This window comes from Aeromicrobium duanguangcaii (genome assembly GCF_024508295.1).
Lineage (GTDB): Bacteria > Actinomycetota > Actinomycetes > Propionibacteriales > Nocardioidaceae > Aeromicrobium > Aeromicrobium duanguangcaii.
In genome coordinates this window covers 2,999,792-3,115,134 of the sequence record NZ_CP101990.1, presented here as the reverse complement: position 1 = coordinate 3,115,134, position 115,343 = coordinate 2,999,792, and the positions used below count along the sequence as shown (strand labels likewise).

At 70.5% G+C, this 115,343-nt stretch carries 102 protein-coding genes and 2 riboswitches (2 of these 104 running past the window's edge); of the genes, 61 read left to right on the top strand and 41 right to left on the bottom strand.

The genetic code is table 11. The annotated features are described in order from the left end of the window. The 3 genes in view from NP095_RS15130 to NP095_RS15120 are tightly spaced (at most 47 nt apart) and all read right to left on the bottom strand, a layout consistent with a single transcriptional unit that may run on beyond the window. Window positions 1–1,570 carry the 5' portion of an AMP-dependent synthetase/ligase gene (locus NP095_RS15130; RefSeq protein WP_232418294.1) on the bottom strand. It extends 302 nt beyond the left edge of the window, so the window shows 1,570 of its 1,872 coding nt (coding positions 1–1,570); it begins with the start codon at window positions 1,568–1,570; the stop codon falls past the left edge of the window. Further along, complete coding sequence (locus NP095_RS15125; protein ID WP_232418295.1) at window positions 1,567–2,373, bottom strand: ABC transporter ATP-binding protein; 807 nt, start codon at window positions 2,371–2,373, stop codon at window positions 1,567–1,569. The genes NP095_RS15130 and NP095_RS15125 overlap by 4 nt, the downstream gene beginning before the upstream one ends. A 47-nt stretch (window positions 2,374–2,420) precedes the next feature. Beyond that, window positions 2,421–3,200 (bottom strand): ABC transporter ATP-binding protein, encoded by a 780-nt coding sequence (locus NP095_RS15120; RefSeq protein WP_232418296.1) that lies wholly within the window; start codon window positions 3,198–3,200, stop codon window positions 2,421–2,423. A gap of 139 nt (window positions 3,201–3,339) precedes the next feature. On the opposite strand from NP095_RS15120, the gene NP095_RS15115 reads away from it, so the two are divergent. Continuing rightward, the gene (locus NP095_RS15115; protein ID WP_318532783.1) at window positions 3,340–3,933 is read left to right on the top strand and encodes a TetR/AcrR family transcriptional regulator; all 594 of its coding nucleotides are present in this window, start codon (window positions 3,340–3,342) and stop codon (window positions 3,931–3,933) included. A gap of 13 nt (window positions 3,934–3,946) precedes the next feature. Here NP095_RS15115 and ppgK read toward each other — a convergent pair whose 3' ends face one another. Then, the gene (ppgK, locus tag NP095_RS15110) at window positions 3,947–4,696 is read right to left on the bottom strand and encodes a polyphosphate--glucose phosphotransferase (RefSeq protein ID WP_232418297.1); all 750 of its coding nucleotides are present in this window, start codon (window positions 4,694–4,696) and stop codon (window positions 3,947–3,949) included. 99 nt (window positions 4,697–4,795) lie between these two features. On the opposite strand from ppgK, the gene NP095_RS15105 reads away from it, so the two are divergent. Beyond that, window positions 4,796–5,731, top strand: coding sequence for a DUF808 domain-containing protein (locus NP095_RS15105; protein ID WP_232418299.1), 936 nt, complete (start codon window positions 4,796–4,798; stop codon window positions 5,729–5,731). A 134-nt stretch (window positions 5,732–5,865) separates the two neighbouring features. On the opposite strand, the gene NP095_RS15100 is transcribed toward NP095_RS15105, so the two are convergent. Together NP095_RS15100 and NP095_RS15095 are read right to left on the bottom strand one after the other, a co-directional pair. Next, a complete protein-coding gene (locus NP095_RS15100) occupies window positions 5,866–6,966 on the bottom strand; it encodes an inositol-3-phosphate synthase (RefSeq protein ID WP_154597297.1) in 1,101 nt (366 codons plus the stop codon). Window positions 6,967–6,973: 7 nt separating this feature from the next. Next, entirely contained in the window at window positions 6,974–7,555 is a 582-nt protein-coding gene (locus NP095_RS15095) for a PadR family transcriptional regulator (protein WP_154597298.1), read from the bottom strand. 166 nt (window positions 7,556–7,721) lie between these two features. On the opposite strand from NP095_RS15095, the gene NP095_RS15090 reads away from it, so the two are divergent. Further along, entirely contained in the window at window positions 7,722–9,941 is a 2,220-nt protein-coding gene (locus NP095_RS15090; protein WP_232418300.1) for a transglycosylase domain-containing protein, read from the top strand. Between the two features lie 51 nt (window positions 9,942–9,992). On the opposite strand, the gene NP095_RS15085 is transcribed toward NP095_RS15090, so the two are convergent. Then, the gene (locus tag NP095_RS15085; protein ID WP_232418301.1) at window positions 9,993–11,027 is read right to left on the bottom strand and encodes an alanine racemase; all 1,035 of its coding nucleotides are present in this window, start codon (window positions 11,025–11,027) and stop codon (window positions 9,993–9,995) included. Window positions 11,028–11,091: 64 nt separating this feature from the next. Next, window positions 11,092–12,204 (bottom strand): lipid II:glycine glycyltransferase FemX, encoded by a 1,113-nt coding sequence (locus NP095_RS15080; RefSeq protein ID WP_232418302.1) that lies wholly within the window; start codon window positions 12,202–12,204, stop codon window positions 11,092–11,094. A gap of 103 nt (window positions 12,205–12,307) precedes the next feature. Between NP095_RS15080 and NP095_RS15075 the strand changes: the two genes are divergently transcribed. Then, a complete protein-coding gene (locus NP095_RS15075) occupies window positions 12,308–13,198 on the top strand; it encodes a siderophore-interacting protein (RefSeq protein ID WP_232418303.1) in 891 nt (296 codons plus the stop codon). Window positions 13,199–13,296: 98 nt separating this feature from the next. Here NP095_RS15075 and NP095_RS15070 read toward each other — a convergent pair whose 3' ends face one another. Further along, a complete protein-coding gene (locus NP095_RS15070) occupies window positions 13,297–13,731 on the bottom strand; it encodes an HNH endonuclease (RefSeq protein WP_232418304.1) in 435 nt (144 codons plus the stop codon). A 102-nt stretch (window positions 13,732–13,833) separates the two neighbouring features. Between NP095_RS15070 and NP095_RS15065 the strand changes: the two genes are divergently transcribed. The 12 genes from NP095_RS15065 to NP095_RS15010 all read left to right on the top strand — a co-directional run bounded on the left by NP095_RS15065 (window position 13,834) and on the right by NP095_RS15010 (window position 25,987). Further along, on the top strand, window positions 13,834–15,378 hold the full coding sequence (locus NP095_RS15065) for a circularly permuted type 2 ATP-grasp protein (protein ID WP_232418306.1): 1,545 nt from the start codon (window positions 13,834–13,836) through the stop codon (window positions 15,376–15,378). Further along, entirely contained in the window at window positions 15,378–16,304 is a 927-nt protein-coding gene (locus NP095_RS15060) for an alpha-E domain-containing protein (protein WP_232418307.1), read from the top strand. The genes NP095_RS15065 and NP095_RS15060 overlap by 1 nt, the downstream gene beginning before the upstream one ends. 76 nt (window positions 16,305–16,380) lie before the next feature. Continuing rightward, window positions 16,381–17,223, top strand: coding sequence for a transglutaminase family protein (locus NP095_RS15055; protein ID WP_232418309.1), 843 nt, complete (start codon window positions 16,381–16,383; stop codon window positions 17,221–17,223). 42 nt (window positions 17,224–17,265) lie between these two features. After that, window positions 17,266–18,339 (top strand): L-glyceraldehyde 3-phosphate reductase, encoded by a 1,074-nt coding sequence (gene mgrA, locus NP095_RS15050; protein WP_232418311.1) that lies wholly within the window; start codon window positions 17,266–17,268, stop codon window positions 18,337–18,339. A 52-nt stretch (window positions 18,340–18,391) separates the two neighbouring features. Then, window positions 18,392–19,135, top strand: coding sequence for an ABC transporter ATP-binding protein (locus NP095_RS15045; RefSeq protein ID WP_232418312.1), 744 nt, complete (start codon window positions 18,392–18,394; stop codon window positions 19,133–19,135). Window position 19,136: 1 nt separating this feature from the next. Continuing rightward, window positions 19,137–21,695, top strand: a complete 2,559-nt coding sequence (locus tag NP095_RS15040) for an ABC transporter permease (RefSeq protein WP_232418313.1) — start codon at window positions 19,137–19,139, stop codon at window positions 21,693–21,695. 135 nt (window positions 21,696–21,830) lie between these two features. Then, window positions 21,831–22,124: a 30S ribosomal protein S6 gene (rpsF, locus tag NP095_RS15035; protein WP_232418579.1), complete on the top strand. Its 294-nt coding sequence runs from the start codon at window positions 21,831–21,833 to the stop codon at window positions 22,122–22,124. Window positions 22,125–22,197: 73 nt separating this feature from the next. Further along, window positions 22,198–22,767, top strand: coding sequence for a single-stranded DNA-binding protein (locus NP095_RS15030; protein WP_232418315.1), 570 nt, complete (start codon window positions 22,198–22,200; stop codon window positions 22,765–22,767). Window positions 22,768–22,803: 36 nt separating this feature from the next. Next, entirely contained in the window at window positions 22,804–23,040 is a 237-nt protein-coding gene (rpsR, locus tag NP095_RS15025; RefSeq protein WP_067861076.1) for a 30S ribosomal protein S18, read from the top strand. 18 nt (window positions 23,041–23,058) lie between these two features. Beyond that, entirely contained in the window at window positions 23,059–23,505 is a 447-nt protein-coding gene (gene rplI, locus NP095_RS15020) for a 50S ribosomal protein L9 (protein ID WP_232418317.1), read from the top strand. Between the two features lie 50 nt (window positions 23,506–23,555). Continuing rightward, window positions 23,556–25,208, top strand: a complete 1,653-nt coding sequence (locus tag NP095_RS15015; RefSeq protein ID WP_232418319.1) for an ABC transporter substrate-binding protein — start codon at window positions 23,556–23,558, stop codon at window positions 25,206–25,208. After that, on the top strand, window positions 25,208–25,987 hold the full coding sequence (locus NP095_RS15010; RefSeq protein WP_232418321.1) for a siderophore-interacting protein: 780 nt from the start codon (window positions 25,208–25,210) through the stop codon (window positions 25,985–25,987). The genes NP095_RS15015 and NP095_RS15010 overlap by 1 nt, the downstream gene beginning before the upstream one ends. Before the next feature lie 22 nt (window positions 25,988–26,009). Here the strand turns inward: NP095_RS15010 and NP095_RS15005 are convergent, their stop codons facing one another. Then, complete coding sequence (locus tag NP095_RS15005) at window positions 26,010–27,317, bottom strand: MATE family efflux transporter (RefSeq protein ID WP_232418323.1); 1,308 nt, start codon at window positions 27,315–27,317, stop codon at window positions 26,010–26,012. Between the two features lie 468 nt (window positions 27,318–27,785). On the opposite strand from NP095_RS15005, the gene dnaB reads away from it, so the two are divergent. Then, complete coding sequence (dnaB, locus tag NP095_RS15000) at window positions 27,786–29,123, top strand: replicative DNA helicase (RefSeq protein WP_154597315.1); 1,338 nt, start codon at window positions 27,786–27,788, stop codon at window positions 29,121–29,123. Between the two features lie 135 nt (window positions 29,124–29,258). Here dnaB and NP095_RS14995 read toward each other — a convergent pair whose 3' ends face one another. The 3 genes from NP095_RS14995 to NP095_RS14985 form a co-directional block, all read right to left on the bottom strand. Then, a complete protein-coding gene (locus NP095_RS14995) occupies window positions 29,259–29,792 on the bottom strand; it encodes an SGNH hydrolase domain-containing protein (RefSeq protein WP_256766147.1) in 534 nt (177 codons plus the stop codon). Between the two features lie 56 nt (window positions 29,793–29,848). Next, window positions 29,849–30,148: a hypothetical protein gene (locus NP095_RS14990; RefSeq protein ID WP_232418326.1), complete on the bottom strand. Its 300-nt coding sequence runs from the start codon at window positions 30,146–30,148 to the stop codon at window positions 29,849–29,851. A 90-nt stretch (window positions 30,149–30,238) separates the two neighbouring features. Continuing rightward, window positions 30,239–30,832, bottom strand: a complete 594-nt coding sequence (locus NP095_RS14985) for a hypothetical protein (protein ID WP_232418327.1) — start codon at window positions 30,830–30,832, stop codon at window positions 30,239–30,241. 253 nt (window positions 30,833–31,085) lie between these two features. On the opposite strand from NP095_RS14985, the gene NP095_RS14980 reads away from it, so the two are divergent. The 3 genes from NP095_RS14980 to chrA are packed head-to-tail and all read left to right on the top strand — an operon-like array spanning window position 31,086 to window position 33,853. Continuing rightward, window positions 31,086–31,967: a hypothetical protein gene (locus NP095_RS14980; protein ID WP_232418329.1), complete on the top strand. Its 882-nt coding sequence runs from the start codon at window positions 31,086–31,088 to the stop codon at window positions 31,965–31,967. 1 nt (window position 31,968) lies between these two features. Then, window positions 31,969–32,601, top strand: coding sequence for a class F sortase (locus NP095_RS14975; RefSeq protein ID WP_232418331.1), 633 nt, complete (start codon window positions 31,969–31,971; stop codon window positions 32,599–32,601). Between the two features lie 46 nt (window positions 32,602–32,647). Next, on the top strand, window positions 32,648–33,853 hold the full coding sequence (chrA, locus tag NP095_RS14970; RefSeq protein WP_232418333.1) for a chromate efflux transporter: 1,206 nt from the start codon (window positions 32,648–32,650) through the stop codon (window positions 33,851–33,853). Between the two features lie 6 nt (window positions 33,854–33,859). Here chrA and NP095_RS14965 read toward each other — a convergent pair whose 3' ends face one another. Together NP095_RS14965 and NP095_RS14960 are read right to left on the bottom strand one after the other, a co-directional pair. Next, entirely contained in the window at window positions 33,860–34,849 is a 990-nt protein-coding gene (locus tag NP095_RS14965; protein ID WP_232418335.1) for an SGNH hydrolase domain-containing protein, read from the bottom strand. 79 nt (window positions 34,850–34,928) lie between these two features. Further along, entirely contained in the window at window positions 34,929–36,593 is a 1,665-nt protein-coding gene (locus tag NP095_RS14960) for an FAD-binding dehydrogenase (RefSeq protein WP_232418338.1), read from the bottom strand. A gap of 85 nt (window positions 36,594–36,678) precedes the next feature. On the opposite strand from NP095_RS14960, the gene NP095_RS14955 reads away from it, so the two are divergent. Together NP095_RS14955 and NP095_RS14950 are read left to right on the top strand one after the other, a co-directional pair. Continuing rightward, the gene (locus NP095_RS14955; protein ID WP_232418340.1) at window positions 36,679–37,857 is read left to right on the top strand and encodes a PucR family transcriptional regulator; all 1,179 of its coding nucleotides are present in this window, start codon (window positions 36,679–36,681) and stop codon (window positions 37,855–37,857) included. A gap of 15 nt (window positions 37,858–37,872) precedes the next feature. Beyond that, window positions 37,873–38,490, top strand: a complete 618-nt coding sequence (locus NP095_RS14950) for a GyrI-like domain-containing protein (RefSeq protein WP_232418342.1) — start codon at window positions 37,873–37,875, stop codon at window positions 38,488–38,490. Between the two features lie 4 nt (window positions 38,491–38,494). Here NP095_RS14950 and NP095_RS14945 read toward each other — a convergent pair whose 3' ends face one another. From NP095_RS14945 to thiM, 3 genes are all read right to left on the bottom strand, one after another. Then, window positions 38,495–39,931: a bifunctional hydroxymethylpyrimidine kinase/phosphomethylpyrimidine kinase gene (locus NP095_RS14945; protein WP_232418344.1), complete on the bottom strand. Its 1,437-nt coding sequence runs from the start codon at window positions 39,929–39,931 to the stop codon at window positions 38,495–38,497. Then, window positions 39,928–40,569 carry a thiamine phosphate synthase gene (thiE, locus tag NP095_RS14940; RefSeq protein ID WP_232418346.1) on the bottom strand — a complete coding sequence of 214 codons (642 nt, stop codon included), beginning with the start codon at window positions 40,567–40,569 and terminating at the stop codon, window positions 39,928–39,930. The genes NP095_RS14945 and thiE overlap by 4 nt, the downstream gene beginning before the upstream one ends. Further along, window positions 40,566–41,357 carry a hydroxyethylthiazole kinase gene (thiM, locus tag NP095_RS14935; RefSeq protein ID WP_232418348.1) on the bottom strand — a complete coding sequence of 264 codons (792 nt, stop codon included), beginning with the start codon at window positions 41,355–41,357 and terminating at the stop codon, window positions 40,566–40,568. Before thiM ends, thiE begins: the two co-directional genes overlap by 4 nt. Next, window positions 41,347–41,443: riboswitch (TPP riboswitch) on the bottom strand. (Overlaps the previous gene by 11 nt.) A 43-nt stretch (window positions 41,444–41,486) precedes the next feature. Here thiM and NP095_RS14930 point away from each other — a divergent pair. Together NP095_RS14930 and NP095_RS14925 are read left to right on the top strand one after the other, a co-directional pair. Continuing rightward, a complete protein-coding gene (locus NP095_RS14930; protein WP_232418350.1) occupies window positions 41,487–42,266 on the top strand; it encodes an inositol monophosphatase family protein in 780 nt (259 codons plus the stop codon). After that, window positions 42,263–42,949 (top strand): NAD-dependent deacylase, encoded by a 687-nt coding sequence (locus tag NP095_RS14925; RefSeq protein ID WP_232418351.1) that lies wholly within the window; start codon window positions 42,263–42,265, stop codon window positions 42,947–42,949. The genes NP095_RS14930 and NP095_RS14925 overlap by 4 nt, the downstream gene beginning before the upstream one ends. A gap of 15 nt (window positions 42,950–42,964) precedes the next feature. On the opposite strand, the gene NP095_RS14920 is transcribed toward NP095_RS14925, so the two are convergent. Continuing rightward, on the bottom strand, window positions 42,965–43,798 hold the full coding sequence (locus tag NP095_RS14920; RefSeq protein ID WP_232418580.1) for an MOSC domain-containing protein: 834 nt from the start codon (window positions 43,796–43,798) through the stop codon (window positions 42,965–42,967). Between the two features lie 46 nt (window positions 43,799–43,844). On the opposite strand from NP095_RS14920, the gene NP095_RS14915 reads away from it, so the two are divergent. After that, the gene (locus NP095_RS14915) at window positions 43,845–45,023 is read left to right on the top strand and encodes a sensor histidine kinase (protein ID WP_232418352.1); all 1,179 of its coding nucleotides are present in this window, start codon (window positions 43,845–43,847) and stop codon (window positions 45,021–45,023) included. Beyond that, complete coding sequence (locus tag NP095_RS14910) at window positions 45,020–45,676, top strand: helix-turn-helix domain-containing protein (protein WP_232418354.1); 657 nt, start codon at window positions 45,020–45,022, stop codon at window positions 45,674–45,676. Before NP095_RS14915 ends, NP095_RS14910 begins: the two co-directional genes overlap by 4 nt. On the opposite strand, the gene NP095_RS14905 is transcribed toward NP095_RS14910, so the two are convergent. Next, window positions 45,677–47,644 carry a S9 family peptidase gene (locus tag NP095_RS14905; protein ID WP_232418356.1) on the bottom strand — a complete coding sequence of 656 codons (1,968 nt, stop codon included), beginning with the start codon at window positions 47,642–47,644 and terminating at the stop codon, window positions 45,677–45,679. Next, entirely contained in the window at window positions 47,641–48,114 is a 474-nt protein-coding gene (locus NP095_RS14900; RefSeq protein WP_232418358.1) for an SRPBCC family protein, read from the bottom strand. Before NP095_RS14900 ends, NP095_RS14905 begins: the two co-directional genes overlap by 4 nt. Before the next feature lie 40 nt (window positions 48,115–48,154). Here NP095_RS14900 and NP095_RS14895 point away from each other — a divergent pair, with 40 nt between their 5' ends. From NP095_RS14895 to NP095_RS14875, 5 genes are all read left to right on the top strand, one after another. Beyond that, window positions 48,155–48,727 carry a uridine kinase family protein gene (locus tag NP095_RS14895; protein WP_232418360.1) on the top strand — a complete coding sequence of 191 codons (573 nt, stop codon included), beginning with the start codon at window positions 48,155–48,157 and terminating at the stop codon, window positions 48,725–48,727. 53 nt (window positions 48,728–48,780) lie between these two features. Continuing rightward, complete coding sequence (locus NP095_RS14890; RefSeq protein WP_232418362.1) at window positions 48,781–49,533, top strand: hypothetical protein; 753 nt, start codon at window positions 48,781–48,783, stop codon at window positions 49,531–49,533. A 139-nt stretch (window positions 49,534–49,672) separates the two neighbouring features. Next, a complete protein-coding gene (locus NP095_RS14885) occupies window positions 49,673–51,547 on the top strand; it encodes an amidase family protein (RefSeq protein ID WP_232418364.1) in 1,875 nt (624 codons plus the stop codon). After that, on the top strand, window positions 51,544–52,623 hold the full coding sequence (locus tag NP095_RS14880) for a cohesin domain-containing protein (protein WP_232418366.1): 1,080 nt from the start codon (window positions 51,544–51,546) through the stop codon (window positions 52,621–52,623). Before NP095_RS14885 ends, NP095_RS14880 begins: the two co-directional genes overlap by 4 nt. A gap of 95 nt (window positions 52,624–52,718) precedes the next feature. Next, window positions 52,719–53,852: a MalY/PatB family protein gene (locus tag NP095_RS14875; protein WP_232418368.1), complete on the top strand. Its 1,134-nt coding sequence runs from the start codon at window positions 52,719–52,721 to the stop codon at window positions 53,850–53,852. A gap of 13 nt (window positions 53,853–53,865) precedes the next feature. On the opposite strand, the gene NP095_RS14870 is transcribed toward NP095_RS14875, so the two are convergent. Further along, on the bottom strand, window positions 53,866–55,242 hold the full coding sequence (locus tag NP095_RS14870) for a hypothetical protein (RefSeq protein WP_232418370.1): 1,377 nt from the start codon (window positions 55,240–55,242) through the stop codon (window positions 53,866–53,868). Window positions 55,243–55,311: 69 nt separating this feature from the next. On the opposite strand from NP095_RS14870, the gene NP095_RS14865 reads away from it, so the two are divergent. Next, complete coding sequence (locus NP095_RS14865) at window positions 55,312–55,953, top strand: DedA family protein (protein WP_232418581.1); 642 nt, start codon at window positions 55,312–55,314, stop codon at window positions 55,951–55,953. A gap of 45 nt (window positions 55,954–55,998) precedes the next feature. Here NP095_RS14865 and NP095_RS14860 read toward each other — a convergent pair whose 3' ends face one another. Then, complete coding sequence (locus NP095_RS14860; RefSeq protein ID WP_232418372.1) at window positions 55,999–57,675, bottom strand: alpha/beta hydrolase; 1,677 nt, start codon at window positions 57,673–57,675, stop codon at window positions 55,999–56,001. A 53-nt stretch (window positions 57,676–57,728) separates the two neighbouring features. Between NP095_RS14860 and NP095_RS14855 the strand changes: the two genes are divergently transcribed. Together NP095_RS14855 and NP095_RS14850 are read left to right on the top strand one after the other, a co-directional pair. Further along, window positions 57,729–59,126, top strand: a complete 1,398-nt coding sequence (locus tag NP095_RS14855) for an NAD-dependent succinate-semialdehyde dehydrogenase (RefSeq protein WP_232418375.1) — start codon at window positions 57,729–57,731, stop codon at window positions 59,124–59,126. A gap of 304 nt (window positions 59,127–59,430) precedes the next feature. Next, window positions 59,431–64,263: an Ig-like domain-containing protein gene (locus tag NP095_RS14850; RefSeq protein ID WP_232418377.1), complete on the top strand. Its 4,833-nt coding sequence runs from the start codon at window positions 59,431–59,433 to the stop codon at window positions 64,261–64,263. Window positions 64,264–64,305: 42 nt separating this feature from the next. On the opposite strand, the gene NP095_RS14845 is transcribed toward NP095_RS14850, so the two are convergent. Genes NP095_RS14845 through NP095_RS14835 form a run of 3 tightly spaced genes read right to left on the bottom strand, consistent with a single transcriptional unit; the run spans window position 64,306 to window position 67,988 of the window. Continuing rightward, complete coding sequence (locus tag NP095_RS14845; RefSeq protein ID WP_232418379.1) at window positions 64,306–65,652, bottom strand: histidine kinase N-terminal 7TM domain-containing protein; 1,347 nt, start codon at window positions 65,650–65,652, stop codon at window positions 64,306–64,308. 60 nt (window positions 65,653–65,712) lie between these two features. Beyond that, window positions 65,713–67,689, bottom strand: coding sequence for an ABC transporter ATP-binding protein (locus NP095_RS14840; RefSeq protein WP_232418381.1), 1,977 nt, complete (start codon window positions 67,687–67,689; stop codon window positions 65,713–65,715). Window positions 67,690–67,694: 5 nt separating this feature from the next. After that, complete coding sequence (locus tag NP095_RS14835) at window positions 67,695–67,988, bottom strand: hypothetical protein (protein WP_232418382.1); 294 nt, start codon at window positions 67,986–67,988, stop codon at window positions 67,695–67,697. 184 nt (window positions 67,989–68,172) lie between these two features. On the opposite strand from NP095_RS14835, the gene NP095_RS14830 reads away from it, so the two are divergent. After that, entirely contained in the window at window positions 68,173–75,678 is a 7,506-nt protein-coding gene (locus NP095_RS14830) for a DUF5979 domain-containing protein (RefSeq protein ID WP_232418384.1), read from the top strand. A gap of 70 nt (window positions 75,679–75,748) precedes the next feature. Here NP095_RS14830 and NP095_RS14825 read toward each other — a convergent pair whose 3' ends face one another. The 4 genes from NP095_RS14825 to NP095_RS14810 all read right to left on the bottom strand — a co-directional run bounded on the left by NP095_RS14825 (window position 75,749) and on the right by NP095_RS14810 (window position 78,933). Next, window positions 75,749–76,165 carry a hypothetical protein gene (locus NP095_RS14825; RefSeq protein ID WP_232418386.1) on the bottom strand — a complete coding sequence of 139 codons (417 nt, stop codon included), beginning with the start codon at window positions 76,163–76,165 and terminating at the stop codon, window positions 75,749–75,751. A gap of 61 nt (window positions 76,166–76,226) precedes the next feature. Continuing rightward, window positions 76,227–78,404: a heavy metal translocating P-type ATPase gene (locus NP095_RS14820; RefSeq protein ID WP_232418388.1), complete on the bottom strand. Its 2,178-nt coding sequence runs from the start codon at window positions 78,402–78,404 to the stop codon at window positions 76,227–76,229. After that, window positions 78,404–78,634, bottom strand: a complete 231-nt coding sequence (locus tag NP095_RS14815; protein WP_232418390.1) for a heavy-metal-associated domain-containing protein — start codon at window positions 78,632–78,634, stop codon at window positions 78,404–78,406. The genes NP095_RS14820 and NP095_RS14815 overlap by 1 nt, the downstream gene beginning before the upstream one ends. Window positions 78,635–78,639: 5 nt before the next feature. Further along, window positions 78,640–78,933 (bottom strand): metal-sensitive transcriptional regulator, encoded by a 294-nt coding sequence (locus NP095_RS14810; RefSeq protein WP_232418392.1) that lies wholly within the window; start codon window positions 78,931–78,933, stop codon window positions 78,640–78,642. Window positions 78,934–79,011: 78 nt separating this feature from the next. Between NP095_RS14810 and NP095_RS14805 the strand changes: the two genes are divergently transcribed. Then, complete coding sequence (locus NP095_RS14805; protein WP_232418394.1) at window positions 79,012–79,440, top strand: PaaI family thioesterase; 429 nt, start codon at window positions 79,012–79,014, stop codon at window positions 79,438–79,440. Between the two features lie 53 nt (window positions 79,441–79,493). Continuing rightward, window positions 79,494–79,579: riboswitch (ZMP/ZTP riboswitch) on the top strand. Between the two features lie 51 nt (window positions 79,580–79,630). Continuing rightward, window positions 79,631–80,875 (top strand): phosphoglycerate dehydrogenase, encoded by a 1,245-nt coding sequence (serA, locus tag NP095_RS14800; protein ID WP_232418396.1) that lies wholly within the window; start codon window positions 79,631–79,633, stop codon window positions 80,873–80,875. A 56-nt stretch (window positions 80,876–80,931) separates the two neighbouring features. On the opposite strand, the gene NP095_RS14795 is transcribed toward serA, so the two are convergent. Genes NP095_RS14795 through NP095_RS14780 form a run of 4 tightly spaced genes read right to left on the bottom strand, consistent with a single transcriptional unit; the run spans window position 80,932 to window position 84,701 of the window. Further along, a complete protein-coding gene (locus NP095_RS14795; RefSeq protein ID WP_232418398.1) occupies window positions 80,932–81,717 on the bottom strand; it encodes a Sir2 family NAD-dependent protein deacetylase in 786 nt (261 codons plus the stop codon). Beyond that, window positions 81,710–82,234: a DUF1697 domain-containing protein gene (locus NP095_RS14790; protein WP_232418400.1), complete on the bottom strand. Its 525-nt coding sequence runs from the start codon at window positions 82,232–82,234 to the stop codon at window positions 81,710–81,712. Before NP095_RS14790 ends, NP095_RS14795 begins: the two co-directional genes overlap by 8 nt. A 35-nt stretch (window positions 82,235–82,269) precedes the next feature. Continuing rightward, on the bottom strand, window positions 82,270–84,291 hold the full coding sequence (locus NP095_RS14785; RefSeq protein WP_232418402.1) for an NADPH-dependent 2,4-dienoyl-CoA reductase: 2,022 nt from the start codon (window positions 84,289–84,291) through the stop codon (window positions 82,270–82,272). Beyond that, the gene (locus NP095_RS14780; RefSeq protein ID WP_232418404.1) at window positions 84,288–84,701 is read right to left on the bottom strand and encodes a nuclear transport factor 2 family protein; all 414 of its coding nucleotides are present in this window, start codon (window positions 84,699–84,701) and stop codon (window positions 84,288–84,290) included. Before NP095_RS14780 ends, NP095_RS14785 begins: the two co-directional genes overlap by 4 nt. A 33-nt stretch (window positions 84,702–84,734) precedes the next feature. Between NP095_RS14780 and NP095_RS14775 the strand changes: the two genes are divergently transcribed. After that, on the top strand, window positions 84,735–84,965 hold the full coding sequence (locus NP095_RS14775) for an SCO4848 family membrane protein (protein WP_232418406.1): 231 nt from the start codon (window positions 84,735–84,737) through the stop codon (window positions 84,963–84,965). On the opposite strand, the gene NP095_RS14770 is transcribed toward NP095_RS14775, so the two are convergent. Then, window positions 84,934–85,473: a PadR family transcriptional regulator gene (locus NP095_RS14770; RefSeq protein WP_232418409.1), complete on the bottom strand. Its 540-nt coding sequence runs from the start codon at window positions 85,471–85,473 to the stop codon at window positions 84,934–84,936. The two genes, NP095_RS14775 and NP095_RS14770, sit on opposite strands and share 32 nt — an antisense overlap. A 97-nt stretch (window positions 85,474–85,570) precedes the next feature. Between NP095_RS14770 and NP095_RS14765 the strand changes: the two genes are divergently transcribed. The 3 genes from NP095_RS14765 to NP095_RS14755 are packed head-to-tail and all read left to right on the top strand — an operon-like array spanning window position 85,571 to window position 88,030. Next, entirely contained in the window at window positions 85,571–86,437 is an 867-nt protein-coding gene (locus NP095_RS14765; protein WP_232418411.1) for an ABC transporter substrate-binding protein, read from the top strand. A 4-nt stretch (window positions 86,438–86,441) separates the two neighbouring features. Continuing rightward, a complete protein-coding gene (locus NP095_RS14760; protein ID WP_232418413.1) occupies window positions 86,442–87,305 on the top strand; it encodes an amino acid ABC transporter permease in 864 nt (287 codons plus the stop codon). Beyond that, entirely contained in the window at window positions 87,305–88,030 is a 726-nt protein-coding gene (locus tag NP095_RS14755) for an amino acid ABC transporter ATP-binding protein (RefSeq protein WP_232418415.1), read from the top strand. The genes NP095_RS14760 and NP095_RS14755 overlap by 1 nt, the downstream gene beginning before the upstream one ends. Here the strand turns inward: NP095_RS14755 and NP095_RS14750 are convergent. Beyond that, window positions 88,027–88,983 carry a hypothetical protein gene (locus tag NP095_RS14750; protein ID WP_232418417.1) on the bottom strand — a complete coding sequence of 319 codons (957 nt, stop codon included), beginning with the start codon at window positions 88,981–88,983 and terminating at the stop codon, window positions 88,027–88,029. The two genes, NP095_RS14755 and NP095_RS14750, sit on opposite strands and share 4 nt — an antisense overlap. A gap of 27 nt (window positions 88,984–89,010) precedes the next feature. Continuing rightward, window positions 89,011–89,850: an alpha/beta fold hydrolase gene (locus tag NP095_RS14745; protein WP_232418419.1), complete on the bottom strand. Its 840-nt coding sequence runs from the start codon at window positions 89,848–89,850 to the stop codon at window positions 89,011–89,013. 166 nt (window positions 89,851–90,016) lie between these two features. Between NP095_RS14745 and NP095_RS14740 the strand changes: the two genes are divergently transcribed. After that, the gene (locus NP095_RS14740; RefSeq protein WP_232418421.1) at window positions 90,017–91,180 is read left to right on the top strand and encodes a CaiB/BaiF CoA transferase family protein; all 1,164 of its coding nucleotides are present in this window, start codon (window positions 90,017–90,019) and stop codon (window positions 91,178–91,180) included. Continuing rightward, complete coding sequence (locus NP095_RS14735; RefSeq protein ID WP_232418423.1) at window positions 91,180–92,322, top strand: acyl-CoA dehydrogenase family protein; 1,143 nt, start codon at window positions 91,180–91,182, stop codon at window positions 92,320–92,322. The genes NP095_RS14740 and NP095_RS14735 overlap by 1 nt, the downstream gene beginning before the upstream one ends. Window positions 92,323–92,329: 7 nt before the next feature. Here the strand turns inward: NP095_RS14735 and NP095_RS14730 are convergent, their stop codons facing one another. Further along, window positions 92,330–93,811 (bottom strand): MFS transporter, encoded by a 1,482-nt coding sequence (locus NP095_RS14730; protein WP_232418425.1) that lies wholly within the window; start codon window positions 93,809–93,811, stop codon window positions 92,330–92,332. Window positions 93,812–93,986: 175 nt separating this feature from the next. Between NP095_RS14730 and NP095_RS14725 the strand changes: the two genes are divergently transcribed. From NP095_RS14725 to NP095_RS14680, 10 genes are all read left to right on the top strand, one after another. Beyond that, window positions 93,987–95,000 carry an ABC transporter ATP-binding protein gene (locus NP095_RS14725; protein WP_232418427.1) on the top strand — a complete coding sequence of 338 codons (1,014 nt, stop codon included), beginning with the start codon at window positions 93,987–93,989 and terminating at the stop codon, window positions 94,998–95,000. Then, entirely contained in the window at window positions 94,997–96,016 is a 1,020-nt protein-coding gene (locus NP095_RS14720) for an ABC transporter ATP-binding protein (RefSeq protein ID WP_232418429.1), read from the top strand. Before NP095_RS14725 ends, NP095_RS14720 begins: the two co-directional genes overlap by 4 nt. Beyond that, window positions 96,013–96,960, top strand: coding sequence for an ABC transporter permease (locus tag NP095_RS14715; RefSeq protein ID WP_232418431.1), 948 nt, complete (start codon window positions 96,013–96,015; stop codon window positions 96,958–96,960). The genes NP095_RS14720 and NP095_RS14715 overlap by 4 nt, the downstream gene beginning before the upstream one ends. Before the next feature lie 11 nt (window positions 96,961–96,971). Further along, window positions 96,972–97,880, top strand: coding sequence for an ABC transporter permease (locus tag NP095_RS14710; RefSeq protein ID WP_232418433.1), 909 nt, complete (start codon window positions 96,972–96,974; stop codon window positions 97,878–97,880). Between the two features lie 62 nt (window positions 97,881–97,942). Beyond that, window positions 97,943–99,580, top strand: a complete 1,638-nt coding sequence (locus NP095_RS14705) for an ABC transporter substrate-binding protein (RefSeq protein ID WP_232418435.1) — start codon at window positions 97,943–97,945, stop codon at window positions 99,578–99,580. A 70-nt stretch (window positions 99,581–99,650) separates the two neighbouring features. Continuing rightward, entirely contained in the window at window positions 99,651–100,403 is a 753-nt protein-coding gene (locus tag NP095_RS14700) for an MBL fold metallo-hydrolase (RefSeq protein ID WP_232418437.1), read from the top strand. Further along, window positions 100,403–100,846 carry a Zn-ribbon domain-containing OB-fold protein gene (locus tag NP095_RS14695; RefSeq protein WP_232418439.1) on the top strand — a complete coding sequence of 148 codons (444 nt, stop codon included), beginning with the start codon at window positions 100,403–100,405 and terminating at the stop codon, window positions 100,844–100,846. The genes NP095_RS14700 and NP095_RS14695 overlap by 1 nt, the downstream gene beginning before the upstream one ends. Further along, window positions 100,843–101,991, top strand: a complete 1,149-nt coding sequence (locus NP095_RS14690) for a thiolase C-terminal domain-containing protein (protein ID WP_232418441.1) — start codon at window positions 100,843–100,845, stop codon at window positions 101,989–101,991. Before NP095_RS14695 ends, NP095_RS14690 begins: the two co-directional genes overlap by 4 nt. Window positions 101,992–102,031: 40 nt before the next feature. After that, complete coding sequence (locus NP095_RS14685; protein WP_232418443.1) at window positions 102,032–102,955, top strand: SDR family oxidoreductase; 924 nt, start codon at window positions 102,032–102,034, stop codon at window positions 102,953–102,955. Continuing rightward, window positions 102,952–103,812 (top strand): MaoC/PaaZ C-terminal domain-containing protein, encoded by an 861-nt coding sequence (locus NP095_RS14680; protein WP_232418445.1) that lies wholly within the window; start codon window positions 102,952–102,954, stop codon window positions 103,810–103,812. The genes NP095_RS14685 and NP095_RS14680 overlap by 4 nt, the downstream gene beginning before the upstream one ends. A 7-nt stretch (window positions 103,813–103,819) precedes the next feature. Here the strand turns inward: NP095_RS14680 and NP095_RS14675 are convergent, their stop codons facing one another. Next, window positions 103,820–104,434, bottom strand: a complete 615-nt coding sequence (locus tag NP095_RS14675; RefSeq protein WP_232418447.1) for a TetR/AcrR family transcriptional regulator — start codon at window positions 104,432–104,434, stop codon at window positions 103,820–103,822. A gap of 134 nt (window positions 104,435–104,568) precedes the next feature. Here NP095_RS14675 and NP095_RS14670 point away from each other — a divergent pair, with 134 nt between their 5' ends. From NP095_RS14670 to NP095_RS14650, 5 genes are all read left to right on the top strand, one after another. Beyond that, complete coding sequence (locus tag NP095_RS14670; protein WP_232418449.1) at window positions 104,569–105,741, top strand: acyl-CoA dehydrogenase family protein; 1,173 nt, start codon at window positions 104,569–104,571, stop codon at window positions 105,739–105,741. Then, window positions 105,738–107,864 (top strand): acetate--CoA ligase family protein, encoded by a 2,127-nt coding sequence (locus NP095_RS14665; RefSeq protein WP_232418452.1) that lies wholly within the window; start codon window positions 105,738–105,740, stop codon window positions 107,862–107,864. The genes NP095_RS14670 and NP095_RS14665 overlap by 4 nt, the downstream gene beginning before the upstream one ends. Before the next feature lie 102 nt (window positions 107,865–107,966). Next, the gene (locus NP095_RS14660; RefSeq protein ID WP_232418454.1) at window positions 107,967–108,950 is read left to right on the top strand and encodes an alpha/beta hydrolase; all 984 of its coding nucleotides are present in this window, start codon (window positions 107,967–107,969) and stop codon (window positions 108,948–108,950) included. 78 nt (window positions 108,951–109,028) lie between these two features. Then, window positions 109,029–109,589: a hypothetical protein gene (locus tag NP095_RS14655; protein WP_232418456.1), complete on the top strand. Its 561-nt coding sequence runs from the start codon at window positions 109,029–109,031 to the stop codon at window positions 109,587–109,589. 104 nt (window positions 109,590–109,693) lie between these two features. Continuing rightward, on the top strand, window positions 109,694–110,629 hold the full coding sequence (locus tag NP095_RS14650; RefSeq protein ID WP_232418458.1) for an adenosine deaminase: 936 nt from the start codon (window positions 109,694–109,696) through the stop codon (window positions 110,627–110,629). Window positions 110,630–110,632: 3 nt separating this feature from the next. Here the strand turns inward: NP095_RS14650 and NP095_RS14645 are convergent, their stop codons facing one another. Next, the gene (locus NP095_RS14645; protein ID WP_232418460.1) at window positions 110,633–111,799 is read right to left on the bottom strand and encodes a nucleotide sugar dehydrogenase; all 1,167 of its coding nucleotides are present in this window, start codon (window positions 111,797–111,799) and stop codon (window positions 110,633–110,635) included. A 125-nt stretch (window positions 111,800–111,924) separates the two neighbouring features. On the opposite strand from NP095_RS14645, the gene NP095_RS14640 reads away from it, so the two are divergent. Next, the gene (locus tag NP095_RS14640; RefSeq protein ID WP_232418462.1) at window positions 111,925–113,046 is read left to right on the top strand and encodes a glycosyltransferase; all 1,122 of its coding nucleotides are present in this window, start codon (window positions 111,925–111,927) and stop codon (window positions 113,044–113,046) included. Continuing rightward, window positions 113,043–114,203 carry a glycosyltransferase gene (locus tag NP095_RS14635; RefSeq protein WP_232418464.1) on the top strand — a complete coding sequence of 387 codons (1,161 nt, stop codon included), beginning with the start codon at window positions 113,043–113,045 and terminating at the stop codon, window positions 114,201–114,203. Before NP095_RS14640 ends, NP095_RS14635 begins: the two co-directional genes overlap by 4 nt. A gap of 17 nt (window positions 114,204–114,220) precedes the next feature. Here NP095_RS14635 and NP095_RS14630 read toward each other — a convergent pair whose 3' ends face one another. Further along, complete coding sequence (locus tag NP095_RS14630; RefSeq protein ID WP_232418466.1) at window positions 114,221–114,724, bottom strand: acyltransferase; 504 nt, start codon at window positions 114,722–114,724, stop codon at window positions 114,221–114,223. A gap of 190 nt (window positions 114,725–114,914) precedes the next feature. On the opposite strand from NP095_RS14630, the gene NP095_RS14625 reads away from it, so the two are divergent. Further along, window positions 114,915–115,343, top strand: partial view of a hypothetical protein gene (locus NP095_RS14625; protein ID WP_232418468.1) — the 5' end (the start) only. The gene runs 912 nt beyond the window's last position; the window shows 429 of its 1,341 coding nt (coding positions 1–429); the start codon lies at window positions 114,915–114,917; its stop codon lies off the right edge, out of view.

The window sequence follows — 115,343 nt, the reverse complement described above, 5'->3', positions numbered from 1 at the left end:
TGTCGAGCTCGATGCCGATCAGGGCCGTCAGGTACTTGCGACGGTCGCCGATCACGATCGCCTCCTTGATGTAGGGGGACGACTTGAGGCTGTTCTCGATCTCGCTGGGGCTGATGTTCTTGCCGCCCGCGGTGATGATGATGTCCTTGATCCGATCCGTGATCTTGACGTGCGTGCCGTCGATCCACTCGCCGACGTCACCGGTGTGCAGCCAGCCGTCGGCGTCGATCGTGCGAGCCGTCGCCTCGGGGTTGTTCCAGTAGCCGGCGAACGTGCCGCGGTGGCGGGTGAGGATCTCGCCGGTCTCGTCGTCGATCCGGACCTCGGTGCCGATCTGGGGCTCGCCGACGGTTCCGACGCGGACCCGGCCGGCCATGTTCGCGGTGGCGATCGCGGAGTTCTCGGTCATGCCGTAGACCTCGTGCATGCGCACGCCGATGCCCATGAAGAACTCGAGCACCTCCGGCGCGATCGGCGCCGCGCCCGAGGCGGCGTACCGGACCTTCGCCAGTCCGAGCCGCTCGCGCAGCGGCCGGTAGAGGCACACCCAGCCCAGCGCGTAGACGGCCCGCGTGGCGGGGGTGTGGTTGCCCTGGTTCGCCACGAGTGTCCGGCCGATCCACGCCGCACGCTTCATCCAGAAGTCGAAGTTCTTGCGCTTGAACCACGAGGCGCCGCTCATGCGGATGTGGACGCCGGCGGCGATCTTCTCCCAGATGCGGGGCACGCCGAACAACAGCGTGGGCTGCACCTCGCGCAGCGCCTGCTGCACGGTCTCGATCGACTCGGCGAAGTTGACCTGCGAGCCGACGGCGGCGTTGAACCACGTCGTGAAGACGCGCTCGGCCACGTGGCACAGCGGCAGGTACGACACGACGAGGTCGCGGTCGCCGGCCGGCGGATCCACGAACGCGCCGCCGCTCTGCAGCGTCTCGATGACGAACTCGATGTTCGAGATCGACAGCATGGCGCCCTTGGGCGGTCCGGTCGTGCCGGACGTGTAGACCAAGGTGGCCAGGTCGTCGGGCTGGACCGCCTCGAGCCGCTCGGTGACGGCGTCGGGGTGGTCCGCGCGGTGCTGCTCGCCGAGCGCGATGAAGTCGTCCCAGGCCATCAGCCGCGGGTCGTCGTACCGGCCCCGGATGCCGCGGGGGTCGATGTAGACGACGGTGCGCAGGTCGGGCAGCTCGTCGGAGATCTCGAGGTACTTGTCGACCTGCTCCTGGTCCTCGGCGATGAGGACGCACGACCCGGAGTCGCGCAGCACGTGCAGCACCTCGGGTGCCGGGTTGGTCGGGTAGAGCCCGACGGTCCCCGCGCGGACGGCGGTGATGCCGATGTCGGAGTAGAGCCACTCGCAGCGGTTCTCGCTGTGCACGGCCACGCGATCGCCGGGCTCGACACCCAGCGCCAGCAGGGCGTGGCCGACGAGGGCGGACCGCTCCCAGTAGTCGGCCCAGGTGACCTCTTCCCACAGGCCGAGGTTCTTCTCGCGCATCGCCACCCGGTCGGGGGCGTCCTGGGCGCGCTCGCGGATGCGCAGCGGCAGGCTGTTCGTCGCGGTGGTCATGCCAGTTCTCCCTGCACCTCGGCGAGCGTGGCCTCGTCGACGGGTCCGAGGTAGGCCCGGATGACGTCGGGGTGCGACTGGACCTCGTGCGGCGTCCCGGTGGCGACGGGCTTGCCGAAGTCCATCGCCATGACGCGGTCGGCCAGGTCCATGACGAGTCCCATGTCGTGCTCGACGAGGATCATCGGGATCCGCAGCTCGTTGCGGATGTCGAGGATGAACCGGGCCATGTCCTCGGTCTCCTCGCCGTTCATGCCGGCGACCGGCTCGTCCAGCAGCAGCAGCTTGGGCTCCATCGCCAGGGCCCGGCCCAGCTCGATGCGCTTCTGGATGCCGTAGGGCAGCATCCCCACGGGCAGCTGGCGGTAGCCCTCGATCTCGAGGAAGTCGATGATCTCCTCGACGCGCCGTCGGTTGGCGACCTCGGCGCGCTTGGCCTTGCCGAACCACGCCACCGCCGCGGCCCAGCCGTAGCCCAGGTGGGCGTGCCGGCCGAGCATGAGGTTGTCGACGACGTCGAGGTTCTCGAACAGCTCGATGTTCTGGAAGGTGCGAGCCATGCCGAGGTTGGCGATCTGGTGCGGGCGCATGCCGCGGATGTCGGAGCCGGCGAACTCGACCGATCCCTGCTGGGGCCGGTAGACGCCCGAGAGGACGTTGAAGATGGACGTCTTGCCGGCGCCGTTCGGGCCGATGACGGCGAACAGCTCGTTGTCGAAGACGTCGAAGTCGACGCCCTGGAGGGCCTTGACCCCCGAGAACGCGAGCTCGACGCCTCGCACGCTGACGACTGGTTCAGACACGGGACCCTCCGGGGCGGGGTGGTGTGGGTGGGCGACGGGGGAAGCGGTCACGAAAGCCAGCGCTTTCGCCGCTTGTAGTGCTTGATGTCGCGGTAGCTGGTGGCGAGGTCGCCACGGCCCAGGTAGAAGTCCCGGATGTCCTCGTCGTCGAGCAGCTCGGCGGCGGGGCGGTCCATCACGATCTTGCCGTGCTCCATGACGTAGCCGTGCTGGGCGATCGAGAGCGCCATCGTGGCGTTCTGCTCGACCAGCAGCACGGTGGTCCCGCGCTCGTTGATCTGGACGATGATGTCCTTGATCTGCGCGACGATCCGCGGGGCGAGGCCCAGGCTGGGCTCGTCGAGCAGCAGGATCTCCGGCTGGGCCACCAGGGCGCGACCCATGGCGAGCATCTGCTGCTCACCGCCGGAGAGGTAGCCGGCGGTGTTCTTGCGCCGCTCCTTGAGGACGGGGAAGAGCTCGTAGACCTCCTCGATCCCCTCGGCGAGGCCGCCGCGGCGGGTGTGGCCGCCGACGCGCAGGTTCTCCTCGACGGTGAACTCGCTGAACACGCGGCGGCCCTCGAGCACCTGGCCCAGACCGGCCGCCACGATCTTGGGGGCGTCGAATCCCTGGATGGGGGTGTCGCGCAGGCGCACCTCGCCCTTGGTGATCGCGCCGTCGTGGATGTCGAGCAGGCCCGAGAGCGCTCGCAGCAACGTCGTCTTGCCGGCGCCGTTGGCGCCCAGGAGAGCCACGATCTGGCCCTCCGGCACCGTCATGCTCACGCCGCGCAGGACCAGGATGACGTCGTTGTAGACGACTTCCAGGTTCTTGACCGTCAGCAACCTTCACTCCCTCTGATCGACAGCAGCCCCTCGTGCGAAGGTGACGACATCCTCACATACGTTGTGAGCCAAGTCACTACATATTTACACTCGGTGTGTCGAAAGTTGGAACTCGCCTCCTCTCGGCCACGATGGAGCGGTGGGAGAGATGGAATACCGACAGACCGACGGGCGCATGCAGCGCAGCGAGCGCACGCGGGCGCTGATCGTGCAGGCGCACGCCGATCTCCTGCGCGAGGGAGTGCTCAAGCCCACGGCCGCGCTGATCGCCGAGCGGGCGGGGGTGTCGCGGCGGACCCTGTGGTCGAACTTCCGCGACATGGAGAGCCTGCTGGGCGCCACCGTCGAGTACTGGTTCCGGGCCGACGACGAGCTGCGCACCGAGATCGAGCCGGGGGCGCCGCTGGAGGACCGCATCCTGCGGTTCTGCGCCGAGCGCGAGCGGCGACTGGTCAACATCGCTCCGGCCGCACGGGCCGCGGTGCTGGGCGAGCCCGACTACGAGGCGCTGCGCGCCAGTCGCCACGGGCACATCGCCCGGGTGCGCTCGGACGTCAAGAAGACGTTCGCTCCCGAGCTGGCCGCCTCGGCGTCGCCCGAGGTGCTGATCGACTCGCTGACCGCCGCCACCAGCTGGAACCTCTGGTCACTGATGTTCGACGACCACGGCTATCCCGCCGATCGGTGCCGCCGCATCATGGAGATGAGCGTCCGGGCCCTGCTGCAGGGCTGAGCCGGGGCCGTTCTCAGCCGCGCGCGCCGAGCGCCGCGGCGCCGATGATCCCGGCGTTGTTGCGGTGCTTCGCCGCCACGATGGGGGTGCGCAGGTCCAGCAGCGGCAGGAACTTCTCGCTGTTCTTGCTGACGCCGCCGCCCACCACGAAGAGGTCGGGCGACAGGATCCGCTCGAGGTGGCTGAAGTACACCTGCAGCCGCTCGGCCCACTCCTGCCAGGTCAGGTCCTCGCGCTCGCGGGCGCTCGTGGCGCACCACTTCTCGGCGTTGGGGTGACCGGCGACCTCGAGGTGACCGAACTCGGTGTTCGGGACGAGGGTGCCGCCGCTGATCAGCGCCGAGCCGATCCCGGTCCCGAGGGTGATCACGCAGACCAGGCCCTCCTCCTTGCGCGCGGCGCCGTGGTCGTTCTCGGCGACGCCCGCGGCGTCGGCGTCGTTGACGACGTGGACCTCGCGACCGAGGACCTCGGTGAAGAGCGCGTCGACGTCGGTGTCGATCCAGGACGTGTCGATGTTGGCCGCCGACCGGGCCACGCCGCGCTGCACGACCGCCGGGATGGCGACGCCGATGCGGGGGACCTCCTCGGTGTCGGGGAAGTGCGCGACGATCTGCGCGGCCACCTCCGCGACGGCCTGGGGGGTCGCCGGTTGCGGGGTGGGGATGCGGAAGCGCTCGCCCACGAGCTTGCCCGCGTCGAGATCGACCGGAGCGCCCTTCGTGCCGGTCCCGCCGATGTCGATGCCGAAGCCCATGACCATGGCAGCACCCTATCCGCGTCGGTGCCCGCGAGCGTGCTGGTCGACGACGCCACGACCGTCCGGGCGGTGGGGTGGAACCTGCGGCCGTACGCTGAGCGCATGGCTGGAGGACTTGTCGCACTGCTCGACGACGTGGCGGCACTGGCGCGGATCGCTGCGGCGTCCATCGACGATGTCGCGGCGGGTGCCGGCAAGGCAAGCGTGAAGGCTGCGGGCGTCGTGGTCGACGACGCGGCGGTCACGCCGCGCTACGTCCACGGCGTCGACCCCAAGCGTGAGCTGAGCATCATCGCGCGGATCGCGAAGGGGTCGCTGCGCAACAAGCTGCTGTTCATCCTGCCCGCGCTGCTGGTGCTGAGCCAGTTCCTGCCGTGGGTGCTGACGCCGCTGCTGATGCTCGGCGGCGCCTACCTGTGCTTCGAGGGCGCCGAGAAGATCTGGCACGTGCTGCACCCGCACCACGAGAAGGTCGAGGAGCCGGCGAGCGCCCATGGGCCCGAGGCCGAGGACCAGGTCGTCAAGAGCGCCATCACGACCGACTTCATCCTGTCGACCGAGATCATGGTGATCTCGCTCAACGAGGTCGCCGACGAGTCGTTCTGGTCGCGCGCGATCATCCTGGTCATCGTCGCGCTGGGCATCACGGCGCTCGTCTACGGCGTCGTGGCCCTGATCGTGCGCATGGACGACGTCGGCGTGGGCCTGGCCGAGCGCACGTCCACCCTCGCCCAGCGCACCGGCAAGCTGCTGGTGAAGGCGATGCCGAAGGTCCTGGCGGCCCTCTCGGTCATCGGCATCGCGGCGATGCTGTGGGTCGGCGGCCACATCCTGCTGGTGGGCACCGACGACCTCGGCTGGCACACCCTCTACGGCTGGGTCCACGACCTCGAGCACTGGATCGCCGACGTCATGCCCTTCGCCGACGGCGCCTTCGAGTGGATCGGCAACACCGCCGCCTCGGCCCTGCTGGGCCTCGTGGTCGGCGCGGTCGTCGTGGCCCTGGTCTCGGGAGCCAAGCGCCTCCGCCGCCACTGACCCGAGATTTGCTCCTCATCTGACCTTTCAGCGGCATTGAAAGGTCGAGATCGGAGCAAATCTCGAGACGGCTGGACGCAAAGAGAGACGCACCGAACCTTGCGGTCCGGTGCGTCTCTCGTGGGTGCTGGTGCTCAGCGCTCCAGGGTGCCGTCGATGAAGGCCTCGAGGCTGGCGCGGCCCTCGTCGTCGGGGCGCTGCTCCGGCGGGGACTTCATCAGGTAGGACGAAGCCGACAGCAGCGGACCCGCGACGCCGCGGTCCTTGGCGATCTTCGCCGCGCGGATGGCGTCGATGATGATGCCGGCCGAGTTCGGCGAGTCCCAGACCTCGAGCTTGTACTCCAGGTTCAGGGGGGCGTCACCGAAGGCGCGACCCTCGAGGCGGACGTAGGCCCACTTGCGGTCGTCGAGCCACGCCACGTAGTCCGACGGACCGATGTGGACGTTCTTGTCGTGGACCTTGCCCGACAGCGAGCCGTGCAGGTTCGACGTGACGGCCTGCGTCTTGCTGACCTTCTTGGACTCCAGACGCTCACGCTCGAGCATGTTCTTGAAGTCCATGTTGCCGCCGACGTTCAGCTGGTACGTGCGGTCCAGGGCGACGCCCCGGTCCTCGAACAGCTTGGCCATGACGCGGTGCGTGATGGTCGCGCCGACCTGGCTCTTGATGTCGTCGCCGATGATCGGGACGCCGGCGTCCTCGAACTTCTGGGCCCACTCGGGGTCCGAGGCGATGAAGACGGGCAGCGCGTTGACGAAGGCGACCTTCGCGTCGATGGCGCACTGCGCGTAGAACTTGTCGGCCTCCTCCGAGCCCACGGGCAGGTACGAGACCAGCACGTCGGCCTGGGTGTCCTTGAGGACCTGGACCACGTCGACCGGCTCGGCGTCGGACTCCTCGATCGTCTCGCGGTAGTACTTGCCGAGGCCATCGAGCGTCGGACCACGCTGGACGGTCACGCCGGTGGGCGGGACGTCCGTGATCTTGATGGTGTTGTTCTCGCTGGCCAGGGTCGCCTCGGCCAGGTCGAAGCCGACCTTCTTGGCGTCGACGTCGAAGGCGGCGACGAACTCGACGCTGTTGACGTGGTAGCCGCCGAGGGCGACGTGCATGAGCCCGGGGACGTCGGCCGTCGGGTCGGCGTCCTTGTAGTACTCGACGCCCTGGATCAGGGACGTGGCGCAGTTGCCAACGCCGACGATGGCCACGCGGACCTTGTTCTCGGAACTCATGGAGCCCTCACTTTTCCTTGTCTGTCGTGCTGATTTCTTCGTACTCCGTGAATGCGTCGGCGCGCTCACGGTCGATCAACTCGGTCAGCCAGTTGATCTCGCGCTCCACGGACTCCAGGCCATGGCGCTGGAGCTCGCGGGTGTAGGCGTCCATGCGTTCGCGGTGGTTGACCGCGGCCGATCGGACGTTCTCGAGTCGCTCTTCCAGGCGGGACCGGCGTCCTTCGAGGATCCGGACCCGGGTGGGAGAGCTGGTGCGCGCGAACAAGGCGAACCGCACCCCGAAATTCTCGTCGTCCCAAGCCGACGGGCCACCGTCCTCGAGCAGGGAGCTGAAGTACTCCTTGCCCTCGGCCGTGAGCCGGTACACGATCCGCGGGCGCTTGCCGCGCGCGGTCGTCTCGGTGTCGGCGGCGATGTAGCCGGCACGCGTCAGTTGCTTGAGACAGGGGTAGAGCGTCCCGTAGGACAGCAGGCGGGTCCAGCCGAGCAGGTGATTGACCTGCTTGCGCAGTTCATATCCATGCATCGGCGAGTCGGCGAGCAGGCCGAGAACGGCCAACTCCAGCGCTGCGCCACGTCGGGCCATCGCCGCCGCCTCCCCCCGGTTCGTTCCATTCGATGTCACGAACGGCTATATCGGTACGATACATCGAGTAGCGGGATTTCGGGACCCCGCCCCATGCGGTCAGCCGGTTCTCAGGAACACCCGTCAGACTGGATCGTTGAAGTCGTCGTCCGAAAGGGGCCGATTCGTGGCGAAAACGCGCGCGAAGAACAAGCAGGGAGTGCTCGGCCGAGTCTCCCGCAGGATCGGTGGCACCGGTTCGCTGCCGGTGCGGGTCCTGCGCTGGCTGCTGTTCCTGATGGTCGCCGGATTGATCGCGGGAGCCCTGGTCTTCGCGGTGCTCTACGCGACGATCAAGATCCCCGACCCCAACGCGGACTTCCAGACCGAGACGACCAACGTCTACTACTCCGACGGCAAGACGAAGATCGGCAGCTTCGCGACGCAGAACCGCGAGAGCCTGACGTACGACGAGATCCCCGAGGTCATGCGCGACGCCGTCGTGGCGGCCGAGGACCGGACGTTCTGGGAGAACCGCGGCATCGACCTGCGCGGCATCGTCCGCGCGGCGCGCAACAACGCCACCAGCGGGTCGATCACCGGCGGCGGCTCCACGATCACCCAGCAGTACGTCAAGATCCTCTACCTGAACCAGGAGCGCTCCTACAGCCGCAAGGTGAAGGAGGCCATCCTCTCGGTCAAGATCCACAACCAGCTGACCAAGCAGGAGATCCTCGAGGGCTACCTCAACACGATCTACTACGGCAACGGCTCCTACGGCGTCGAGGTGGCCTCGCGCACGTACTTCGGCAAGCCGGCCGCGAAGCTCAACATCGGCCAGGCCGCGTTCCTGGCGACCGTCATCAACAACCCCTCGTACTTCGACCCGTACGCCGAGGGCGCCCGCGACCGTGTCCTGCCGCGCTTCAACTACGTGCTCGACGGCATGGTCAAGCGCGGCTCCATCACGGCCGAGGAGGCCGCGGCGCACAAGGGCAAGTTCCCCAAGTTCAAGAAGCAGCGCGCCAACCAGCGCTTCGAGGGCCCGAAGGGTCACCTGCTCGAGCTGGTCCGCAAGCAGATGAGCTCCGAGGGCGGCTTCCTCGACTCCGAGATCGAGGGTGGCGGCCTGCGGGTCGTGACGACCTTCGACAAGAACATGCAGAAGGACGCCGTCGAGGCGGTCAAGCAGGTCCGTCCCGACGGTCTCGACGAGCTCAACACCGCCGTGGCGTCGGTCCAGCCCGGCACGGGCGCGGTCCGCGCGCTGTACGGCGGTCCGGACTACCTCAAGAGTCAGCTGAACTGGGCGACGCTGCCCACGCAGCCGGGCTCGACGTTCAAGGCCTTCGCGGTCGTCGCGGCGCTCGAGAACGGCTACAGCCTGCAGACCCGCCTCAACGGCAACGCGCCGCTGAAGGTCGGTGACGCCGAGATCCAGAACCAGGGCGACAGCGGCGGCAAGTCCTACGGCTTCATCAACCTCGAGACGGCGACGGAGTTCTCGGTCAACACCGCGTTCGTCGACCTGACCGACCAGATGGAGAACGGCCCGGAGAAGATCCTCAAGGCGGCCCGTGAGGCCGGCATCCCCGAGTCGACCGTCGACAAGATCAACCCGGTGATCGGTGTCTCGCTGGGCTACGCCCCGGTCGCCCCGATCGACATGGCCAACGCGTACGCGACGCTGGCGGCCGACGGCAAGCGCGCCGACTGGTACGTCATCGACCACGTCGACGACACGCGCGGAGCGCGCGTGTTCAAGCACGACGTGGCGACGACCCAGACGATCGACAAGGACGTCGCGGCCGACACGCTCGCGGCGCTGCAGACCGTGGTCCGAGGCGGCTCGGGCACCAAGGCCCGGACGTTCTGCCCCACGGCCGGCAAGACCGGAACCGCCACGGCCAACGACGGCAAGGACGGCGAGGACCGCGTGTCCTCCTCCTGGTTCGTCGGCGCGACGCCGAAGCTGGCCACGGCGGTCATGTACAACCGCGGCAAGGGCAACGAGGAGCTCGAGGGCTACCTCAACCCGTTCTTCGGCGGCACGTACCCGGCCCTGACGTTCCAGGCCTACATGAACCGCGCCCTGGAGGGCTCCGAGTGCGGCACGTTCCCCCAGCGCGCCAACATCAAGGCCGACAAGGGCACGGCGGTCTACACCAACCCCGGCAACGGCGGAGGCGAGAAGAAGAAGGAGACGAAGCCGACGCCGAAGCCGACCAAGCCGACGCCGAAGCGGACGACGCCTGCTCCCGAACCGACGACTCCCGCGCCCACGACCCCGGCTCCCGAGCCGGAGCCGGAGCCCTCGGGACCCCCGGCCACCACGCCGCCCGCCACGCCGCCCGGCCCTGCGGCCACCGGCGGAGGCGCCGGCGGAGGCACCGGCGGCCGCAACTGAGCAGACCGGCCCCGGCGATCACAGATCGCCGGGGCCGCTTCGTGTCCGGGCTCAGACCTCGGTGATGGCGTCGAACTGCGCGATCGTGTACCGCACGGCCGCGGGAAGGCGGTCGCCGACGGCGGGCACCGGGACGCCCTCGGGCAGCAGGATCATGCTGGCCTGCATGTGCGGCGGCTCGACGAACCAGCGCTGCTTGCCGGCGATCGTGAACGGCGACAGCGCGAGGCCGGCGGCAGCGAGTCCGCCCTTCGCGACGGCCTTGCCGCGGCCGGCGACGCCGGCGACGGCACGGGGGGCCTCCAGGCCGATCCCGTGGCTCGTGCCGCCCGCGACCACGAGGACGTGGCCGTCGCGGGGCACGCGGCCCTGGCGGTAGCCGACCCGCTCGCCGCGCTGCACCGTGTGGACGTCCAGGACGGTCGAGCGGACCTCGAGCGTGTCGAGGCGGCCCAGCCACAGCGCGGTGCCGACCCGCGGCCGGATCGTGAGGTTCGGGCGCTCGGTGCGCAGCTGCTCGAGCTCGGAGACGGTCAGGTGCGAGCAGAAGACCGTGGTGGTCGCGAGGGCCGAGGTCTCGAGGATCGCGCACCAGGTGCGCGCCTCGGGCAGGTTCGCCCCCGCCATCGGCAGGTGGATCGCGAATCCCTCGACGACCAGGCCGGCCTCGGCGATCGAGCGAGCCGCCTCGGTGATGCTGTGGCGGTCCATGCCGTGGCGCGCCATGGAGGTGAGTCCCTCGACGACGATCCGCGCGCCCGGCAGCTGGGCCGCGAGCGGTGCGATGTCCTCGATGCGGCTGACGGTGTGGATCAGCCGGCCGTCCGCGACGCGCGGCGAGAACGGTCGCCAGGGCGTCAGCACCTGGACGTCGCCGGTGAAGGCGCCGAGCAGCTCGGCCGCCTCCTCGTACGTGCCGACCGAGATCATGTCGGCGCCGAGACGGAACGCCTCGCCGGCGAGGCGCTGGCGGCCGAGGCCGTAGCCGTTGCCCTTGATGACCGGCACGATCGCGGGATGGGCGTCGCGGGTCGCGACGAGGTGGGCCCGCCAGTCGGCGGCGCGGATCTGCAGGTCGAACGCCATGGGTCCATCATCGCGCTCCCGGGGGCGTCCGCCTCCGGCGGTGTCCGGCAGGTGGGCCGGTGGGTCAGCCGCGGCGCTTCATGTAGGCCGTGAACGCGGTGTAGAGCGGCCGGTTGATCGGCAGATCCCACTCGCCGAGGTACTCCACGGCCTCGCCGCCGGTGCCCACCTTGAACTGCAGCAGGCCGACGTGCGGGTCGTCGGAGTCGATGGTGTCGGTGATGCCGCGCAGGTCGTAGACCTCGGCGCCGGCGGCCAGCGAGTCGCGGATCATCTGCCACTGCACGGCGTTCGAGCCGCGCACCTCGCGCTTGGCGGTGGTGGAGGCGCCGTAGGAGTACCAGGCGTGCGTGCCGACCTGGACGAGCGTCGTGGCGGCCACCAGGTCGCCCTCGTGGCGGCCGAGGTACAGCCGCAGTCGCTGCGGGTCCTCGGCGGTCATGGCGTCCCACATGGTCTGGAAGTACGACAGCGGTCGCGGCGTGAAGTGGTCGCGCTCGGCGGTCTCGACGTAGACGCGGTGGAAGTCGACCAGGTCGTCGCGGCCGCCCTCGGTGACCTCGACCCCCTGCTTCGCGGCCTTGCGGATGTTGCGGCGCCATTGCTGGTTCATGCCGGCGAGGACGTCCTCCTCGGTGCGGCCGGCCAGCGGGATCTGGAAGTTGTACTTCGGCTGGCCTGCCGTGAAGCCGCCCTCGGCGGACTGCTCCTTCCAGCCCAGCGAGCGCAGGGTGCCGGCCAGGGCGATCGCGGACTCGTCGCGGTAGTCGGCCGGGACGTCGCCGAGCCGGGTGAGGACCTCGTCGGCGAGGGCGGCCTTCAAGGTGGCGGCCTCCCAGCGGCGGGTGACGACCGGGGGTCCCATGCGGATGCCGAACGCGCCCTGCGTGCGGAGGTGGTCGCGCATCGCCTCGAGGGCGGGGGCGACGTCGCCGCTCCAGTCCAGGACCGGGCCTTCGGGCAGGTAGGCCAGGTAGCGCTTGAGCTTGGGCACCTGGCGGTACAGGACCAGCCCGGCGCCGACCATCTCATCACCGTCGAACCACCCCAACGACTCGCCACGCCACTCGCTCTTGACCGCCGCCCATGCGGGGGTCTGCAGGAAGCTGGCCGTCCCGCGGGAGGCGATGAAGGTCAGGTGGTCCTCGGGGGAGATCGGACGAACGCGGATGGTCACGTCTTGAGGCTATCCAACAGGTGTTGTTAGCCTGACCTAACCGGGTAGTTCACCGGTGGGGCGCGGCCGGACCGGTGCGCGCCCGTCCAACGAAGGGGAACCCGTGAAGACCTTTGCCGCGACCGTCCTCGGTCGCCGCCAGCTGACCCCGCACCTCGTGTCGATCACGTTGGGCGGACTCGAGGGCTGGCAGTCCACCGGAATCCCCGACGAGTACGTCCGCCTGCTGCTGCCGTCGCACCCCGGCGCGAAGATCGCGCTGCCGACGATCAACGAGGACTGGTCCTACACGTACCCCGAGGGCGTCGAGCCGCTCGTGCCGCGGGTCTACACGATCTCGGACCACCGGGTCGTCGACGGCGACGTCCGGGTCGACGTCGACATCGCCCTGCACGAGCAGGGGGCCGGCTCGGACTGGGCCCGCACCTGCGAGCCGGGCGACCGCGTGGGCGTCCTCGAGCCGCACGGCCTCTATCGCCCGGCAGCGGACGCCCGCCACCAGCTCCTCGTCTGCGACATCACCGGCGTCCCGGCGCTCGCGCGGATCCTGCGCGAGCTCGACCCCGGCGTCGTCGCCGAGGTGCACGTCGTCGTCGGCGACGCCGCCGACCAGGTGCCGCTGCCGTCGGCCGCCGACGTGCACGCGCGCTGGGAGGTCGTCGACGACGAGCACCTGATCCCGAACGCGCTCGAGGCCGCCGTCACCGGACGCGACCTGCCCGCCGACTGGTCCGGGCACTACGTCTGGCTCGCCGGCGAGGCCCGCGCCAGCCGCGCCGTGCGCAAGCACCTGCGCCGCGGGCTGGGCTGGCCGCAGGCCGCCTTCTACACGTGCGGCTACTGGCAGATCGAGGCCGAGAAGTGGAACGCCCGCTACGAGGAGGTCGCCGAGATGATCCGCGTCAAGGCCATGGCCGCCTACGAGCGCGCCGGCCAGGACGAGGGCGCCTACCTCGACGAGCTCGACGACATCTACGAGTCCGTCGGCCTCTGACGGACGTCCCGTCCGCGAGATCTGTAGCGGTGCGCACCTTCTGGGGACGAATGAGGTACGGAAAGCCACACATCTCGCGCGCCGAGGGCGCGAGGAGGTCAGGCGACGAACGCTGTCGGCCGCGCGGGGGTGATGAGCAGAGCCATCCCCGCCTCGGTCGGGGTGCGGTTGCCCTTCTTGTGGTTGCAGCGCAGGCACGCCGCGACCGCGTTCTCCCAGGTCAGCTCACCGCCGCGCGAGCGGGGCACGATGTGGTCGACCGTCTCGGCCGAGCCGCCGCAGTAGGCGCACGCCTTGTCGCGGGCCTTGATCGCGGTCTTGGTGCACAGGTGCGCGCGCCGGTGCATCCACCGCGTGACGACGTACCGCACCAGGCGCAGCACCTTGGGTCGTGGAAACGGGCCGAAGGTCTCGTCGTGGGACTCCTCGATGACCGCCACCTCGCGCACGAGCATCTTGATGGCGTGGCGCAGGGACACGCGCTGCAGTGGTTCGTAGCTCGCGTTGAGCACCAAGACGTCACCTGCGGTCATGGGCGCGCCCCTTTCCGGTACGAATCGTAGCCGGGAGAGGCCATTTTCCGCACCGCTGAACGCCGAAACGTGCGCGAAGCAAAACGCCTCTAGGGTGGTCCCGTGACACAGGCGCAACTCTTCGAGGGATACGGACCTGTCGCGGGCTACGACGAGATGTACGGCGAGTCGGGCCTGCGCGACCTCTACACCGCCGTGCACGCGGCTTTCGGCAAGATGCCGCCCGAGGAGGTGCGCCAACGCGCGGAGGGTCTCGCATCGTCCTACCTCGAGCAGGGCATCACCTTCGGCGTCGCCGGCGAGGAGCGACCGTTCCCGCTCGACATCGTGCCGCGCATCATCGAGGCCGACGCTTGGGACGAGGTGGAGGCCGGCGTCAAGCAGCGCGTCAAGGCGCTCGAGGCGTTCCTGGCGGACGCGTACGGCGCCGGAGAGCTGTTCCGCGACGGCGTCGTGCCGCGCAAGACGGTCGTCACCTCGAGCCACTACCACCGCGTCGTCGCGGGCATCGATCCCGCGAACGGGGTCCGGATCCACGTCGCGGGCATCGACCTGATCCGCGACGGCAACGGCGACTTCCGGGTGCTGGAGGACAACGCCCGCGTGCCGTCCGGCGTCTCCTACGTCATGACGAACCGGCGCGCGATGTCCGGTGGCCTGCCCGAGGTCTTCGCGCACCACCGCATCCGTCCCGTCGCCCGGTACTCGCGCCAGCTGCTCTCGGCACTGCGCGCCGCGGCGCCTGCCGGTGTCAGTGATCCGACCGTCGTCGTCCTGACGCCGGGCGTCTACAACTCGGCCTACTTCGAGCACACCCTGCTGGCGCGCACGATGGGCGTCGAGCTGGTCGAGGGCCGCGACCTGGTGTGCCACGGCGGCCGCGTCATGATGCGCACGACCGACGGCCTGGCCCCCGTGCACGTGATCTATCGCCGGATCGACGACGAGTTCCTCGACCCACTGGCGTTCCGCGCCGACTCCACGCTGGGCGTCCCCGGACTCATCAACGCGGCACGTGCGGGCAACGTCACGATCGCCAACGCGGTCGGCAACGGCGTGGCCGACGACAAGCTGCTCTACACGTACGTGCCCGACCTGATCCGCTACTACCTGCACGAGGAGCCGATCCTGCGCAACGTCGACACGTGGCGCTGCGGCGACGCCGACCAGCGCGAGGAGGTCCTGGACCGCCTCGACGAGCTCGTGCTCAAGCCGGTCGACGGCTCGGGCGGCAAGGGCATCGTGATCGGCCCGGCGGCCACCCGCGAGGAGCTCGACGAGCTGCGCGCCAAGGTCATCGCCGCGCCGCGCGACTGGATCGCCCAGCCGGTGGTCTCGCTGTCGACGGTGCCCACCTTGGTCGAGGACGGCATCCGCCCCCGGCACGTCGACCTGCGGCCGTTCGCGGTCAACGACGGCGACGACGTCTGGGTGCTGCCCGGCGGCCTGACCCGCGTGGCGCTGCCCGAGGGCGAGCTGATCGTGAACTCCAGCCGCGGCGGCGGCTCGAAGGACACCTGGGTGCTGGCCCGCCCGACCGAGCCGATCGAGGAGGTCGACGACGACCTCGAGACGCACTCCTCGTCGCAGTCGCAGTCCCAGTCGCAGACCATGGCACCCGTGCCCGTGCCCTCCAGGGAGGCCTGATGCTCAGCCGGATCGGTGAGTCGCTGTTCTGGATCGGCCGCTACCTCGAGCGCGCCGACGACACGGCCCGCCTGCTGGACGTCCAGATGCAGATGCTCGTCGAGGACCCCTCCACCGACGAGATCACCAGCTGCGAGCAGTTGTTCGCGGTCATGGGCATCGAGGACTTCGACGGCGTGCCGAACCGCTGGTCGATGCTCGACAACCTGGCGTACGACCAGAAGTCCCCGACGTCCATCGCGGCGGTCATCGGCTCGATGCGCGAGGCCGCCCGCAGTGCCCGCGAGACGCTCTCGACCGATGTCTGGTCGGCCATCAACACCACCTGGCAGGGCGTGCCGGCGGCCACCTCGATGCGTCCGGTCGAGATGTTCAACTGGGTCCGTCGCCGCACCGCGATGATCTCGGGCTCCGCCGACGACTCGATGCCGCGCGACCAGGGCTGGTACTTCTACGTGCTGGGCCGCAACATCGAGCGGGCCGACATGACCGCGCGACTGCTGTCGACGGCGGCCAGCGCTGGTGGATCGGGTGTGGCGTGGCAGAACACGCTGCGCGCCTGCGGCGGCTACGAGAGCTTCCTGCGCACGTATCGCGGGATCGAGCGCGACAGCGCCGCCGCCGAGTACCTGCTGCTGGACCGCTGGTTCCCGCGGTCGCTCGTGTCGAGCCTGAGCGAGGCCGAGCGCGCGCTGACGCGCCTGGACGTCGCCGGCCGTCGCGCCGGCTTCTCCGACGAGGCGCTGCGGCTGCTCGGCCGGGCCCGCACCGAGATCGAGTACCGGCCGCTGAACGAGCTGCTCGAGACCATGCCGTTCGAGATGGAGCGCCTGCAGCGCGCCTGCTCGGCGGCCAGCGACGCCATCACGGCGCGCTACTTCGCCCAGGAGAACTGGCACATGTGGACCGGGAGGGTGTCTCTGTGAGCGAGCGACAGCGAGTGAACGAGGGGTACGCCATGCCGGTGCCGCCGTATCGTCGTGTCTTCTCGGGGGTTCCGGCATGAGCATGCGCATGCGCGTCCGGCACGCGACGAGCTACACGTACTCCGTGCCCACCCGGGCGTCGTACAGCGAGGCCCGGCTGACCCCGCAGACCACGGCCGACCAGTACGTCCGCCGGTCGCGGCTCGAGATCGCGCCGACCGCGTGGTCGCAGGAGTACCGCGACTACTGGGGCGCCACCGTCACCGCGTTCGAGGTCACCGACCCGCACGACGAGCTGCGGGTCGTGGCGACCTCGATCGTCGACACGGCCGATCCGGCCGAGCCCGGACGCTCCATCGGCTGGGACGACCTCGACCCGTCCACGCTCGACCGGTACTGCGAGTTCGTGCACCAGCAGGACAAGGTGCAGCCCTCCGCTTCGCTGATCCCCGAGCTGGACGCGATCCGGGCCGAGTCGGCGACGCCGGGTGCCTACGTCGAGGCGGTGGTCGCGCTGCTGCGTGACCGGATCAAGCGGCTCGTCGGGGCCACCCACGTCAGCGCCACCGCCGAGGAGGCGTGGGACACCGGCCGCGGCGTCACCCACGACATCACCCACGTCGCGATCGGCGCCCTGCGTCACGCCTCGATCCCGGCGCGCTTCGTCGCGGGATACGTCCATCCCGAGACCGAGCCGCAGGTCGAGGTGCCCGTCACCGCCGAGCCGCACGCGTGGCTCGAGTGGTGGGACGGCCGCTGGGTCGGCTGGGACGTCACCAACGGCGAGGCTCCCGGAGAGCGTCACATCATCGTGTCGCGCGGGCGCGACTTCGACGACAACCCGAACCTGCGCGGCATCTACTCGACCGACGGCGAGGTCAGCACCACCGTCGACGTCGAGATCACCCGCCTGATGTGAGGGCGTCGTGCCGCCGTCGTCGCGGCGGCATACCGTGAAGTCATGAGCACCGACTGGACCCGCAACCGCGTCGACGAGACCCATCGCCCGTGGCAGGCCGACGCCGACCGCTACCAGGGCCTGGACTACCGCCGGGTCGGCCGGTCGGGGCTGCTGCTGCCGCCGATCAGCCTCGGGCTGTGGTGGAACTTCGGTGACAACCGCACGTTCGACACCCAGCGCGAGGTGCTGCGTCACGCCTTCGACCTGGGCATCACGCACTTCGACCTGGCGAACAACTACGGCCCGCCGCCGGGGTCGGCCGAGGAGAACTTCGGCCGGATGATGCGCGGCGACTTCGCGCCCTACCGCGACGAGCTGATCATCTCGACCAAGGCCGGCTGGGACATGTGGCCCGGTCCGTACGGCTACCTCGGGTCGCGCAAGTACCTGCTGGCCAGCCTCGACGCCTCACTGCAGCGGATGAGCCTGGACCACGTCGACATCTTCTACTCGCACCGCGCCGATCCCGACACCCCCGTCGAGGAGACGGTGGGCGCGCTGGACACCGCGGTGCGCCAGGGCAAGGCGCTCTACGTCGGCATCTCGTCGTACTCGGCCGAGCGCACCCGTCGCGCGGCCGAGGTGGCCGCCGACCTGGGGACGCCGCTGGTGATCCACCAGCCCGCCTACTCGATGGTCAACCGGTGGGTCGAGGACGAGCTGTTCGCCACGCTCGAGGACGTCGGCATGGGCTCGATCGCCTTCACCGCCCTGGCCCAGGGGCTGCTGACCGACCGCTATCTCGGTGACGAGCCGGTGCAGCGAGCCGGCGGACGGTCCTCGTTCGACGACTCGCTGGTCGGCCTGAACCGCGAGCGGCTGCGCGGCCTGGCCGAGATCGGCCGGGAGCGTGGACAGACCTTGGCGCAACTGGCGCTCTCGTGGGTCCTGCGGCCCGGCGCCGCCACCTCGGCGCTGGTCGGGGCCTCGCGCACCGAGCAGCTGGACGAGAACATCAAGGCGGCGGAGAACACCGACTTCAGCGCCGAGGAGCTCGATCGGATCGACGAGCTGGTCGGTCGCGACGCCGACGCCAGGGTCGATCTGTGGGGCGGATCTGCTGACATCGTGTAACTCACAGTGACACTCGGTCCGCAAACGTGGCTGGTTCGCCTAGGCTCTGCCCATGGAAAAGACCGTCGCGGCGCACGCGCACGAGCTCACGAAGACGTACGGCAAGGGTGATGCCCAGGTCCGGGCGCTCGACGGGGTCTCCCTGGAGATCTACGAAGGCGAGTTCACCGCGGTCATGGGCCCCTCCGGATCGGGCAAGTCCACGCTCATGCACTGCATGGCTGCGCTCGACACCCCCGACGGCGGCCGCGTGACCATCGGTCCGACCACGTTGGCCAAGCTCGACGACAAGGCGCTGACCGTCATGCGCCGCGAGAAGATCGGCTTCGTCTTCCAGGCGTTCAACCTCGTGCCCACGCTGACGGCCGAGGAGAACATCCTGCTGCCGCTGTCCATCGCCGGCCGCAAGCCCGATCCGACGTGGTACGCCAAGGTGATCGAGGCCGTCGGCCTGGCCGACCGCCTGAAGCACCGCCCCAACGAGATGTCCGGCGGCCAGGCCCAGCGGGTGGCGTGCGCGCGCGCCCTGGTGAGCCGGCCGTCGATCGTCTTCGCCGACGAGCCCACCGGCAACCTCGACTCGACGTCGGGCGCCGAGGTGCTGTCGTTCCTGCGCCGCAGCGTCGACGAGTTCGGCCAGACGATCGTCATGGTCACCCACGACCCCGGCGCGGCCAGCTACACCGACCGGGTCGTCTACCTGGCCGACGGCCGGGTCGTGTCCGAGCTGCGCAACCCCACGGCCGAGAAGGTCCTCGAGCGCATGAGCGTCGTCCAGCGCCGGATCGGCGTGTGACGTGCGCAGAGTCACCTGGCGCAATCTCGTAGCTCGCAAGGTCCGTCTGTTCCTCAGCGCCTTCGCGATCGTCCTGGGCATCGCCTTCCTGTCCGGTTCCCTGGTGTTCACCGACACGATCGGTGAGAGCTTCGACCAGATCGCCTACGGCACGGTCACCGACGTCGCGGTCCGGCCCGAGACGGGCAACGACGACGCCATCGCGATGAGCGTCAACCGTGAGGCGCGCTCCATCCCGGCCTCGTACGTCGACGAGGTCGCCGCGCTGCCGGGCGTCGCGCGCGCCGAGGGCGCGGTCAACGGCGGCGGCCTGTTCGTCATCAAGAAGAACAACCGGCTGCTCGGCGGCACGGGTGCGCCCACGATCGCGCTCAACGCCGGCAGTGAGAACCCGATCCCCAACGCCGCAGGCGACCAGATGCTCCAGTGGGAGCAGGGTCGCGCCCCGGACAAGGACGGCGAGATCGCGCTCGACGCTCGCTCGGCCGAGGTGGCCGGCTACCGCCTGGGCGACACCGTCAAGATCGCGCTGCCCAGCGAGCCGCCCATCATCAAGACCAAGCTCGTGGGCATCTTCGACTTCTCCTCCGGCGGGCTGGCCGGCGCGACCCTCGTGATCTTCGACGACGCCAGCGCCCAGAGGTACTTCCTCGACGGCAAGGACGCCTTCAGCATCATCCAGATCGAAGCCGCGTCCGGCGCGACGCAGCGCGAGGTGGCCGACCAGGTCGCGAAGGTGATCCCCGCCGGCACCGAGGCAGTCACGGGCGACGCGGTCGCCGAGGAGTCCAAGAACCTCTTCGACCAGCTGCTCGGGTTCCTGAACACGTTCCTGCTGGTCTTCGCCGGCATCGCCCTGGTGGTCGGCACCTTCCTGATCGTCAACACGTTCTCGATCCTCGTGGCCCAGCGCAGCCGCGAGCTGGCGTTGCTGCGCGCGCTGGGGGCATCGCGTCCCCAGGTCAGCCGCTCGGTGCTGACCGAGGCGTTCGTGATCGGCGTCATCGGCTCGACGCTGGGCCTGGGGATGGGCTTCGGTCTGGCGATGCTGCTCAAGACCCTGTTCAGCCGGTTCGGCCTGGACCTCTCGGGTACGTCGCTGGTGTTCGAGCCGCGCACGATCGTGCTGGCGTACGCCGTCGGCGTGCTCGTGACGATGCTTGCCGCGTGGATCCCGGCCCGGCGCGCCGGCCGCGTCCCCCCGGTCGCGGCGATGCGCGACGAGGTCGCGATGCCCGAGTCGTCCCTGCGGTGGCGGATCGCGATCGCCCTGCTGTTCGGCCTGGCCGGAGCCGCCTCGATGTCGGCCGGCTCGTGGCTCGACGTCCCGCGCCCGATCATCTGGGTCGGCGTGGGCATCTTCGGCGTGCTGATGGCGGTCGCCCTGGGCAGCCCGATCATCGCGTCGCCGGTCCTGGCGGCGTTCGGCCTCGTCTACCGGACCATCTACAAGTCCGTGGGCCAGCTGGCCGCGCAGAACGCCCGGCGCAATCCGCGGCGCACCGCCGCGACCGCCTCCGCGCTGATGATCGGCCTGGCGCTGGTCACGACGATGTCGATCCTGGGCGCCTCGATCAACACGTCCATCGACAAGGGCGTCGAGCGCGAGTTCTCGGCCGACTTCATCGTCCAGAGCGTCAGCGGTCAGCCGTTCTCGCCCGAGATCTCGCAGAAGATCAGTGAGGTCCCCGGGGTCGCGGCCGCGTCGCCGGCCCAGTCGATCGTCTTCAAGGCCGACGGCACACAGGTCTTCGCCTCGGCGACCGACGCTGAGCAGTTCTCCAAGGTCTTCAAGCTGGACTTCGCCGACGGCGCCGCGCCCACCGGCGAGAACACGATCGCCCTGAGCGAGTCGATGGCCGCGTCGCTCGGCCGGAAGACGGGCGACGCGGTGAAGCTGGCGTTCGGCTCCGGTGAGTTCGACGCGACCGTGTCGGGCGTCTACGCCGACAGCAACCTCGTCAACCAGGCCGTCGTGCCGCTGACGACCGTCGCGGCGGCGGGCATCAAGCGTGGCGACACCTCGCTGGCGATCAACGCCGCGCCCGGCACCGGCACGCGCACGGTGCGGGCCAACCTCGAGCGGGCCGTGGGCGACAACCCCACGATCGTCGTGCAGGACAAGGAGAGCTACGCCGAGGCGCAGCGCTCGCAGGTCAACACGCTGCTCTACCTGATCTACGCGCTGCTGGGTCTGGCGATCGTCATCGCCGTGCTGGGCATCATCAACACGCTGGCCCTGAGCGTCATCGAGCGCACCCGCGAGATCGGCCTGCTGCGCGCGGTCGGCCTGACCCGCCCGCAGTTGCGCCGCATGGTGCGTCTGGAGTCGGTGGCGATCGCGATCCTGGGCGCGGTGCTGGGGATCGGGGCCGGGCTGCTCTTCGGCGTCGCCCTGCAGCGGTCGTTCCAGAACGACGGCATCAGCGACCTGGCCATCCCGGCCGGCTCGCTGGCGGTGTTCGTCGTGGTCTCGGCGCTCGTGGGCGTGCTCGCGGCCGTGGTCCCGGCCCGCCGCGCCGCCAAGCTCGACGTGCTCAAGGCGATCACCGGCGAGTGAGCCGGGGCCGCCCGGTCGAGGATTGGTCGGCAACGACGGGCCACTGCTAGACTCGTGAGGTTGCCGTTCGAGGCAACACCCTCCTGTGACGGAAAGCCCGTCACCGCCCAGTCCAAAGGAGAACCCGCAGTGTCACTGCGCAAGTACGAAGTCATGGTCATCCTCGATGCGGACGTCGATGAGCGTTCCGTCGAGAAGAGCCTCTCGACCTACCTCAACAACACGATCGTCGCCGACGGCGGTTCCGTCGACGGCATCGATGTGTGGGGCAAGCGCCGCCTGGCCTACGAGATCAACAAGAAGTCCGAGGGCATCTACGCCGTCATCGGTCTGTCCGCCGAGCCTGCCTCGGTCAAGGAGCTGGACCGTCAGCTGTCGCTGAACGAGTCCGTCGTCCGTACGAAGGTCACGCGTCCCGACGTGAAGTGATTCTGTGGACGGAGACATTCCGTCCCCTGAATCCGACAGACTCGTCGCGAGACCTCGAGAGAAGGCTGATCCCATGGCAGGCGAAACCACCATCACCCTCGTCGGCAACCTGACGCGCGACCCCGAACTGCGGTTCACGCCGTCGGGTGCCGCGGTCGCCGACTTCACCGTCGCGTCCACCGCGCGCACGTTCGACCGTCAGACGAACGAGTGGAAGGACGGCGACACGCTGTTCATCCGCTGCTCGGCCTGGCGCCAGCTGGCCGAGAACGTCGCCGGCTCGCTGACCAAGGGCACCCGCGTCATCGTCACTGGCGCCCTGAAGGTCCGCGAGTACGAGCGTCAGGACGGCGGCCGGGGAACGAGCGTCGAGATGACGGTCGACGAGGTCGGCCCGTCGTTGCGCAACGCCACCGCACAGGTCACCCGCACGTCGGGTGGCGGCGGTCAGGGCGGCGGCTTCGGCGGCGGGAACTCCGGCGGCAACGCCGGTGGTTTCGGTGGCGGCCAGCCTGCTGGACAGCAGTCGAACGCCAGCGCGTGGGCCCAGCCCTCGCAGCCGCAGGCGCCTGCCGGGGGCAACGACCCCTGGGGCGGCGGCGGCAGCAGCGCCGGCGGTTCGACCGACGAGCCCCCCTTCTGATCCATCACACGTAGCAAGAATTTTTCCAGGAGCATCATGGCCAAGCCCGTTGTCCGGAAGCCGAAGAAGAAGAGCAACCCGCTCGCGGCTGCCGGCGTCACCACCATCGATTACAAGGACACCGCACTGCTGCGGAAGTTCATCTCCGACCGCGGCAAGATCCGCGCTCGTCGCGTCACCGGCGTGTCCGTCCAGGAGCAGCGTCAGATCGCCAAGGCGATCAAGAACGCGCGCGAGATGGCGCTGCTGCCCTACACGTCCAGCGGTCGCTGAGTCAGGAGCAACGAACAGATGAAGCTCATCCTCACGCACGAGGTCTCGAACCTCGGCCAGCCCGGCGACATCGTCGAGGTCAAGGACGGCTACGGCCGTAACTTCCTGCTGCCGCGCAACTTCGCCATCCGTTGGACGAAGGGCGCTGCCAACCAGGTCGAGTCGATCAAGGCTGCTCGCGATGCGCGCGCCGTGCACGACCTCGAGACCGCCAAGTCGATCAAGGGCAACCTCGAGTCGTCCGCGATCAACGTCTCGGCGCAGGCCGGCGAGGGCGGTCGCCTCTTCGGCGCCGTCACCGTCACCGACATCGCCGATGCGCTGGCCGAGGCCGGCGCGCAGGTCGACAAGCGTCGCATCGAAGTTGGCAACCCCATCAAGAGCCTCGGCTCGCACACGGTCTCCGTGCGCGTGCACCCCGAGGTCGTCGCGACCGTCAAGCTGAACGTCGTCGCCTCCAAGTGATTCTCAAGACGCCGGGTCCCGCTTCACGCGGGGCCCGGCGCTTTGCTGTGGTGGCGCTGGCGAGCACGCTGCTCGCCGGCTGCTTCGGTGGGGGCGATGACTCCTCCGACGAGAAGACCGCGAGCTCGCAGAGCCCGAAGACCTCCGCCGACACGTCGCTGCCGCTGGCCGACGTGCATCCGGCCGATGACGCCGACGTCCGCGAGGGTGGCACGCTGCGGATGGGCGTCGCCTCGTTCCCGGCCACCTTCAACCCGGTGCACACCGACGGCGTCGCCAGCACCGCGCCCCAGATCCTCGCGCCCACCCTCGGCAGCGCGATCCGCGTCAAGGACGACGGCTCGTGGGCGGTCGACCCCGACTACGCCACCGACGTCGACATCGTCGACCGCTCGCCGCTGACGGTCCGGGTCGAGCTCAACCGCAAGGCCGTGTGGCAGGGCGGCACGCCGATCACCGCGGCCGACATGGTGTCGTTCGTCGACGCGATGCAGGACGACGACTACGCCGCAGCGCGCGTCCCGGCCGTCGACGCGATCGACACGGTCCGCGCTGACGGGGACTTCGCCTACGAGGTCGTGTTCGACGAGCCGACCGCCGACTGGCCGGCGGCGGTCTACCCCACGCTGCCGAAGGCCTACACGCGCTCCGTCAAGACGTTCAACCGCGGACTCACCGCCAAGGCGCCCTCCGCGAACGGCCCGTTCATCGTCTCGGGGATCGAGCGCAAGACCGGCACGATCACCCTCGAGCGCAACCCCCGGTGGTGGGGCGCCCCGCCCAAGCTGGACTCGATCGTCTGGCGCATCGGCGCCGACGACGTCCTGGCCGCCGCTCACGTCGCCGGTGAGCTCGAGGCCGCGCCCGTCACGCCGGCCAACCGCAAGGCTTTGGCCGACACGGACCTGCGAGCCTCGCTCGGGTCGGAGTGGTCGCAGTTGACGATCAACGGCGGCAACGGCCCGCTGGCCGATGCCGACGTGCGCCGTGCCGTGATGCTGGCCGTCGACTCCGCGGCAGTGGTCAAGGACACCTCCAAGCGCTACGGCGTCACCACGGTCCCGATGAGCTCGGTCGTGCTCCTGCCCGGCCAGGTCGGGGACCCGCGGACCAAGCCGCTGGCACGCAACGTCGACCGCGCCACGGCGCTGCTGGCGCGGGCCGGCTGGAAGCGTGAGGGCGGCAAGGGGCTGGTCCGCCGCAAGGGCCGTCCGCTGACGCTGACCCTCCCGGTGCCCGAGACCCGTTCCGGCGCCGTCGAGCGGGCCAGGACCATCGCCAAGGATCTCGCCGAGGTGGGTGTCCAGGTCAAGGTGAAGCAGGTGCCCGGGGCCACGTTCTTCGAGAAGGTCGTCATCCCGCTCGACTTCGACCTGACCACGTTCACCTGGTCGGTCGAGCCGTTCGGGCTGGGCGAGGTCAAGCGCCTCTTCACGCCGATCGACAGCCCGTTGAACTTCACCGGCAAGTCCTCGAAGGCCACCGCGAAGGCGTTCGACGCCGCGATCGAGCAGCTCGACCAGAAGAAGCGCGCCGCGGCGATCGCGAAGGTCGACAAGGTCACGCGCGCCCAGGCGTCGATCATGCCGCTGGCCGTGGTGCCCGAGGTGCTGGCCGTCGATCCCGAGGTCCGCAACTTCGGTCCCGCCGCTCTGGCCGACCTCGACTGGACGCGGGTGGGTTTCGCGGAGGACCTTGACTGATGGCCCGCACCCGACGCGAGGCGGTGGGCTGGCCGACGATCCTGCGCGAGTTGCGCGTCGTCCGGGTCGCCGACGTCTCGGAGACGACCCGGCGGGTCACGCTGGCCGGTGAGCAGCTCGAGGCGTTCCCCGTCGCCGGCGGCACCGCGGCGCCGTTCCGGTCCGAGGGCTTCGACGACCACGTGAAGCTGCTCGTCCCGCTCGAGGGAACCGACCGGCCGCCGCTGCCGGTGCAGGGCCCGGATCGGCTGGAGTGGGGCGGCGCGGGCGGTCGCCCGGTCGCGAAGGACTACACGCCGCGGCGCTTCGCCGATGGCGAGCTCGACCTCGACTTCGTGCTGCACGAGGGCGGGTTCGCCGCGGGGTGGGCCCGCCGCACGCAGCCGGGCGACCCGGCCTGGATCGTCGGCCCCACCCGCTCGCTGCTGCTGCCGACCGGCATCGACCGGCTCGTGCTGGCCGGCGACGAGACGGCCCTGCCCGCCATCGCGCGACTGCTCGACGAGTGGCCCGGCACGATGACCGCCGAGGTCGTCATCGAGGTGGCCTCGCCGGCCGGGATCCAGGACCTCCCGTCCCACGAGGGCATGACGATCCGCTGGGTTCACGGCGCCGAGGCCTGGACCGACGCGATCCGCGACCTGCCCTGGTCCGACGTGCCCACCTTCTGCTGGGTCGCCGGCGAGTCCGGCGCCGTGCGCCAGATCCGCCGCCACCTCGCCGACGACCGCGGTGTCCCGCGCGACTGCCTCGACGCCACCGGCTACTGGCGGCGCTGACGGTTTCCCGGCCGGTCGCCTCTCAGGTCGAACCGAGGACGAGCCAGCGGTCGCTGCGCTGGCGCAGCCACAGCGTCACCCAGCGCGTGGCCTGGAACAGCGCGTAGGCGGCCCACAGCCAGGTGAAGCCGGCGTCCGTCGCCCGGATCACCAGCGCGATCGGCGCGTAGATCAGCAGGGTGACGAGGCTGGCCCAGGCCAGGTACACGCCGTCCCCGGCCCCGATCAGCACCCCGTCGAGCACGAACACGATCCCCGAGAGCGGCTGGATGAGCGCCACCAACAGCAGTGCGGGCACCGCCGCCGCGCGCACGTCGGCGTCGGGGCTGAAGGCGCGAGCGACCCAGGGCGCGGTCACCGCCAGGAGGACTCCGGCCACGACACCGAAGCCGAGCCCCCAGCCGATGACCCGCCGGGTGACCCGGCGGGTGCCCTCGGCGTCGCCGGCCCCGAGGGAGTGGCCCGTCAGCGTCTGCGCCGCGATCGCGAAGGCGTCGAGTGCGAACGCCAGGAACATCACGAGCGTGGTGGCGATCTGGTGGGCCGCCAGCGAGGCGTCGCCGAACCCGGCCGCGACGAGGGTCGCCAGCAGCAGCACGGCGCGCAGGCTCAGGGTGCGCAGCAGCAGCGGAACGCCGTCGCGCGCGGCGCGGGTGACGTCGTCCCACTGGAGCCGTGGCGATGCCTCGGTCTCACGACTGCGGCGCAGGACCTGCGCCACGAGTGCCAGCGCGGCGGCCCACTGGGCCAGCACGAGACCGAGGGCTGCTCCGCGCAGGTCGAGCCCGGCGCCGTAGACCAGCGCGACGGTCAGCACGACGTTCAGGACGTTGGCCGCGATCATCACGACCAGTGGCGTGCGCAGGTCCAGGACGCCGCGCAGGGCGCCGGTCGCGGCCAGGACGAGCAGCACGGCCGGGATGCTCGCGGCGGCGATCCGTAGGTACTCGGTGGTCAGGTCCGCGACCGCGGGCGAGCTGGACAGCGCCCTGGCCATGGGTCGCGCGGCGACGGCTGTCGCCGCGCCGAGCACGAGACCGATCAGCAGGGCCAGCCAGACGCCTCCCAGGGCCGCTTCCAGCGCCCGGCGCGGCTCCCCGGCGCCCTGGTGCCTGGCGACCGTCGCGGTGCTGCCGTAGGCCAGGAAGACGCACAGACCGATGATGGTCGACAGGACCGTCGAGGCGGCTCCCAGTGCGGCGAGCTCGGCACGTCCCAGGTGTCCCACGATGGCGGTGTCGGCCATCAGCATCAGCGGCTCGCAGATCAGCGCGGCGAACGCCGGGACGGTGATCGCCAGAATTCTACGGTCGAGCGTGGAGATCCGCACGGGGCGACGATACCCCTGTGACCAGTGAGGTGAATTTGTCGATAAGTCGGCGATCGCTTGCGACACGCCCGTGGATAACCCCATCGGCGAAAGTCACACCCGACTATCACCGCTCCACACCTTGTGACTTACGTTTGCGCAGGTCAGACCCTCCTGTGACCTGCGCCACACTCGCTTGTCCACAGAGTGGTCCACCGGCTGTGCACACGCGCGACCGGCGTTTTCCACAGGTTTGCCGAGCTTCTCCACACCGGGTGTGCACGACTATCTCGCCCCCGGTCCCGGCGGCCCGTATGGTCACAGGAGGGATCCATCTGAACCGAGGGGAAGGCGGTTCTGTCGGACCCCTGCACGTAGTTTCAAATCCAGCTGCCGATCACGTCGAGGAGTGCCGTGAGCGTTACCGATCTGTATGAGTCCGATCGTCCATCGGACTCCGCGGGATCGGGCTACGTTCCGCCCCAGGACATGGCGGCCGAGCAGAGTGTTCTCGGCGCGATGCTGCTGTCGAAGAACGCGATCGACCCCGCCACCGACCTGCTCGAGAGCCGCGACTTCTACCGCCCCGCGCACGAGCTGATCTTCGACGTCATCTGCGACCTGTCCGGTCGCGGTGAGCCGGCCGACGCGATCACCGTCGCGGCCGAGCTGACCCGTCGTGGCGAGATCGCCCGCATCGGGGGCGCCGCCTACCTCCACGACCTCGTCCAGGGCGTGCCGATCGCCGCGAACGTCGACTACTACGCCGAGATCGTCCACGAGAAGGCGGTGCTGCGGCGCCTCGTCGAGGTCGGCCAGCAGGTCGCCCAGCTGGGCCAGTCCGGCACCGGCGAGATCCAGGACATCGTCGACCGCGCCCAGAAGGCGGTCCTGGACGTCGACGGCACGAAGTCCGGTGAGGACTACAACGTCCTGTCCGACCTGATGTCGTACACGATCGACGAGCTCGAAGAGCTCGAGACGCGCTCGGGCGAGGTGCACGGCGTGATGTCGGGCTTCCCTGATCTCGATCGCCTCACCACGGGCTTCAAGCCCGGCCAGATGATCGTCGTCGCGGCGCGACCCGGCGTCGGCAAGTCGACGCTCGGCCTGGACTTCGTGCGCAACGCCTCGATCCGCCAGGGCCTCACCTCCGCCATCTTCAGCTTGGAAATGACCGGCTCGGAGATCGCGATGCGTCTGTTGTCGGCCGAGGCGAAGGTCGCGATCCACCACATGCGCGCCGGCTCGATGTCCAGCCGCGACTGGGACGCGATCGGACGCGCGATGGCCACGGTGCAGGCCGCGCCGATCATCATCGACGACAGCCCCAACATGACGATGCCCGAGATCCGCTCGAAGGCGCGCCGCATCAAGAAGCAGCACGGCCTCGACTTCGTCGTCCTGGACTACCTGCAGCTGATGACCTCAGGCAAGAAGGTCGAGAACCGTCAGGTCGAGGTCTCGGAGTTCTCCCGTCAGATCAAGCTGCTGGCCAAGGAGCTGGGCGTCCCGGTCGTCGCGATCAGCCAGTTGAACCGTGGCTCGGAGCAGCGCACCGACAAGACGCCGCAGATCTCGGACCTGCGTGAGTCCGGCTCGATCGAGCAGGACGCCGACATCGTCATGCTGCTGAACCGCCCCGACGCCCACGGCGCGGGCGAGTCCGAGCGTCCCGGCGAGGCCGACATCATCGTGGCCAAGAACCGTTCGGGCCCGGTCAACAAGGTCGCCGTGTCCTTCCAGGGCCACTACTCGCGCTTCACCCCGATGGCGCGCGAGCCCGAGGGCGCCGGCGGTGGCGCCTCGGGCGCCGACTTCGCCTGATCTTTCGGCCGACCGGCATTCCGTCGCGAGCACGTCCCCGTCGTCTCCAACGACAAGGCAACCGAGTCGGCATGACTCGGTGCTCCCCGACAGGTTCGGACGCTGGTGAGTCACCAGTGACTCACCAGTCGTCGTCTAGGGCCCGAAGACCACCCCGGTGGCTCGCAGCTGCCTCTCGATCAGCGGCGTGAGCGAGCGGGCGTAGGTGGCCGTGAGGTGCTGGTGGTCGCGGTACATGATCTGGCCCCTCGGCGTGACCACCCGACACACCCGCTTCGGACAGTGCTCGGCGCGCAGGTTGATGCGGAACGCCGCGCGCCGGCCGTACTGCTTCCGTGCCAGCTTCACCGAGGGCACGGACCAGTCGAACGGGATCACTTTCTGCTCGGCTGCCGAGCAGTTCTTCCACTGCCGCGGGGCGCGGTTCTTGCGCAGGCACTGGGTGGGCGAGGGACCCGCCGACTTCCAGTTGGCCGCGCCGGCCAGCGCGATGACGGGGATCCGGCGCTTCAGCGCCACGCGCCACGACTTCACCGTGTCCGGTCCGCGCTGGGCGTAGGTGCCGGCCATCGTCGAGGCGCGGTGGTGGGTGACGATCGCCCGCACGTTCCGCTGCTTGCGGATGTAGCGCTCCACGTTCTTCCGCCAGGCCTGGCAGTCGTCGCGGATTCACTTCGTGTCGTTCTTGACCACCCGCGACGACCACCCGCAACGCGAGCGGATGATCAGCGTGACGCGGATCTTCCCTTGGTCGGCCAGCCGCCGGAAGGCGGCGACAGGGCGCGCATGTGCGAGTCCCCGATCACGAGCAGGCGCGGGCCCTTGCGCCCGTAGTGGCAGGTCAGCACCCTCGTCTGGCCCGGACGGGAGCCGTTGAAGCACGCCCTCGTTCCCGGGGCGACGTCCGACTCGGCGGCCGCGATGCTCGACAGCCGGGGCTTCTCCGCGACCGCCGGCAGGGCCGATCCCAGCAGCACGACCAGCGCGGCACCGGTTGCGCGACGGACGAGTCGGGCGGCAGGCATCGGCACCTCCGGGTCGGGTCGGATCTTCCTGCCAAGATGCCGGTCGAACGGAGCGGTGTCGAGGGATCCGCCCGGCGGCCGTCCCCGCCGTCAGCGCTTCCTGCGCTCCGTGACCGGCGGGATCGGGTCGCCGAAGCGCTCGAGGGCGCCGATGTACCGTCCGCCGAACTCGATCCGGGTGATGTCGCGCAGTCTCCACGCCTCGACGAAGTCGACCCACACGCCGTCGCGGCCGATGAACTGCAGGTCGAGCCGCTTCGTGCCGATGCGATGGATCGTGCCGACGTTGATCCAGTCGCCGTCGGGACTCTCGAGGTGGACACCGACGAGCTGGGCCCGTTGATCGACGATCCGCAGGAGGTCGGAGACCGACGCGTCGGCCGGGCACTCGAAGCTCTCGAGCGGCACGCCGCTCCCGGCCACGGCTCGGCGCAGGTAGGACTCCCCGAAGCCGGCGCCGTCCCACCCCGGCCCGACCTTGGTCACCAGGTCCAGCCGCAGCAGGACCACGTCGTCGAGGTAGACACCATCCAGCGCGTGCAGGACGACCCAGTCGTCGGTCAGCGCCAGGACGAACCCGGTGTCCTTATGGCAGTCGAGCCGATTGCGGCGCACCGTCACCGGCGCCTGCTCCTGCTGGGCCCGGGTGAGCCGGCGAACGATCTTGCTCCGAGACTGCGCCACCCGGCAGTGTGGCAGTCAGTCGGGCGGACGAACCCCGAATGGGTGAACCGGGCCCGGGCGCTGGAGGGTCCGTCGCCACCGGTACCCATCGGAACTCGCCCCTCCATTTTTACTTGCATCCCAGGGGATTTCACGTCCCAGGACTGTTTCCATCCTCACGTCCGCAGGGCTTCGGTTGAGGGCTGTGGCCGACCTACCGTGGACGGTCCAGGGGGGTGAGGTTCCTCCTGCTCGAAACCCTGATAGGAGGAAGATGACCAAGCACGACCCGCACCCGGGTGCGGCGAAGAAGTGGATGCGGCTGGCGACAGGACTGGCGACGATGGGCGTCGTGACACTCGGCTGTGGTGCCGCAGTGTTCGCGACCGGCAGCACCGCCAACGCCGAGCCGCCGGGGGGCAAGGTGGGCGTGTGCCATCGCACGGCCTCTGAGTCCAACCCGTACGTCTTCATCTCGGTTCCCAAAGACGAGGCCAACGGCCACATCACGGGCACCGACAAGCAGCACAACCACCAGGTCACGTGGGCCACCGACGGCACGTGGCGCGGCATGGCCCACAAGGCCGGCGACCTGCGCCTGGACTACTACGCGTCGGCGGAGGAGGTCGCGGCCGGCAGGTGCTTCAACACGACCGAGCCCACCACGGAGCCGACGACGCCGCCCACGGAGCCGACGACGCCGCCCACGGAGCCGACGACGCCGCCCACGGAGCCGACGACGCCGCCCACGGAGCCGACGACGCCGCCCACGGAGCCGACGACGCCGCCCACCGAGCCGACGACGCCGCCCACGGAGCCGACGACGCCGCCCACCGAGGAGCCGACGGACGAGCCGACGACGCCGCCCACCGACGAACCGAGCGACGAGCCTGGTACCGACCCGTCGACCGACCCGAAGATCAGCGGTGAGGACGAGTCAAGGGGCCCCGACGACTCCGGTGGCAGTGACGACAGCAACGACGGCACCAAGAGCAAGAGCAAGGACGAGGTCCGCGCTCACGGCGTGCCCCGCGCTGTCGACGCCGGAGTGAGCGACAGCGCGAGCCGGTGGGGCTCCGGCCTCATGGGTGGTGGCACCGCGCTGGTACTGAGCTCCGGTGGCGTGCTCCTGGGCGTGCGTCGCTTCGAAGGGTGACATGAAGCGCTCGCATTCCACCGAGGCCCCGGCGCGAACGCGCCGGGGCCTCTCGGTGATGGCCGCACTGGCGCTGGCCGTCTCGACGTCAGGACTGGTCTCCTGCGCGGTCGGTGACAGGACGGCGCGGCAGAGCGAGTCACCGTCGACCGCGTCCCCGAGTCCGTTGGTCGAAGCCACCCCCGATCCGGCCGAGGGACAGCCGTCGCGACTGAGGATCCCCGCGATCGACGTGGACGCCACCGTCATCCCCCTCACCCTGAACGAGGGAGACGTGCTGGAGCCACCGGCCGACTTCACTCAAGTCGGCTGGTGGGCCGAGGGCGCCCTGCCCGGCAGCACCCGAGGCGCGGTGGTGCTCACCGCCCACACCGTGCACGAAGGCGGCGGGGCGTTCGACGACCTCGGCAAGCTGGAGCGCGGTGACACGGTCACGATCCGGACCGCGGCGGGCACGGTGCGCTACTGCGTCGACGACGTCGCCGAGTACTCCCAGCAGGAGCTGCGTGAGAACGCGCCGAAGATCTTCAGCCAGACCGGCACGAGTCGGCTCGCGATGGTCACGTGTGGTTGGTACCACCTGGGGCACTACGACTCGAACATCGTGGTGACGGCGACACCGATCGCCACCTGACGTCATCGGATCGCCCCGCGGCGCTGCTGCGGCGATGATGGGGCCGATGACTTCTCGCGCCGCCGCCGAGCGCCGGCACCCCGGCTCGGTGGCCGAGGTGTTCTGGGTGTTCCTGCGGCTGGGACTGACCTCGTTCGGCGGCCCTGTCGCCCATCTGGCGTACTTCCGCGAGGCGTTCGTCGAGCGCCGCCGCTGGCTGACCGACGAGGCCTATGCCGACCTGGTCGCGCTGTGCCAGTTCCTGCCCGGGCCCGGGTCGAGCCAGGTCGGCATGGTCCTGGGGCTGCGGCGCGCCGGGGCCGGCGGCCTGCTGGCGGCGTGGATCGCCTTCACCCTGCCGTCGGCCGTCGTGCTGGTGGCCTTCGCGTACGGGGTGGCCGCGTTCGGCGATCCCGCGGGCGCCGGGTGGCTGCACGGGGTCAAGGCCGCCGCGGTGGCCGTGGTCGCCCAGGCCGTCCTGTCGATGGCCCGCACCCTGACGCCCGACCTCAAGCGACTGGTGATCGCCGCCGCCGGCGCCGCCTGCATCCTGCTCGTGGCCGGTCCCGGGATCCAGATCGGCGTGATCGTGCTCGGGGCACTCGCGGGCTGGCTGTGGCTGCGCGCCGAGGAGGCCCCGGCGGTACGCGGTCTGGCGTACGTGTCACGGCGCGCCGCGATCGCTGCCCTCGTGGCGTTCGGTTCCCTGCTCGTCGCGCTCCCGGTGCTGGCCGCGGTCACCGAGGACCCGACCCTGCGCCTGGCGGACATCTTCTACCGCACGGGCGCGCTCGTGTTCGGCGGCGGCCATGTCGTCCTGCCGTTGCTGCAAGCCCAGACCGTCGAGGCCGGGCTGGTCGACCCCGACACCTTCCTGGCCGGATACGGCGCGGCCCAGGCGGTGCCCGGTCCGCTGTTCACCTTCAGCGCCTACCTCGGCGCCAGCATGGAGTCCGGCCCGAACGGGGTGCTGGGTGCGACGATCGCCCTCGTCGCGGTGTTCCTGCCCGCGGGCCTTCTGGTCGTGGGTGTGCTGCCGTTCTGGGACCGGCTGCGCGAGGCCCCGACCGCACGGCGCGTCGTGATGGGGGTCAACGCTGCGGTCGTCGGAATCCTCGCCGCGGCGCTCTACGACCCCGTCATCACGCAGGGCATCGTCTCGGTCGGCACGGCGGTGATCGCGGTGGCCGCGTTCGCCTCGCAATGGTGGGGTCGCATTCCCGTGTGGGCGGCGGTCCTGGCCGCCGCGGCCCTCGGTCAGCTCATCGCCTGATGCTGCTCACACGACGGCGATCGCCACGGCCGAGCGCACGACGATGGCGCTGAGCACGCCGATCAGGTGGGCCAGGATCGCCGCCCCGGACTCGCGCGGTGGGTCGAAGACGACGCCCGTGGCGCGGAGCCGCTTCTCGAACTCCGGCGCGAGCGAGCGGGCGTAGGTGGCGCCGAGGTGTTGCTCGTCGCGGTACATGATCTGGCCCTTCGGCGTCACCGTCCGGCACACCCCGCCGGGGCAGTACACGTCGCGCATGTCGAGGCGGAACGCCGCGTTCGGGCCGTACGTCCGACGGGCCAGGACGACCGCAGGGACGGTCCAGTCGAACGACATCACCTCGCGCGCGGGTGCGGTGCAGTCCTTCCATTGCTCCGGCGTGGGGTTCTTGCGCAAGCAGTCCGGCGGCGTGGACGGCCAGTGCGGCGCGCCCGACACGGCGATCACGGGGATCTTCCGATCGAGCGCGACCCGCCACGCCTTCACGGTGTCGGGACCACGCTGCGCCTCGGTGCCCTCCATCCATCGGGCCCGATGGTTCGTGATGATGGCGCGCAGGTCCTTCTGGTCGCGGATGTAGCGCTGCACCTGGGCCCGCCACGTCTCGCACTCGTCAGCGACCCAGGGCAGGTCGTGCTCGAGCTTGCGGGTCGTCCAGCCACAACGCGAGCGGGTGAGCAGCGTGACCCGGATCTTCCCCTCCTCGGCCAGCCGCCGGAACGCCGGCGACAGGGCCCGCATGTGCGAGTCGCCGACGAGCAGCAGCCGCGGGCCACGGTCGCCGTATTCGCAGGTCAGCAGCTCTGTCTCACCGGGGTTCGCGCCGGGGAAGCACGCCGGCGTTCCCGGCGCGACGTCCATCTCGGCCGCCGTGATGCTCGACAGCTGCGGTTCGTCGGCGACGGCGGACGGGGTCCCGGCCAGGGCAGTCGTCGCGAGGACCAGCAGGGCAACGCCCACGAGGCCGATCCCGCGTGAGATCGCTCGTACGCTCATCGACACCCCCCGGTCCGGTCGCGATGACTCTCTTCCGGACAGGTTGACATGGGAGGGGGGTGTGTCGCGAGTGCTCCGCTCAGCTCCGCGCCAGGGCTCGGCCGGCGGCCCGGCCCGAGAAGATGCAGCCACCCAGGAAGGTCCCCTCGAGCGCGTTGTACCCGTGGACGCCGCCGCCGCCGAACCCGGCGACCTCGCCTGCCGCGTACAGGCCCGGCACCGGCAGTCCGTCCTCGCCGAGCACCTGCGACTCGAGGTTGGTCTGCAGTCCGCCGAGGGTCTTGCGCGACAGGACGTTCAGCCGCACCGCGATGAGCGGACCGTGCGCCGGGTCGAGGATCCGGTGCGGTTTGGCGACGCGCACGATCTTGTCCATGCGCGAGCGGCGGGCGTTGTGGATCGCCATGACCTGGACGTCCTTGGTGAACGGGTTGTCGAACTCGCGGTCGCGCGCCACGATCTGGCGCTCCAGGAGCGTCGGGTCGAGTTTCGGCCCACGGGCGATCTCGTTCATCCCCAGGACGAGGTCGTCCAGGGACGGCGCCACGACGAAGTCGACGCCGTGCTGCTTGAACTTCTCGACCGGACCCGGCGCGCCCTTGGCCAGTCGGCTCTTGATGAGGAACTTGATGTCGCGCCCGGTGAGGTCGGGGTTCTGCTCCGAGCCCGACAGGGCGAACTCCTTCTCGATGATCGACTGCGTCAGCACGAACCACGAGTAGTCGTGGCCGGTCGCCAGGATCTGCTTCATGGCGCCGTTCGTGTCCGCGCCGGGAACCCCGGACATGCCGGTCAGTCGCTGGCCGTTGGCGTCGAACCACATCGACGAGGGGCCGGGCAGGATCCGGATGCCGTGGTCGGGCCAGATCGGGTCCCAGTTGGTGATGCCCTCGGTGTACGACCAGAGCCGGTCGCGGTTCACGATGCGCCCGCCGGCGCGCTCGGTGATCTGGAGCATCCGGCCGTCGACGTGCGCCGGGACGCCCGAGATCAGGTGGTCGGGCGCCTCGCCGAGGCGCTCGGTGGGCCAGTTGGCGCGCATCAGCGCGTGGTTGTGGCCGATGCCGCCCGAGGTGACCACGACGGCGCCGGCGCGGTGATCGAACTCGCCCACGACGGTGCGCGACGACTTCACCCCGCGCTCGGAGTCGTCCGGCGCCAGCACCGATCCGCGGATGCCGACGACCGCGCCCTTCTCGACGATCAGGTCGTCGACCTGGTGCCGGAACGCGAACTGGACCAGCCCACCGGTCTCGGCCTTCAGGACCGGCTCGGCGAAGGTGTCGACCAGCCGCGGCCCGGTGCCCCAGGTGAGGTGGAACCGGGGCACGGAGTTCCCGTGGCCGGTGGCCGATCCGCTGCCGCGCTCGGCCCAGCCCACCATCGGCATGACCCGGTGTCCCAGTCGGCGCAGGTAGTCGCGCTTGCCCTCGGCCGCCCAGGTCACGTACGCCTTGGCCCAGCGGCGGGCCCACAGGTCCTCGTCCTGGAGCCGGTCGAAGGCGGCCGAGCCGAACCAGTCCTGCATCGCCAGCGCGGCGGAGTCCTTGATGCCCGTGCGGCGCTGCTCGGGACTGTCGACGAAGAACAGCCCGCCGAGCGACCAGAACGCCTGCCCGCCGAGGTTGTTGCGGTTCTCCTGCTCGACGACCAGGACCCGCTTGCCGGCCTGTGCCAGCTCGTGGGTGGCGACCAGTCCGGCCAGGCCGGCGCCGACGACGATGACGTCAGGGGTGAAGGACATGCGCACACGGTGGCCCAGTGACGGTTCCGGCGCCACTACGGTGAATGGACGTGACAACCATCTTTGTCACCGACTGAGGAGCGACATGACCGACGTGACCGCCCACCGCCGGGCCATCGCCGCGGGCCTGACGGAGGGCGAGGCCGCTCTGGTCGACACCTTCCTGGTGACGATCGCCGCCGAGATCCCGGCGTACGCGTCCCTCGACGAGCGACAGCTCCAGGAGGTCCGCTCGATCATCGTGTGGACGCTGCACCGCGTGCTGGAGCTGTGGGCTGAGGACGGGACGCTGACCGAGGAGGACATCGCGCTGTTCCGTGGCGTCGGCGCGGTCCGGGCGCGCGACGGCCGGCCGCTGTCGGCGGTGCTGCGGGCCTACCGGGTCGCCGCCGGAGAGTTCCTGGACCAGATGTCGGACCGCTTCCGCGGCGCGCTGGCCGCCGAGGACGTGACGTCCCTCGTGCGGGTCTGGTTCGCGGTCCTCGACGAGCTCTCCGAGGCGATCTACGACGGGTACGAGGTCACGGGCCGGTCGCTGGGCGCCGACCGCGAGAGCTCGCTGCGCGACCTGCTCACCGACCTGCTGCTGGGCCGCCAGAGCCACGCGGGATCCCTGGCCGCGCGACTGCGCGAGCTCGACGCGCAGCTGCCGACGACCTTCGACCTCGTCGTCGTCGGGCCGTCGCGGGTGGTCGATGCCGAGCGCGCCGCGGCGCTGGTCGAACGGGCCCTGGAGGAACGCGACGACGCCCCGACGACGGTGGCGTCGATCCACACGGTCCAGGACGGGGCCGGTGTCGTGCTGCTGCGATCGGTCGACACAGCGCGCCTGGCCGAGGTCGTCGAGGAACACGGTCTGCACGCGGTGCGCCATGGCCGGGTGACCGCCCGGACGGCGCCCCGGGCGTACCGGCTCGCGGTCACGGCGCTGCGTGCGGCGCCTGATCTGGCCTGGTCCCAGCGCGGTGTGCTCGACGACGGCGACCTGGAGGTCCTCGCGCTGGTCGCGGGGCACGGGGACGCCGACCCGGTTCGCGCCGCGGAGGCCGTGCTCGGGTCGCTGACCGAGGACACCGAGGCGTTGACCACGCTCTGGGCAGTCCTCGAGGCAGACGGGGCCGCACCCGCCGCGGCCCGGCTGCACGTGCACCCGCAGACCGTGCGCTACCGGATGCGTCGCGTCGCATCGCTCACCGGCCGCGATCCGCGGTTACCGTGGGATCGCTACGTCCTGCAGACCGCGCTGCTGGCCGCACCACGCTGAGCCCCGGGGGTCGCCGTGAAGTTCGACGTCAAGAAGCAGATCCCGACGTACACCGCGCCGCGCGGCCGGTTCGAGGTCGTCACCGTGCCCCCGATGACCTACCTGATGGTCGACGGGGAGGGCGACCCCAACCGCGCGCCGCGCTACCAGGACGCGCTCGGCACGCTGTATCCCACGGCGTACGCGTTGAAGTTCCTCAGCAAGACCGAGCTGGACCGCGACTACGTCGTGCCGCCGCTCGAAGGGCTGTGGTGGTCCGACGACTTCGCCACGTTCACCAGCCAGCGGGACAAGTCCCGCTGGTCCTGGACGATGATGATCCTGGTGCCGGACTGGATCACCGACTACCACCTGGACCGGGCCCGCTCGAGCGTGACGGCGAAGGGTGGCGCCCCGTTGCTCGACGAGATGCGGCTCGAGTCGCTCGACGAGGGACGTTGCGTCCAGACGCTCCACGTCGGCTCGTACGACGACGAGGGCCCCGTGCTGGCGGCCATGCACGACGAGTTCATCCCTGCGCACGGACTGCGGATGACCGGCCGCCATCACGAGATCTACCTCGGTGACCCCCGGCGGACGGCCCCCGAGCGGCTGCGCACGATCCTGCGCCAGCCCGTCGAGGCGGCGCGATGAACCGTCACGGCGCCTCGAAGAACGCCAGCTCGTGGCGCATCGAGGCCGCGAACGCCGCGGTCATGGCGTTGCGCCCGTCTGATGACGCCGCCTCGGCCACGCGGTCGACGATGCTTCGCGCGGTCTCCGCTGCGTCGAGGAACGCCGGGTCGGCGTAGGTCCGCAGCCAGGCGCCGTAGGGGTGCGCCGGCCGGTCCTGCGCCACCAGTCGCCGACCCAGATCGGCGTAGAGCCAGGAGCAGGGCAGCAGTGCGGCGATGAGGACCTCGTAACCGTGGCGGTGCGCGGCGTGCAGGTGGTCGAGGTAGGCCCGGGTGGCGGGTGCAGCTGCCGGCATCCCGGCGACCCACGCCCGGTGCAGCCGCATCTCCTCCTCCTGCGCCGCGACGCTGCCGCGGGCCCAGAAGGCCTGCTCCTCCGGCGCGCCGGCCAGTGCGGCGGCCCGGGCGAGGAGCTCGGCGTACTCGCCCAGATAGACGGCGTCCTGGGCCAGGTACCAGGCGAACCGCTCGGGTTCGAGGGTGCCGTCGCCCAGCCTGCGCACGAACTCGCAGGCGTCGACGCGGTCTCGCACGGGCGCGCTGTCGTCCCAGGCGCGGCCGGTCCACGTGGGGCTGCCGACGTCAGCGCGCAGGTGCGGCACGTGCTCACGCAGGTGGTGGAAGTGGTCGATCGGGCCGTTGCCACGTCCGACCTCGAGTGCGGCGCCGTGCTCGATCGCGCCGGTCAACCACTCCTTGGCATGACCGAGCGCGTCGAACCACGAGAATCCGGACGCCCTCAGCGTCGCCATGGCCGACGACAGCGAGCACCCCGTGCCATGGGTGGTCGTGGTGATGACCCGGCGCCCCTCGACCGGCCGGACCGCCTCCGCGGTCACGACGGCGTCGGCCGACGTCGCGCCAGCCAGGTGTCCGCCCTTGAGCAGCACCACCGTGTCGGTCGCGGCGGCGAGTGCCTGCGCCTGGTCGACGGCAGCGGCCCAGGTCGTCGCCTCCGGCTGACCGGCCAGCACCGCCAGCTCGGGCAGGTTCGGCGTGACCAGGTCGACCCGCGCGCACAACCGCCGGATCGCCGCCTCGGCCGCGGCGTCCAGCAGCCGGTCGCCGCTCGTGGCCACCATGACCGGATCGAGCACGACCACCGGCGGCCGCACGCGCTCCAACCAGGCCACGACGATGTCGATGAGGGGCGTCGAGTGCAGCATCCCCAGCTTCACCGCGTCGATCACGACGTCGTCGGAGACGGCGTCGAGCTGCTCGGCCAGGAAGGCGGGCGGCGGGACGTGGACCGACCGCACGCCCTCGGTGTTCTGGGCGACCAGGGCGGTCACGACGGCCATGCCGTACCCGCCGAAGGCCCCGATCGTCTTGAGGTCCGCCTGGATTCCCGCGCCACCGCTCGGGTCCGTGCCGGCGATGCTCAGCACGCGCGGCGTCATCGGGCACCCCCGGCCGCCGCGACGAGGTCCGCCGCGGCCCGCCCCGGATCGGCAGCCTCTGAGATTGCGGAGACGACGGCCACGCCGTGCGCGCCGGCGGCCATGAGCCCCGGGACGTCCGCCAGCCGCACGCCGCCGATCGCGATGCACGGCAACGGGGCCGCGTGCGCGAACGCGCCGAAACCGTCGACGCCCAGGACGGGCGGGCCATCCGCCTTCGAGGTGGTGGGGTGGACGAGGCCGACCCCGAGGTAGTCGACGGTGCCCGGCGGCAGGACGTGAGCGGCCTGCAGGTGCTCCGGCGCGTGCGCCGTCCACCCCACGGTGGCGTCCGGTCCGAGCAGGGTCCGCGCCACGACCGGGTCGAGGTCGTCCTGGCCCAGGTGGACGCCGTCGACCCGCACGCCGACGTGCCGCGCGGCCAGCGCCACGTCCACCCGGTCGTTGACCAGGACCAGCGCCCGCCCCGCCACGGCGGCGCTGATCGCCGCGACGAGGTCCGTGAACTCCCGCGCGGTGGCGTGCTTGGCCCGGACCTGGACCGCTGCGACCCCGGCGCCCGCCGCGGCGGCGACGACCGCGAGCAGCCGGTCGCGCCCCAGGCGCTCGTCGGTGACCAGGTGCAGCCCGGCGGTCACGCCAGGCTCGAGACGCGGTCGCGCACGTCCTCGGGACCGATCGCCGCGAGGGCGTCGAGGAAGGCCACGGCGAACGAGCCCGGGCCTGAGCAGCCGGCCGCCGCGCGCTCGGCCGCCACCGCATGCACGACGGAGGCGCTCACGGCCGCCGACAGCGGGTCGCACACGCCGAGGAAGGCGGCCATCGTGGCGCCCAGCGAGCAGCCGCCGCCGGTCACGAGCGTCAGGAGCCGGTCGCCACCGGCGATCCGGACCACCCGGGTGCCGTCGGTGATGACGTCGACCTCTCCCGAGACCGCGACGACGGTGCCGTGCTCGCGGGCGATCTGTCCGGCCGCCTCCAGCGCGTCCTCGGAGCCGGCGACGGAGTCGACCCCGCGCCCGCCGGTGCCGGCCCCCGCCAGCGCGATGATCTCCGAGGCGTTGCCGCGCACGATCGCCGGCCGGGCCCGGACCAGCTCGGCGGCCATGGCCGTGCGCACCGGCAGGGTCCCGATCGCGACCGGGTCGAGCACCCAGCGGTCGGTGGCGGCCACGGCGACGCGCGCGGCATCGGCCTGCTGGGCGTTCGGCGTGCCGAGGTTGACCAGCACGCCGTCGGCGATGCCCGCGAAGATCCCCGCCTCCTCGGGCAGGTCGACCATGGCGGGCGCCGCGCCCACGGCGAGCAGGGCGTTGGCGGTGAAGTTCGTGACGACGCTGTTGGTGATGCACTGCACCAGCGGGGTCGCGGCGCGCAGGCGCGTCAGCGCTTCGTCGGTGGGGACGGGAATGGACAGGACGGTCATGGGACATCCCTTCGCGAGTGCGAACTCGAGCAGGTTCGACGGGTCTGATCTCAGCCCGCTCGGTACGGGCACCCCGTGTCTGTCACCACTGTAGATCCGTTCGCAGGGTCCGCCTCTTACGGTTGAGGCATGAACGTGACCCCGGACGACGTGACCCTGGCGACCGAGCTGGTCGTCGAGGCGGCCGCCCTCGCCGCCCGCATCCGGGCCGAGGACGACCTGCAGACCCGCTCGAAGACCAGCGTCTCCGACATCGTGACCGCTGCCGACTACGCCGCCGAGGCGCGCATCGTCGAGCACCTCGACCGCGAGCGCCCCGAGGACGGGCTGCTCGGCGAGGAGGGCACCTCGCGCGAGGGCACCTCGGGCCGACGCTGGGTCATCGATCCGGTCGACGGCACCTACAACTTCGCCTCGGGCTTCGACTACTGGTGCTCGGCCATCGCCCTGGCCGACGGAGACCGGCCGCTGCTGGGCGCCGTCGCGCACCACGCCACCGGCACGGTCGTGGTGGGCGGGCCCGGCGTGCCCACGACCATCAACGGACGGCCGGTGTCGCCCATCGAGGACGCCGCGGTGTCCCAGTTGGGCGTCGCGACCTACGCGCATCCGGCGTTCATCGTCGACCATCCCGGCTTCGCCGCCTGGCGCCGTGCCGCGGCGCTGCCGGCGACCATCCGGATGCTCGGGTCGGGCTCCATGGATCTCGTCGGTGTGGCCACCGGCCGCCTCGGCTGCTGGTTCCAGCACAGCACGCCCGACTGGGACTGGCTGCCCGGAACCGCGCTGGTCCTGGGGGCCGGCGGCGTCACCGAGCGGGTCGAGGTCGACGGCCTCGTGTGGTCGGTCGCGGGTCCGCCGACCGGCGTCGGCCAGATCGTCGACGCGTTGCAGGGAGATGCCGCATGAAGCTCGTCGTGCTGACCGGTGCGGGGATCTCGGCCGAGAGCGGCTTGGCCACCTTCCGTGACGCCGATGGGCTCTGGGAGGGCCACCGGCCCGAGGACGTCGCCACACCCGAGGCGTTCGCGTACAACAGGGCGCTGGTCCAGCGGTTCTACGACGAGCGCCGCGCCGCCCTGGAGCGCGTGCACCCGAACGCCGCGCACCACGCCCTGGTCGAGCTCGAGAAGGAGTTCGGCGACGACATGCTGCTGGTGACGCAGAACGTCGACGACCTGCACGAGCGCGCCGGATCTCGGCGGCTGCTGCACATGCACGGCAGCCTGCGCCACGTCCGCTGCGAGGAGTGTGAGCACCGGTTCGAGCACGACGGGCCGCTCGAGCTCGAGCCCGAGTGCCCCGAGTGCGACACCGCCGCGCTGCGACCCGACATCGTGTGGTTCGGCGAGTTCCCGCACGGCATGGACGACATCCACGAGGCGCTGACCGAGGTCGACGTCTTCGCCGCGATCGGCACGTCGGGCGTCGTCTACCCGGCCGCGGGCTTCGTCGACTACGCGCACGCCTCCGGCGCGCACACCTTCGAGCTGAACCTGGCGCCGACGGGCGGCGGCTTCCACACCACGTTCGCCGGTCCCGCGACCGACGTGGTGCCGCGCTGGGTCGACCACCTGCTCGGGCGGGACTGACCCCGCCTCCGGCGACTACGCGCCGAGTGGTCCGCCGCCGGGCTCGGCCGCCTCGAGCACCTCGACCTCGTCGCCGACGCGGGCCGTGACGCCCGCGACGTCGGGGATCAGGTTGACGCCGAACCAGACCGCGCCGGAGAACCGGCGGATCCGGGCCAGGGTGCGGATCGGCTCCTTGCCGCGCGCGACCTCGCCGGAGTCCTGGGCCTCGAGCGTGGTGATGACGCAGCGTGCGCAGCCCTTGACGGCGCGGAAGGTGGCGTCGCCGACCCGGATGCGCCGCCAGTCGTCCTCGGTCCAGGCGGCCTCGCCGTCGATCACGAGGTTCGGGCGGAACCGGCTCATCGGCACGGGGTCGCCGCCGTCGGCCTCGATCGCCTGGTTGAGCGCGGTGAGGGACGTCTGCGTCGTGACGAGCAGCGGGTACCCGTCGGCGAGGCTGACCCGGTCGTCCGGCTCCGAGCGCGCGGGGTTCACGGCCCGACGGGTGGGGTCGTCCAAGTGCACGAGGCGCACGTCGCGGCCCAACAACTCGGTCAGCCACGTGGTGGCGTCGGTGGCCTCGGCGGCCGTGATGAGCGAGCTCCAGATCCGCACGGGGACCTGATGGGCCGGATCGGGATCGGGCACGTCGAGCGTGGCCCGGCCCGGGGCGCTGAGCCGGATTCCCGCACCGGTCAGCCGCGCGTCGATGGTCAGCAGCCGGCGCTCCTCGCGAGCCGTGAGGAAGGTGCCCTCGGCGTCGACGACCATCCAGCGCCGGTCGCCGGCGAGTCCCCACGGATCGACCGTCGCCTCGTCGAGGTCCTCGATGGACCCGGACTTCAGGGGATGGCGATGCAGGGACATCAGGTGCACCGGCTCAGGGTAACGACGGTCTGGAACGATGTTCGGCGTGACCACCGTGACGAGTGAGGCTGAGTTGGGCGCGTCGGCGCGTCGAGCCGAGCGGGGAATCGCGTTGGTCGTCCCGGCGATGCGCGCCGTGGTGCTGTTCCAGATCATCCTGAGCATCGCGTCCGGCGCGCAGCTGGCCGAGCACCGCGAGGTCTACGTCGCACTCGGCCTGCTGGTCTCAGCCACCTCGGTCCTGTTGATCGCCCAGTGTCTGTCGAACGGCTCGGTGCGCCCCGGCTGGTGGCACGGACCGGACATCGTGCTGGCCTGGGTGGCCGTCCCGGCGATGGTCCTGCTGCTGCCGTCCAGCCACGTCGTCGGCACGTGGGAGTCGTGGGCCTCGGGCTTCGCGATCAACGTGGGCGCGCTGGCCTCGACGTGGCTCCGGCCGGCCCTGGCCGTGGCCCACGGCTTCGGCCTCGGCGCCTGGTACCTGTCCTGGATGATCACGGCGGACACGGCGTCGTGGGAGACGAACGTCAACAACGCCCTGACGATCCCGGGCTACGCGCTCGTCGTGGCGCTCATGGTCCACTACCTGCGCTCGCTCGCCGCCGACGCCGACCAGTCGCGTGAGGACGCCGTGGCGGCCACGCGCGCGCTCGAGCTCGAGCGCTACCAGATGACGGTGCACGACGCCTCGAGCATCCTGCGCCTGCTGTCCGACGAGGACACCCCGGCCGAGGTGCTGCCGGGCCTGCGGCTGCAGGCGCACCGCGAGGCGAACCGCCTGCGCAACTACCTCGCTGCCGAGCCGTCGCCCGAACACGCGGACCGCGCGCGCACCGTCGCCACGATGCTGGCGGTGGCGCTCGAGGGGTTCGACGACCTGCCGCTCGAGCTCGCCGTCGACCTCGGCGGTCACGCGCGGCTCAGTGAGCCGGTCTGGCACGCCACGAGCCGTGCCGTCGCGACGGTGCTGCACAACGTGCGGCTGCACGCCCGCGCCCATCAGGTCGTCGTGCACGCGGACTGCGAGGACGACCGGTGGGAGGTCGTGGTGTCCGACGACGGCGTCGGCTTCGACCAGGCCAGTCAGCCGATGGGCTTCGGGCTGAACACCCAGGTCGGCCACGCGCTGCGCGAGGTGGGAGTAGACGCACAGGTGCGTTCCGCGCCGGGCCGCGGCACCTCCGTGACGCTCGTGGGACCCGTCCACCGCCAGGAGGAGCCGTGACCGATCGCCCCCGCGTCGTCGTGATCGACGACAGCACCGTCATCCGGGGCGGCTTCGCGACCGTCCACCCCGAGGTCGAGGTCGTCGCGACGTACGCCAGCGTCGAGCAGTTCGAGGCGGCGCCCGTCGCGTGCGATGTCGTCGTTCTCGACCTGCTGCTGCGGGGCCCGCAGGGTGCGGGCACCGGGACGAAGCAGGGGCGTGCGGCCATCCGCGCCATCCGCGCCAGGGGGCTGCCGGTGTGCCTCTACACCGACGAGCGGCGCGCGATCGTCCTCGCGCTGTGCCTGCGGGCGGGTGCCCACGGCGTCGTGCACAAGTCCGACCAGCCGGCCGTCACCGTCGGCGCGATCGAGGACGTGCGGGCCGGGAACGTCGTGGTGACCCAGTCCCTCGTGGGGCTGACCGAGCTGTTGGACCGCCGCGGCGCGCCGCTCGACCTGAGCCCGCGTCAGCGCCAGGTCATCTCGGGCCGTGCCCGCGGACGGCACTGGGCCGACATCGCCGGCGAGCTCTACATCACCGAGGACACGGCGCGCGAGCACTACCGGGCGGCGTGCGCCAAGCTGCGCTCGTACCTGCGACACACCAGCCCGGGCGACATCGAGCGCGCGGTCGGACTGGCGCCGGGCGACGTCCTCGACGAGCCCTGATCACCCCGCGTCCGGGCGGAGGTTCTCGATCTCCAGGACCGGGATCCGCTCGTCCGCCGGCAGCGCGAACCCGAGGACCTGCGCGTAGAAGGAGAGCTCGGCCTCGAGCGAGTCCTTGATGTTCTCGGCTTGGCGGAAGCCGTGCTGCTCGCCGTCGTACAGGCGGTACGCGACCGGGAGTCCCTTGCGGCGCAACGCCTCGACGATCGCCTCGGACTGCGCCGGCGGCACCACGGCGTCCTCGGAACCCTGCAGCACCACGAGGGGAGAGGTCAGCGAGTCGAGGTGGGTGAGCGGCGATCGCTCGACATAGGTCTCGCGGCCCTCGGGGTAGGGCGCGATGAGGCCGTCGAGATAACGGGACTCGAACTTGTGGGTCTCCTGCGCCAGTGCCTCGGCGTCGGCGACACCGAAGTAGTCGGCTCCGGCAGCGAACACGTCCGACGTCGCGAGCGCCATGAGGACGGTGAACCCGCCGGCCGACCCGCCGCGGATCACGGCGCGCGCGGGGTCGATGCGGCCCTGCTCGCCGAGCCAGCGCACCACGGCGACGCAGTCGCCGACGTCCAGCACGCCCCACTGCCCCTGCAGGCGGTCGCGGTAGGCACGCCCGTAGCCCGTCGACCCGCTGTAGTCGACGTCCACGACGGCGAAGCCGCGCGTCGTCCAGAACTGCCGGGCGAGGGAGAGCGTCGAGGTGGCGTTGCCGGTGGGACCGCCGTGGATCATCACGATCAGCGGGGGCAGCTCGCCGTCGAGCGGCCGCGACTCCGGATTCCGGGGCGGGTAGAAGTGAGCGTAGGTCGGGCGGCCGTCGCCGCCCGGGAACTCGATGTGCTCGGGCTCGGAGATCCACTCCGGGCCCAGATCGACGTCGCGCACCGCGCTCAGCGTCTGGACCGGGCCGACCAGCTCGCCCCGCTCATCCAGCTCGAACCGCAGCACCGCCGGCTCCTGCTGCGGCGAGGACCCGATCAGCACGACGGTGCTGCCCGCCGCGGCGAGGTCGTCCACGCTCGTGACGTCCACCGCGAGGGTGCGCGTGCTGCCGTCGGTGTCCAGCAGGACGAGGGAGTCACGACCGCGGTGCGACACGGCCAGGACGACGCTGCCGTCGGCGAGGAACGCGTAGCGCCGAGGCCCGAAGACCCAGTGCGGTGCGCCGACGTCGCCCGGAGCATGGAACATCCGATCGACGCCGCCGTCCGGTGTCCAGCGGTACAGCGACCACCAGTCGTCGCGGTCGGAGCAGAACCAGAGCGATCCGTCCGCGGCCCACGAGGGCTGGCAGATCCCCTCGGGCGCGTCCGCGTCACCGCCGGCGACCCGGATCACGCCACTGGAGTCCCGCACCCGCAGCCGCGTGTCGTCCCACGGCATGTTCGGGTGGTCCCACTCGAGCCAGGCGAGGGCGGAGCCGTCGGGCGACCAGCGCGGGTCGGAGACGAAGTCCGGGCCCGAGACGACGACGTCCGCCACGCCGGTGGAGTCCAGGACGACGATCTCGTTGACCACGTCGACGGCCCCGCGCGAGCCCGGCGGGTGGGTCTCGCGGACGACGGCGACCCGGCCGCTGCGGGGGTCGACGTCGCCGTCGGCCCAGCGCACCGAGCCGCCCTCCGGAGCCGGCGGGGTGATCGACACGGGCGAGGCGCCCGGGTCCACGCGGCGCAGGCGCTGGTCGGACCACTCGGCGTACCAGAGGGTGCCGGCGCGCACCCACCACGCGCCGCCGCCGTACTCATGGACTTGGGTGCGCGCGTTCGCGCCCTCCGGCAGCAGGTCGGTGGGGGTTCCTCCGGGCTCGAGACGGACGATCTGGGTCCGGCCGCCCTCGTGCGGACGCTGCTCGGACCAGAGCACGGCGTCGCCGTCGAGGGCGACGGCTCCCAGCCGGCCGGACTGCTGCACGACGAGGTCGGCCGTGACCGGCGTGGGCCACGACCCGCACGGGCGGGAGGTGCTCATCGGACGACGAGCCGCTCGATGTTCTCGAACGCCTGACGGGCGTACCCGCGCCACATCCGGCCGAAGAGCGGCATCGCCAGCGAGCCCAGGCGCCCGGCCGGGTGGACCGTCCACGTCCAGGCGATGCGCACGCCGGTGCCGACCGGCTCGAAGGTCCAGGCGCCGTCGAGTGAGGTGACGAGCGGCTTCATCGGGCCGGTGATGCCCTCGATCCGGTAGGTGAACCGGGAGGGCGACTCGACGGCGGTGAGCTCCTCGCGCATCGTGCCTCCGTCGGCCAGCTGGATCGTGCGGGTCTGGCCCGGCGTCGTCCAGGGCCCGGCCTGGTCACGGACCGCCGCGATCGGCGGGATCGCGCCGTAGCGCCGACTGAACAGCGCCGGCAGCTCGAGTGGCAGGAGCGCGTCGAAGGCGGCATCCACCGCCAGGGGATAGGTACGGCTGTAGCGGAGCACCACGTCGTCGGTCATGCCCCTGACCGTAGGCCGACGACGCCTACGATGACCAGCGATGGATCTCCAGGAGCTCGCCGGACTCGTGACCGGCCGACGCGCGGCGGCCGGTCGGTCGGTCGTGGTCGGCATCTCCGGCTACGGCGGCTCGGGCAAGTCCACGCTGGCGCGAGCCCTCGTCGAGGCGTTGCCCGACGCCGTGCGGATGCGCGGTGACGACTTCCTCGACCCGGTCCGCGTGCACGCGCGGTCGGACGACTGGGCCGGCGTCGAGCGCGACCGGCTCGCCACCGAGGTGCTGCACCCGTTCCGCGAGCAACGGCCCGGCGAGTTCCGGCGGTACGACTGGGACCTGGGCCGGTTCCGCGAGCCGGAGCCCGTGCCGCGGGCCGACGTGCTGGTGCTCGACCTGATCGGCCTGTTCCATCCCGAGACCCTGCCGCTGCTCGACCTCACGGTGTGGTGCGACCTCGACCTCGCCACCGCGGTGCAGCGGGGCATGGAGCGGGATCGGCGGGCGGGCAACGATCACGACCGGGTGTGGAACGAGGTCTGGGCGCCGAACGAGCGAGCCTTCGCGGCCGCCTTCGCCCCGCGCGACGCCGCGGACGTCCGCTTCCCGACGGGCTGAGCCCGGCCGGCGACGCCATGCGGGGCCCCGCCGGCCCGCCTAGCGTGGTGGGCATGAACCCCACCGCCGAGCGCACCGACCGCCGACTCGGGTGGGTCCTGCTCGCCGCCGCCGTCCTGCAGGCCGCGGCGCCGATCGTGCAGAGCCTGTCCGACGTCTCGCAGCCCTCCGACGGCAGCAAGGACCTGCTGATCACGCCCGCGGGCTGGGCGTTCTCGATCTGGAGTCTGATCTACCTGCTGGCGATCGTGCACGCCGTGGTCACGATCTGGCGCGGCGACGGCACCGGCAGCACCCGGTTCGTCGTCGACCTCATCGCGCTCTACGTCGGTGCCGCGGTCTGGATCGCGGTGTCGGCCGCCGGCATCAGCTGGGCGACGTTCCTCGTGCTCGTGCTGATGACGGGGTTCGCGATCGACGCGGCCCGGATCGCGGCCCAGGCCCCCGGGACCGATCCGGGCTGGATCGGGCACCTCGCGCGCGCCACCAGCGGGATCTACGCCGGCTGGGTCACCGTGGCGGTCTTCCTGAACTTCGCCACCGGCGTCGTCGAGCTGGATCTCGTCTCGCCCGAGCGGGAGAGCTGGCAGATCACGGTGCTGGCCGGGGCGGCGATCTTCGCGCTCGGCGTCAACCTGCTGATGCCGCGCAGTCCGGGCTACGCCGCGGCCACGATCTGGGCCCAGATCGGCGTCATCGCAGCCGTGGCCGGCGAGTCCACGTGGGCGCTGGGGGTGGCGATCGCGGCGATCGTGCTGCTGCTCGCACAGACCGCGTGGCAGTGGCGCCGCGTCGTCACCGACTGACCGAAGCGGGGCGCCCGTTGCGATTTCGTCATCTGGGCGACGCACAGTTGTTGGTCTCAACACTCACACGTAACGCATACGCAACATCTCGTTCCTAGCGTGACGACGTCGGGGGATCGGACGTCGAGAGGAACACACGGTGAGACGCACACCCACCCGGGCCGGGGCGGCATTGTCGCTGGCCTGCATGGCCGGCGCAGTCCTGATCGCGGCCGGACCGCCCGCCTCCAGCGCCGAGGGAACGACCGACGCCGGGTCCTACCTGGCGCCCTTCAACACCACCGGTGACCTCACCGGCGACGACGCCATCACGCAGGCGGACGTCGACCTGCTGGCGGGCCACGTCGGCGCCACGTCGACGGACGCCGCCTGGAAGACCGTCGCCGCCGCGGACCTGGACGACGACGGCACGATCACCGTCACCGACGTCGCCGCTCTGTCGCAGAAGATGATCTACGACGACGGGCCGTTCGAGCTGGTCGAGGCCTCCGTCCTGGACATGCAGGCCGCGATGAACGCCGGCGTCACCAGCTCGGTCGCGCTGACGCAGCAGTACCTCGATCGGATCAAGGCGTACGACACCGCGACGATCGACACCGCCGAACGCGGCCGACCGCTGAACTCGATCATCTCCACGAACCCCGAGGCGCTGAAGCTGGCCGCGGCGGCCGACGAGGAGCGCAAGGACAAGGGCATGACCAGCGTGCTGCTGGGCATCCCGGTCCTGCTCAAGGACAACTACGACACGAAGGACATGCCGACCACCGCCGGCTGCGCGTGCTGGGAGGAGAACCAGACCGACGACGACGCCGAGATGGTCGAGGGACTGCGCTCGCAGGGCGCGGTCGTGATGGCCAAGGCCAGCCTCGACGAGTTCGCCTACGGGTTCTCGTCGCAGTTCTCGGCCTTCCAGGGCATGACCGAGGACCGGCAGAACGCGACGTCGATCGCGAGTCCCTACAACACGAGCAAGACGGCCGGTGGCTCGTCGGGCGGCACGGGCGCGTCGATCTCGGCGAATCTCGCGGCCCTGGGCTTCGGCACCGACACGGGCGGCTCCATCCGCGTCCCGTCGAGCTACAACCAGCTCGTCGGCGTGCGGCCGACCGTGGGTCTCGCCTCACGTGACGGCATCGTGCCGCTGGCCCTGTCGCAGGACACCGGCGGCCCGATGACGCGCTCGGTCGCCGACGCCGCCATCGCGCTCGACGCCGTCGTCGGCGTGGACGCGAACGACGTGGCCACCGAGCGGCAGCGCGGCAAGGTGCCCAACTCGTACACGAAGTACCTCGATCCGCAGGCTCTCGCGGGCAAGAAGATCGGCTACTTCGCGCAGATGATCCCGTCGCCCACGGCGACCAACGCGGCCCAGGCCGCCGCCGGTCGCCGCTTCGAGCAGGCGAAGGCCGACCTCGAGGCCCAGGGCGCCACCGTCGTCCCGGTCGAGATGACCCCCGACGAGGCCACCGCCTTCACCCGGGTCCTCAATGAGGGCTCGGGAAGCACCAACGAGTTCAAGCACGACCTCGACGAGTACATGGCGACGCACCTGTCGCCCGCGGTCGAGGCGAACACGCTCCAGGGCATCATCGACAGCGGCAAGTTCACGCCGGCGTACCGCTCGACGTACGTCTCGCGCGACAAGATCACCGAGGAGACCTACCAGGCGTGGGCCGGTCCTGACGGAACGCACACGCGGCAGCTCGCGCTGGGCCACGAGCAGGTGACGGGTCTGCTGGACGCGCAGGAGATCGACGCGGTCGTCTACCCCTCCGGCACGCCGTTCGGCACGTTCAGCACGAACATGCGGCTCAGCCCCAACACGGGCATGCCGGCGGTGACGGTGCCGATGGGCGCTGACGCCACCGACCCGAGCGCGGGCATGAACCTGGAGTTCTTGGGCCGTCAGTTCGACGAGGGCCCGCTGCTGGGCCTGGCCTACGCCTACGAGCAGGCCACCGGCCACCGCACGACGCCCACCCTGTTCGGCCCCCTCCCGCAGGAGGCGCCGTGAACCGCGACCAGACGATCCGAGGACGACAGACGATGACGAAGAAGACGATGTGGCGCGGTGGGGTCGCGGTGCTCTCGGGCGCCCTGTTCGCCGGGGCGCTGGCGATGTCGCCGGCACAGGCCGAGGCGGCCTCGTTCGCGGTGCGCACCTCGGCCTCGACCGTGGGCGTCGGTGACCAGGTCACGGTCACCCTCGCGGCGCGACACGTGCAGGACGTCTACGCCTACGAGCTCGCGCTCGACTACGACGAGTCGGTCCTGGCGTACGTGCCCGGCAGCGCCTCGACGGACGTGACCGGCTCGACGTACGCGTCGGTGGTGGACGGCGACCTCACGGTCCTGCACACCAAGCTGGGCACCTCGCCGGCGGCCAACGGTGACGTCACCCTGGTGACCGCCACGTTCCGGGCGCTCAAGGCCGGCAGCACGAAGCTGGCGGTGCCGAGCCTGGAGCTCGTGGTCACGGGCGGCGGCTCCACCTCGGTCGACGAGGTCGAGGGCGCCTCGCTCGCGGTGGACCCGAGCGCCGCTCCGACGGTCGTCAAGGCGCCGAAGATCAGTGGCAGCGCCCAGGTGGGTCGAGTCCTGAAGGTCTCGGCGGGCACCTGGTCGACGCCCGGCGTGAAGACCTCGGTCCAGTGGCTGCGCAACGGCAAGGCGATCGCGGGCGCGACCGGCTCCGCCCACCGCGTCACGCCGGCCGACTTCGGGTCGAAGCTCTCGGCGAAGGTGACCGCCACCAAGGCGGGCCACCGGTCCGGATCGGCGACGGCGAAGGCCGTCAAGATCTCGAAGAAGGCCGTCAGTCGGACCAAGGTGAAGGCGAAGTCGGCGGTGAAGGCGCGCGGGGTGTGGAAGGCCCGCGTGTCGGTGGCGGCGAGCGGCGTCAGCCCGCGCGGCACGGTGAAGGTCATCCACCGCGGCAAGGTCGTGCGCAAGGTCAAGGTCGTGGACGGCAAGGCCACGGTCTCGCTGCGACTGGGCGCCAAGCGCGGGAAGACCAGCGTGCGGTTCGTGTACGTCCCGCAGTCGGGCGTCAAGGCCAGCTCGACGACCGTGAAGGTGCGGGTGCGCTGAGGTCGGGGGCCCACAGGCGGCCGCGGAGTCGGGGAGACATGCCCCCGGCTCCGCGGCCTTTCCCGTCCCCAGCTGGCTTCGTGGAGACTGGACGGGTGTTCGACCTCACCGACGACGCCCTGCGCGACCGCGACAACATGAAGTGGACGACCACACCCGAGGGTGTGATCCCGGCGTGGGTGGCCGACATGGACGTCACTGTTCCCGAGGTCGTGACCCGTGCCGTCCACGATCGGCTCGCCCGCGGCGACGTCGGGTACCCGGACTTCGACGCCCCCGATCCGCTGGTCGCGGCCTTCGAGCGGCGCATGGCCGAGCGCTTCGACTGGACGCCGACTCCCGAGCGGGGCCGGCTCTTCACCGACGTCATCCAGGCGTTCCAGGTCACCCTGGACCTGCTCACGGAGGGCGGGGACGGGATCGCCCTGCACGTGCCCAGCTACCCGGTGTTCCTGAACTCCGCCGCCGAGTCCGGTCGCCGGGTGGTGCCGATGCCGTTCGGTGCCACGAGCGCCGAGCTCGTCGAGCTCTGGCGCCGCGAGCGGGTCTCGCTCGTCGTGCTGGTCAACCCGCACAACCCGCTCGGGCGGATGCTCGGCGAGGACGAGCTGCGGCCGATCGCCGACGCCGCGGCCGAGCTCGACCTCGTCGTCCTGGCCGACGAGATCCACGCCGACCTGGCCCTCGACGGCCGCCGTCACGTGTCGTTCGCCTCGCTGGGACCCGACGTCGAGGACCGCACGGTCACCGTGACGTCGGCCTCCAAGGCGTTCAACCTCGCCGGGCTGCACTGCGCCGTCGCGCACCTCGGCGCCGCCCGGGTGCGCGAGCCGCTGGCGGCGCTGCCGTTCGCGTACCTCGGCGGAGTCAGCACCCTGTCGCGGGCCGCGGCCGTGGCCGCCTGGACCGAGGGCGACGACTGGCTCACCGAGCTGCTGGGCGTGCTGCGGCGCAACCGGTTCACGATCACCGACTGGGCCGCCCAGGTGGGTGTGGACGTCCAGCCCGCCGAGGCGACCTACCTCGCGTGGCTGGACTTCGCCGGCACGAGCATCGCGGCCGATCCCGCCGGCATCCTGCTCGAGCGTGGCGGGGTCAGGCTCGCGCCGGGACCGGAGTTCACGGCGCACACCGACCTGGAGTCCGGCACGTTCGCCCGGTTGAACTTCGGCACCAGCCCCGAGCGGCTGGAGCGGATCCTCGAGCGGATCACGGCGACGCTGGGCTGAGCGGGCGGCCGGCTCACTGGTAGGTGATCAGCTGCGGGCGCGGCCGGACCTGCTGCCACGTCTGCGGCACGGTCAGCATCGGCTCGTCCTCGTCGAGGAAGTTCTTCCAGCCCCAGCCGACCCCGTCGGGCGCCGCGGTCCGGATCACGCGCCAGGTGCCGAACTTGGCGCCGGGGCTGCCCTGCCCGTCGACGTGGATGATCGTCGACAGCTCGGGATGGTCGGTCCGCACGCGGTCCCGGTCGCGGATCATCTGCGTCTGGAACTGGTGCAGCACGAAGATCTTCTGCGGCAGCGCGTGCTTGCGGGTCAGGGCCGCGAGCCACGCGGAGACCCGGTTCACCTCGGCGGCGCCGACGTGGCCGATCCGCTGCAGCGGCTTGCCCTGGGGGCCGAGCCTCCACTCCGGGTCCAGCGCCAGGCCGACGTGCGGGCGGCGCAGCAATGACTCGTACTCCTTGGCCTGGGAGAGGAAGTCCGATCGGCCGGGCTGCAGGTCGAGGATGACCGCCACGCCGGCGCGCTCGGCCGCGTCCACGAGCGGCTCGATCTCGGCCACGCGGGTGCGGGCGGAGTAGTCGCCGCGCGGGCCCTTGGCGGCACTGGCGACCGTCGTGATGATCTCGAAGGCGGGGACGAACCGCGCATCCGGATCGACGCGCTCGTACTCGCCCACCAGCCGGCGGGCCCGATCGATCGACGCCTCGACGCCCTGCTCGCCCAGCACGCCGAGCGCGGGCCCGGACGGGTGCCCGTACAGCGCCACGAAATGCTTGCCGCGGGTGGCGAACCAGCCGCCGCCGACCGTCTGGGCATCGGCGCGCACGACCCGAACGGCGTAGGGGGAGGCGCCGAGCGTCAGCAGGGGCGCGTCGGGGTCGCGGCGCAGCAGCTTCGCCGAGGGCTCGTGACGGCGCGGGTCGCGCGCGATGCGGACCAGCTCGCCGTCGCCGAGGTCGACGAGGTCGGTCAGCTCCTGCGAGGGCTCCGAGGTGGTGGCGATCGTGACCGGCGTCGACCGTGCGATCGGCGGGGCCGCGGCGGCCGTCTTGTCGTCGGCGCCGAGCACGCGCGCGCCGAGCCGCTCGGCCTCGGCTCGACCGGCCTCGGTGTCCGGCAGCGCGGGCACCCGGAGGTCACGGGCGCGCTCGAGGGCGGCCGCGCGGTCCTGCTCATTCACGAGCACGACCGCCGAGGCGGAGTCCAGCAGGAACCGGGACACGGCCACGACGTCGTCGGCGGACACGGTGGTCAGCCCGGTCGGCGAGGCGGCCTCCACCGACTCCCGCTCGGTTCGGTCGTCGCCGTTGTCGCCGTCACAGGCCGCGAGCAGGGTCGTCAGCAGGACGGCGGCGCCGAGGGCGGCGAGGAATCTGCGGAACGAATGCACCCCAGCGACGGTACCGCGTTCGGCGGAGACACCCCAGTCTGTGAGTCGCTCGTTATGCTCTGCCGGGTGATGACTCAGGCAGCCGACCAGCAGATCGACGGCCTCGCGGGCTTCATGGTGGACATGATGGACCGGCTGGGGCTCTTCGGCGCCGCGCTGGCCGTCGGCATGGACAACCTCTTTCCCCCGATCCCCAGCGAGATCGTGCTGCCGATGGCGGGCCTGGCCGCCAGCCAGGGACGCTTCTCCCTCGCCGGCGCCCTGTTCGCGACGACCGCCGGATCGGTGATCGGCGCCTGCATCATGTACTGGCTCGGCCGGGTCTTCGGCCGCGACCGCACGGCCTGGGTGTTCGCCAAGGTTCCCCTGCTGAAGGTGCGCGACCTCGAGGTCACCGAGGAGTGGTTCGCCAAGCACGGCACCAAGGCGGTGTTCTTCGGCCGGATGGTCCCGATCTTCCGCAGCCTGATCTCGATCCCCGCCGGTGTCGAGCAGATGAGCTTCACGGTGTTCCTGACGCTCACCACGGTCGGCAGCCTGATCTGGAACTCGATCTTCGTCGGCGCCGGCTACACCCTCGGCGAGAACTGGCACGTCATCGAGCCCTGGGCCGACTGGTTCCAGCGCCTCGTGATCCTGGCCGTCGTCGTGGTCTGCGGCTGGTTCGTCGTCACGCGCGTCCGCGAGCTCCGCGACCCGCGCGAGCGCTGACGGTCTCCCCGGCTGGCGGGCTCCCGGCCCCCGGGTGGGAACCGCTCACTCGCGCAGCGACGGAGGGATGCCCGCGTCCTGGGCGCCCGTGTCGAGGAGTTGCTGCTGGAGGCGGCGCAGATCCTCACGGGACCACCCCGGCGGCTGCAGCACCGAGGCCCACCCCGCTACGTGCTCGCCCACGAAGTCGTGACCGTGACCCGACGGCACCGCCATGGCGACCGCCATGTCGGCCGAGGTCTGCCAGAACGTGATGATGGGGTACCACCGCATCGCCGCGGCGACGTCCGACCCGCGCGGCTCGGAGAGCCAGTCGGGCTTGTCCCAGATCAGATCCGGGCTCCACCACGTGATCGGGTCCGACGCGTGGACGAGGTAGAGCAGGTGCGGGCCGTCCCACGCGCGATCCTGGGGGATCACCGGGCTCCACGGGTCGGTCGTGAACCGCACCGTGCGTCCGTCGCGGAAGACCGGCTCGATCTCGCGACTGCCGGGGTCCCGCTGCTCGCGGAACTCCGTGAAGAGCGAGTTGAACCCGGGCGGCCCCACGAACAGACCGCCCGATGTCCGGTTGCGCAGGTCGGCCTCGCCGCTGAACGCGGTCTCCAGCGCGAACGAGCCGAGGCTCTCGCCGAACAGGTAGAGCCGGGGCCGCGCATCGGCGGGGAGAGCCGACCACCGCTCGTACACGGCGTCGAACAGCGCCCGCCCGGCGTGGCGCGCCGCCTGCTGGTCGACCAGGAAGGAGACCCAGGACGGTAGGTGCGAGTACTGCATCGAGACGATCGCCGAGTCGCCGTCGGTGAGGTACTCGAACGACTCGGACGCGCTGGGCTCGATGAAGCCGGACCCGGTCGTGCCGGCGACCAGGAGGTTGGCCCGCTCGAAGCCGCCCGCCCGCTCGAGGTCGTCCACGGCGAGCCGGGCTCGTTGCTCGACGTCCTCGGCGTGGGCCGTGCCGGCGTACGCGCGGATCGGGTCCAGGGCGGTCCGCCCGGTGAACACCGCGATGTCGTCGCCGCTGGGGCCGCGTGCGACGAACCGACGGCCCTGACGCCCGAGGTCCTCCCAGGCCAGGTCCGACGCGGGGCTGCCGGATCGCAGCGCGCTCGCGGGCGGGTCGAGCCGCGACGAGACCTGCTGGTCTCCCAGGGCGAAGGACGAGTCCACCGCGTCGATCGCGGTGTCGTACACGACCCCGCTGAGGGTGAAGAAGGTCAACGCCGCCACCACGACCACCGCCGTCGCGCGGGCGGCCTGCGCGCCGATCCGGCGGGCCAGCAGGTCCGAGAGCGCCCGGGCGGCCCGGCGCAGTCCGCGTCCGGCCGCCAGCAGCAGGCAGAACACCACCACGGCCACGACCGGCACGGAGACCAGGCGCCACGCGCTGGCGTCGCCCAGGCCCATGAGCTCACGGATGCGGTCCTGCTGGCGGACGCTGATCACGTCGGCCGCGCCGAGGGTGACGACGCCGATGCCGGCGGCCCACCGCCACTGCCGGGCCCCGGGTCTCCGTGCCTCCCTGTCGGCGAACGCGCGCCAGACCCAGGCCAGAGCGACGCCGAGGCCGTAGCCGATCACGGCCGTCACGCCCGTGACGAGTCCCTGGAACAGGGCCGGCCGGGGGAGCAGCGACGGTGTCAGCGACACCAGCGCGAACAGCAGCGCCCCGACGAGTCCCGGGAGCGTGGGATGGAACAGCCCCCGCAGGGTGGCGACCATGGCTCGAAGTGTCGCAGGTCGAAGGGATCGCCGGGGAGAGGTAGCGTCGACCCATGCCGAACCAACTCTTCATCGCAGGTCAGTGGCGCGACGCCGAGGGTGGCGCGACGTTCGAGGTCGAGAACCCGGCGACGGGTGAGACCCTGGCGACCGTGGCCGACGCCTCCGTGGCCGACGGCAAGGCCGCCCTGGACGCGGCCGTCGCGGTGCAGGACGACTGGGCGCGCACCGCGCCGCGCGACCGGGGCGAGATCCTGCGGCGGGCCTTCGAGATCATCACCGACCGCACCGATGAGCTGGCCGAGCAGATGACCGCCGAGATGGGCAAGCCGATCAGCGAGTCCAAGACCGAGATCGCCTACGGCGCGGAGTTCTTCCGCTGGTTCGCCGAGGAGGCCGTGCGCATCTCGGGCCGCTACTCCGTCGCGCCGAACGGCGCCACGCGGCTGCTGACGCTCAAGCAGCCGGTCGGCCCCTGCCTGATGATCACGCCGTGGAACTTCCCGCTGGCCATGGGCACCCGCAAGATCGGCCCGGCCGTCGCCGCGGGCTGCACGATGGTGATCAAGCCGGCGTCGCTCACCCCGCTGACGATGCTCAGCCTGGGCGAGATCATGGCTGAGGCGGGCCTGCCCGAGGGCGTCCTGAACATCGTCACGACCAAGAGCACCGGCAAGGTCATGGAGCCGCTGATCCGCGATCCGCGCCTGCGCAAGCTGACGTTCACCGGGTCCACCGAGGTGGGCCGCTCGCTCATCGAGCAGTCGGCCGAGCAGGTGCTGCGCGTCTCGATGGAGCTCGGCGGCAACGCCCCGTTCCTCGTCTTCGAGGACGCCGATCTGGACAAGGCCGTCGAGGGCGCGATGCTGGCCAAGATGCGCAACCTCGGCGAGGCCTGCACCGCCGCCAACCGGTTCATCGTCCACGAGTCCCTGGCCGAGGAGTTCGCCTCCCGCTTCGCCGCGAAGATGGCCGAGGCGCCGGTCGGCCCGCTGGTCGAGGCCAAGCAGCGCGACAAGGTCGCCGAGCTGGTCGACGACGCCAAGGAGCAGGGCGCGAAGGTCCTGACCGGTGGCGAGGTGCCCGACGGCGCCGGCTACTTCTACCCGCCGACCGTCCTGACCCACGTCCCGCAGCAGGCGCGGATGTGGCAGGAGGAGATCTTCGGTCCTGTCGCTCCCGTGTTCACGTTCACGGACGACGACGAGGCGCTGCGGATGGCCAACGACACCGAGTTCGGTCTCGTCGCTTACGCCTTCACCGAGAGCTACTCGCGGGCGATCAAGGTCTACGAGGGACTCCACACCGGCATGGTCGGGATCAACCAGGGCGTCGTGTCGAACCCGTCCGCGCCGTTCGGCGGCATGAAGTCCTCGGGCTTCGGCCGCGAGGGGGGCGACGAGGGCATCGAGGAGTACCTCGAGACGAAGTACGTCGGTCTCGCTCTCTGACGCGAAGATCGCGGGACGGGTGCGGCCCGCATTGCCTCATGTGACTCATGTGGCGCGGAACATGACACTTTCGTCCATCTCGCGTAGTTCTTTGTGACCGTTCTGGGCAGGTCGCGGGCCCGTGCGTGCTGAAACCGCCATGGGCACCAGGTGTCACAGGTAGCGTCCCTGACGAGCGAGTCCGGAGGGAGTCGGCTCCGCTCACGGCCTCCGGCCCCGGTCATGGCGACCGTGGTGTGCCCGGGCCCTGCTCGATCTCGGCCGTGTCTGTGAATCTCCCATTCTCGAGAGGTTTCCGGATTTCATGGCATTCCGCCTGCGCAGCCGTCTGCTCACCTGTGCGACAGCCTTCACCCTGACCGCGCTGAGCCTCGCCGGCACCATGACGGTGCTGGCCCCGGCAGCCGAGGCGGCCGCCCCGCCGGCCTTCGACTGCACGGTGCCGCGCTTCTTCGCCCAGGCCGAGGACCCGGTGGGCACCGTCAAGCTCAACTCCGGGTCCTACACCCGCACGGGTGGGTCCCAGTGGACCGAGATCGGGACCTACACGGGCGCGAACGTCTTCAACGCGCTGGCGTTCAACCCGACCGACGACTACCTCTACGGAACGTTCTACGAACAGTCCTCGGGCGAGAAGATCGAGGGCTCGTTCGCCCGCATCGACCGATCCGGTGTCGTGAAGCCGCTGGGCGTCGCGAACGCGGCTCTGGGTACGGCGCCGAACACGCTCTGGGACAGCGGTGAGTTCGACGCGGCCGGCAACTACTTCGTCGCCTCGGGCAACGGCGGCACGAAGACGATCTACAAGATCGAGAACCTGAAGGACGTCACGACCGTCACCGGGGGTACGCGGCCGACGCGAACGGCGATCCCGCTCACGGGGGTCCCCTCGGCGGGCATCCACTTCGCAGACATGGCGCTTCTCGACGGGTACCTGTGGGCGCCCAGCTACGGGAAGGCACCTGAGCTCCACCGGATCGATCGCACCACCGGCGCCGTGAAGACCTTCACGCTGTCCACAGAAGTCATGCCGGTGAACTCCTACGGCTCGGCCTTCACGATGACGAACGGCAACCTCGCGCTCATCGCGACGAACGGCAAGATGTACCAGATCGCGATCAAGGACGCCGCGACGAATGCACCCACCTTCACGAAGATCAACGAGGTCACCGCGCCGACCAACCAGCGCAGCGACGCGACGAACTGTGCATCCGCGCTTCCCTCGAAGCTCAGCGTGACGAAGACCGGACCGGCCACCGTCGTCGTCGGCAGCACCATCACGTGGCGCGTCGTCGTCAAGAACGAGGGCCCGGGCAACACCTCGGGCTTCGTCCTCAAGGACACGCTCCCGAACAACCTCAGCAACGTCAGCGCGACCAGCACGGACACGTCATGCGTCGTGACGGGCACCACGCAGAAGGTCGCCACCTGCAACGGCGGCTACCTCGGGGTCGGTGACGAAGCAGTCGTCACCGTGAGCGCCACCGCGCCGTCCGCGCCGGGCTCCCTGATCAACAGCGCGCAGGCCGTCGGCAACGAGGACCCGAACCCCGCGCCGCCGGCCACGGCGGAGACCCAGGTCGTGATCGCCACCCAGGTCGACGTCCCGGCCACGGTCACCGACACCTCGAACGGCACGTATGACCGCTCCTCGCCGCGGGGTGGCACGATCACCTACGCCGGCGGCCGCTACACGTACACGCCCCCGGCGGGCTACTCCGGGCCCGACTCCTTCACCTACAGAACCTCGGGCGGGGCGCTGGTGACCGTGCTGATCCAGGTCACTCCCGAGGCGGAGCCGGACAGCCGGACGACCCGGGCCAACGTCCCGGTGACGATCTCGCAAGCCGCCCTCGAGGCGCTCGGACACGGCACGGATCTCGCGCTCGTCCGCGTCGGCTCGCCGCAGAACGGGGCGGTGAGCTTCGCCGACGGCATCGTCACCTTCACTCCGACGGCCGGGTTCTCCGGCACTGGCAGCTTCACGTACACGCTCCGCGACTCCTCGAACCAGGAGATCACCGAGACGATCACCGTCACGGTCACGAACGTGTTCGCCGAGGGGACCGCCGTCGAGGACGGCGTCACGACGCCGCAGAACACGGCGAAGCAGATCCCGCTGGCCGACGTGGTCTCCCCGTCGGGCAAGCCGCTCGATCCGACCTCGGTGACCGGCAGCGGCAGTCCCATACACGGCACCCTGTTGGTCCCGACCACGGGCCTGCTCACCTACGTGCCGAACCGCGGGTACACGGGTGCTGATTCCTTCCAGGTGCGTGTGTGCGACACCGCCGCACCGGTGCAGTGCACGACGGTCACCATCCAGGTGACGGTCGGCGCGAACTCGGTGACGGCGGTCGACGACTCGGCCACGACCACGGTGGCGTCGCCCCGCACGATCGACGTGCGTGGCAACGACGGCAGCGCCTCGGGCCAGTCGTTCGCGCCGCCGACGGTGACGACCGCTCCGGGCCATGGCACCGCCGTGGTCGAGTCGGACGGCGAGATCACCTACACACCCGAGGCCGGCTTCTCCGGTCAGGACACGTTCGAGTACCGGGTGTGCGACACGTCGCACCAGACCGCCGTGTGTGACACCGCGACGGTGACGGTCACGGTCGACAACGTCTTCGCCGAGGGGACGGCAGTCGAGGACGGCGTCACGACGCCGCAGAACACGGCGAAGCAGATCCCGTTGGACGATGTGGTCTCCCCGTCGGGCAAGCCGCTCGATCCGACCACGGTGACCGTCTCGGACGCTCCCGGGCACGGTGACGTGAGGGTCGACCCGACCACGGGCCGGCTCACCTACACGCCGAACCCCGGGTACACGGGTGAAGACGACTTCGAGGTGCGCGTGTGCGACACCTCCGCACCGGTGCAGTGCACGACGGTCACCATCGAGGTGACGGTCGGCGCGAACACGGTGACGGCTCACGACGACTCGGCAACGACACCGGTCGGGACGGCCGGCACGATCGACGTGCGTGGCAACGACGACAGCGCCTCGGGCCAGTCGTTCGCGCCGCCGACGGTGACGACCGCTCCGGGTCATGGCACCGCTGTGGTCGAGTCCGACGGCGGCATCGCCTACACGCCGGCCGCTGGCTTCTCCGGCCAGGACACGTTCGAGTACCGCGTCTGTGACACGTCGACCCCGGCCGTGTGCGACACCGCCAAGGTCACCGTGACGGTCGACAACGTCTTCAGCGAGGAGACGGCCGTCGAGGACGGCGTGTCCACGGGGCACAACACGCCGAAGGAAATCCCGCTGGCGGACGTGGTGTCGGCTTCGGGCAAGCCGCTGGATCCGACCAAGGTGACCGTCTCGCGCGGTCCCGGGCACGGCACCGTGACGGTGGACCCGGTCACAGGTGAGCTGACGTACGCGCCGGCCTCGGGTTACTCCGGTGACGACGAGTTCGAGGTGCGCGTGTGCGACACGTCGAACCCGGTGCAGTGCACGACGGTCACCATCGAGGTGACGGTCGGCGCGAACTCGGTCACGGCGGTCGACGACTCGGCCACGACCACGGTGGCGACGCCCCGCACGATCGACGTGCGTGGCAACGACGACAGCGCCTCGGGCCAGGCCTTCGCGCCGCCGACGGTGACCACGGCGCCCGGCCATGGCACCGCTGTGGTCGAGTCGGACGGCCGGATCACCTACACGCCCGAGGCCGGCTTCTCCGGCGAGGACACGTTCGAGTACCGCGTGTGCGACACGTCGACCCCGACCGCGGTGTGTGACACCGCGACGGTGACGGTCACGGTCGACAACGTCTTCGCCGAGGGGACCGCGGTCGAGGACGGCGTCGCGACGCCGCAGAACACCTCGACGACCATCCCGCTCGCTGACGTGGTGTCCCCGTCGGGCAAGCCCGTCGATCCCACGACGGTCACCATCCCCGATGCCCCCGAGCACGGCACCGTGACGGTGGACCCGGTCACGGGTGAGCTGACGTACACGCCGGTCCCGGGGTACTCCGGTGACGACGAGTTCGAGGTGCGCGTGTGCGACACGTCGAACCCGGTCCAGTGCACGACGGTGACGATCGCTGTCGAGGTGTCCGCCAACGCGGTCGCCGCGGCCGATGACTCGGCGACGACGGCGTTCGGCACCGACGTGGACATCGACGTGGCGGACAACGACAGCTCGGCCTCGGGCCAGGCGCTGGCGCACCCGGTGATCGTGGCCGGACCGTCGCACGGCACCGCCGTGGTGGGTCCGGACGGCGAGATCACCTACTCGCCCGATGCGGGCTTCTCCGGTCAGGACACCTTCGAGTACCGCGTCTGTGACACGTCGACCCCCACGCCGGTGTGCGACACCGCCACGGTGACGGTCACCGTGGCGAACGCGTTCGCGATCTCGCCGGCGGCCGCCGCGGGCTTCGAGACCGACCAGGATGCTGAGCTGACGATCCCGCTGGGCGACGTCGTGAGCTCCGCCGGTGCGGGCCTGGACCCGCAGTCGGTGCAGGTCGTCGGCGGTGCGGCCCATGGCGACGTCAGCGTGGACGCGCAGACGGGCGCCGTGACGTACACGCCGGACGACGGCTACTCCGGTGACGATGCGTTCGACCTGCGCGTGTGCGACACGTCGCGGCCCCAGCAGTGCCACATCGTGTCGATCCCCGTGACCGTGCGGACCAACACGGTCGTGACCGGTGACGACACGGCCACGACCCGAGCGGGCCGGCCGGTGGTCATCGAGGTCGACCGCAACGACTCCAGCCGGACCGGGCGCCCGCTCGCGGCCGCGCGGATCACCAAGAAGCCGAAGCACGGCGTCGCGGAGGTCCTGGCGGACGGCACCGTGCGGTACACGCCGCGCCAGGGCTTCGTCGGCTCCGACTCGTTCGAGTACGAGCGGTGCGACGACTCCACGCCGCTGCCCGTCTGCGACACGGCGACGGTCACGGTCGACGTCACGGCGGCTCCCGAGGTTCCGACCGAGGCCGGGTCCGGCAGTGACGGCCAGGGCGACGACGAAGCCGGCGACGAAGGCGACGACGGCCGGTCGCCGCTGGCCGACACGGGCTCGGGTGCCACCCTCGCCGCGGTGGCGGGGGGACTCGGTGCGGTCGTGCTCGGTGGGCTCGCACTCCTGCTGGGACGGCGCCGCCGCGCCTGAGCGAGTGCAGCGCGCCGTGCCCCCGGCCTGCGGCGTGCCGCGTCAGCTGTTCTGAGCGGAGTTGTGGTCGTACTCGTCGGCCGAGACGCGGCGGACGAAGTCGGCCGCCGATTCGTCGGGGAGCGGCTCGAAGAACGAGACCACCATGTCCACGCCCAGGTCCTCGACGACGACGTGAGCGGGGATCGCCTCGAAGTGGGCGTCGAGGATCGGCGTCACGAAGGTCCAGGTGTCCAGGCGGGCCCATTCGGTCTCGGTCCATCCACGCTCGGCGGCGCGCGCCTCCATGCGCCGGGCCATCAGGAACATCACCTCGTCCGCGCGCCGGGGGGTGCGCGGCTTGATGTCCAGGCGGAGCACGCGCTGGCCCTCCTCGGCCGCGGCGCGCAGCTGATCGACCGCGGCCTTGCGGCCGAGCGTCTGCGTCGCGGGGTCGTGGCCCTTGAGTGCGCCGGAGACGGTGGGGAACGACGAGCTCTCGACGGACGACCTGACCGGCCGGAACATGAGGACCCGGTCGCTGGTGCGCGAGAGGGGATCGACCGGGTGCACCGACAGCGAGGTGCGCAGCTCGCCGCCCTCGATCTGCAGGGTCACGGTGGACTCGTCCAGGAACGGCATCGACATCCCCAGCGCCGCGGCCACGTCGAGGTCCCGCCGAGCCGTGTGACCTTTGAGCCGCAGCAGGCTGGCGGCCGGGCCGTTCCAGTCCTGCAGGCGACCGGAGCGGTCGACGACGAGGATGAACACGCCGATCGAGTCCAGCAACCGGCCGGCTCGCGACGCCGAGCGCGACCACTCGCCGACGTGGCCGGTCGTCCACACCATCACCATCGCCGTGGCGGCGACCGCCAGCGGGGTCAGGGACGGGTACAACACCTGGAGGGTCAGGACCAGCAGGGCGCCCAGCTGGACGGCCGAGACGACACGGCGCACGTGGGGTGACGGGTCGTGCTGGCGGGAGCTGAGGGTCAGGATCCCGGCGCCGAAGAGCGCGAACGAATACGCCAGGTGCACGACGTAGACCGGACTGGCGTAGTAGTCCTCACCGGTGGTGAGCCCGACCGACGGGAGCATCCCGATGAAGGTCGCGGTGCTGACCCCGATCGCCAGGGCCCAGAACCAGCCCGACATGCGCCAGCGCCCGTAGACGAGGCGCCGCGTCGCGACGTAGAAGGAGGCCGCGGTGATCTGGACGAACACGACGTTGATCGCGACGGTGACGCTGGGCGCGGGGTCGACGGCCCCGCGATCGGCTCGTGCCAGGTTCCAACCGGCGGCGGCCAGGAGCATGATCAGGACGGGCACCGAGACGGACGACCGGTGGTGACGCACCGCCGCGACCGTCAGCACGAGAAGTGCCGACGTCACCAGGTAGGCGGTGGTCATGGAGGTGATTGTGGCAGCCTCCGAGAGCCGTGACCATGGCCACCTTTCGACCCCTTGGAATCACAGGGATACATCGGCGCGCAGGAATCCCACGGGTCCCTGGCCTCGCGTGGCGTCGGGTGTCTGCCGCCGGCTGGCGAACTGCTCGCGGTACAGCCGGCCGTACAGGCCGTCGGGATCGTCGACCAGCTCCTCATGGGTGCCGCGCTCGACGACGCGCCCGTCGACGAGGCCGAAGATGACGTCGGCGTTCTGGATCGTGCTGAGCCGGTGCGCGATCGCGAGCGTGGTGCGACCGGTCGTCGCGCGCTCGAGCGCCTCCTGCACGAGGCGCTCGGTCTCGTTGTCGAGGGCGCTGGTGGCCTCGTCGAGGATGAGGATCCGCGGGTTCTTCAGCAGCACGCGGGCGATCGCGATGCGCTGCTTCTCGCCACCGGAGAGCCGGTACCCGCGTTCGCCGGTGACGGTCTCGTAGCCGTCGGGGAAGCTCATGATCCGGTCGTGGATGTTGGCGTCGGTGGCGGCGGCGACGATCTCGTCGGCGGTGGCGCCGGGCTTCGCGTAGGCGATGTTCTCGCGGATGGTGCCGTGGAAGAGGTAGGGCTCCTGGGTGACCATGCCGACGCAGTCGGCCAACGAGGACGAGGTGATGTCGCGGACGTCGATGCCGTCGATCAGCACCTGTCCGCGCTGCACGTCGTAGAACCGCGGCACGAGGTACGTGGCGGTGGTCTTGCCCGAGCCGGAAGGCCCCACGATCGCCGCCAGCTGACCGCCCTCGATCGTGAACGACAGCTCCGACAGGGCCCAGGCGTCGGCGTCGGCCGTGGACGCCGCGTCGACGGGGCCGCTGGAGTCGCCGAACCGCTCCTTCGCGCTCTCGCCGGTCAGCACCCGCGGCGGGGGGTAACGGAACCACACGTCGCGGAACTCGATCGTGCCCCGCAGGTCGGCGGGCGTGACCGTGCGCGCGCCGGGCCGGTCGACGATCGCCGGCTCGAGGTCGAGGTACTCGAAGATGCGGCGGAAGAGCGCCAGCGAGGTCTGGACGTCGAGCGAGACCCGCATGAGCTGCAGCAGCGGCATCTGCAGGCGGGCCTGCACGGTGGTGAACGCGACCAGGGTCCCTGCCGAGAGCGACTCGGCGCCGCCGGGCAGCCGGCCGGCGATAATGAAGCCCGCCGCCAGGTAGATCAGGGCCGGTGTGATCGCGAAGAAGGTCTGGACGGTGGCGAAGAACATCCGGCCGGTCATCGCCTGCTCGACCTGCAGCCGGGTCTGCTCGAGGTTGGCGTTGCGGTAGCGCTGGGCCTCCGACGCGCTGCGGTTGAACACCTTGGCCAGCAGGATCCCCGAGACGCTGAGCGACTCCTCGGTGATCGCCGTCATCTCCGAGAGGCTCTCCTGCGTGCGGCGCGCCAAGTGCTGGCGCCGGCGCCCCACCTTGAGCTGGAGCCAGATGAACAGCGGCATCAGGACGACCGTCAGGATCGTCAGCTCCCACGACAGGATCACCATCGAGATGAACGCCGCCGTGACGGTGACGGTGTTCTGCAGGATCGAGGTGGCGGTGTCGGTGAGCACCGTGCGCACGCCCGCGACGTCGTTGGCCAGCCGGGACTGGATGGCACCGGTCTTGGTCGTGGTGAAGAACGCCAGCTCCATCTTCTGCAGGTGCGCGAAGAGCTCGCTGCGCAGATCGGCCATGGCCGAGTTGCCGATGGTGGACGTCAGCCAGTTCTGGGCGATGTTCAGCATCGACGCCAGGATCGGCAGCGCGCACATGCCCGCGACGAGCCAGCCCAGCAGACCCAGGTCGGGGCCGCCGGAGCCGAAGAGGGCGCGGTCGAAGACCGCCTGGGTGAGGAACGGGACGATCGAGGTCAGGACGGCCGACAGCACCACGATGACGGCGACCGCCACCATCTTGGCGCGGTACGGCCGCAGCAGGATCGCGATGCGGCGGAGGACCGGGCCGTTGTTCGCGGCGAGCTCGGCGTCGCTCAGGTGAGTGACCGCGGGACCCGGTCGGGGCACTCTGGTCAGTCTCCGATGCGGTTCAGCTCGACGGTGCCGAGGTCGGCCGGGACGAGCTCGAGCGTGCCGTACCCGCTGCCGTCGCTCGCGCGCAGGAAGGCCCAGACGAACAGGTCGCCACGGACCATCTCGTCGTCGAGGGTGACGCTGAACGGCGCGGGCGCCTCGTCGACCTCCAGCGCGGCGGCCGCGAGCACCTCCCCGGCGTCGTCGACCACCTTGACCGTGGCGATCGCGCCCGGCGGGATCTCGGAGACTTCACGCACGAGCAGGGAACCGGAGACGGTGAGCAGGGCCATGGCGACCAGCCTAATCCTGCAGCCCGATCGCCACCCCGCGTGTGGCACGACTGCTGGAGAGTGGCGGGCGCCATACGACTATTCTCTTCAAGGCTTCCCAGAGTGTAGTGAAAGTTTGCTATCATGGTCGGCTAAACCTTCTCGGACGGCGACGTCCGGCCAGTTCCCCCAGAAAAGATGATTGATGCGCCGCGCGCTCTCGCTCCTGTCCGCTCTCCTGCTCGTCCTGCTGACCTTCGCCGTCGGCACGTCCTCGGCGCTGGCCGCGGAAGCGACCGCCGACCTGCAGATCATGAAGTCCGTGGACTCCGCGGGCCCGCACGGACCCGGTGACACGTTCTCCTACACGATCGTCGTGGGCTGTTCGTCGACGAACGACCTGGGCTGCGTCGACGCCGCGCTGAACGACGCGCTGCCCGATCCACTGGTCCTCGACCCGGCCGTGCAGAACCCCGTCGCGGTCAGCCTGTCGCCGACGGGTCCCGCGGACGTCAAGATCACCGGTGACGACGTCACGGTGCGGCCCCAGCACCAGCTGGGCTCCGACGTCGGTCTGCGCGCGGGCGGCTCGATGACGGTGACCATCGCGGTGCAGGTGCCCCCGACGGTGTCCGCCGACTTCAACGGCGAGACCCTGACGAACGTCGCCTCGGTCGTGGCGGACAACGCCGACCGACAGTCGTCCTCGGCCGACGTGACGGTCCGGGTCACCACGACGCTGGCGGCCGAGGTCACGAAGTCGGTCTCGCCGGCCACCGTCGGTGCCACCGCGGGCCGGCCGGTCACCTGGACGCTCAAGCCCGGCAACGCGTCGAACCAGACGGTGGACACGATCGTCGTCGAGGACGTCTTCGACGGCGCCGGGCAGGACCACCTGGACTTCGTCTCGGTCGACGCGACGCGTCGACCGGCGACGACCACCTCGACCAAGGTCGAGTACCTCGTCGAGGGCGCGTGGACGACCGCGGCGCCGGGCGACCCGAGCGACGTCGACGGCGTCCGGGTCACCTACGCCGGCAGCTTCGCGCCCGGCGTGTCCGGCGAGGTGCGGATCGCCCAGCGGACGAACTCCCGCGTGGCCGCGATCGCCGACCAGCAGTCGGTCCGGGTCGAGAACTCCGTGACGACGACGGTCGCCAAGGGCGGCACCGTCAGTGCCGAGGCGGACGACGACGCCTCGCTGTCGATCCTCAAGCGCGACCCCGACGTGACGATCACGAAGAGCTTCTCGGACACGACGCTCGTCATCGGCCAGGAGGTCACCGCGGCCCTGCACGCCGCCGTGGGCGCGCAGGACGTGCACACGCTGGTGATCCACGAGCCGAGCGCGGGTCGCCCGTCGTTCAGCGACCAAGGCCTGGCGTTCACCGGCTTCGGTGACGACCTCGAGTGGCCGGTCACCGCGGTCTCCGCCTCGATCGACTACCGGTACTCCGACTGCGCCACCTCGACTGCGCGCACGACGCGGACCGACACGCTCCCCGGGCCCACCGCGGGCTGCACGGTGGAGGGCTTCACCCTCACGTTCACGGCGGCCGACGGCACCGACGGCATCGAGTCGTCCGCGTACGCCGAGGTCCCGGTCGAGTTCACCGCGCTGACCGACATCACGGCGGCCACGACCTCGACGAACCACGTCGACACCCAGGTCTCGACCGTCGACGGCGCCACGGGCCGCGACGACGACGCGGCGACCTTCACGATCCGCCCGCTGGAGGTCTTCACCGCCGTCGACAAGACGATCAGCCCCAGCCAGATCTGGGCGCTGCCCGGCGCTCGCGCCACCGTCGGGCTCTCGGCACGCGTCCGTGCGGACTCGACCGCCGGCTCGGACCGCCTCGTGATCTCGGACCCCGTCGATCCCGCCCGGTCCCCCAGCTTCTTCTCCTCCTTCGACGTCACCGCGATCGAGAACACCGACATCCCCGCGTGCGCGCAGCTGACCGTTCGGTACTGGTCGAAGGGCGACGAGGCGTGGGTCGTGTTGCCCGGTGCGGAGAACGTGGCCGGTGAGGTCGCCAAGTGGGGCATCGCGATCCCCGCGTCGGTGCGTGCCGACCTCGGCGGCATCCAGCTCGACTTCGCCCCGCGGGCGGTCAACGGCTGCCCGCAGGTGCTGCCGCCCGGCTTCAACGTGATGGCCGACTACGCGGTGGCGCTCAAGTCCGGCGTGCCGAACGCCGCCGCCACGATCGACAACGACGTCCAGTCGCGGGTCCACAACGCCACGATCGACAAGGGCCACACGGACACCGCGGCCGACGACGTCATCCTCGAGCCCACGTCCGGCACGGGACCCGACCTCGTCGACAAGACGTGGCTGGAGAACACCGTTCCCGCACTCTCGGGCGCGACCCGCACGGCTCGGATCGGCTGGAGCACCCAGGGCCTGAACTTCGCCTCGATGACCATCACCGACCCGGCGACGACCGCGGAGCTCGGCCCGGGAGCACCCGGCATCGCCACCTCCGTCTACGACGCGTTCGACCTGCGTGCCATCGCCCCGGTCACGCCGGTGATCGACCCGCTCATCGTCAACGACCGGGTCGCCAAGGTCGAGCTCTTCCGCTCGGGCACCTGGGTCGACGTCACGGCGCAGGCGTGCTCGAGCGAGCTGGCCTGCCGCGGGACGTTCCCCGGCCTGACGCTGACCACCGCGCAGCAGGCGGACACGACCGGGGCACGCATCACCTTCACCGAGCTCGTCGCCGGTGCCGGCGTCGGCTCGTCGTACGCGCGCCGTCCCCTCGACCTGTCGTTCCAGGTGCGCGACACCCTGCGCAGCACGGGCGACTACGTGCTCGGGACGCGCCACGCGTACACGTACAACACCGCAGACGCCGGTGTCGTGAACAACACCGTGAGCGTCCGCGGCTTCGGTGGCGTCTCCGGCGACCGTGAGACCCGCGACTCCGACCGCATCACGATCGTCGACAGCCCGGTCAACGTCAGCCTGACGAAGACGTTCGACCAGACCCAGCTGGGCCTGCCGATCCGCGGAACGGTGGACGCCGACGACTACCCGCTGATCACGTCGACCCTGACCGCGAGGAACACCTCGGCGGTCAGGATCTCGTCGATGGTCGTCACGGACCCCTCGCCGGACCAGGTCGCGCCGACGGCGTTCGACGTGCTCGACCTGCACCAGATCGCGACGATCCCGCTGCCCAGCGGGATCGGGGCGGCCGACGTCACGGTCACCCTCGACCACGACGGCACGCCGCGCGACTACACCCGCGCGCAGGCGCTGGCGCTCAGCCCCGCCGACCTGGCCGACGTCGTCGGCGTCACCGTCGCCTACGCCCGGGCCGATGGCCGCCCGGTCATCGCGGCGAACGCCTCGGCGGCCATCGATCTGGTCTTCCAGCTGCGCCAGGACAAGCGCAGTGGCGACCCGGTCGCGACCACCTCACCCGGCGGCGTGCCGATCCTCAACGAGGCGCGCGTGCAGGCCGACAGCCCCGGTCGCGTCCCGTGCCTGACCGTCACGACCCCCGGCTGCTCGGCCGGCACGGCCACCGCGGACGACGAGTTCAACATCGTCGGCGCGGACTACCGGATCACCGGCTCCAAGACGATCGCTCCCGCCAGCGTCCACGAGGACGAGTCGACGACCTACACCACCACGCTGGTCGGCCAGCCGCTCGGCTCGGCGCGCACCACCGTGATGACCCTCACCGACGATGCCTCGACGTTCTGGAACGTCATGGACTACGCGAGTGCGTCGATCCGCCTGCCCGCGCCCGTCAACCAGGCCCGGATGGACGTGAAGATCGGCACCACCTGGACCAGCGGCGACTGGGTGTCCTCGGCTGCGGGATCGACCGTGAACTTCGCACTCCCCGGGGGCACCTCGGCCGGCTCCGTCGTGGGCGTGCGGTTCGCGTTCCGGCAGATCGTGAACGGCGCGCCCGTCCAGTGGGAGCGCGCCCACAACCCGCGCCTCCCCATCACGCTCGTGACCACCCGACGTCAGACCCAGCGTGGCAACGGCGATCCCGTCTCCACCACCCGGCCCGGCATGGACCCGAACGAGGGCGAGACCCAGCAGGGCGTCATCAGCAACACGTTCGTGGTCGACGCGCAGGCCCAGTTCGGCGCGCACCAGTCGTTCACGGCCACCCAGTCGTACTCCGCCAGCACGCTCGTGCGCCACCGGGCCAACGCGATCAAGGTCGAGAAGGCCCCCGGCAACACGACCCGTCCGCCGACGTACGCGCCGTCGGGCACGATCCCGTACGTCCTCACCATCACCAACACCGGTGACTGGGACATGACCGGCTTCACGGTCGTCGACCAGTTCGACCTGGTCGTCGGCGCCTCGCCGGTCAAGGCGCCGTCGCCCGCGGCGTACACCTTCTCGCTGACGTCGAGCAACGCTGCCAAGCCCGTGCCCTCGCCGGCGCCGGCCTTCTCCGCCGCGTACGACGAGGCCACAGGACGACTCTCGGTGACGGCACCGTCCGGTTTCGTGTTCAAGTCCGGGTGGAAGCTCACGGTCAACGCACCGATGGAGTTCGCCGACGGCCTGGGCGCCGACACCGTGGTCGCGAACAGCGTGACCGCGTCGTCGGACCGCGACTTCGAGCGGTGCGACTACACGGTCGACCGCTCGGACCGCCCGCGCGTCTTCGGCGTCGCGGACTGCACCGCGACGACCCACGTCCAGCCACTGGCCGCGGCGACGCTGTCCATGCGCAAGGGCGTCAAGGGCGACGAGGCCGGTGCCCCCGGCACGGGCGCCGACGACCTCGGCGTCGTCGACCTGCTGAACCGTGACCCCTCCGAGTGCGCGGCTCCCGACGCCGACGGCTTCCACCACGGCAGCTGTGTGCCCGTGACCCGCCCCGGCGGTGAGGAGACGTGGCGCCTGGAGATGCTCAACACGGGCAACACGAACGCGAAGACCGTGGCGGTCGTCGACACGTTGCCCCAGGTGGGCGACCGAGGTGTCATCACCTCGGCGGGCCGCGGATCGCAGTTCGACGTGACGCTGCGGAACGGCTTCGACAGCACCATCGCGTCGCTGCGCCACGACGGTGGCGTGCTGAAGGCGTACTACTCCACCGCCCGCCTGAGCACCGCGTGCAACACGAACACGATCCAGGTGCACACGAACAACGCGAGCGCCGACGGCTCGTGCGCCTTCGGCTGGACGGAGTACACGCCGTCGACGCCGAACTCGGCGCTGGCGAAGGCGCAGTCGGTCAAGTTCGTGATCGACTGGTCGGCCACCGCCGGGGCGGGCCTGCGCCCGGACGAGACCGTCGCGGTCACGTTCAACACGCGCACGCCCACCCAGCTGCCGGCCGCGGTCGCCACGGGCACGAGCCTGCCGATCGCGTACAACTCGTTCGCCGGCACGTCGCGGACCGTCGCGACCCAGACGCAGGCCGAGCGTGGCGAGATCGTGCTCGAGCCGACCCGCGTCGGCGTCGCGACCGCGACCGGTCGCGTCACGATCGACAAGACGGTGGACGCGCCCACGTTCTCCGTGCCGGTCGACCTGCCCTCGAGCTACACGTTCGACATCGCGTGCACCTCCGACGGCGACCCGGTGCGCCTGGCCGACTCGACCGGCAAGGCCTTCGCCGGCCCGGTGCGGGTGTCGGTCGACGCCTACGGTGACGGATCGACGGTTCTGAACTCCCCAGGCTCCCCGCTCTCGGTGCCGCTGTTCGCCGAGTGCGTCGTCGTCGAGAGCCCGGTGCCCGCCGGCGCGACGGTCACCGTCGATCCCGCCGACGGCACGGTCGTCGCCGACCGCAGCCTGGCGGGGGTCACGGGCATCCAGAACCCCCACGTCGGCGCCGCGAACGGTCCGGTCGTGGCGGTGACGAACACCTACACGACGGGCGGGTTCGAGATCACCAAGGCCGTGGACAACGGCGGTGCCGTCAATCAGGACGGCGACCCCGTCGTCTACGACCGCGACTACGCGTTCGACGTGACGTGCGAGTACCTGGGTCGCGAGATCCTGGCCGAGCAGGTCACCCTGGCTGACGGCGCGACGAAGCGGTACGCGTCGATTCCCGGTGGCGCCGAGTGCTCGGTCGAGGAGACCGACGCCCGCGGTGGCACCGTCAGCGTCGAGGTCGACGGCGCCGCGGCGGCCAACCCGGCGACCTTCACGGTCGTCGAGGGCACGCGGGTCGAGGTCGACGTGACCAACACGTTCGCCGTCGGCTCGGTCCGCATCGAGAAGGACTTCACCGGTCCGGGCGCGCCCGCATGGGGCCTCGAGCCCGTGCAGCTGCGACTCGTCTGCGAGCTCGGCGGGGTGGAGGAGACCACCGTCTTCGACGACACCCACACCCTGCGGGCCCCCGACGACCTGGAGTGGGAGATCGACGATCTCCCGGTCGGCGCGGCGTGCGTTGTCAGCGAGCCGAAGAACGGCGGGGCGAACCGCGTCAGCATCCAGGACGAGGAGTTCGAGGTGCAGGCCGGCAGCCAGGCCGTGCTCGTGGCGGCGGAGAACTTCTTCGACGAGGGCTCGGTCAAGGTCACCAAGACGCTCTCGGGCAACGGGGCGGCCTTCCGCGCCGTGCAGGACGGTACCTGGACGATGTCGCTCGAGTGCACCCGCGAGGTGGACGGCGTCGTGCAGACGATCGCCGTCCCCGGTGGCGCCGACCGCGTCATCACCGGCGCCGGCGAGGCGACCTGGGACGGACTGCCCACCGGTGCGACCTGCGTCGTCGACGAGCCCGCGTCGTCCCCGGTCCCGCAGCAGGTGACGATCACCCCGCAGAACGGCGAGGTCGTCGTCCCCGGTGGCGGCGCGTCCGGGACGCCCGTCGCCGTGACGGTCGACAACCGGTTCGACGCCGGCTTCCTGATCGTCAACAAGCTGATCGACGGTCCGGGTGAGGCGCTGCACGGTGGTGACTCCTACGAGTTCGAGGTGGAGTGCACGCTGGCCGGAGCGCCGGTGCTGACGGACCGGGTGACGATCGAGCGCGACGGCGACGCGACGTCGCTGTGGTCCGACCCGATCGGACCGATGCCGACGGGCACCTCGTGCCACGTCGTCGAGACCGAGGCGGGAGCCGCCGACCGTTCGACGGGGGCGGCCACCGTCGTCATCGGCGCGGGCACGACGGCCGAGGCGGTCGTCGCGACGATCACCAACACCTACGGCGCGGGGGAGGTCGAGGTGACCAAGAAGGTCGAGGGTCGCTTCGCGGACCGGCCCGAGGTGGTCCGGGCGGCGTTCGCCATGACCTTGACCTGCCAGATCGAGACGACCGGCCCGACGGGCGCGACCGTCCTCGGGACCGTCCACGCGGCGGACTTCTCCGTTCGTGCGGGGCGGACCGCGACGTTCGCCGGCGCGGACGGCGAGCCGCTGCTGCTGCCCACCGGCACCCGGTGCTTCGTCGAGGAGACGGACGCCGGTGGCGCGACCGAGGTCGAGGTCAGCCACCCCGACTTCGCGAGCGGCGCGACCGTGACGTCCGTGGACACCACGGCGCGGATCGGCATCGACGTCACGAACGTGTTCGACGAGAACGTGTGGGACGTGTCGAACGCGGGCTGCCCCGACTGTGGGACCTCCGGCAGCGGCGGTGACCTCGCGGACTCGGGCTCTGGTGTGACCGCGGGCTGGGCCGCACTGGGTGTGCTCAGTCTGCTGGCGGGCGGGTCGGCCGTCGCCCTCGCCAGGCGGAGGTCACGCGCGGCCTGACGCGGGCCCTGAGAACGGATGAGCCGGTCGACACCGAGGTGTCGACCGGCTCATCTGTGTGCGGACGGGCTCAGCCGCAGAGCTCGTCGAGCTTCTCGCCCTTCTTCTGGATGTCGGTCGAGATGGTGCTCATCTGCTCGGACACCTTGGTCAGCTTGGCGGTGTCCTTGTCGGCGGCCTTGAGGTCCGCGAAGGCGGTCTCGAGCTTGTCGAACTCGCTCGACAGGTCGCCGACGGCCTTCTTGACCTTCTCGTTCTCGAGCTTCTTCTCGGTCTTGTCCAGCGCGTCGCCCATCGACGAGATCGACTTGGTCGCCTCGTCCGTGTCGCCCGGGTTGATCCCGTTGAGATCGCCCATCGCGTCCTTGACTTCCTTCTCGGCGACGTTGCAGGCGTCGGCGACGGACTGCTCGCCTCCGCCACACGCGGTCAGGCCGAAGGACAGGGCCACGGCGGCGAGTGCGGCGGCGGGCTTGCGGTAGTTCATGGATTCCCCTCGTCGGTACGGCGCCGCCCCGATGCGGACGCCGCGATTCCCCGGAATCGTGTCACGACGAGGCCGGTTCGGCATCGTGGACCCGCCCGAAACGCCGCAGGCGCAGTGAGTTGGTGACCACGAACACCGAGCTGGCGGCCATGGCGAAGCCGGCGATCATCGGGCTGAGGAACCCCAGCGCCGCGAGCGGGATGGCCGCGACGTTGTAGGCGAACGCCCAGAACAGGTTGCCCTTGATCGTGCGCAGGGTCGCGCGCGACAGGTCGACGGCGACGACCGCGGTGGCCAGGTCGCCGTGCACGAGCGTCAGGTCGCTGGCCGCGATCGCGACGTCCGTGCCGGTTCCCATCGCGATGCCCAGGTCGGCACCGGCCAGTGCGGCGGCGTCGTTGACACCGTCGCCGACCATCGCGACGACGCGCCCCTGACCCTTGAGGTCGTTGACCACGTCGAGCTTGTCCTGCGGGGTGACCTCGGCGTGGACGCGGTCGATCCCGACCTCGGCCGCGACGGCCTTCGCCACGCGCTCGTTGTCACCGGTGAGCAGGATCGGCTCCAGACCCAGCCGGCGCAGGTCGGCGACGGCCGCCTTCGAGGTCTGCTTGACCTCGTCGGCCACGGTGATCGTGCCCAGGACGCGGTCGTCGCGCGCGACGGCGATGACCGTGCCGATGCGATCGGGCCGGTCGGCGGCCCCGATCCAGCCGGGACGTCCGGCGCGCACGCGGTGGCCGTCGACGACACCCTCGACACCCTGCCCCGCATGGTTGCGGAAGTCGGTCACGGGCGAGGGAGCGGCCAGCGACGTGATGGCCCGGGCGACCGGGTGCTCGCTGGCGGACTCGACCGAGGCGGCCAGCCGGCGCAGCTCGTCGGGGTCGACCCCGTCGGCGGGATCGACGTGCGAGACCGTCATCGTGCCCGTCGTGACCGTGCCGGTCTTGTCGAGCACGATCGTGTCGACGGCGCGGGTCGACTCCAGGATCTGCGGGCCCTTGATCAGGATGCCCAGTTGCGCGCCGCGTCCGGTGCCCACCATGAGGGCGGTGGGCGTGGCCAGGCCGAGGGCACAGGGGCAGGCGATGATCAGGACGGCCACGGCCGCCTCGAACGCGCCGATCCCGGGTGCGACCAGCAACCAGACCAGCAGCGTGACGGCGGCGATCGCGATGACGCCGGGGACGAACCACGCCGAGACGCGGTCGGCCAGGCGCTGGACGTCGGCCTTGCCCTCCTGGGCCTCCTCGACGAGGCGGGCCATCTGGGCCAGCTGGGTGTCCTCGCCGACGGCGGTGGCGCGCACGACGAGACGCCCGGACTGGTTGACCGTGGCGCCGGTGACCGTGTCGCCGACGGCGACGTCCACCGGGACGGACTCGCCGGTCAGCATCGACTCGTCGACGGCGGACCCGCCCTCGACGACCTCGCCGTCGGTGGCGATCTTCTCGCCGGGGCGGACGACGAACAGGTCACCCTCGTGCAGCTGCTCGACCGGCACCTCGACCTCGGCGCCGTCGCGCAGGACGGTGACGCGCTTGGCACCCAGATCCATCAGGGTGCGCAGGGCGGCACTGGACCGGCGCTTCGCGCTGGCCTCCAGGTAGTGGCCGGCGAGGATGAACGTCGTCACCGCCGCGGCCGTCTCGAAGTAGTAGTGACCGTGCTCGACGCCGTGGCCGGTCACGCCCAGCCAGAGCTGGACGATCGACCACAGGTAGGCCGCGCCGACGCCCATGCTGACGAGGGTGTCCATCGTGGCCGCGCCGTGGCGCAGGTTCAGCCAGGCCGACCAGTGGAACGGGTACGCCGCCCACAGCACGACGGGCGTCGTGAGCGCGAAGACGACCCACGGCCAGGCGGTGAACTGCAGCGCCGGGATCATCGAGATCGCCAGCACCGGCACGCTCAGGATCGCCGCCCCGATGAGGCGCCGGCGCATGGACTCGGCCGAGTGCAGGCCGCCGTGGGCCGCGTGCTGGTCGTGTCCGGCGTGCGGGTCGTGCACCTGCGCCGTGTAGCCGGTCTTCTCGACCGTCTCGACGAGCGTCTGCGGATCGACGTCGCCGTGGGCGTGCACGGTGGCCTTCTCGGTGGCGTAGTTGACCGTGGCCTCGACGCCCTCGAGCCGGTTCAGCTTCTTCTCGATCCGGGCCGCGCACGAGGCGCAGCTCATGCCACCGATCGCGAGACGGTAGGTGGTGCCCGTGTCCGTCCGCGTCTCGGTGGTCATCAGATCAGCGGCAGGTCTCGCGGGCCTGCCAACGTGTAGCCCGCCTCGTCGACGGCCGCCGCGACCGTGCTCTCGTCGAGCGGGGCCGCACTGGTGACGGTGACCTCGCCGGTGGCGACGTCGACGTGGACGCCCTCGACGCCGGGGATGGTGGTGATCTCCTGCGTCACCGCGGTGGCGCAGTGGCCGCAGGTCATGCCGGTGACGGTGTACGTGGTGGTGGTGCTCATGGGTGTCAACTCCTCACCAGACGCGCGATCGCGTCTGATGCTTCCTTGATCTTCTGGTCGGCTTCGGGGCCACCCTTGCTCGCGGCGTCCGCGACGCAGTGGACCAGGTGCTCGTCGAGCAGCTTGAGGGCGACGGCCTCGAGTGCCTTCGTGGTCGCGCTGATCTGGGTCAGCACGTCGATGCAGTACGTGTCGGCCTCGACCATCCGGTTGATCCCGCGGACCTGTCCTTCGATCCGCGCCAACCGCTTGAGGACGGCCGCCTTGTCGTCCGCATATCCGGGGTGCGAGTGGCTCATACGTCCGACCATACCCCCGAGGGGTATCAAACCCAAGGCCTCCGGGCGGTGATCCGCGGCGCTGGCTAGAGTCCCGGCATGAGCGATCTTCCCGGCCTGGACGGAGTGCTCGGCGTCGAGCACGTGGAGCTGACCCCCGACAAGGTGGTCGTGCGATTCACCATCACCGACCGCCACCTGCAGCCCTTCGGCATCCCCCACGGTGGCATCTACTGTGCGGTGCACGAGTCGACGGCCAGCATGGCCGGCCAGATCTGGCTGGGAACCAAGGGCGTCGTGGTGGGCACCAACAACTCCACCGACTTCCTGCGCCAGGCCCGCAACGGCGACACGATCACCACCACGGCCACGCCGATCCACCGTGGCCGCTCGCAGCAGCTGTGGCACCTGGACTCGGTCAACCAGGACGGCAAGCTGATCGCGCAGGGCCAGGTGCGACTGGCCAACCTCGACCAGGAGGTTCCGCCCGAGGCCGTCGCCGCCATGCAGGGCAACCTGACGAGCTGACCGCCGCGATCCGGACGCGGGTCCCCGGGCTGGCCCGAGCCGCTACGATGGACAGGTCCGCGCGCGACTGGCGTTGAGGTGGTTACCACCAGGGAGCCGCGGCAGCACGACTTCGGGACCGTTCGCCTGGGCCCCGCGTCAGCCCGATACACCGCTGACCCGGAGGCCCCTCACGATGACGATGATGACCATGAACTTCGACGTGCACGCACCGTTCACGCAGATCGACGACCAGGACGTCAAGGTCCTGCTCCTGGAGAACATCCACGCCGACGGCGTGGAGTTCCTGCGCAACAAGGGCTACCAGGTCGAGACGCGCTCGGCCGCGCTCGGCGAGGACGAGCTCATCGAGGCCATCAAGGGCGTTCACCTGCTCGGCATCCGCTCGACGACCTACATCACCGAGAAGGTCCTGCAGAACGCCCCGGACCTGCTGGCCATCGGCGCCTTCTGCATCGGCACGAACCAGATCGACCTGGCCGCCACGAAGCGTCACGGCGTCGCCGTCTTCAACGCGCCGTACTCGAACACGCGCAGCGTCGTCGAGTTGGCTATCGCCGAGATCATCTCGCTGGCGCGTCGCCTGCACGAGAAGTCCACGGCGATGCACAACGGCGTCTGGAACAAGTCCGCGGCCGGCAGCCACGAGGTCCGCGGCCGCACGCTGGGCATCATCGGCTACGGCAACATCGGCAGCCAGCTGTCGGTGATCGCCGAGGCGCTGGGCCTCTCGGTCGTCTTCTACGACATCGACGACAAGCTCGCGCTCGGCAACGCCAAGAAGTGCGCCACGATCGACGAGCTGCTCTCGGTCTCCGACGTCGTCTCGCTGCACGTCGACGGCCGCCCCGGCAACGCCGGCCTGTTCGGCGACGAGCAGATGAAGGCGATGAAGCCGCGCTCGCTGTTCCTCAACCTGTCGCGCGGCATCGCGGTCGACACGACCGCGCTGCGCAAGCACCTCGAGTCGGGCCACATCGCCGGCGCCGCGCTCGACGTGTTCCCGGTCGAGCCGAAGGCCCAGGGCGACCCGTTCGAGAGCGAGCTGCGCGGCGTGCCGAACGTCATCCTCACGCCGCACGTCGGCGGCTCCACCGAGGAGGCGCAGCAGGACATCGGCCGCTTCGTCGCCTCCAAGCTGCGCGCCTACGCCAAGGCCGGCACGACGAACCTGTCGGTGACGTTCCCGGAGCTGAACCTGCCCAGCGACCCGGCCCGTCACCGACTGGCGCACGTGCACCGCAACGCCCCGGGCGTCCTGGCCGCGATCAACACGATCCTGGGCGACCACGGCGTCAACATCGAGGGCCAGCAGCTGGCCACCCGCGGCGAGCTCGGCTACGTCGTGACCGACGTGTCGGCCGAGGTCGGCCCCGAGGTGCTCAAGGAGCTGGCCTCGCTGCCCGAGACGGTGCGGCTGCGTCAGCTCAGCTGAGCCGATACGAAGGGCCCGGTGGTGCTAGCACTAGCACCACCGGGCCCTTCGTCGTCTCAGGCGCCGGAGAGCCGACGCAGCGTCTCGGCGACGCCGTCGTCGATGCGCACGTCGGCCAGAGCGTCGCCGCGCGTCGGGCCGCGGTTGATGATCACGACCTCGGTGCCGTCCTTCGCGGCGCGCCGCACGAACCGCAGTCCGCTCATGACCTGCAGCGACGACCCCATCACGACGAGCGCCGCGCCCTCGCGCCCGGCGCGCTCGACGAGGTCGAAGCAGTGCGCGACCTTGCGCTTGGGCACCGATTCGCCGAAGAAGACGACGTCGGGCTTGAGGCGCCCGCCGCACTGGGTGCACTCGGCGACGACGAACTCGGACGTGTCCTCGAGGTCGACGTCGCCGTCGGGTGCGATCCGAACCTCTTGGTCGGCCCATCCGGGGTTGAGGGCATCGAGGCGGGCCTGCAGCTCGTCGCGCGCCGTGACGTCGCCGCAGTCGAGGCAGGCCACGCGGTCGAGCCGGCCGTGCAGGTCGACGACCTCGCGCGAGCCGGCCTTCTCGTGCAGGCCGTCGACGTTCTGGGTGATGAGGCCGACCAGCCGGTCCTGGTGCTGCGCGAGAAAGTGGTGGATGAAGTTCGGCTCGGCGCCGCCCATGCGGGCCCAGCCGATGTGGGCGCGGGCCCAGTACCGGCGCCGATTCTCGGCCGAGGCGATGAAGTCCTGGTAGGTCATCGGCTGCCGGGGGACGGCGTCCGGCCCGCGGTAGTCGGGGATGCCCGAGTCGGTGCTGACCCCGGCGCCCGTCAGGACGAGCCAAGGCCGGTCGTACCAGTCACTCATGGGCGAGTTCGGTCAACTTCTCCACAGTATTGAGGTTACGTCCGGTGCCGTGGCTGCCCAAGGTCTTGAGGATGAAGGCCGGTGTCAGCTTGGTGTTCACGACGCCCTCGGCGTAGCGGATGTGCAGGTCGCGTCCGATGACGGCGAGCGCGTCCGGAAGCCCCTTCGCGAGCAGCGCCTCCACCTGCTCGGGCGCGGGAGGTCGCAGCAGGAAGTAGACGTGGTTGGCCCTCGTCTCGGTGTCGATCTCGAACGGGTGGGCGGCCAGGGCATCGCGCAGCTCCTGCGGCGACCGGCTGATCGCCTCACGGAAGAAGCCGAACCGCTCCTGGATCGCCTGCTCCAGGGCTCTGTCGAAAGCCTCGGCGTCCTCGACGTCGACCAGCAGGTTGCCCGAGGCGATGAACGTCGACACGTCCGTCGCCCCGAGCTCCTCGGCCACCTCACGCAGTTGTGCCATCGGCAGCCTCGCCCCGCCGACGTTCACCGCCCGCATCAAGACCACGCGCTTGCTCATGCCCTCAGTGTGCGCCCGGGCGATGACGGAAACCGTCAGAGCCGAGCAGCCAGCTCGGTGGCCTGCTTGATGGCGCGCTTCGCGTCGAGCTCGGCGGCGACATCGGCGCCGCCGATGACGTGGACCGAGACGCCGGCCGCCTCGAGCGGCTCGACGAGGTCGCGCACCGACTCCTGGCCCGTGCAGAGCACGATCGTGTCGGCCTCGATGACGCGCGACTCGGGGGAGTCGCCGTCGGCGCCGACGGTCACGTGCAGGCCGGCGTCGTCGATGCGGTCGTACCGGACGCCGCCGACGAACTCGACGCCCGAGTCCTTCAGCGTCGTGCGGTGCACCCAGCCGGTCGTCTTGCCCAGGCCCTTGCCGAACGTCGTGCTCTTGCGCTGCAGCAGGGTGACCGCGCGACGCGGCGGTGCCTGGACCTTGGTGGCCAGGCCGCCACGCTCGACCTCGGGGTCGGTGACGCCCCAGCGCTGCATCCAGTGCTCGAGGCTCTCGTCGGGCTCGTGCAGCAGGTACTCCGAGATGTCGTAGCCGATGCCGCCGGCGCCCAGCACGGCCACGCGCTCGCCCACGGGCGCACGGTCGCGGATCAGCTGCTGGTAGGTCACGACCGAGGGGTGGTCGATGCCCGGGATCGACGGCACGCGCGGCTCGACGCCGGTGGCCAGGACGACCTCGTCGAAGCCGTTGAGGTCCTCCACGGAGGCGGCGCGGTTCAGGTGCACCTTCACGCCGCGGCGCTCGAGCATCACCGAGTAGTACCGGACGGTCTCGGCGAAGTCCTCCTTGCCGGGGATCTGCATGGCCAGGCGGAACTGACCGCCGATCTCGGGCAGCGCCTCGAACAGCTCGACCTCGTGGCCGCGCCCGGCCAGCTCGACGGCGGCGGCCAGCCCGGCCGGCCCGGCGCCGACGACGGCGATCCGCTTCGAGGTGCGCGTGGGCAGCAGGATCAACTCGGTCTCGTGCCCGGCGCGCGGGTTCAGCATGCAGCTGGCGCGCTGGTTCTTGAACGTGTGGTCCAGGCAGGCCTGGTTGCAGGCGATGCACGTGATGATCTCGTCCGAGCGGTTCTCGGCCGCCTTGTTGACGAAGTCGGGGTCGGCCAGCAGCGGCCGCGCCATCGAGATCAGGTCGGCCTCGCCGCTGGCGAGGATCTGCTCGGCCAGCTCGGGGGTGTTGATCCGGTTGGACGCAACCACCGGGACCGAGACCTCGGACTTGAGCTTGGCCGTGACCCACGTGAACGCGCCGCGCGGCACGCTCGTGACGATCGTGGGGATGCGCGCCTCGTGCCAGCCGATGCCGGTGTTGAAGATCGTGACGCCCTCGGCCTCCAGTGCCTTCGCGAGCGTGACCGTCTCCTCCCAGGTCTGCGCGTTGTCGACGAGGTCGAGCAGGCTGATCCGGTACTGGACGATGAAGTCCTCGCCCACGAGCTCGCGGGTGCGGCGGACGATCTCGATGGGGAAGCGCATGCGCTTCTCGGCCGAGCCGCCCCAGGCATCGGTGCGGGTGTTGGTGCGCGCGGTGAGGAACTGGTTGATCAGGTAGCCCTCGGAGCCCATGATCTCGACGCCGTCGTACCCGGCACGCTTCGCCAGCGCGGCCGACCTGGCGAAGTCGGTGACGGTGCGGTCGACCTCGCGCGTCGACATGGGGGAGACCTTGAACGGCGTGATCGGCGACTTGGTCGACGAGACGCCCTTCTTGAACGGCGAGTAGCCGTACCGGCCGGCGTGCAGCACCTGCAGGGCGATCTTGCCGTCGTGCTCGTGCACGGCGTCGGTGACGAGGCGGTGCTTGTCGGCGTGGCGCTTGCGTGACATCTCCGAGCCGAACGGCAGCAGCCAGCCGCGCCAGCTGGGCGCGAACCCACCGGTGATCGACAGCGCGACGCCGCCCTTGGCGCGCTCGGCGAAGTAGGCGGCCAGCTTGGGGATGTCCTTGGCGTGGTCCTCCAGGCCGGTGTGCATCGAACCCATGACGACGCGGTTGCGCAGCGTCGTGAAGCCCAGGTCGAGCGGGCTGAGCAGGTGCGGGTACTCGGTCACTGCTGGGCCTCCATGTACGCCACGGCGTCCGCCTGGATCTGGGGGAACTGGGCCGCCATCGCGTCCATCAGCGCCTTGGCGCCGGACATCGGCCGGACCATGACGGTGAACTCGCTGATCAGCCCGTCCTCGTTGGTGGTGATGAAGTCGCAGCCGTTGACGGTCACGCCGTCGACCGTCGCCTCGAAGACGAGCGCGCTGCGGTTCCCCTCCTCGATCGAGCTGACGTAGCGGAAGTCCTCGAACACCCGCGAGACGCCGTTGAGGATGGCCGTGGTGATCGCCTTGCCCGGGTAGGGCTTGAACGCGACGGGGCTGCGGAACACGACGTCGTCGGCCAGCAGGCTGTCGACGCCGACGAGCGATCCGGTGGCGATGCTGGTCTCGACGAGATCTCGGAAGGCCTTCATGGGCGGGTTCCCTTCGAATGGGAGAATGGATGGGTGATCGGAAAGCTCGCTGCCTGGCTGCTCATCGCGGCCGGAGTCTTCAACGTCGTCATCTGGCCGCGCTTCTTCAAGGCGATCGTCGACGACGACCGGGCCTGGGGCGGGGCCGAGAAGTGGCAGGATCCCCAGGGGTTCTTCTGGGTGCACCTGGTCCTGATCGTCACGGCCATGACGCTGGGCATCATCGTGCTGGTCATCGGGATCCGGGCCCTTCGAGGGCAGTGAGGATCTCGTCGCACCACTCGATGCCGCGGCGCTCGGTGTGGATGCCGCCGCGCAGCGCCAGCCAAGCGCCGAGGTCGGCGCCGTCCAGGGCCGAGGGGTCGGGGTAGAACCGGGCCTCGCTGGCCTCGTACTCGGTCAGCCGCGCGACGTGGTCGGCCCGGCGGGCGCGGGTGTCGGCGAGGATCGCGTCGCGGTCACGGAACCCGCGCAGCTTGACCGCGAAGTCGCTGCGCACTGCCTCGCGGCCGCTGGGCGTGGCGGACCATCGGTCGAGCTCGGCCTCGCCGGCGGGGGTGATGGCGTAGGTCTTCTTGTCGGGCCGGCCGTCCTGCTCCTGCACGGTGCTCTCGACCCAGCCGGCCTCCTGCATGCGGGCGAGCACGCGGTAGATCTGCTGGTGGCTGGCCGGCCAGAAGTAGCCGATCGACGCGTCGAAGCGCCGGGCCAGGTCGTAGCCGCTCGCGGCGCGCTCGGTCAGCGACACGAGGATCGCGTGATCGAGGGCCATGCAGAGACAGTAGGGCCCCGGCTGCTTCATATGCAACGAAGTTCATAGATTGGGACGAGCGTCGGGCGGGAAAATGCGCGGAACTAGGATTCACACCATGAAGCGATCCCTGCTCGCCGTCCCCCTGGCGCTCATGTTCTCCGTCGCGGCCGCCTGCGCGCCCGCCGACGACTCCGACAACGCGAAGGCGTCCGACTCCACCCCCGCCGCCTCGCAGTGCGCCGTCGACCAGCTGCCCCTGACGGCGAAGGGCAAGCTGACCATCGGCACCGACGACCCGGCCTTCGAGCCGTGGTTCTCCGACAACGACCCGAGCAACGCCAAGGGCTTCGAGTCCGCCGTCGCGTATGCCGTCGCCGAGCAGATGGGCTTCGCCAAGGACGACGTCGTCTGGACCAAGGTCCCCTTCAACACGGCCTACCAGCCCGGCAAGAAGGGCTTCGACTTCGACATCAACCAGGTCTCGATCACCGAGGACCGCAAGAAGGCCGTCGACTTCAGCAAGCCGTACTACTCGGCCAACCAGGCCATCATCGTGATGGACGACTCGAAGTTCGCCGACGTCGACAGCCTCGACGACTTCAAGGCCGCCAGCCTCGGCGCCCAGATCGGCACGACCTCCCTCAAGGCCATCGAGAGCCTCGCGACGCAGGACGCCCCGCTGGTCTACGACGACACCACCAAGGCGGCGCTCGCGCTGACCAACGGTCAGGTCGACGGCATCGTGGCCGACCTGCCCACCGCGTTCTACCTCGTCGCCGCCGAGATCGAGGGCGCGAAGATCGCCGGCCAGTTCGAGTACGCGGGCGACGAGCCCGAGGAGTTCGGCCTGCTCCTGCAGAAGGACAGCGAGCTGACCCCCTGTGTCGACGCGGCCGTCACCGCCCTGACCGAGGACGGCACGTTCGCCGACCTCGAGCAGAAGTGGCTCTCGTCGTCGCAGGACGTTCCCGTCCTGAAGTGACCCGGTGACCTCACTCACGGGCCTGGCCGGCCCGGACCACCCGTCCGCGCGCCAGCAGCAGCGCAACGCCTACCGGCGTCGGCGCACGCTGCGGCGCGTGGCCGCGGGCACGATCTCGAGCATCGTCGTGCTCACCCTGGCCGCCTGGTTCATCACCCAGGCGCCGGGGTGGCCGCGCGTGCGCGAGGTCTACTTCAGTGCCGACCACGCCCGTGAGTCGTTCCCGGCGATCCTCGACGCCTTCTGGCTGAACGTCCGCCTCTTCCTGACGGTCGAGGCGCTCGTCCTGCCGCTGGCGCTGCTGGTGGCCGTCATCCGCGTCATCCCGTCCGCGGCGATGGCGCCGTTCAAGTTCCTCGCCGCGGCGTACACCGACATCTTCCGCGGCATCCCGACCATTCTGATCGTGATGCTGGTGGGCTTCGGCTTCCCGGCGCTCGGGATGGCAGGGGTCCCCACGAGCCTGTTCTGGCTGGGCGTCATCGCCCTGACCCTGAGCTACGGCGCGTACGTGGCCGAGGTCCTGCGCGCCGGCATCCTCTCGATCCACCCGACCCAGTGGGCAGCCGGCCGCGCGCTGGGCCTGAGTTACGGCCAGACACTGGTCTGCGTGATCCTGCCGCAGGCGATCCGCAACGTGACGCCGCCGCTGATGAACGACTTCGTGTCGCTCCAGAAGGACACGGCCCTGGTGTCGGTCATCGGCCTGGTCGAGGCGCTGCGCGCGGCGCAGGTCTACCAGGCCACCACGTTCAACGTGACCTCGATGTGCGTCGCCGCGGTGTTCTTCATCGTCGTGACGATCCCGTTGGCGCGATTCACCGACTGGTTGACGATCCGGTCCATGCGCCGGCAGGGAGGCCGCTGATGTTGCGTGTCGAGGGAGTCCGCAAGTCGTTCGGCGACCACCTGGTCCTGGACGGGATCGACCTGCACGTCGAGCGCGGCGAGGTCGTCTGCCTGATCGGTGCCTCCGGGTCGGGCAAGTCCACCCTGTTGCGCTGCGTCGACCTGCTCGAGCTGACCGACGACGGCGACATCCACCTGGGCGATCTCGAGCTGACCGACCCGGCGATCGACGAGAACGCCGCCCGGTCGCGGATCGCGATGGTGTTCCAGTCGTTCAACCTGTTCCCGCACCTGACGGTGATGCAGAACCTCACGATCGGCCCGCGCCGCGTCAAGGGTGTCGCCAAGTCTCGGGCCCAGAGCCGGGCGCTCGAACTGCTCACCCGGGTCGGCCTGGAGTCCAAGGCGCACGCGTTCCCCGACTCACTGTCGGGCGGCCAGCAGCAGCGCGTGGCGCTGGTGCGCGCCGTGGCGATGGATCCGGAACTGCTGCTGCTCGACGAGGTCACGTCCGCGCTCGATCCGCTGCTCGTGGGCGAGGTGCTCGACGTGGTCCGCGAGCTCAAGAACGAGGGCCGCACGATCGTCATGGCCACCCACGAGATGAGCTTCGCGCGCGAGTGCGCCGACCGGATCGTGTTCCTGGCCGACGGCCGCATCGTCGAGTCGGGCCCGCCCGAGCAGCTGTTCACCGCACCGCGCGATCCGCGCACCCGGGCGTTCCTCGAGCGCCACATGGCCTAGGCGCGGAGCGGCATCACGCGGTCGGCGTACCCGTCCTCCCACAGGGTGTGGCGGACGACGCGGTCGAGCCCGCCCTCGCTGCGGGCCAGGTCGGCCAGCTCGCGCAGCCCGGCCTCGGTCTCGTTCATCGTCTGGGGCAGGCGGTCCCAGAAGGAGGCGGCCGCCTCGTCGAACGCCCGGCGGGCGCGCGAGCCGAAGAACCACAGCAGGGGTCGACCCAGGCCCCTTCCCCGCACGGTGGCGCCGGCCTTCACGTCCCAGGCGCGGGCCGAGGTCTTGAGGTCGACCGAGCCGGTGCCGCGGAAGCGGTTGAACTGCCCGGAGGCCTGCGCCAGAGTGCCCTTGCCGCGCTGCTCGAGCGCCGCGAGGTCGATGCTCGCGGTGCCGGTCGCGATCCCGCCGAGCAGCCGAGCGAGGCACCCGGGGGCTCCCTCGGCGGCGATCATCGCGGTCGCGTCGTGGCGCCCGGCGAGCTCCACGCGCGGCAACTGCCCGTGGATCAGGTCCACCTCGACCGACCACACCCCCGCGGGGTCGGTGACCGAGACGGCGAGGTGGCGCGCGTCGTCGGCGATGAGCGTGAAGGCCGTCGTCGACTCGGTCATGCCGGTCTGCACGCTGATGGCGCGGCTGCGGGCGCCGTAGGCCTGCCAGTCGATGTCAGCAGCGCCGATGTCCTTCCCGTCCAACATCTCGGCGTTGAGGTCGCGCAGTTGCTCGGGGTCCGGCTCGAACACCGGCGTCCGCGTGATCAGCTCGTACCGCGCGCCGGGCGTCCGGTGCCGGCCGTCGGCCAGTACGAGGTCGCGGAACGGCTCGTCCGTGAGCGGGTTCATGACGGCGCCGCCGGGCCCGAAGGTGAGCCCGGCCCACTCGTCGCGCAGGGCGGTGATCACGGCGGCGGCGAGGGTCAGGTCGATCCGGCGGACCTTCCCGGACGTGGAGAAGCGCATGCCCGACCCTAAGCGGGTCGTACGCGGTCAGGCGACGGAGGCGTCGTCCTGCGCCACGGTCAGGTCGGCGCGCTCGGCCGTGCGCAGGATCGCGGCGACGACCTGCTCGGGGTCGTCGCCCATGGGCACGTGCCCGCAGTCCTTCAAGGTCACGAACTCGGCGCGCTTCATCCGCTTGGCGGCCAGCTTGGCCTGCGACTTGTGCAGGATCTTGTCCTTGTCGCCCCACGCGATCGTCAACGGCACCCGGGCCGAGCCGCGGAACGACTCGGGTGAGGTGAACCCCAGCGGGATACAGCGCAGGAAGTAGGGCCAGAAGCCGGAGCCCTTCTTCATCGCCAGTGAGTCGCCGTAGACGCGCTCGGGCGCGTAGCGGCCGGGTCGGTGGTAGAGCGACCAGCCGATGAAGAACCGGCCGAAGGTGGTCTTCGAGACCAGTCGCAGGATCGGCTTCGGCAGGTACGAGCCGATCTTGAGCGGCATCAGGGTGAGACCGGCCTGCAGCAGGCTCCACGGGCGGAAGTAGCCGGCCGGGGCCAGGCACGTCGCCGAGCGGGCGTGTCCGTTCTGGGCCAGCGAGATCGCCAGCAGTCCGCCCAGGGAGTTGCCGACGACGTGCGGGTTCTCGATGCCCCACTTCTGGAAGTTCTCGACGATGGCGGCGGTGACGTTCTCGGCCGAGTAGCCCGTGCCCTTCGGCAGCGGCGGGGAGTCGCCCAGACCCGGCAGGTCGGCGGCGATGACGTCGTAGGACTCCGCGAGGTCGTCGAAGATCGGCTCGAAGGCGGCCCGGCGGTGTCCGATGCCGTGCAGCAGGACGAGGGGCTCGCCCTGTCCTCGTCGCGTGTACGCCAGTTCGCTCAGCATGGGACTCCCGTTCTCGCACATCGACCCGCGTCGATGTGACACTTGCGATGTCGCATTGCAGCATGCCACAGAAACATCGAGGCGTGAACCGGCTCACGGGGTGCGCTGTGCGTGCAGAACGGATGCCCTGTTGCCACTGTGACAGCGATGGTGTCAGAATCGCGGCGTGACCCAGAACACAGGACCTCTCATCGGCGTGCGTGTCGTGGAGATGGTGGGGATCGGGCCCGGACCGTTCGCCGCCATGCTCCTGGCCGATCTCGGCGCCGACGTCATCCGCATCGATCGCCCGGGTGGCAACGCCTTGCAGGTGGCACCCCCCGAGCGCGATGTTCTCGGTCGGAACCGGCCCAGCGCCGCTGTCGACCTCAAGAGCGACCAAGGCGTCGACGTGGTGCTCGACCTGATCGAGCGCGCCGACATCCTCCTCGAGGGATTCCGTCCCGGCGTGATGGAGCGGCTGGGTCTCGGACCCGACGTCGCGCTCGAGCGGAACCCGCGCCTGGTCTACGGCCGCATGACCGGCTGGGGCCAGACCGGCCCGCTGGCCGACCGCGCCGGGCACGACATCAACTACATCGCGGTGGCCGGCGGGCTCGACCCGATCGGCCGCGCCGGCGGACCCCCGCAGGTGCCGCTCAACCTGCTCGGCGACTTCGCCGGCGGCTCGATGTACCTCGTCGCCGGCGTGCTGGCGGCGCTGGCGCACGCCCGCGCCACGGGCGAGGGCCAGGTCGTCGACGCGGCGATCACCGACGGCGTCGCGCACCTGCTGGCGATGACCATCAGCATGCAGCAGGCCGGGGCCTGGTCCCCGCGCCGCGGCGAGAACCTGCTCGACACCGGCGCCCCGTTCTACGACGTGTACGAGACGTCGGACGGCTACTGGATGAGCGTCGGCGGGCTCGAGCCGCGGTTCTGGTACGCGATGCAGGAGGTCTTCGCGTCGGTCGGGCTCGGCGACCTGCCCGACCGCAACGACCCCAAGAACTGGACCGAGCTGCGCGCGACGCTGCGCGGCTGGTTCCTCAGCCGCACGCAGGCCGAGTGGACCGCGCTGTTCGCCGGCACCGACGCGTGCGTCGCCCCGGTGATGGCGCTGGAGGAGGCGTACGAGCACCCGCACAACGTCGCCCGCGGCACGTACGTCACCGAGTACGGCGTCACCCAGCCGGCGCCGGCGCCGCGCTTCTCGGTCACCGAGACCACGATCCACCGCGCCCCGGACCGTCCGGGCGCCAGCACGCGAGAGGCCCTGACCGACTGGGGCATCGAGGGTGTGGACGACCTGATCCAGAACAAGGTCGTCGTCGAGAACCAGGAGAGCTGATGCAGCGCACGCTGTTCGAGTCCGAGCACGAGTCGTTCCGCGACACCGTGCGGTCCTTCCTCGAGAAGGAGGTCGTCCCGCACCACGAGCAGTGGGAGCACGACGGCATCGTCCCGCGCGAGGTCTGGCTGAGGGCCGGCGAGCTGGGGATCCTCGGCTTCATGATGCCCGAGGAGTTCGGCGGCGGCGGCGTCTCCGACTTCCGTTACAACGTCGTGCTCCAGGAGGAGCTGACCCGCGTCGGCGCCAGCGGCGTGGGCTTCCCGCTGCACACCGATCTGGTCTCGGGCTACCTGCTCAGCTACGCCACCGACGAGCAGAAGCAGCGTTGGCTGCCCAAGTTCGTGACGGGCGAGATGATCACCGCGATCGCGATGACCGAGCCGGGCACGGGCTCGGACCTGCAGGGCATGAAGACGACGGCGGTGCGCGAGGGCGACCACTACGTCCTCAACGGCTCGAAGACGTTCATCAGCAACGGCATCAACTCCGACTTCGTGATCGTCGCCTGCAAGACCGACCCCGAGGCAGGCGCCATGGGCGTCTCGCTGATCGCGGTCGAGCGCGGGATGGCCGGCTTCGAGCGCGGTCGCAACCTCGACAAGATGGGGCTCAAGGCCCAGGACACGGCCGAGCTGTTCTTCGACAACGTGCGCGTCCCGGTTGAGAACCTGATCGGTGAGGAGGGCCGCGGCTTCATCTACCTGATGGAGAAGCTGCCGCAGGAGCGCCTGACGATCTCGGTCGTTGCGGCCGCCGCCTGCCGCACGATGATCGACCAGACGCTCGAGTACGTGAAGAGCCGCAAGGCGTTCGGCAAGCCGATCGGCTCGTTCCAGAACTCGCGGTTCGTGATGGCCGAGCTGGAGACCGAGCAGCGCATCGCGCAGGTGTTCGTCGACCGCAGCATCGAGGCGCTGAACGAGGGCACGCTGTCGATCGAGGACGCCGCCGCGGGCAAGTGGTGGACGACCGAGCTGCAGAAGAAGACCGCCGACTCCTGCCTGCAGCTGCACGGCGGCTACGGCTACATGAGCGAGTACCCGATCAGCAAGGCGTACCTCGACACCCGGATCCAGACGATCTACGGCGGCACGACCGAGATCATGAAGGAGATCATCGGCCGCTCGATGGGCATCTAGGCCACGGTCACGGGGTCTCCGAGACCCCGCTCCACACGGGGACCTGGACCCCCCGGCTCGGTGCCGGCTGCCGGGTGGCCGCGGTGATCGACACCGCCGTGCCGATCAGGCCCAGCACGCACAGCAGGGTCAGCGACCAGCCGAATCCGGCGATGATCTCGGGCGGCACCTTGTCGCCCGGGATCGAGGCCTGCAGGACGGCCTCGCCCATGGCGGGTGACAGGCCCACCGTCAGCAGGGTGAGGCCGATCGCGAGGCTCAGCACGTTGCCGGTGTTCTGGACGGCCAGGCGCATCCCGTTGACGACGCCGAGGCTGTCGTCCGGGGTGGCCTCGAGCAGCGACGTGGCGTTGGAGCCGATGAACAGTCCGGTGCCCATGCCGACCAGGACGAGCCCGGCCGCGATGGCCCACTCGGTCTGCCCGAACACGGCGACGGTCAGCAGCATCATCCCGACCTGACCGACGATCGCGCCGATCATCGAGATGTGCCGGGCGGTGCGACGCCGGGACAGCCAGCCGACGCACAGCGATCCGAGGACGCTGCCGATCGGCATGGGGAGCAGGAGCACCGCGGTCTCGACCGGGCGCAGGCCCAGGGGTCCTTGCATGTACAGGCTCATCAGGACGATCGCGGGGAACCGCCCGGCGCTGAGGAAGAACCCGGCCAGCAGCAGCAGGCCGACCCCGTGGGTGCGCAGCGTGGCGACGTCGATGACCGGGAACGGGCTCCGGCGCTCGGCCAGCACCAGCAGCGGGATCAGCAGCAGGGCGATCAGCAGGCTCCCGTAGACGAACGGGCTGCTCCAGCCGAACTCGCTCACCATCGAGATGCCCACGGTCGTCAAGGTGATGAGACCGATGACCAGGACGTTCCCCGGCAGGTCCAGGCCGGTCGCCTCACTGCGATCACGGTGCCGCCGCAGCAGGAAGAAGCCGACGGACAACGCGATCAGCCCGACCGGCACGTTCATCCAGAAGATCCAGCGCCAGTCGGTGATCTCCAGGACGAAGCCTGCGGCGATCGGGCCGATGAGGCTCGCGACGGGGAACGAGGCCGCGTACAGGCCCATGGCCGAGCCGAGCGAGTCCTTGGGGAAGACCGAGTGGATCAGGGTCGCGCCGTTGCCGAGCAGCACCGCGCCGGCCAGGGCGGCGACGGTGCGCAGTCCGATCAGCCACTCCACGGTGGGAGCGAAGCCGCAGGCCAAGCTGCAGGCGGTGTACATCGCCAGGGCGCCGAGGTAGAGCATCCGCTGGTTGACCATGTCGCTGATGCGTCCGAAGAGCAGCAGGCAGGCCGTGCTGGCGACCATGTACGACAGCACGAGCCAGCTGGCCTCGAAGTGCGAGGCGTTGAAATGACGGGTCAGTGCGGGCAGGGCGACGTTGACCGTACTGGAATTGAGGCCGATCAACATGCTGACCAGGCACACGACGAACAACGTCGACCATGCGGCAGCACTGACGCCCGAGTGTTGGCTCTTCACGGCACCTCCGGCTAGAACGTTATTCTAAAACGTCATTCTTGTATATCCCGATGTCTCATATCGCACGCAGGACGCGGGGTGGGACCGATGGTGCTGGATGTGACCCTTGACACATCAACGGCACGGCTGGATGATCAACCCATCCTAGAGTCACATTCTAGATTGGGGATCAAGGATGACCACACCAAACGGTCGGCTCGTCGACGTCGACGACCTGCACGTGGAGTTCCGCACCGGCGGCCGAACCGTCGAGGCCATCAGCGGGGTGAGTCTGCAGATCGATGCTGGCGAGACCGTCGCGGTGGTGGGCGAGTCCGGATCGGGCAAGAGCGTCACGGCGCTCGCGATCCTCGGCCTCCTCGGCAACGGCCGGATCAGCGGCGGGACGGTGACCTGGGACGGCGAGGAGATCACCCACGCCACCCGGCAGCAGCTGCGGCGGATCCGCGGGAACGACATCTCGATCGTCTTCCAGGACCCGATGACCGCGCTCGACCCGCTGTTCACGATCGGCAGCCAGTTGCGCGAGGCCATCCAGGTGCACCAGCGGCTGAGCCGCAAGGAGGCCCGGGCCCGCGCGGTCGAGCTGCTGTCGCAGGTCGGCATCCCCGACCCGGAGTCGAAGATCGACGCGTACCCCCACCAGCTCTCGGGCGGACAACGTCAGCGCGTCATGATCGCCGGGGCGCTCGCGTGCTCCCCGCGCCTGTTGATCGCCGACGAGCCCACGACAGCGCTGGACGTGACGGTCGAGGCGCAGGTGCTGCGCCTGATCCGCGATCTGCAACGCGAAACCGGCGTGGCCCTGATGCTGATCACGCACGACATGGGCGTGGTCGCCGAGATGGCCGACCGCGTGGTCGTCTTCTACGCCGGCGAGGTCGTCGAGACCGGAACGGCCGAGCAGATCCTGAGCGACCCCCGCCATCCGTACACGCAGGCGTTGCTGCGGGCGATCCCTCGCCCCGACACCCCGCGCGACGAGCCCATGCCGGCCATCCCCGGCCAGGTTCCCGGGCTCGATGTCATGCCGCAGGGGTGCCGCTTCGCGAGTCGGTGCCCGCTGTCGGACGGTGATCGTTGCCTGGAGCCGCAGGCGCTGCTGGACATCGAGGACCGGCACGCCCGGTGCTGGCGCGCCGGCACCGGCACCCCCGAAGCGGTCCACCTGGCCGGAGCGGTCCGATGAGCGCCGCGATCGCCCGGCCGCTGGCCGTGGACGAGCCGGGCCCCGCGGTCGACACGATCCTCGAGCTGGACCAGGTGGTGAAGCACTTCCCCGGTCGGCGCAAGCAACCGCCCGTGCGCGCCGTCGACGGCGTGTCGCTGTCGGTGCGCCGTGGCGAGACCGTCGGCCTGGTGGGTGAGTCCGGCTCGGGCAAGTCGACGCTGGGCCGGCTGGCGCTGAGCCTGCTGGAGCCCACGGCGGGCTCGGTCAGGTTCGACGGCACGGACGTTTCGACGCTGCGTCGCCGCGACCTCGCGCACCTGCGCCGCCGCATGCAGCTGGTCTTCCAGGACCCGGTCAGCTCGTTCAGCCCGCGGATGACGATCGAGGAGGTCCTGACCGAGCCGATGATCGTCCACGGGGTCGGGAACGCGGAGTCGCGGCGGAATCGATGCCGCGAGCTGCTCGACCTGGTGGGTCTGCCCTCGAGCGCGCTGGAGCGGTACCCGCACCAGTTCTCCGGTGGCCAGGCCCAGCGCATCGGCATCGCCCGGGCGCTGACCACGAACCCCGAGCTGATCGTGTGCGACGAGGCCGTCTCGGCCCTGGACGTCTCGGTCCAGGCGCAGATCCTCAACCTGCTGCGCGACGTCCAGCGCGAGCTCGGACTGAGCTACCTGTTCATCGCCCACGACCTGAACGTCGTGCGGTACATGTCCGATCGCATCAGCGTGATGTACCTGGGCAAGGTCGTCGAGTCCGGGCCGACGGACACCCTGATGGGCGCGCCGCTGCACCCGTACACGGCGGCACTCGTCGAGGCCGTCCCGTCGCTGGAGCGGCGGGGCGAGCTGCGGGCCCCGCTGTCGGGCGAGATCCCCAGCCCCAGTCGGCCGCCGTCCGGATGCCACTTCCACACCCGGTGCCCGCGACGCTTCGAGCCCTGCGACCACCTCGAGCCCACGCTCCTGACCTTGGGGGAGCGGTCCGCCGCCTGCCACCTGGTCGAGGGCGCGGAGAGCGGAGTCCGCGCATGATCATGTTCACGAGTCGTCGGCTCGGATACGGCCTTCTCGTCCTGGGGCTCGTCGCATCGTTCACCTTCCTGACCCTGCGGGCGATCCCCGGTGACGTCGTCAGGCTGCAGTTGGCGGACGCGCCGGGAGCCACCGATGAACAGGTGGCTCAACGAGCGGCCGAGCTGGGGCTGGACCAACCGGTGCTGAGCCAGTTCCTGACGTTCATGTCCGACCTGGTGCGGCTGGACTTCGGCACGTCCTTCGAGGACGGCCGTCCCGTACTGGAGCACATCACCGAGCGGCTGCCGGCCACCCTCGAGCTGGGTCTGCTCGCGCTCGTCCTGGGTCTGCTGCTGGGCATCCCGCTCGGCGTCGCCTCGGCGCTGAAACAGAACTCCCTGCTGGACCAGGCGATGCGGATCCTCGCCGTCGTGGGGATGTCGGTGCCGAACTTCTGGCTTGCGCTCCTGTTGATCACGTTCCTGGCGCAGTGGTTCGGCTGGTCGGCTCCGCTGGTCTACGCCAGTCCCGGGGAGAACCTGGGACAGAACCTGACTCACTTGGCATTGCCGGCCTTCGCGCTCGCGGTGGGCTCGATGGCGGGTGTGGCCCGCATGCTGCGGTCCTCGATGCTCGAGGTGCTCGGATCGAACTTCATCCGCACCGTCCGGGCCCGCGGGGCCTCGGAATGGAACGTGCTGTTCAAGCACGCGGGCCGCAACAGCCTGATCCCGGTGTTCTCGTTGCTGGGCCTGCAGGTCGGCTCGATCCTCGGCGGCACCGTGATCCTCGAGTCGATCTTCTCCATCCCGGGCATGGGCTCGCTGATCTTCGATGCGGTCCAGCAACGCGACTACCCGGTCGTCCTGGGCTGCGTGATCGTCTACGGCGGCCTGTTCATCCTCGTCAACCTCATCGTCGACGTGCTCTACGCGATCGTCGATCCCCGGATCCGTTACTGAGAAGGCATGCCATGACCATTCCCGGAATCCACGTCCTCATGCCGCGGCTCTCGCGGCGCGCCGCCAAGCCCCAGGTGCTCACGCCACGGCGAGGGATCCTGCGCTACTTCAAGGAGCAGCCCCTCGGCGCGGCCGCGGCGATCATCATCGTCGTGTTCGTCGCCCTGGCCGCGCTGGCGCCGTGGCTCGCGCCGTACAACCCGCTGGCGCAGAGCCGCGACGAGATCATGGTGCCGCCCGGCGGTGGTCACCTCATGGGCACCGACGAGCTCGGTCGCGACGTGCTCAGCCGCGTCATGTACGGGGCCCGCACCTCGCTGCTGATCTCGGTGGCGACGCTGGCGATCGGCGGGTTGATCGGCCTGGTGCTGGGCATCGTGTCCGGCTACTTCGGCGGGACCTGGATCGACACCGTCATCCAGCGCGTCATGGACTCCCTGATGGCGGTGCCGTCCATCGTGCTGCTGCTGTTCGTCGCCGCGCTGCTCGGACCGAGCATCCGCAACACGATCCTGGCCCTGGCGCTGCTGGTGGTGCCGGCGTTCAACCGCGTCTCTCGCGGCGAGATGCTGCGCATTCGCGAGGAGACGTATGTCGAGGCGGCGCGCGCGGTGGGCTGCAGCACGCCGCGGATCCTGTTCCGCTACGGCCTGCCCAACCTGATGGCGCCGCTGTTCGTCGTCACGAGCCTGCTGTTCGCGATCGTGCTGATCGCCGAGTCGGCGCTCAGCTTCCTGGGCATCGGCACACCGCCGCCGACACCGTCGTGGGGCCGGATGCTCAGCGAGGCCTCGCGCCAACTCGAGATCGCCCCCTGGATGGCGCTGTTCCCCGGCCTCGCCCTGTCGCTGTCCGTGCTCGCGTTCAACCTGCTCGGCGATGCGCTGCGCGACTTCCTCGATCCCAAGCAACGCCGATGACGACCCCGACATCTTCACCGGCCCGTTCCGGGCCGCGCCACCACTCATCCCAAGGAGACACGATGCACCGTTCCCATCGCAGGGCGAGAATCGCCGCCACACTCGTCGCCACGGCGGTCGTCGCGTCCGGCTGCTTCGGCAGCTCGTCCGGAGGCAGCACCGATTCCGGCAAGGGCGCGCTCGTCGAGGACGACGGGCCGCCGCAGTCCGGCGGGACGTTCCAGGTCGCCGGCACGGCGGATGCTCCGTCGCTCGATCCGCAGAAGGAGCCGGCGTATTCGGTCCACAGTGCCGTGGGTGCGGTGTACAGCCGACTCCTGGCGTTCAAGACGGGCCCGGACATCGACTACGGCACCAACGAGGTCGAGGGCGACCTCGCCGAGGAATGGAAGTCCAGTGACGACGCGAAGACGTGGACCGTCACCCTGCGCGAAGGTGTCGTGTGGCACGACAAGGCTCCGGTGAACGGCCGCGAGCTGACCGTCGATGACGTCGTCTGCACCTTCGACCGGATCAAGGAGATCCAGGGTCACGCGCTCGGCCTGATCTCGAACGTCGAGTCGCTCACGACTCCCGACGAGCGCACGCTGGTCTTCCAGCTCAAGACGCCCTACTCGGCGTTCGACGAGACGCTCGCCAATCCCTTCCTGGCGATCCTGCCGTGCGAGGCCACGAACGGCGGATTCGATCCGGCGACCGACGCGATCGGCACCGGCCCGTTCGTGCTCGACAGCTGGAAGCGCAACCAGGAGCGCGTCTACCTGAAGAACCAGGACTACTTCGTCGAGGGTCAGCCGTATCTCGACGGCTACACGACGACGATCATGCCCGACGCGCAGGCGCAGATCGCGGCGCTGCGCAGCGGCAAGATCGACATGATCACCACGCTGTCGACCGAGAAGCGGCAGGTGGACCAGCTGCTCAGCCAGGTCAAGGGGCTGCAGAAGAGCCAGGAGGCCGGCACGACGCAGACCCGCGTCTACATGAACGCCGACAAGAAGCCGTTCGACAAGGTCGAGGTTCGTCGCGCGGTGGCGTTGGCGATCGACAAGCAGGGCATGATCGACGGCATCCGTGCCGGTGGAACCGTCACCGGTCCGATCACCCCGAGCCTGTTCGGCGCGCTGCCGACGGACGAGGTCGAGAAGCTCGTCCCGTACGACCCCGACGAGGCCAAGCGACTGCTCAAGAAGGCCGGGTTCCCCGACGGGTTCTCCGCGAAGATGGTCGTCACGACGGGCTACGGCGAGACGATCGTCCGTGAGGCGCAGTGGGTCCAGGAGGACCTGGCGAAGGTCGGCATCAAGGTCGAGCTCGAGGTCCAGGACTATGCGACGTACGCCGGTGACACCTGGCCGAACGGCAAGTACGACATCGGGTACGGCCTGCAGACGCCGATGCTCACCGCAAACGAGTACCTGAGCACGGAGTACCACTCGCAGGGCAGCCGCAACTGGTCGAACGTCGACGACCCCGAGCTGGACGCGATGATCGACGCACAGAAGGCGATGTCCGACGCCGACCAGCGCGAGAAGGCGCTGCAGGAGATCGACCGGCACATCCTCGAGAAGGTGCTGACGCCGTTGCCGTTGTACGTCTACGACGGTCAGACCCTGTTGTCGCCGCGGGTGCGCTCGTGGAACCCCCACCCTGACTACTCGGCCCGCGAGTACCAGGACATCTGGCTGAAGCAGGACTGACGTGTGGGACGTCGACGGTGCCGCGCCTTCACCGGGTTCCCCGGTGGAGGTGGCACCGGGAATCCATCTGGTGCTCGCGCCCAACGCGAACGCGTGGACGTTCGAGGGCACCAACACCTGGGTGCTGACCGGCGGCGGCGATGCGGTCGTGGTCGATCCCGGGCCCGACGATCCGGCGCACCTCGACGCGATCGACGAGGTGGTGAAGTCCAGTGGCTCGCACGTTCGTGAGGTGCTGCTGAGCCACCACCACAACGACCACTCGGACGCGGCCACCCCGCTGGCCGAGCGCTGGTCCGCACCCGTGCGGCCCCGCGTGCAGCGCGGGGTGGTCCCCGAGGGGACGAGGTTCGACGTCGGCGGGACCGAGGCGTGGGTGCTCAGCACTCCCGGCCACACGGCCGACGGGGTGAGCCTGGTCGTGCCGGAGCGCCGGCTGGTGCTGACGGGCGACACCGTGCTGGCGCGCGTGAACCCGTTCATCAGTCACCCGGACGGGACGATCGCGGACATGCTCGCGTCGATGCGCCGGCTGGGCGGGCTGGTCGACGACGACTGGGTGTTCCTCCCCGGTCACGGGCCCGTGGTGCGCGAGCCGCGCAGCTACCTGCGCGATCGCACCAGCGACCGGCGACGGCGGGTCGAGCAGGTCGCCGGGCACGCCGCCCGGGGCCACACGTCGGCCGAGATCGCCCGTCTGATCCATCCCCATCTGGAATCGACGCGCCTGCGCGCCGCGCAGGCCTCGGTCGAGGCGATCTTGCACTACCTCTCCGAACCCCGGAGCGATCACGACTCCATCACCAGAAAGGCCCATCACTGATGTCCATCACCGACACCAAGCCGCGAGCGGACGTGGCGGAGCGCTTCGTGCCCCGCCCCACTCCCGAGACGCAACCGTTCTGGGACGGGACCGCCGCCGGCGAGCTGCGGATCCAGTCGTGCCTGAGCTGCACGGAGCCGTTCTTCTACCCGCGCACCTCCTGCCCGACGTGTGGGTCGCAGGACCTGGAATGGATCCGATGCTCGGGGCGGGGGACTCTCTACTCCTACGTCATCTCGGCGCGTCCCGCCCCCGGTTTCGACGGGCCGACGGTCATCGCCGTGGTCGAGCTGGAGGAGGGTCCGCGGATGATGACGAACATCGTCGGCGTCGTTCCGGACCCGGCCAACCTGCCGCTGGACCTTCCGGTGCGCGTGGCCTTCGAGGACCGGGGCAGGTTGCAGATCCCGGTCTTCGAGCCGGACGAGGAGGCCACCCGATGAGCGCCGACGTCGTCATCCTCGGCGCTGCCGAGACCGAGGAGGTCGGCAAGCTGCCGAACCTGTCCACCATGGAGCTGCACGTGCAGTCGGCGCGTCGCGCGCTGGCTGACGCCGGTCTTCGCCTCGACCAGGTCGACGGGATCGCTTCGGTCTCCACCGGTGGCCCCGGACCTGTCGCGGTGGCCCACGCGTTGGGCATCACGCCGACGTATGTCGACGGGACGTCCGTCGGCGGCTCGTCCTTCCTGTTCCACGTGCGGCACGCGGTCGCGGCGATCCGCGCCGGTCACGCGGAGGTCGTCCTGATCACGCACGGTGAGTCCGGCCGGTCGCGGGTCGGTGCCGCGCCGTGGGCGCGCCCGGTCGACTCGGCGATGGCCCAGTTCGAGATGCCGTACGGCGTGCTGGGCCCGCCCACGACGTTCACCGTCCCGGCGCTGCGGTTCCTGCAGGAGACCGGCAACACGATCGAGCAGATGGCCGAGGTGGCCGTGGCGCAGCGCCGGTGGTCGTCGCGCAACACCCGCGCGATGTTCCGCGAGGAGCTGACGGTCGACGACGTTCTGTCGGCCCGGCAGGTCGCCTGGCCGTTCACCCTGCTGATGTGCTGCTTGGTGACCGACGGCGGCGGCGCCCTGGTGGTGACCTCGCGGGAGTTCGCCGAGGCGCACGGGTCCGACAAGCCGCTCGTGCAGGTGACCGGAACCGGCGAGGCCGCCACGACGCCGATGGTGTCGCAGATGGAGGACATGAGCCGGTGCCGCCAGTTCGAGCTGTCCAGCCAGGCGGCGTTCCGCGAGGCCGGGATGGGCCCGTCCGACATCGATCACCTGATGATCTACGACGCGTTCGCGCACGTCCCGCTGTTCGGTCTGGAGGACATGGGCTTCGTCGGCCGCGGTGAGTCCGGCGCGTTCGTCGCCGAGGGCAACACCTCGCCGGGCGGGTCCCTGCCGATGAACACCAACGGCGGCGGACTCTCGTACACCCACACCGGGATGTACGGAATGTTCGCCATCCAGGAGTCGGTCCGTCAGCTCAGGGGACAGGCCGAGGCCCAGGTCGAGGACGTCGAGACGAGCCTCGTGCTCGGCAACGGCGGCATGTTCATGAGCGCCGCGACCCTGGTCCTCACCCGCGGATAGCCCGCGGCGCCCCCATTCCACGTCCAGCACAGGAGGAAGCATGTCCACAACTGACCGTCAGGTCGTCATCATCACGGGAGCTGGCCGAGGTCTCGGCCGCGCCCACGCCCTGGAGTTCGCCGAGCGCGGTGCCGCGGTGGTCGTCAACGACCTCGGCGCCTCGCTCGACGGGACCGGAACCGAGCAGGGCCCCGCCGAGGAGGTCGCCGAGCAGGTCCGGGCCCGTGGCGGCGAGGTCCTCGTCAACGGCGACGACATCAGCGAGCCCGAGGGCGCCGACCGGCTGCTGGCCGCCACGCTCGACGCGTTCGGCCGCGTCGACGTCCTGGTGAACAACGCCGGCATCCTGCGCGATCGCACGCTCATCAACATGACCATCGACGAGTGGGACGCGGTGATCAAGGTGCACCTGCGGGGCACCTTCGCCCCCATGAAGGCGGTGGCGACCCACTGGCGCGAGCTCGCGCGGGCGGGTGAGCAGGTCGACGGGCGCATCATCAACACCACGTCCTCGTCGGGCATCTACGGCAACCCGGGCCAGAGCAACTACGGCGCCGCCAAGGCCGGCATCGCGGCGATGACCATCATCGCCTCGCGTGAGCTGGCGCGGTACGGCATCACCGTCAACGCCATCGCCCCGGCCGCGCTCACGCGGATGACCGAGGGGCTGCGCACGGATCGCCCCGAGATCCCGGAGGGGGAGTTCAACCCGGGAGCGCCCGAGAACGTGTCGCCGCTGGTGGCCTGGCTGGCCAGTCCGGCGGCGAAGGAGGTGACGGGCCGGGTGTTCAACGTGCGCGGCGGTCACGTCAGCGTCGCCGAGGGCTGGATCGCGGGTCCGGGCGTGGAGGAGCAGCGCCGCCTGACGGTCGAGGATCTCGACACGATCCTGCCGGACCTGCTGGCTCAGGCCAGGCCCAACGCCCTGATGAACGGCAAGGTCCCGCAGGAGGTCCCGGCATGAGCCTCAACCATGACGTGGTGGGAGTGCGCTCCGACCCGGTCGAGAAGTCCTGGACCAGCACCGACGCGCTGCTCTATGCGCTCGGTGTCGGCGCCGGTCACGACAACCCGCTGGAGGACCTGGCGTACACGACCGAGCACGGACCGCCCGATGGCGGCGGTCAGAAGGTGGTGCCGTCGTACGGCGTGATGCTGACGTGGGGGACGCGCGGGCGCAAGCTCGGCGACTTCGATCCGGCGATGCTCGTGCACGCCGAGCAGGCGATCGAGCTGCATCGGCCGTTGCCGCCGCAGGGCACGGTCTCGATCACCTCGACGGTCACCAGCATCGAGGACAAGCGCAGCGGCGCCCTCGTGCGGTCGGCGGCTGAGGCCGTGCTGGTCGAGACCGGCGAGCCGCTGGTCACCTCGCGGTCGGGCATCTTCATCCGCGGCGAGGGCGGGTTCGGGGGCCAGGCCACCGCGGCGCCGGACGACACCGTGCCCGACCGGGACCCCGACGAGCGGATCGTCACGGCGTCGTGGCCGGGGCAGGCCCTGCTCTACCGGCTCAGCGGCGACCGGAACCCGCTGCACAGCGACCCGTCCTTCGCGGCGCGGGGCGGCTTCCCGCGGCCGATCCTGCACGGACTGTGCACGTACGGCATCACGTGCCGATCGCTCGTCGACGCCGTGGCCAAGGGCGACGGCGACGCGATGCGCTCCATGTCGGGTCGCTTCTCGGCCCCGGTCCTGCCGGGGGACGAGCTGACGGTGGAGGTGTGGGACGTCGATGCCGGTCTCGTCGCGTTCCGGGTGCGACGGACCGACGGAACGGTGGTCATCGATCGTGGCCGGGCCGGGTTCTCGCTCGGCTGACTCTCCGTCAGTCAGGGCCGGGGTTCAGGCGGCGGATCAGCTCGACGGCATGTCGAGCGACCCGCTTGGCCTGGGCCACGGTCTTGCACTCGGCGGAGAACCGGGCCGCCTCACCCACGAGGCTGGTCAGCGACGCGACGGTCATCCGGTCCTCGACGCTGTTGCCCAGCCCCAAGACCTTCAGGTTGCGCCGAACCCACTCCGCGCTGCGTTCACGGCGCAGGGTCTCGAACCCGGGCGGGGCGTCCCCGGAGTAGAAGATCGGGAACAGCCGGCGGTCGCGCCAGACGGCCTCGAGGTAGGCCAGGGTGCCCGCCTCGAACTGGGCCAGCGGGTCGGTCGTGCCGGAGTTGCGCATGTCGGCGACGGCGCCCGCGGCGGCTCGCGCCAGCCGGGCGACGTAGTCCTCCCAGAGCGCGGTGTACAGCTCGGCCTTGCCTCCGAAGTGGTGGTAGACGCTGCCGACGCTCGACCCGGCGCGCTCGACGACGTCGGAGATCCCGGCCTGGGTGTAGCCCTGCTCGATGAACACGTCGGCGGCCGCCTCGAGGACCTGCCGACGGGTCTCCTCGGTCTTGGCCCAACGGCGTCCGCTGGGGCGCGTCGATTCGGGTGCGGGCATCGGTGCTCCGGTCATTCGGCATCAGGGCTGGTTCAGCATAGGCCGAATCGCCCCTTGACGGCAGGGAAAGCGTGCGTGATGCTAAACACAGTTCTAGAGGGAAGTTCTAGAAAGCCATTCTCAAAGGAGAGAACATGATCGACTTCGAACTCAGTGAGGAACAGCGTGCCGTCAAGGACGCCGTGCGCCAGTTCATCACCCGTGAAGTCATGCCGTTGGAGTCCACGGTGCTGCTCAACGAGCGTGAGGGGCGACCGGGCATCGACCTGGAGACCCTGCGCGATCTGCAGGCCAAGGCACGCAAGCACGGCTACTGGGGCATCAACACCCCCGAGGAGTACGGCGGCATGGCCGCAGGACCGATCATGTCGGCGATCATCGCGGGCGAGTCCGGTCGAACGTTCGTCCCGTTCCGCTTCGGCGGCTCGGCCGACAACATCCTCTACGCGGGAACCGAGGAGCAGAAGCAGGAGTTCCTGATCCCCACGATCGAGGGCGAGCGGCGCAGCTGCTTCGCGATCACCGAGCCCGGTGCCGGCTCGGACGCCCGGAACATCCGCACGCGGGCCGTGCGCGACGGCGACGAGTGGATCATCAACGGCGAGAAGATCTTCATCACGAACGGCAACGAGGCGGACTTCGTCATGGTGTTCGCCGTGACGAACCCCGAGCGCGGCGCCAACGGCGGCGTCACGTGCTTCCTCGTCGACCGGGCCATGGGCTGGGAGTCCACGCCCATCCCGACGATGGGCGAGTGGGGGCCGGCGTCCCTCAGCTTCCAGGACGTGCGCGTGCCGCACCGCAACATCCTCGGCGAGGAGGGCCACGGCTTCGACCTGGCGATGCAGTGGATCGGCCAGGGCCGGTTCATGATCCCGGCCGGGGCGCTGGGCGCCGCCGAGCGCATGATCGAGATGGCGATCGAGCAGGCGAACAGCCGCGTCTCGATGGGCAAGCCGATCGCCGAGTACCAGGCGATCCAGTGGCACATCGCCGACAGTGCGGTCGAGCTGGAGGCGGCACGCTGGCTGACCCTGCGGGCGGCGTGGCAGGTGGAGCAGGGCGTCGATGCCCGGCACTCCTCGTCGATCGCGAAGCTCTACGGCACGAACATGGCCAACCGTGTGGTCGACCGCGTGCTGCAGATCCACGGCGGCATGGGCTACACGAAGGAGCTGCCGCTCGAGCGCTGGTACCGCGAGCTGCGCCTGCTGCGCATCTTCGAGGGCACCGACGAGATCCAGAAGCGCACGATCGCGCGCAACCTCCTGCGCGGTCACACCACCGTGGGGGCGTCGCTGTCATGACCGGGACCTCGACCATCGACCCGATGGCGTTCTTCCGCCCGAAGTCCGTCGCGCTCGTCGGCGCGACGGACAAGTCGGGCTGGTCGGTCGCCACGTTCAACAACCTGCGGGTCAACGGATTCGCCGGAGACGTCTACCTGGTCAACCCGAAGGCCACCGAGGTGCACGACACCCCGGCCTTCGCCTCGCTGGCGGACATCCCCGCCGCGGTGGATCTGGTCTACGTCATGACGCCGATCGGCGTCGTGCCCGAGGTGATCCGTCTCGGTGCGGAGCTGGGCACGCGTCACTACGTCGTCCTCACGGCCGGCTACGGCGAGGTCGGTGGCGAGGGAGCGGTCCGCGAGCGCGAGCTGCTCGACCTGGCCGAGGAGCTCGACGTGACGATCCTCGGCCCGAACGGGAACGGCTTCATCAATGCGGCCGACGGGATCACTCCGTACGGCCTCCCGATCCCGCAACCGCTCATCGCCGGCTCGGTCGGCGTGGTGCTGCAGAGCGGCGCGCTCGCCAGCAGCGTGCTGTCGTTCGCGCAGTCGCGCAACATCGGGATCTCGCTGCTGGTCGCCATGGGCAACGAGACGGTCATGTCCGTGACCGACGTGGTCCGTGGTCTGGTCGCCGACCCCAAGACCAAGGCGATCGCCCTGTTCCTGGAGTCGGTGCGCAAGCCCGAGGAGTTCGCCGAGGTGGCGCGCGCCGCGCTCGAGGCGGGCAAGCCGATCGTGGCACTGAAGATCGGCCGCAGCGTGAAGGCGTCGCGGACGGCTCAGGCGCACACCGGTGCTCTGGTCGGTGACGACAAGACAGTGGCCGCGGCGTTCGAGCAGCTCGGGGTCATCCGGGTGGTTTCCCTGGAGGACCTCATCATCACGGCCGGCATGCTCGCCGCGACAGGTCCCCTGCCGGGCAAGCGGGTCGGCGTGGTCACGCCGTCGGGTGGTGCCTCCGAGATCATCGCCGATCGCGCGGAGGACGAAGGGCTGGACCTGCCGGAGTTCACCGATGAGACGACGGCACGGTTGCGGGAGGTGTTGCCGTCGTTCGCCACACCGAACAATCCGCTCGATGTCACGGGCTACGTGCTGCTGGACCGTGAGCTGATGGGCCGTGCGCTGCAGGTGGTGGCGGCCGATCCGGGGATCGACTTCGTCATGATGTTGCAGGACCTGCCGCGGCAGACTCCCGATCCGCAGCTGGCCCTGGAGTTGTACTCCCGCAACGCGGCCACGATTCGCGAGGCGTCCACGCCGATCATCCCGGTCGGGAACGTCCTGACGGACATCAACGAGACGGGCCGGATGATCCAGGCGGGCTCGGACTATCCCCAGGTCGCGGGCGGCATCGAGCACGGGCTGACCGCGCTCGGGCATGCGGTGAGGTGGTCCGAGACGCTGCGGAACCACCGCGCGGGCCGGCAGCAGCCGCCGCAGGTGACCGCGGCGTTCCCCGACGGCCTGCCTGAGCGCCGGGGGTCGTGGTCGGAGGCGTCGGCCGCGAAGTTCCTCGCGGCGAACGGGGTGCCCATGGTCCCGGCCGAGCTGGTCTCGTCGGCGGACGACGCCGTCGCGGCCGCGGAGCGCATCGGTTATCCGGTGGTCGTGAAGGCGGCCGTCGAGGGGCTCGAGCACAAGAGCGACATCGGGGGAGTGAAACTCGACCTCGCATCGGCGGAGCAGGTGCGCGAGGCCGTCGAGCAGGTCCTGGGGGCGACGGCCCGGGCCGGTCACGAGGGAGCTCAGGTCCTGGTGCAACCGCAACGCAGCGGTGGGACCGAGCTCCTGGTCGGCGTGGTGCGTGACCCGGCGTGGGGCCTCACTCTCGCGGTCGCCCTCGGCGGCGTCTGGGTCGAGTTGCTCGGCGAGAGTGCGCTGCGCGTCCTGCCGGTGGCTCAGGACGAGGTGCGTCGAGCGATCGGCTCGCTGCGCGGACTGCGGGTCCTGCAGGGGGCGCGCGGTGGCGAGGCGGTCGACATCGACGAGCTGGCGCGCGTGGTCACCCAGATCGGTGCGCTCGCCCATGCGCTCGGTGACGAGCTGGTGGCCCTGGAGGTCAATCCCCTCCTGGTCTCGGCCGAGCGGATCGAGGCACTCGACGCCCTGGTGACCTGGGCCGCCGAGTGACAGAGGGAGGCGGACCGCTCGGCTCGTCCGGGCGGTCCGCGTCCCTCAGATGATCGCGGCCGTGTCCCGGGGCAGGCCGAGATCTGCCACTACGCTCGGGCCGTGAGAATCGCGCGGCTGGTGGGTCGGTGGGTGCTTCGGGGCTTCCTGGTGCTGTTGGTGGCACTGCTCTCCGTCGGAGTGTGGGCCCAATTCAGCCCGCGGCCCGGGGTCTTCGTCATCAACTGGCTGTTCTCGCTGACAGACACCGGTGAGGTCAAGGGCATGTCGGCGACCGGCGTGACCGGTCGCACCGACCTCGCCTACGGCACGGGCAAGGACGAGACGCTCGACGTGTGGTCGCCCGAGGACCAGACGAAGCCCTTGCCGGCGATCGTGTGGGTGCACGGCGGCGCCTGGATCGGCGGTGACAAGTCCCAGCCCGCGCCGTACCTGCGGCTGTTGGCCCAGCACGGGTACGTGGGCATCGGCATCGACTACTCGCTCGCGCCGGACCACCACTATCCGGTGCCGTTGCGCCAGTTGGGTGACGCGCTGCGGTACGTGCAGGAGAACGCGGCCGAGCTGGGGGTCGACCCCGATCGCATCGTGCTGGCCGGCGACTCGGCCGGATCCCAGATCGCGGCCCAGTACGCGGCGGTGGTGACCAATCCGAAGTACGCGAGCGAGGTCGGCGTCGAGTCGGCGCTCGAGCCCGCCCAGTTGCGGGGGACGATGCTGCACTGCGGGCCCTACGACCCGCCGATGGTGGTGAACGCCGGCGGCGCGGGCGGCTGGTTCGTGCGCACGGTCGGCTGGGCGTACCTCGGGACGAAGGACTTCACCGATCCGCGCGTGAAGCAGGCGTCCGTCGTCGACCACGCCACGGCCGCCTACCCGCCCACCCTGCTCAGCGGTGGCGACGACGACCCGCTGACCGAGCAGGGCCGCGCGTTCGCGAAGCGGCTGAAGGACCTGGGCGTCACGAACGAGCCGCACTTCTTCCCCGGTCTGGGTCATGAGTTCCAGTTCGACCTGACGCGCCCGCAGTCCCGCGAGGTGCTCGACGCCTCCATCGAGTTTCTGGGGCATCTGGGACAAATGTGACAAAACGCGTCATGCGAGCCGGTCTGCGTGGTCTCATGTATGACGGCGCAGGGGGCGCCGATGTGGAGGTGGAACACGATGGCTTCCTGGTGGAGGGCGTCGAACCCCGAGCTCGTCGTGGCGCCGACCGGTGCCCCGATGATCGGATCGGTCCATGACCGGCGGTTCGTCGATCGCGAGCTCGTGCAGCCCGGGCCCAGTGGCCGGCTGCTGAGGAAGAACGTCGCCGAGGTGCTCGCCGCCGTCGGTGACGTCGACCCGATGAGCCTCTACGAGACCCGCGTCGACGACGTCACCGTCATCGACGGCCCTTCCGTGCACTGTTACTTCCGCTCCGAGGGTGACGTCGTGGTCGAGTCCGTCGACCCGGACGGCTGGCGCCGGTTCACCTTCGTGACCGAGCCGCGCGTGATGGCGCGCCTGGTCATCGACTTCGCGGCGATCGTCCCCGGTGGCCCCGGCCGACTGGTCGCCTGCGCGTTGGCCGAAGGCAGCGCGGTCCTGCTCTCGGACGGCACGAACGTGGTGCTGGGCGACCTGCCCGAGAGCCACGGCCCGGCGCACCACACCGTTCGCCTCGAGCCGGAGGACCTCCAGCTGCTGTTGCTGGCACGGCTGCGGACGCCTGCCCTGGCCTGAGCCACCGCACGACGGTGGTGATACCCACCCGGTCGGTAGCCTTGCGGGGAGCCCACGACGATCCTGTCGCGGGCTCGTGTCGCGCCATGCGCCGAGAGGAACCGATGACCCCGCATCCTGCTGCCGAGCTCCACGTCCACATCGAGGGCACCCTCGAGCCGGAGCTCATCTACGAGCTGGCCGAGCGCAACGGCATCGACCTGCCGTACGCGGGGCTGGACGATCTGCGGGCCCGGTACGAGTTCGACGACCTGCAGTCCTTCCTGGACCTGTACTACGCGAACATGCAAGTGCTGGTGAGGGCGCAGGACTTCACGGACCTCGCCCTGGCGTACCTGCACCGCGCGGCGCAGGCGAACGTGGCGCGGGCCGAGCTGTTCTTCGACCCGCAGGCCCACCTGGTGCGCGGTGTCGAGCTGTCGACGGTGATGGAGGGGCTGGGCGCGGCGATCAAGCGGTCGCCGTCCGAGACCGGCGTCGAGGCGGCGCTCATCGCCTGCTTCCTGCGTGACCGCCCGCCGGCCGAGGCGGTCGAGGTGCTCTCGGAGCTGATCGAGATGGGCGCCCCGATCATCGGGATCGGCCTGGACTCGGCCGAGCGGGACTACCCGCCCCGTCTGTTCAAGGACGTCTTCGACCTGGCCGCCGCGCACGGACTGCACCGCGTGGCCCACGCCGGCGAGGAGGGCCCGGCCGACTACATCCGCGAGGCCCTCGACGTGCTGGGCGTCGAGCGCATCGACCACGGCGTCCGCTGCCTGGAGGATCCCGACCTCGTCGCTCGCCTCGTGCGCGACCGGGTGCCGCTGACGGTCTGCCCGCTGTCCAACGTGCGCCTCAAGGGCATCGCACGGATGGAGGACCACCCGCTCAAGCACATGCTGGAGCTGGGCCTGAACGTCAGCATCCACTCCGACGATCCGGCCTACTTCGGCGGCTACCTCGACGACAACATCACCGCCGTGCGCGAGGCGCTCGGGCTGACGCCCGAGGACCTGGCCACGCTCGCGGCGAACTCGCTGGCGTCGGCGTTCCGCTGACGGTCAGTCGCGCCCGTAGATGTCGCGCGTGTAGACCTTCTCGCTGACGTCCGCGAGGACCTCGGTCCGGCGGTTGGCGACGATCAGGTCGGCACGCTGCTTGAACTCCTCGAGATCGTTCACGACCTCGGAGTTGAAGAAGGAGTCCTCCGCGAGGGCCGGCTCGTGGACGATGACCTCGATGCCCTTGGCCTTGAGCCGCTTCATGATCCCCTGGACCGACGACTCGCGGAAGTTGTCCGATCCGGCCTTCATGATCAGGCGATAGATGCCGACGACCTTCGGGTCCCGCGCGAGGATGTCCGACGCGATGAAGTCCTTGCGGGTCGTGTTGGACTCGACGATCGCGCTGATGAGGTTCTGCGGGACGTCCTGGTAGTTCGCGTGCAGCTGCTTGGTGTCCTTGGGCAGGCAGTAGCCGCCGTACCCGAAGCTGGGGTTGTTGTAGTGGTGGCCGATGCGGGGGTCGAGACTGACGCCCTCGATGATCTGGGCCGCGTCGATGCCCTTGTGCGAGGCGTACGTGTCGAGCTCGTTGAAGTAGGCCACGCGCATCGCGAGATAGGTGTTGGCGAAGAGCTTGATCGCCTCAGCCGCGGTGGACTCGGTCAGCAGGACGGGGATGTCATCGGCCTCGGCGCCCTGGACCAGCAGATCGGCGAACACCTTGCCGGCCCCACCCTGGTCGCCGACCACGATGCGTGACGGGTGCAGGTTGTCGTGGAGCGCACGTCCCTCGCGCAGGAACTCGGGCGAGAACATGATCGAGGCGTCCGGGAACTCGGCTCGCAGGCCCTCGGTGAAGCCGACGGGGATCGTCGACTTGATGACGATGTGCGCGTCGGGGTTGAACGACAGGGCCGTCTGGACGACCGTCTCGACCGAGCCGGTGTTGAAGTAGTTGGTCACCGGGTCGTAGTCGGTGGGCGTGGCCACGATGACGTAGTCGGCGCCGGTGTAGGCCGCCTCGGCGTCGAGGGTGGCGCGCAGCGACAGCGGCCGCGAACGCAGGTATTCCTCGAGCTCGACATCCTCGATGGGGGAGCGTCCCGCGTTCACGAGCTCGACCTTCGCCGGGTCGATGTCCACGAGGTGCACCTCGTGGTGCTGGGCCAGCACCACGGCGTTCGAGAGGCCGACATACCCGCTGCCGGCGACGGCGATCTTCATGGGCCAAGCGTAGGTGACGCACCTCTGGGGCTGGACGCGATCCTGATCGCCGATGCACCGACGACCCTCCGGGAGCGTCCCGCTGGCTAGCATGGCCAGACCTGTCCGGTGACGTAGGGAGCGAGATGACCACTCTGCTTGCGCACGAGTGGCTCGCGCCGATCGGGGGCTCGGAGAACGTCTTCGAGGAGTTGTCGCAGATCCTCCCGACCGCCCACCGGATGTGCCTGTGGAACGACGCCCCGGAGCGGTTCAGCGCCGAGATCGAGGAGACCTGGCTGGCGCGATCGCCGCTGCGGCGATCCAAGGCGCTGGCCTATCCGTTCCTCTCCGACGCGTGGAAGCGGGTCGATCTCGACGGGGTCGACCGCGTCGTCGTGAGCTCGCACGCCTCGTCCCACTACCTGGCGTCGCGGGCCGCCGAGTCCGGGATCGCGTCCTTCGCCTACGTGCACACGCCGCCGCGGTACGTCTGGGCGCCGGAGTTCGACGCGCGCGGAGACTCGAGGCTCGCGCGGGCCGGTCGCGCGTTCTTCAAGGGACACGATCGGCGACTGACCTCGCAGAAGGTCGCCTACGCCGCCAACAGCGAGTTCATCCGACGTCGGATGCGGGAGGCGTGGGGGGTGGACGCCCACGTCATCCACCCGCCCGTCGACGTCGAGACCATCCAGTCGCGCGATGACTGGCGCACGGAGGTCGTGGACGCCGAGGAGCTCACGAGGCTCGATGCGCTGCCACCTCAGTTCGTGCTGGGTGCCTCGCGGCTGGTGGAGTACAAGCGGCTCGACGCGGCGATCGACGTGGCCGAGGCCCTCGGACTTCCCGCCGTGATCGCGGGATCGGGGCCCCACGAGGCGGCACTCAGGGCGCTCGCGGCGCAGCGGCGGGTCCCCGTGACGTTCTTCGGCCACGCGAGCACACCGGCTCTCCATGCGCTCTACCAAGCCGCCGGCGTCTTCGTGTTCATGGCGGTGGAGGACTTCGGCATCATGCCGGTCGAGGCGATGTCGCTGGGCACGCCGGTGGTGGTCTCGCCCCTGGGCGGTGCGAGGGAGAGTGTCGAGGCGATCGGCGGCGGTGTGGTCCACGAGGGCGCCACGTACGAGGACCTGCCGGACGCGCTGAGCGCGCTGGAGGTCGACCCGGCCCGGATGGCCGACCGGGCGCGGCAGTTCTCCCGGGAGTCCTTCGGCAGGAACGTGCGGGCGTGGCTGGGGTCCGGCGACTCGGAGCCGGTCACGTGAGCTCCCGCGCCTCGGTCCTGGTGCTGGGCACCGCCGACTGGAACCAGCCGATCGCCACCAACCAGCACTACGCCGTGCGGGAGCTGGCGCGCGAGTTCGACGTGACGTTCGTCGAGTCGACCGGTCTTCGCCGTCCCGAGCTGTCGCGACGGGACCTCGGGCGGATCCTGCGCAGGCTCGGGCGGGTCGTCGGGAAGAAGGGGCCGATCGAGAGCGCTCACGACGCGCGACCGGTACCCGACGGGGTGACCGTGGTGAGCCCTCTCGTCATCCCGTGGCACGTCCCGCCGTTCACGTGGATCAATCGACTGCTGATGACGCGCCTGGTCCGCGCGTGGTCCTCCGGTGGAGCGAGCCGGATGCTGTGGACCTACACGCCCGTGACGTTCGGGCTGGAGCGGTCGGTGCCCACGGTGTACCACTGTGTCGACCTGCTGGGATCCCAGGCGGGGATCAGCCAGTCGGTCGTGGAGAAAGGCGAACGGGCGCTCGCTCGCGCAGGGGCCGTGGCCGGCGCGAGCAGTGAGGCAGTCTCTCGCCATCTGCGCGACGTCGGCTTCCGCCGGATCGAGGAGTGGCCGAACGTGGCCGACCTCGAGGTCTTCGCTGCCGGTGCGACCTCGTCCCCACGGCGCCCGCGTGCGGTGTTCGCGGGGAACCTGACGGAGTCGAAGGTCGACTTCCGGCTGCTGGCCGAGTTGCTCGGTGCGGGCATCGAGGTTCATCTGGCCGGCCCGATCTCCGAGGGCGGCGGGGACTCACACCGGGCGGTTCGCGACCTCGAGCGCGCCGGCGCGATCCACCACGGAATGGTGGGGCCTCAGGAACTGGCCGACCTGCTCCGCTCCTCGACCGTGGGCCTGATCCCCTACGTGATCAACGAGTACACCCGAGGCGTCAATCCGCTGAAGACCTACGAGTACCTGGCGGCGGGCCTCGCAGTGGTGTCGACGCCGGTGCCGGCCGTGGTCCCCGACTCGGTCGACGTGTTCGTGGCCGCCACCGCGGAGCAGCTCGTCGCCCGGGTACGCGACCTGCTGCCGGTGCCGGATGAGGCCGCGGTCGATCGGCGAGGCGCGCACGCGTCGTCCCATGGGTGGCGCGACCGAGGGGTTCGGATGCGCGCGCTCGTGGACGAGCTGACCACCACGATCTGAGCGTCTGCTCACGTGACCTACCCGGCCTCGGGCAGCGATGACTTCGCGGTGGCCGGCACGCCGGCGTAGACACGATGCGGCTCACAGTCCGAGGTCACCACGGCGCCCGCGGCGATGATGCAGCCGGATCCCACCCGGACGCCGGGCATGATGAGCGCCCGCGTCCCGATCCACACGCCGTCCTCGATCACGATCGGTGCGCCGCCGGCCTTTCCCGCGCGCCGGTCCGGACCGCCCTTCTCATGCGTGCTGGTGCACAGCATGGCCTCCATGCCGATGTCGCACCGTTCGCCGATCGTGATCGGCGCGGCGGTGTCGAAGAAGACGCCGTAGTTGACGGTCGTGCCGTCGCCGATGTGCACGTCGGTGCCGCCGAACCAGCACCCCGGCATGATCGCCGTCCACCCGGGGATGTCCATGCCGAGGGCTCGGAGCAGCCGGAATCGCAGGGCTCGGGGCAGGAGGCTCGACCGAGCGAGCCCGTTGAGGGTCAGGTCGCGGTACAAGCGTTTCGCCCCCATGGACTCAATGTATAGGTCCCGGATTCGGCGTTCGCCCGCTGCGAGTCCGTCCCTTGCGACGCGGTGAGCGGCTCCGTGCGCTGTAGCCTCACTGGGAGAGAAAGGCATCCGTCGGCAGGGTCCGAGAGCGCTCACGGCGGGCGTGGTCCACGTGCAAACGATCACGGTGACAGGTGGGGGAAGCTGGGCGATGAGCCGGACGTCGAGAGGTCCTGCGACGCTCACGCCTGCCAGCGTCCTGGGGTCGGGCGCGGTCGTGGTCGGCGCCCTGATCCTGGGATTCGTGGGCGCCTCGTCGCCGCTCGTGGTCGTCGCATCGGCGGGTCTGCTGTGCGCCGTTCTCGCCCCGCGACCGACCATCGCGGTCGCGGTCGCCTGGATCGTCCTGTGCCGGGTGGGCGGCGAGCTGGTCAGCACGCAGGTCGCCGGCGCCACCGTGACGGAGATCGATGGGCTGATCGTTCTCGCGTCGGTCTCGGGTCTCGTCCTGCGAGCCAGGCGGGGACGGCTGGAGCATCACGGCTCGCTGCTCCTGCTGATGCTCTGGCCCACGTGGTTCGTGGTGCGGACGCTCGTCGGCCCGGACGCGGAGGGGTTCATCCAGGTCGCCCCGCTCGTC

Bases quoted from the DNA above. Each gene is read 5' to 3' on its own strand.
- ppgK (WP_232418297.1), bottom strand. From the start codon at position 4,696: ATGGTCATGGGCTTCGGCATCGACATCGGCGGGACCGGCACGAAGGGC.
- NP095_RS15105 (WP_232418299.1), top strand. From the start codon at position 4,796: ATGGCTGGAGGACTTGTCGCACTGCTCGACGACGTGGCGGCACTGGCG.
- NP095_RS15100 (WP_154597297.1), bottom strand. From the start codon at position 6,966: ATGAGTTCCGAGAACAAGGTCCGCGTGGCCATCGTCGGCGTTGGCAAC.
- NP095_RS15095 (WP_154597298.1), bottom strand. From the start codon at position 7,555: ATGGCCCGACGTGGCGCAGCGCTGGAGTTGGCCGTTCTCGGCCTGCTC.
- NP095_RS15085 (WP_232418301.1), bottom strand. From the start codon at position 11,027: ATGGCGTTCGACCTGCAGATCCGCGCCGCCGACTGGCGGGCCCACCTC.
- NP095_RS15070 (WP_232418304.1), bottom strand. From the start codon at position 13,731: ATGACCGCAGGTGACGTCTTGGTGCTCAACGCGAGCTACGAACCACTG.
- NP095_RS15060 (WP_232418307.1), top strand. From the start codon at position 15,378: ATGCTCAGCCGGATCGGTGAGTCGCTGTTCTGGATCGGCCGCTACCTC.
- NP095_RS15055 (WP_232418309.1), top strand. From the start codon at position 16,381: ATGAGCATGCGCATGCGCGTCCGGCACGCGACGAGCTACACGTACTCC.
- mgrA (WP_232418311.1), top strand. From the start codon at position 17,266: ATGAGCACCGACTGGACCCGCAACCGCGTCGACGAGACCCATCGCCCG.
- NP095_RS15045 (WP_232418312.1), top strand. From the start codon at position 18,392: ATGGAAAAGACCGTCGCGGCGCACGCGCACGAGCTCACGAAGACGTAC.
- NP095_RS15030 (WP_232418315.1), top strand. From the start codon at position 22,198: ATGGCAGGCGAAACCACCATCACCCTCGTCGGCAACCTGACGCGCGAC.
- rpsR (WP_067861076.1), top strand. From the start codon at position 22,804: ATGGCCAAGCCCGTTGTCCGGAAGCCGAAGAAGAAGAGCAACCCGCTC.
- rplI (WP_232418317.1), top strand. From the start codon at position 23,059: ATGAAGCTCATCCTCACGCACGAGGTCTCGAACCTCGGCCAGCCCGGC.
- NP095_RS15010 (WP_232418321.1), top strand. From the start codon at position 25,208: ATGGCCCGCACCCGACGCGAGGCGGTGGGCTGGCCGACGATCCTGCGC.
- dnaB (WP_154597315.1), top strand. From the start codon at position 27,786: ATGGCGGCCGAGCAGAGTGTTCTCGGCGCGATGCTGCTGTCGAAGAAC.
- NP095_RS14990 (WP_232418326.1), bottom strand. From the start codon at position 30,148: ATGCCTGCCGCCCGACTCGTCCGTCGCGCAACCGGTGCCGCGCTGGTC.
- NP095_RS14980 (WP_232418329.1), top strand. From the start codon at position 31,086: ATGACCAAGCACGACCCGCACCCGGGTGCGGCGAAGAAGTGGATGCGG.
- NP095_RS14975 (WP_232418331.1), top strand. From the start codon at position 31,969: ATGAAGCGCTCGCATTCCACCGAGGCCCCGGCGCGAACGCGCCGGGGC.
- chrA (WP_232418333.1), top strand. From the start codon at position 32,648: ATGACTTCTCGCGCCGCCGCCGAGCGCCGGCACCCCGGCTCGGTGGCC.
- NP095_RS14965 (WP_232418335.1), bottom strand. From the start codon at position 34,849: ATGAGCGTACGAGCGATCTCACGCGGGATCGGCCTCGTGGGCGTTGCC.
- NP095_RS14960 (WP_232418338.1), bottom strand. From the start codon at position 36,593: ATGTCCTTCACCCCTGACGTCATCGTCGTCGGCGCCGGCCTGGCCGGA.
- NP095_RS14955 (WP_232418340.1), top strand. From the start codon at position 36,679: ATGACCGACGTGACCGCCCACCGCCGGGCCATCGCCGCGGGCCTGACG.
- NP095_RS14945 (WP_232418344.1), bottom strand. From the start codon at position 39,931: ATGACGCCGCGCGTGCTGAGCATCGCCGGCACGGACCCGAGCGGTGGC.
- thiM (WP_232418348.1), bottom strand. From the start codon at position 41,357: ATGACCGTCCTGTCCATTCCCGTCCCCACCGACGAAGCGCTGACGCGC.
- NP095_RS14930 (WP_232418350.1), top strand. From the start codon at position 41,487: ATGAACGTGACCCCGGACGACGTGACCCTGGCGACCGAGCTGGTCGTC.
- NP095_RS14925 (WP_232418351.1), top strand. From the start codon at position 42,263: ATGAAGCTCGTCGTGCTGACCGGTGCGGGGATCTCGGCCGAGAGCGGC.
- NP095_RS14920 (WP_232418580.1), bottom strand. From the start codon at position 43,798: ATGTCCCTGCATCGCCATCCCCTGAAGTCCGGGTCCATCGAGGACCTC.
- NP095_RS14905 (WP_232418356.1), bottom strand. From the start codon at position 47,644: ATGAGCACCTCCCGCCCGTGCGGGTCGTGGCCCACGCCGGTCACGGCC.
- NP095_RS14900 (WP_232418358.1), bottom strand. From the start codon at position 48,114: ATGACCGACGACGTGGTGCTCCGCTACAGCCGTACCTATCCCCTGGCG.
- NP095_RS14895 (WP_232418360.1), top strand. From the start codon at position 48,155: ATGGATCTCCAGGAGCTCGCCGGACTCGTGACCGGCCGACGCGCGGCG.
- NP095_RS14890 (WP_232418362.1), top strand. From the start codon at position 48,781: ATGAACCCCACCGCCGAGCGCACCGACCGCCGACTCGGGTGGGTCCTG.
- NP095_RS14865 (WP_232418581.1), top strand. From the start codon at position 55,312: ATGACTCAGGCAGCCGACCAGCAGATCGACGGCCTCGCGGGCTTCATG.
- NP095_RS14860 (WP_232418372.1), bottom strand. From the start codon at position 57,675: ATGGTCGCCACCCTGCGGGGGCTGTTCCATCCCACGCTCCCGGGACTC.
- NP095_RS14855 (WP_232418375.1), top strand. From the start codon at position 57,729: ATGCCGAACCAACTCTTCATCGCAGGTCAGTGGCGCGACGCCGAGGGT.
- NP095_RS14850 (WP_232418377.1), top strand. From the start codon at position 59,431: ATGGCATTCCGCCTGCGCAGCCGTCTGCTCACCTGTGCGACAGCCTTC.
- NP095_RS14845 (WP_232418379.1), bottom strand. From the start codon at position 65,652: ATGACCACCGCCTACCTGGTGACGTCGGCACTTCTCGTGCTGACGGTC.
- NP095_RS14835 (WP_232418382.1), bottom strand. From the start codon at position 67,988: ATGGCCCTGCTCACCGTCTCCGGTTCCCTGCTCGTGCGTGAAGTCTCC.
- NP095_RS14830 (WP_232418384.1), top strand. From the start codon at position 68,173: ATGCGCCGCGCGCTCTCGCTCCTGTCCGCTCTCCTGCTCGTCCTGCTG.
- NP095_RS14825 (WP_232418386.1), bottom strand. From the start codon at position 76,165: ATGAACTACCGCAAGCCCGCCGCCGCACTCGCCGCCGTGGCCCTGTCC.
- NP095_RS14820 (WP_232418388.1), bottom strand. From the start codon at position 78,404: ATGACCACCGAGACGCGGACGGACACGGGCACCACCTACCGTCTCGCG.
- NP095_RS14815 (WP_232418390.1), bottom strand. From the start codon at position 78,634: ATGAGCACCACCACCACGTACACCGTCACCGGCATGACCTGCGGCCAC.
- NP095_RS14810 (WP_232418392.1), bottom strand. From the start codon at position 78,933: ATGAGCCACTCGCACCCCGGATATGCGGACGACAAGGCGGCCGTCCTC.
- NP095_RS14805 (WP_232418394.1), top strand. From the start codon at position 79,012: ATGAGCGATCTTCCCGGCCTGGACGGAGTGCTCGGCGTCGAGCACGTG.
- serA (WP_232418396.1), top strand. From the start codon at position 79,631: ATGAACTTCGACGTGCACGCACCGTTCACGCAGATCGACGACCAGGAC.
- NP095_RS14795 (WP_232418398.1), bottom strand. From the start codon at position 81,717: ATGAGTGACTGGTACGACCGGCCTTGGCTCGTCCTGACGGGCGCCGGG.
- NP095_RS14790 (WP_232418400.1), bottom strand. From the start codon at position 82,234: ATGAGCAAGCGCGTGGTCTTGATGCGGGCGGTGAACGTCGGCGGGGCG.
- NP095_RS14780 (WP_232418404.1), bottom strand. From the start codon at position 84,701: ATGAAGGCCTTCCGAGATCTCGTCGAGACCAGCATCGCCACCGGATCG.
- NP095_RS14770 (WP_232418409.1), bottom strand. From the start codon at position 85,473: ATGGCCCTCGATCACGCGATCCTCGTGTCGCTGACCGAGCGCGCCGCG.
- NP095_RS14765 (WP_232418411.1), top strand. From the start codon at position 85,571: ATGAAGCGATCCCTGCTCGCCGTCCCCCTGGCGCTCATGTTCTCCGTC.
- NP095_RS14755 (WP_232418415.1), top strand. From the start codon at position 87,305: ATGTTGCGTGTCGAGGGAGTCCGCAAGTCGTTCGGCGACCACCTGGTC.
- NP095_RS14750 (WP_232418417.1), bottom strand. From the start codon at position 88,983: ATGCGCTTCTCCACGTCCGGGAAGGTCCGCCGGATCGACCTGACCCTC.
- NP095_RS14745 (WP_232418419.1), bottom strand. From the start codon at position 89,850: ATGCTGAGCGAACTGGCGTACACGCGACGAGGACAGGGCGAGCCCCTC.
- NP095_RS14735 (WP_232418423.1), top strand. From the start codon at position 91,180: ATGCAGCGCACGCTGTTCGAGTCCGAGCACGAGTCGTTCCGCGACACC.
- NP095_RS14725 (WP_232418427.1), top strand. From the start codon at position 93,987: ATGACCACACCAAACGGTCGGCTCGTCGACGTCGACGACCTGCACGTG.
- NP095_RS14720 (WP_232418429.1), top strand. From the start codon at position 94,997: ATGAGCGCCGCGATCGCCCGGCCGCTGGCCGTGGACGAGCCGGGCCCC.
- NP095_RS14715 (WP_232418431.1), top strand. From the start codon at position 96,013: ATGATCATGTTCACGAGTCGTCGGCTCGGATACGGCCTTCTCGTCCTG.
- NP095_RS14710 (WP_232418433.1), top strand. From the start codon at position 96,972: ATGACCATTCCCGGAATCCACGTCCTCATGCCGCGGCTCTCGCGGCGC.
- NP095_RS14705 (WP_232418435.1), top strand. From the start codon at position 97,943: ATGCACCGTTCCCATCGCAGGGCGAGAATCGCCGCCACACTCGTCGCC.
- NP095_RS14695 (WP_232418439.1), top strand. From the start codon at position 100,403: ATGTCCATCACCGACACCAAGCCGCGAGCGGACGTGGCGGAGCGCTTC.
- NP095_RS14690 (WP_232418441.1), top strand. From the start codon at position 100,843: ATGAGCGCCGACGTCGTCATCCTCGGCGCTGCCGAGACCGAGGAGGTC.
- NP095_RS14685 (WP_232418443.1), top strand. From the start codon at position 102,032: ATGTCCACAACTGACCGTCAGGTCGTCATCATCACGGGAGCTGGCCGA.
- NP095_RS14680 (WP_232418445.1), top strand. From the start codon at position 102,952: ATGAGCCTCAACCATGACGTGGTGGGAGTGCGCTCCGACCCGGTCGAG.
- NP095_RS14675 (WP_232418447.1), bottom strand. From the start codon at position 104,434: ATGCCCGCACCCGAATCGACGCGCCCCAGCGGACGCCGTTGGGCCAAG.
- NP095_RS14670 (WP_232418449.1), top strand. From the start codon at position 104,569: ATGATCGACTTCGAACTCAGTGAGGAACAGCGTGCCGTCAAGGACGCC.
- NP095_RS14665 (WP_232418452.1), top strand. From the start codon at position 105,738: ATGACCGGGACCTCGACCATCGACCCGATGGCGTTCTTCCGCCCGAAG.
- NP095_RS14655 (WP_232418456.1), top strand. From the start codon at position 109,029: ATGGCTTCCTGGTGGAGGGCGTCGAACCCCGAGCTCGTCGTGGCGCCG.
- NP095_RS14650 (WP_232418458.1), top strand. From the start codon at position 109,694: ATGACCCCGCATCCTGCTGCCGAGCTCCACGTCCACATCGAGGGCACC.
- NP095_RS14645 (WP_232418460.1), bottom strand. From the start codon at position 111,799: ATGAAGATCGCCGTCGCCGGCAGCGGGTATGTCGGCCTCTCGAACGCC.
- NP095_RS14640 (WP_232418462.1), top strand. From the start codon at position 111,925: ATGACCACTCTGCTTGCGCACGAGTGGCTCGCGCCGATCGGGGGCTCG.
- NP095_RS14630 (WP_232418466.1), bottom strand. From the start codon at position 114,724: ATGGGGGCGAAACGCTTGTACCGCGACCTGACCCTCAACGGGCTCGCT.